The following is a 114,386-nucleotide window of genomic DNA, read 5'->3' on the forward strand; positions in this document are numbered from 1 at the left end:
GCAGGAACGGCTTATCAATCGCACGCTCTGGTTCTGGGATGTAAGAATCCAGGAAGCCAGCCAGTTCGATGATTTTCGCTTCCCACTCAGCGTCGCCTTCCAGCGCTTTCAGCGCGGAACCACGAACGATTGGGGTGTCGTCGCCTGGGAAATCGTACTGAGACAGCAGTTCACGAACTTCCATCTCTACCAGTTCCAGCAGCTCTTCGTCATCAACCATGTCACATTTGTTCAGGAACACGATGATGTAAGGAACGCCTACCTGACGACCCAGCAGGATGTGCTCACGGGTCTGAGGCATTGGGCCGTCAGTCGCAGCAACAACCAGGATCGCGCCGTCCATCTGCGCAGCACCGGTGATCATGTTTTTAACATAGTCGGCGTGGCCTGGGCAGTCTACGTGTGCGTAGTGGCGAGTCGGGGTGTCATATTCAACGTGAGAGGTGTTGATGGTGATACCACGAGCTTTTTCTTCTGGTGCGTTATCGATCTGGTCGAATGCACGAGCAGAACCACCGTAGGTTTTAGCCAGAACGGTAGTGATTGCAGCGGTCAGCGTTGTTTTACCATGGTCAACGTGGCCGATAGTACCGACGTTAACGTGCGGTTTTGTACGTTCAAACTTTTCTTTAGACATCGATTGTCCCTCTAAGACACGGATAAATCGGTGATATCACCACATCAACCAGGCGAAATGCCTGAATTGTTGAATACAGTAAAATTGAAACAGAGAGAAACGGGAAGGAGAAGTGAAGTGGTGCTGATACCCAGAGTCGAACTGGGGACCTCACCCTTACCAAGGGTGCGCTCTACCAACTGAGCCATATCAGCACGTATTGGAGCGGGCAGCGGGAATCGAACCCGCATCATCAGCTTGGAAGGCTGAGGTAATAGCCATTATACGATGCCCGCATCCTGAAACTCGGCTACCCAGTTCTTTCTGTAACAAAAAAAGAGATTTCTCTCTTTTTAGGTTCGAGCTGATTCAATTTTCAAACCAGCTCCGGCGGCTTAACGCTGCCAGAAAGTGGTGGTGGGGGAAGGATTCGAACCTTCGAAGTCTGTGACGGCAGATTTACAGTCTGCTCCCTTTGGCCGCTCGGGAACCCCACCGGACTTGATGGTGCCGACTACCGGAATCGAACTGGTGACCTACTGATTACAAGTCAGTTGCTCTACCTACTGAGCTAAGTCGGCATCAAGTAGCGCGCATTCTATGGAGACATGCGCAGTCATGCAACTAAAAAATTGCATAAAACGTTCTTTCGCTCATATTTTATTCGAAACCAGGGTTAACCGCTGTAAATTCATCCACTCAAGGTCAAAAATTCAACATCGGCGCCCGATTTACACCACATATACCGTATCGTGATGGCTCCCGCGTAAAGCATCGCTTCCCCATATTTTTTCTTATTATTCCTGTCATCTGGTGTTAACCTCCTGCCCATTGTCCAAAATTAACTATGTTGAGCCCGGACGCGCTGTGTTGTGCTGGCTCACTGAAGCATGCTTATGAGCAAAAAAGAGCAAACGTTAATGACACCTTATCTTCAGTTTAACCGTAGCCAGTGGGCTGCACTGCGTGACTCCGTCCCGATGACGCTGACGGAAGGCGAAATCGCACGGTTAAAGGGGATAAACGAAGATCTGTCGCTGGAAGAAGTGGCAGAAATCTATTTACCACTCTCGCGCTTGCTTAACTTCTATATCAGCTCCAACCTGCGCCGTCAGGCGGTGCTGGAGCAGTTCCTCGGGACGAACGGCCAACGCATTCCTTATATCATCAGCATTGCAGGCAGCGTGGCCGTCGGTAAAAGCACCACCGCACGTGTATTGCAGGCGTTACTGAGCCGCTGGCCAGAACACCGCAGCGTGGAGCTCATCACCACTGACGGTTTCCTGCACCCGAATGAGGTGTTAAAGGAACGCGGGCTAATGAAGAAGAAGGGCTTCCCGCTCTCTTATGATATGCACCGTCTGGTGAAGTTTGTCTCTGACCTGAAATCGGGCGCGCCTAACGTGACGGCTCCGGTCTATTCGCACCTGATCTACGATCGCATCCCGGGTGGAGACAAAACGGTGGTTCAGCCGGATATCCTGATCCTCGAAGGGTTAAACGTCCTGCAAAGCGGGATGGATTATCCTCACGATCCCCATCATGTGTTTGTCTCTGACTTCGTCGATTTCTCTATTTATGTCGATGCGCCGGAAGACCTGCTGCAGAACTGGTATATCAACCGCTTCCTGAAGTTCCGTGAAGGCGCGTTCACCGATCCTGACTCCTATTTCCACCACTACGCCCAGCTTTCTGAAGAAGAAGCCATTAATGTGGCGCGAGGGCTGTGGAATGAGATCAACTACGTGAACCTGAAAGAGAACATCCTGCCCACACGTGAGCGCGCCAGCCTGATCCTCACCAAGAGTGAGAAACACGCAGTTGACCAGATCCGTCTGCGCAAGTAATCACGCAGACATAAAAAAACCGGCTTAGCGCCGGTTTTTTTATTGATGGATTACGCCATCGGCTTTTCGCCATTCTCATCCTGATCGACCGCGAAGCAGGCAACCAGCTGACCGCCATAATCCTTAAGCTGTGGCTGCAACTGGGTGCACGGGCCAAAGCGGCGACTGCAGCGGGCGTTGAATGCACAGCCTGGAGGCGGATTCAGCGGGCTGGGCAATTCACCCGTCAGCTTGATGCGCTCGCGACGATCGTCAGGGTTCAGGCGCGGGGTCGCAGACAGCAGCGCCTGGGTGTACGGGTGACGAGGATGAGTAAAGATCTGCTCTTTTGTCCCCTTCTCCACGCAGCGCCCCAGATACATCACCATCACTTCGTCGGCAATGTGCTCCACAACCGACAGGTCGTGCGAAATAAACACGTACGACAGCCCCATGTCCTGCTGCAGATCCATCATCAGGTTCAACACCTGCGCACGCACAGAAACGTCGAGGGCAGATACCGGCTCATCGGCGATGACCACGTCAGGGTCGAGCATCAAACCACGCGCAATCGCGATACGCTGGCGCTGGCCGCCAGAGAACATATGCGGATAACGATCGTAATGCTCGGTCTTCAGGCCCACTTTCGCCATCATCGCCAGCGCTTTTTCACGACGCTGCTCTTTGTTCAGATTGCTGTTAATCAGCAGGGGCTCTTCCAGAATCTGTCCCACTTTTTTACGCGGGTTCAACGATCCGTACGGGTTCTGGAACACAATCTGGATTTTCTGACGGCGCAGTTTCTGCGCCTGCGGATCATGCTTGAGCAGGTCCTGTCCCTGATAATAGAGCTCACCGCCGGTGGGGACTTCAATCATTGTCAGCAAACGACCCAGCGTCGATTTGCCACAGCCTGACTCACCGACCACCGCCAGGGTTTTGCCGCGTTCAAGGGTAAAGGATACGCCATCCAGCGCTTTCACCAGGCGTTCAGGCGCAAACAGCCCCTTCTTCACCGGATAGTATTTTTTCAGGTCGATAGCCTGCAACAGCGGTTGTTGCGTGGTGGCCTGTTGCGTACTCATAGTGTTGGCCTCCCGGCATCATCGAGTGGGTAGTGGCATTTCGACTGACGACCGTCAGCAAGCAGGTTGAGCTCTGGCTCTTCTGCACGACATTTGTCTGTAGCATACGGACAACGCGGATTAAGCAGGCAGCCCTGCGGTCGGTCATATTTACCCGGTACGACGCCCGGAAGTGATGCCAGGCGCGCTTTGTCCTGGGCAAACTCCGGCAGCGCACGCAAAAGCGCCTGCGTATACGGGTGACGCGGCGCGCGGAAAATATCGTGCGAATGGCCAGTCTCGACCACCTGACCTGCATACATCACGATAATTTTGTGCGCCGCTTCGGCCACCAGCGCCAGGTCATGCGTAATCAGCACCAGCGCCATGTTCTCTTTCTGCTGCAGTTCCAGCAGCAGCTCGATGATCTGCGCCTGGATAGTCACGTCCAGTGCCGTTGTCGGTTCATCCGCAATCAGCAGTTTTGGCCGACAGGCAATCGCCATGGCGATCATCACACGCTGGCTCATCCCACCGGAGAGCTGGTGCGGGTAAACGTCCAGACGCGATGCCGGGTCAGGGATACCGACCTGATTTAGCAGATCGATCGCACGCTGACGCCGGGTCTTCTTATTCCCTCCCTGGTGCACTTTGATGGCTTCCATAATCTGGAATCCCACGGTGTAACAAGGGTTCAGGCTGGTCATCGGGTCCTGGAAGATCATCGCCACTTCCGCACCGACCAGCTGGCGGCGCTGCTTTTCGGAGATACGCTGCAGGTCCTGACCGTTAAACTCCAGACTTTCGGCCATCACACGGCCGGGATAATCAATCAGCCCCATGATGGCCAGTGAACTGACCGACTTACCGGACCCCGACTCACCCACAATGCCGACCACTTCGCCCTGATTTACGCTGTAGCTGATGCGGTCCACGGCGCGAAACGGAGTGCCTTCGTCACCGAAGTGCACCGATAATTTATCTACATTTAATAACGCCATCTCGTGCCTCTTACTGCTTCAGTTTGGGATCAAGTGCATCACGCAGGCCATCACCCATCAGGTTAAATGCCAGCACCGTCAGCAGGATTGCCAGACCCGGGAAGGTCACAACCCACCAGGCGCTTTGGGCGAACTGCAACACATCGGAGAGCATGGTGCCCCACTCCGGTGTTGGCGGCTGCGCACCCATGCCCAGGAAGCCAAGAGCGGCCATATCAAGAATGGCGTTAGAGAAACCGAGCGACGCCTGAACAATCAGCGGCGCCAGGCAGTTCGGGAAGATGTTGACGAACATTTGACGCATCGCGCCAGCACCCGCCACGCGGGAGGCCGTTACGTAGTCGCGGTTTACTTCCACCAGCACCGCCGCACGTGTGAGTCGCACATAGTGGGGAAGCGCCACGAAGGTTAATGCCAGCGCGGCGTTACTGATCGACGGACCAAAAATCGCCACCAGAACCAGCGCCAACAGCAAGCTGGGCAGCGCCAGCATGATATCGACGATACGCATGATGATGTTATCGATAATGCCGCCGAAGTAGCCGGCAACCAGACCGAGTACGATCCCCATAACCAGCGACAACACGACCACCAGGCAGCCGACCAGCAGCGACAGACGCGCACCGTACATCAGACGCGACAGCACATCGCGGCCCACATCATCGGTACCCAGCAGGTGCGACAGGCTACCGCCATCCTGCCATGCTGGCGGTGCCAGCAACGCATCACGGAACTGATCCGCCGGGTTATACGGTGCAAGTACGTTGGCAAACACCGCAATCAGGATCATGACAGAGACATAAACCAGCCCCACCACCGCGCCTTTGTTGCGCTTGAAGTAGTGCCAGAATTCCTGCAGCGGCGTCATGGGAACCGGTGCAGTAACCACTTTATTTTCAGAAACGTGTGACATGATGGCCCCTTACTTCTTATGACGAATACGCGGGTTCACCACGCCGTAGAGCAAATCGACCAGCAGGTTGACGAGAATAATCATCGTCGCGACCAGCAATACCCCGCCCTGCACTACCGGATAATCACGGCGTTGCAGTGCGTCAATCAGCCAGCGTCCGAGGCCCGGCCATGAGAAGATGGTTTCGGTCAGAATCGCACCCGCCAGCAACGTCCCCACCTGCAGACCAATAACGGTCACCACCGGCAGCATGGCGTTACGCAGGGCGTGAACGATAATGACGCGCATACGCGTCAGACCTTTGGCGCGTGCGGTGCGAATGTAATCCTCACCCAACACTTCCAGCATTGAAGAACGGGTCATACGCACGATAACCGCCAGAGGAATGGTGCCAAGCACCATCGCAGGCAGGATCATATGTGCCACCGCATCAATGAAGTTACCCTCTTCGCCCCAGATAGCCGTATCGATCAGCATGAAACCGGTCAGAGGATTCGTATCATCCAGGAAGACCATATCGCTGACGCGTCCGGAGACCGGCGTCAGGTTTAGCTGCACCGAGACCAGCATGATCAGCATCATGCCCCACCAGAAGATAGGCATGGAGTAACCCGTCAGCGCCAGGCCAACAGCCGTATGGTCGAAAATAGAGCCACGTTTCACGGCAGCCAGGACCCCAACAGGGATACCCACCGCAGTGGCGAAAATCATGGCGCAGACACCAAGCTCCAGTGTCGCTTTAAAACGCGGCACGAACTCGTCCCACACCGGAAGACGGCTTTTCAGCGAAATCCCTAAATCACCGTGCAACACGCCCCAGATATAGTTGAGGTATTGCTGCCACAGTGGTTTGTTCAGGCCAAGCTCAGCCAGCAGCTGTGCATGGCGTTCAGGTGAAATACCACGCTCGCCCGCCATAATCATTACCGGGTCGCCGGGGATCATATGGACGAAGGCAAAAGTGAGAAGGGTGATACCGATAAACGTGGGGATAACAAGTCCCAGACGTCGGAGGATGAACTGCAACATAACCCGGATTCTCTCTGATGACGTACAACCAGTTGGCGTGACGTCTGTATTGCTCACAAATGTAAATTCCCTCTCTCTTCAGGAGAGGATTAGGGTGAGGGAATGCATGCACGCCCTCACCCCTGCCCTCTCCGTGAAGGAGAGGGAGAACACCCTACTTATTATTCAACAGAGACGTTTTCGAAGTGGTGTTTGCCCAGTGGATCAACCACGTAGCCCTTCACTTCTTTACGCACTGGTTCGTACACGGTGGAGTGAGCCACAATCAGAGCCGGAGCCTGATCGTGCATCACAACCTGAGCCTGTTTGTACAGCTCGATACGTTTGTTGTGATCGTCGGTCGCACGCGCCGGCTGGATCAGGTCTTCAAACGGCTTATAGCACCAGCGAGAGTAGTTAGAACCGTCTTTCGCGGCTGCACAGCTGAACAGGGTAGCGAAGAAGTTGTCCGGATCCCCATTGTCACCGGTCCAGCCCATCATCACTGCCTGATGCTCACCCGCTTTGGCACGCTTCAGATACTCGCCCCACTCGTAGGTCACAATCTTGGCCTGAACGCCCACTTTAGCCCAGTCAGCCTGAACCATTTCAGCCATACGGCGTGCGTTCGGGTTATACGGACGCTGTACTGGCATCGCCCACAGCTCAACGGTAAAGCCTTTCTCCTGGCCTGCTTCTTTCAGCAGCGCTTTCGCTTTCTCAGGATCGTAGGTGTAGTCTTTAACGTCGTCGTTATAGCCCCACATGGTTGGTGGGATCAGGTTCTTGGCGGCAACACCCGCGCCCTGATAGACCGCTTTAATGATCGCTTCTTTATTCACCGCATAGGTCAACGCCTGACGGACTTTCACGTCATCAAACGGTTTCTTCTCGGTGTTGAAGGAGAGGTAACCCACGTTCAGACCAGCCTGCTCCAGCAGGTTGATGTTTTTATCCTGCTTCATGCGCGCGATGTCAGCCGGGTTCGGGTATGGCATGACCTGGCATTCATTTTTCTGCAGTTTTGCGTAACGCACAGAAGCATCAGGCGTGATGGAGAAGACCAGACGGTCGATCTGCGGCTTGGTGCCCCAGAAGCCCGGGAAGGCTTTATACAGAATACGGGAATCTTTCTGGTACTGCAGAAGCTGGAACGGACCGGTACCGATTGGGTTCAGGTCCACTTTCTCCGGGGTGCCGGCTTTCAGCATGTTGTCCGCGTACTCTTTAGACAGAATAGAGGCGAAGTCCATGGCCAGGTCAGCCAGGAATGGTGCTTCCGGACGCGTCAGCACGAACTGAACGGTTTTATCGTCCACTTTTTTCACTTCAGCGATCAGGTCCTGCAGGCCCATCCCTTCGAAGTATTCATAGCTGCCGCCAGACACTTTGTGATACGGGTTCTGAGCGTTTTTCTGACGGTCGAAGGAAAACACAACGTCATCGGCGCTAAAATCGCGCGTTGGTTTGAATTCTTTGTTGTCCTGCCACTTCACGCCCTGGCGCAGGTGGAAGGTATAGGTCTTACCGTCTTCGCTGACGTCCCACTTCTCCGCCAGACCTGGGATCACTTCCGTGGTACCGGTTTTGAATTCAACCAGACGGTTATAGATAGGCACAGAGCTTGCGTCGTAAGTCGTACCAGAGGTAAAGAGCTGTGGGTTAAAGCCTTCCGGCGAGCCTTCAGAACAGTAAACCAGGGTTTTTGCCTGTACGCTTGCTGCCACGGTCATAGCCACCAGGCTCAGACCAAGCTTCAGCATCCCTGACTTCTTCAAGGAAATACTCATTATTCTGCTCCAATGTGATGTTTTGCTTTGTTGTGTTACGCCGCCAGACCTTTATTTATTTTTTACCCGGTCCGGTCGGTGATGCCCGAAGGCGTTTAAGGGATGGAGAATCCTTTCAGAAGAGCGTTTGAGTTGCAGCGCAGATCGTCCCTGAAATGCCCCTCATGCCCTACAATCTGTCAACAGAATGTGAAAACGTCAATACAGGTGACGGGGATTTACGCTGAGTGTGAGAAACCGCAAACAAAGATTAAAAAAACTATGTATGCCAGTTTTCAGCAGGGAAATTTATGCTACTCGCTATGTTGCAGCACAATTATCTTCATATTTCGCAACAATCAGTGATTAACTTTTATTCAGATCGGGTAAATTTTCTTGCAGAACGGTGATTATCTGAGCACTAAATACCGCGAACGTTAAAACGCACAGCGAAAAATGCTGAGGTTATCCATAAGCAACGCGAAAAAAGATCAATCTATATATAAAAAAATACAATGGATTATGTCACAAAATCGTTAACAGACAGGAAGAAGGCGGGATAAGGTGCGTTTTGGTGAATCAGGATGAGTAAGCTGCTAATGCAAAAAGGGCTAACCTTGCGGTTAGCCCTTCTTTAAATGTGGTCGGCGAGAGAGGATTCGAACCTCCGACCCACTGGTCCCAAACCAGTTGCGCTACCAAGCTGCGCTACTCGCCGAATGCGGAGCGCATCTTACTGCTGAGGTGCGCCCCCGTCAATCCCTTAAATTAAAAAAGCCCTTCAACTGGCGATATTCTCGCCAGACGCGTTACTGCGCGGCTTTCGCCTTGCTATCAGGGAGTTTGCACCAGTTGTTATTTTCGTTGATACCGCCGTCAGGAGAGGTATAACCCAGGCAACCCAAAATGGTGTCGTACAGCTCAACGTGACGACGCGGCACCTTCATGTCTGCCTCTTTTTTCAGGTGGGCAAACATCTTCGCTTTCTCCGGGTCTTCCAGGTACTTGTCCGACATCCACATGATCATCGGTACACGGAATTGCTCAGGCGGTGCCAGCTTGCGCGGCGTACCGTGCAAATGCTCTTTCTCGTTGATTGACTCTCCGTGGTCAGCAGCATAAATAACAATCGCTTTCTTATCACGAAGCTGGTCAATCACCCGGCTCAGGAACGTATCCACATACAGAACCGAGTTATCATAGGCATTGATCAGTTCCTGCTTGCTGCAGTCTTTATTGATGCCTACACACTCCGGCTGCCACTTCGCAAAATCACGCGTGTAACGTTGGTAATAGCTGTAATGGGAGCCTTTAGTATGCAGGATAACCAGATGTTTACCCTGAGGATGGCTCTTCAGGGACTGTGACATCTCCTCAAGGAGCAACATGTCATCCACGTTCTTGCCGCGGTTACGTGGTTCGGCGCCAATCTGCTCGCGATACGAGATGTTGTCCGCCAGCGTGTTGGTGTAGAACCACATCTCACTTTGCATCGCGAATAAATCGGAGCTGAAACCGAGCTGCTTGAGTACCGCAAATACGTTCTGCTCTTTCAGGGTACGCTGTGGGTTATCACTGGCACCGCCTTCACGAACAAACATACAACGCAGCGAGAGCTTGGTTGCGGTATCGCAAGAATACCCCCGGTAAGCCACCAGGTTCTTTTCCTGCGCCAGTTTTGGCGTGGTATCCCGGTCATAACCGAGGATGCCCATATGATCCCAGCGCGTCGTTTCACCAATAACAAAGACAACATAGGTATCATCGAGTTGGTTACCCGGCGCTTCGTAACTGAATTTTTTCATTGGGTTGATGAGCGATTTCACATCACTTGATTCATCCGCCTGCGCCCAGGCATAAAGACCCAGCGCTGAAATCCAGTTGGAGGGCAGGTAGGAGTTTGCTACCACGCCGCCATAGCTTGGCATATCCACACCCGTCGCTTTTTCGATTCGTTTTTGCTGTTTTTCCATCAAGCGGATGGGTGCCCATACCAGCAAGGCCGCCAGGATAACGACGGCGATATTCCTGATTCGCTGCCCACGGGTGCGGAGCTGGCGCAGCAACGTATAGCGGCAGGTATTACTCCAGATAAAGAAGAGCGGGATCAGGCAGGTTAATACCGTCCAGACGATAAACCCTTTTCCAACCACCTCTTTCGAGAGGTCGATATCCGTTGTCATTACCGACGCGACGATGCCGTAGCCAATAACGACATTCATAAAGGTCATGTAATAACTGGCAGCGGCAGAAATAATTACCACCAGTGAGGCCAAAATTTGCCAGGTGCGTCGGCCGAAGAGTGAGAGCAGGCGTAACAGGAAGAATGTGGCGAGAACGGAACCGAACACTTCAATTGCGGCAAAAATTCCATTTCTTACGGTGAGATGTTCTAAATAACCTTCCACTCTTCTGAACAACACCGCGCCATTCAGAAATAAACCGATATAGACAGCCAGCATCAGACACAATCTTTGCTGGGTAAGAGACCTAATGTATTTCATGCAAACAACCCTGGGGAAAGGGGTATAGAGACCCGCTTAATCTCGATGAGAAAGCAGACAGAGTAAGTAAGTGCGTAAGAAACCGTTATCAGAAACGTCTACAAGCGCGTTAAGTAGACCACAGCGGGAGAGAAAAGTGGCAGCAGAGAATGTGATCGGTGCATTTTTTTACAAATTAACACGACCAGGCATACTTTGGACGACCATAAAAAAGAGGCCGTAAAGGCCTCTTAGCGATAATCAGGCATGCGCTTCGTTAAAGACTTCACGCTGCGGCTGGCGAATGGTGGTCGACAAGGCCAGCGAGATTATCAGCAAAGCAAATATCACGCAGAAGGTCACATAGAACCCGCCGAACAGCGAGGCGATTAACGAGCCGCAGATACTGCCGATGCCAAAGCCCAGATAGATAACGCCATAGTTTTTCGCCAGATTGTTCAGGCCGAAGAACTCACTGACCAGCGACGGGAAGACCGTAATCGTGCCGCCGAAATTAAAGGCCACACAGGCAATTGCGGCGAAGAACGTGGCTTCGTTCAGTGGGGCAAACAGCAGCGCCGCCATCCCCACCAGCGAGACAACCTGCCCGATGGTAATCACGCGGATACGGGCAATTTTGTCAGACAGAATCCCGAGCACCAGACGGCCAGAGAGGTTGGCAATGGAGATGACGGTGACCGCATTCGCCGCTGTTGCCGCATCCAGTTTCACCATTCCCTGAGCAATATCTTTCGCCACCCCAATCACATACAGACCGCTCATGCAGGCTGTCAGGAACATGACCGCCAACATCCAGTACTGTGGTTGACGCATAGACTGCGCGAGGGTGAAATCATTCTCCACCACACCGTTAACGGTTTTCACTTCCTGCTGCGGCGCATCTTTCATCAGCGTGGCGCCGAACAGGATCATGACCAGAACGATAGCGCCCCAGATCATGAACGTTTTTTCGAGCCCCACGGAAGCAAGCAGGTGGGAATCAATAAATTTAAAACCGAGGCTCCCCAGGCCATAGGACCCAATGGCAAATGCAGAGATTAAACCTTTACGTTCCGGGAACCACTTCACACAGTTTGACAGGGTCAGCAGATAACCTGCACCGTCGGCAAGTCCCACCAGCACCCCGGCGCTCAGCCACAGCATCATCAGATTGCTGGAATGCGCCGTCAGGAAAAAGCCCACGCCCAACAAGATACCGGATGCCATCGTCACCCGCTTCACGCCGAATCGCTCCTGCAATTTTCCCGCGACGGAAGATGAAAGCGCCAGCCCGAGGCTCAGCAAGCCGAAGGAGAACGCCACCTGGCTGACCGGTGCACCAAGCTTATCGGAAAGCGCACTGTTAAACAGGCTCCAGGTATAGACCGACCCCAGCGCAAACTGGGTCACGATGGTGCCAAAAAGCGTTAGCCAGCGCGTACGGTTGTAAGTTGATGTGTTCATGGCAGTTGTCCTGCAAGATAAAGTAAGGGAATTCGCTGAGGACAACGATAAACAAAACCTTAATATGCCTGGGGTAAAACGGCATGAAATGCAGGAGGAATGGAATGAAATGCCATAAATCGGGAATGAATGACCTTGCCGGGGAATGAAGCGACAGCGTGTTAGTGACTGCTATCGCTACAACCCCCACGGCTATTGTATTCAAGATGTTATCGACACGTTTAAAAAAGTAACAACCTTAAAAATTAGCGCTCACGCCCAGAGTGTACATAAACTCCTCACCCGTAGTGGTGTATTCCCCTTGTGCTAACGACGCATAGGCCGCCATATGCGTGTTAAACGGAATATCCGTTCCGACGGTTACATCCATCCAGTTGCCGCTTTGTGCCGGTGCCGGCGTCTGTGGCATCCCAAACTGAGATTTCCACTGGTTTTCGCCAAACTGCTGGTTATAGCTTATCTGCGCCCACGGGCGAAGCTCGCCGTACTGTGTATCCACGCGCCAGCCGAGCGTGCTGACACTGGCATGCCAGAGAGGGTCGGTAAGCCCCTGCGTCGTCGCGCTGTCACCAAATTCGTTGATCATCATCGGTGCCGTGCCGTCATAACGCCACGCCATCACCGGACCGGTCGTGATACGCCCTGACACCGGAATGTTCCAGCCCACGCTCATGGCCCCTGCCGGCGTGGAACCCGACGGTAAACTCAGCGCAAGTCCGGGGGCATTTTGTGAGGACTGAATCCGCTCGGCGAGAATATCCTCATAACGCGGTTGGTGATCCGCATCCCATGTATAGCGTTCCGCCGTATTACTTTGGGCGTCTGAAACGATATATTCCTGTTGCCAGGCAAATGCTGTATTACAAAAAAACAGACAGGCTGAAATCCCCGCCAGGCCAGAAACAGCATGGCGACCACTGATTTTTTTTATCATCATCAAAGCGACTCCAGAGAGAGCCGAATTCGGCGATATTTGTCATTGTTTAGGAAGAGTTTTGCGGGCATATGACCCTGTATTAACTATTGTCTTTATAGTAGACACGTCAAGCCTGACAGAATGAAAATTTTGCGATAACCGTTTCATTAAGGGAGATAACCGATGCAGCGTTGCGGTTGGGTAAGCCAGGATCAGCTTTATATCGACTATCACGATCGGGAATGGGGCGTACCGGAGACAGAAGGGAAAAAGCTTTTTGAGATGATCTGCCTGGAAGGTCAACAGGCGGGCTTGTCATGGATTACGGTGCTCAAGAAACGGGAAAACTATCGTAATGCTTTCCATCAGTTCGATCCGGTCGCCGTCGCTGCCATGACCGAGGATGATGTGGAACGGCTGGTCCAGGATGCAGGCATCATCCGCCATCGCGGTAAGATCCAGGCCATCATTGGTAACGCGCGCGCTTATCTGGCGATGGAGCAAAACGGAGAACCGTTCTCAGAATTTGTCTGGACGTTTGTGAACAATACGCCGCAAATTACCCAGGCCGCCACGCTCGCGGAAATCCCGGCCTCCACCCCGGCGTCGGATGCGCTCTCTAAGGCGCTGAAAAAACGCGGCTTTAAATTTGTCGGCTCCACCATCTGTTACGCCTTTATGCAGGCCTGTGGCCTGGTCAACGACCACGTTACCGGCTGCGTCTGTCATCCAGGGAGGCACCATGATCCGCAAATGGGAAAGTGATAATGCCGGGCCACTCCTGAGTCTGTGGCTTGAAAGCACCACGGAGGCGCACCCGTTTATCAGCGCAAGCTACTGGAAAGAGAACGAAGGTATGGTGCGGGATGTTTACCTGCCCGCCGCCGAAACCTGGGTATGGGAAGAAAATGGAATGCTGCGCGGCTTTATCAGCGTCATGCAGTCCCAGTTTGTGGGCGCGCTGTTTGTCTCAACTGACTTTATTGGTCGGGGGATTGGGCGTGCGCTGCTGAACCATGTTCAACAGCGCTTCCCGTATTTAAGCCTGGAGGTCTACCAGAAAAATGTCCGGGCGGTGAATTTCTATCATGCACAGGGTTTTCGCATTGAAGACAGCGCCTGGCAGGATGACACTCAGCACCCAACGTGGATCATGAGCTGGCAGGCGGATCAAACGCCGTGAGCGTAAGCTCGGGTCCCTGATATTTCTCGACCCAGGCCAGCGCCGTGTTCCCCGCGCAGCCATTCCCCAGCTTCGAGCTGGGGAGATCTTTGGTCAGAACGTTTACTGCACCGTTTTTACAAATACCGCCTTCGCTCGGCTCCAGGTCTGGCCATGCCCCCTGGTGAATGCAGATAACGCCAGGTTTAATCCCGTCGCTCACTACCGCCCCTGCCAGCACCTGGCCACGCTGATTCCAGACGCGAACCACGTCACCGTCAACGATCCCACGCGCGCGCGCATCTGCGCTGTTCAGGGTGACGGGCTCCCGTCCGGCAACCGCATACCGCTCGCGCAGTGATGAATAGTTAAGCTGGCTGTGCAGACGATGGGCAGGATGGGCCGATAACACCTGCAGCTGTTCCGGCTGGGCATTACCGTGCCACTCGTCCGGCTCAAGCCACGTTGGATGCGCCGGACAGTCGGCATACTTAAATTGGGCGATACGCTCGCTGTAGATCACAATCTTCCCGCTCTCGGTTTTCAGCGGATGGTTCTCCGGGTCGCGGCGGAAATCGGCGAAGCGAACAAACTGCGCATTCTGTTCGCTCTCCGGCATCTCAATAATCTGGTTCGCTTCCCAGAACTGTGCAAATGGCGGCAGCGTCACGCCCTGCGGGGCCCCGCGCTGGCCTGCAATCTGGTAGAACGTCTCCAGCCACTGCAAATCCGTTTTGCCCTCGGTAAAACGCTCGCGCCCCCCCGTTTCCCACAACTCGCTCAGCTCAGCAAACACCTCAAAATCATCACGCGCCTCATCACGCGGCGCTACGACGCGCTTCATCGGTACCATATGCTGATTGCTGTAGTCACCGGTCATGGTGAGGTCGTTACGCTCAAACGAGGTGGTCGCCGGCAGCACAATATCGGCATGTTTGGCTGAGGCGGTCCAAAAGCATTCAGAGATAACCACCAGTTCTGGCTTCTGCCAGGCGCGGATCAGGCGATTCGTGTCCTGGTGATGAGTAAAGTTCGCGCCGCCGGCCCACCAGACAAACCGGATATCCGGGAAGTGGCGATCCAGACCGTTATGCTGATAAAACCCGCCCGGGTTTTCCAGGGCTTCAACAATGCGCGCCACCGGGATTTTATCCACGGCATCCACACCGCCCTGAACCGAGCCCTGCAGAGAAGCCAGCACTGCCGCTTTGCGGGTCGGGTTGCCGCCATTGGCGAAGTGATAAGAGAGACCAAACCCACCGCCCGGCGTACCGATTTGCCCGAGCATGGCGGCCAGCGTCACGAGCATCCAGTGTTTCTGCTCACCGAACTGCTGGCGCTGCATCCCCCACCCAGACATTAACATCGTGGTGTTTTGGTGGAATAACGCTGCCAGTTCACGCAGTTTGGCCGCAGGAACCCCACAAATCTCTGCCGCCCACTCTGCCGTTTTGGCCATACCGTCTGTATTGCCCGTCAGATAGTCGGCGAAGTTGTCAAAACCGGTGGTACAGCGTGCGAGGAACCCGGTATCGTGCCAGCCGTTCTCCACCAGCGTATGGGCAATGCCCAGCATCATCGCCACGTCGGTGCCCATATGCGGGGCAATCCACTCGGCGCTGTCGCCGAAGAAGTCCATGGTTTCAGAGCGCATCGGGTCAATGCAGATAATGCGCTTGCCGCTTTTACGCAGCGCATCGAAATACGGGATCCCCTGCTCGTCACTGGCATTCCACGCGATTTTCAGGGTGTTGAGCGGGTTGGCGCTCCACAGCACCACCACATCGGTGTGCTCCAGCACCAGCGGCCAGCTGGTCTGCTGCTGATACACTTCGTTACCGCCCACCACGTAGGGCATGATCGCCTGCGCTGCGCCGGTGGAGTAATCCCCAAGATGCCCGGTATACCCCCCGGCCAGACTCATATAGCGCTGAAGTAACGTTGAAGCCTTATGCAGCACGCCGTTTGACCGCCAGCCGTAAGATCCGGCAAAAATGGACGACGGGCCATACGTGTCGCGAATACGTTTGTGCTGCGCATGGATCAGCGCCAGCGCGTCATCCCAGCTCACCCGGACAAACTCATCCTGACCACGAATCCCCTGCGGCTTGTCTGGCGACGCCAGAAATCCTTTACGCACCATCGGCCAGCGCACGCGCGTTTTGCTGTGCACCTGATCGCGAACGACGGTCTGTAAAGAGTTGGGATGTTGCGTTGGCAATGCCCCGCGAGACGACAGAACATTTTCGCCATCGGTTTCGACCAGCATCGGCCCCCAGTGGGCGGCGGTCAGAATCGTTTTTGTTGAGGTGCTCAAGCGTGCGCTCCTGGTTGCGTGCAGGTTTTACGGCCTTCTTAGTGAGGCAGTTTATGGTTTGTCACAAATTTCAGAGTTATACCCGGAATTTTCTCCGTATCTGGACGTCATAATCAACTGCCACGCGCGTCGTGGCAAAGAATAAAAAGGATTAAGGAAATAAGATGAAAAAACGCGTATTCGTTATTGCCGCTCTGGTGAGCGGTGCACTGGCTGTTTCTGGCTGCACAACAAACCCTTACACCGGTGAAAGCGAAGCAGGTAAATCCGGCATCGGCGCGGGTCTCGGCTCGCTGGTAGGGGCTGGTGTGGGCGCACTCTCCTCCTCCAAGAAAGACCGCGGCAAAGGCGCGTTAATTGGCGCAGCGGCAGGTGCAGCCCTGGGCGGCGGCGTGGGTTATTACATGGATGTGCAGGAAGCAAAACTGCGCGACAAAATGAAAGGCACCGGCGTGAGCGTGACGCGCAGCGGCGATAACATCATCCTGAATATGCCAAACAACGTCACCTTCGACAGCAGCAGCGCAACGCTGAAACCAGCAGGGGCGAACACCCTGACCGGCGTGGCAATGGTGCTGAAAGAGTACAACAAGACTGCGGTGAATGTGATCGGTTATACCGACAGCACCGGCAGCCAGGATCTGAATATGCGCCTGTCTCAGCAGCGTGCCGATTCTGTGGCCAGCTCGCTGATCACGCAGGGCGTTGCAGCAAACCGCATCCGCACCAGCGGCATGGGCCCTGCAAACCCTATCGCCAGCAACAGCACGGCGGAAGGCAAAGCGCAGAACCGTCGCGTTGAGATTACCTTAAGCCCAATTCAGTAATGGCTGCCCCCCTCTTCTAGGGGGAGAGGGGGATACGGGCCTCATGCCGCCACGTCGGCATGAACCGCTTGCCATCGCTAATTTTCCCGCTAAGGTGTTCTCACTCACTTCAGGGAATTCAGCGATGAGCAAACCAACACGGGCCACAATCAGCGACGTGGCGAAAGCCGCAAACACCGGTAAAACCAGCATTTCACGCTACCTCAACGGTGAGAAACACCTGCTGTCCGATGCGCTGCTCGCTCGTATTGAACAGGCTATTGCCGATCTCGACTACCGCCCGAGCCTTATGGCGCGCGGGCTCAAACGGGGTCGTACCCGTCTTATCGGGCTTATCATCGCCGATATCACCAATCCCTACTCCGTTAACGTATTGAGCGGAATTGAAGCCGCCTGTCGCGAAAAGGGCTTTACGCCGCTGGTCTGTAACACCAACAACGAAGTCGATCAGGAGCTGCATTACCTGGATCTGCTGCGCAGCTATCAGGTCGAAGGGATTGTGGTGAATGCCGTGGGCATGCGTGAAGAGGGCTTAAACCGCCTTCAGCAATCCTCCCTGCCGATGGTTCTTATCGACCGCAAAATCCCGGAATTCGCCTGCGATGTCGTCGGGCTGGATAACACTCAGGCGGCGACAACCGCCACTGAGCATCTGATTGAACAGGGCTTTGAAGCCATCCTGTTTCTGAGCGAACCTCTGGGCATGGTCAACACCCGTCGTGAGCGACTGAGCGCGTTTCGTGCCACGCTGGAGCGTTACCCCGGCGTGATTGCCGAGAATGCCGAAACGCCCCTCCACGAAGCCGATCAGCTCGACAATACCCTGCGGCAGTTCCACACCCGCCATCGTGGAATGCGTAAAGCCGTTATTTCTGCCAACGGGGCGCTGACCCTGCAGGTCGCCCGCTCGCTTAAGCGCATTGGCCTGCACTGGGGAAGCGATATCGGTCTGCTGGGGTTCGACGAACTCGAGTGGGCAGAACTGGCTGGCGTCGGGATCACGACCCTCAAACAACCCACCTGGCAGATTGGCTATGCCGCTGTTGAACAAGTGGTTCGTCGTATTGAAGGCACCAGCGATGCCGTTCGCGAGCAGGTATTTTCCGGCGAGTTGATTGTCCGCGGCTCCACCGCCCGTTAATTTTCCCTTGTGATACCGATCATAAATTCAACATCCTGACCTTTTCTTTGGAACCGGTTCCATCTAGCGTAATAGTATTGATGTATTGCGATGGAGTCCGACGATGGGCAGAAAAATCATGGTGGTCACCGCCGCGTATGGCGCGGAACAGGTGCGACAGGCAGGTGGTCAACGGGCAATGCTGCCCGTCATTGCGGGCGCGGGTGCCGACGGCGTCGAGATCCGCCGCGAGCTGTTCAACAGCGAAGAGCTGCTGGCGCTGCCCGCGCTGGGTGAATCCATTGAGCTGCTGGGCCTGCTGGCATGCTACTCCGCCCCTGCGGCCCTGTTTATGCCCGATGGCACCCTCAACCCTGACCTGCCCCGTTATCTCAGCGAAGCCAGTACCCTGAATGCGCTGTGGCTCAAGGTCTCGCTGGGTCATTTCAGCGACACCCAGCCGCTTCACGCCCTGCGTGCCCTGCTCGATGAAAGCGGTATGGCCCTGGTGGTGGAAAACGACCAGACCGACTGCGGCCAGCTTGCGCCGATGCAGCGCTTCAAAGCCGCCTGCCGGGACATGGCGCTGCCCGTCACGCTGACGTTCGACATGGGCAACTGGCTGTGGGTGGGCGACTCCCCGGAAGAAGCCGCGCGCCATCTGGCCTCCGCAGTGAGCTATATCCACGTTAAAGCCGCCGTGCCGCATAAAGAAAATTTCCGCGCCGTGGCGCCGGATCGGGCCGATGCGCGCTGGCTGGATCTGCTTTGTCAGCTGCCCGCCGATGCCCCGCGTGGTATCGAGTTCCCGCTGGAAGGGGCGGATTTAACCGCCGTCACCCGTCATTACGTAAACCTGCTGCGTGAGGAGTAAACCATGCACAAGACGCTGGATGTGATCACTATCGGCGAAGCCATGGCAATGTTTGTCGCCACCGAAACGGGCGACCTGAGTACGGTGGAGCACTTTATCAAACGCGTGGCGGGGGCTGAGCTGAACGTCGCGACCGGCCTGGCGCGCCTGGGTCTGAACGTCGGCTGGGTCAGCCGCGTGGGTGATGACAGCTTTGGCCATTTCGTTCTCGATTCGCTGAAAAAAGAGGGCATTGATGCTTCCGGCGTCACCCTCGATGGACGCTTCCCGACCGGTTTCCAGCTTAAATCGAAAGTCGAAAATGGAACCGATCCCATTGTGGAGTATTTCCGTAAAGGGTCTGCGGCGAGCCACCTCTCAGTCGAGGATTACCACGCCCACTATTTCGCCTCTGCACGCCATCTGCATCTGAGCGGCGTGGCGGCTGCGCTTTCTGCCAGCTCGTATGCATTACTGGATCATGCCGCAACCACCATGAAGGCTCAGGGGAAAACGATCTCATTCGATCCTAACCTGCGCCCGGTGCTGTGGAAAAGCGAAGCGGAAATGATCGAGAAGCTGAACCGTCTGGCGTTTCAGGCTGACTGGGTTCTGCCGGGCGTGAAAGAAGGCATGATCCTGACCGGTAAAAACACCCCTGAAGGGATTGCCGATTTTTACCTTAACAAAGGGGTAAAAGCGGTGGTGCTGAAAACCGGCGCCGATGGCGCCTGGTTTAAAACGGCTAACGGCGAGCAAGGCGCAGTCGCGGCCGTGAAGGTCGATAACGTGGTTGATACCGTCGGCGCTGGCGATGGTTTTGCCGTGGGGGTCATTAGTGCCCTGCTGGAAGGCAAACCGCTGCAGCAGGCCGTCGCCCGGGGCAATAAAATTGGCTCGCTGGCAATCCAGGTGCAGGGCGACAGTGAAGGATTACCGACCCGCGCGCAGCTGAACGAATAAATTCCGTTTCCCTCCCCCTCTCCTCAGGTAGGTCAGGGGGAAACAAAACAAACCACCGTGTACCCTACATACAACGGCGGTACAAACCTCAACAACAGAGGCAAGCCTATGAACAGTTCGACCAATGCAGTAAAACGCTGGTGGTACATCATGCCAATCGTGTTTATCACGTACAGCCTGGCGTACCTTGATCGTGCCAACTTCAGTTTCGCGTCCGCGGCAGGGATCACCGAAGACCTGGGGATCACCAAAGGTATCTCTTCGTTGCTGGGTGCCCTTTTCTTCCTGGGCTACTTCTTCTTCCAGATCCCCGGCGCTATCTATGCGGAGCGTCGCAGCGTCCGCAAATTGATTTTCGTTTGCCTGATCCTTTGGGGTGCCTGCGCCTCACTGACCGGCGTGGTGAATAATATTCCTGCTCTGGCAGCCATTCGCTTTATTCTTGGGGTCGTTGAGGCAGCGGTAATGCCCGCGATGCTGATTTATATCAGCAACTGGTTTACCAAATCCGAACGCTCACGAGCCAATACTTTCCTGATCCTCGGTAACCCGGTCACCGTGCTGTGGATGTCGGTGGTTTCTGGCTACCTGATCCAGTCCTTCGGCTGGCGTGAAATGTTCATTATCGAAGGGGTGCCGGCGGTTATCTGGGCATTCTGCTGGTGGATGCTGGTAAAAGATAAACCTGCGCAGGCGAAATGGCTCTCCGAAGATGAAAAAGCCGCTCTGCAGGCGCAGCTGGATAAAGAACAGCAAGGCCTGAAAGCGGTGCGTAACTACGGTGAAGCATTCCGCTCGCGTAACGTGATTCTGCTCTGCGCCCAGTATTTCACCTGGAGCATTGGCGTGTACGGTTTCGTACTGTGGCTGCCATCGATTCTTCGCAATGCCGGTGAAAACCTTGGCATGGTGGAAGTGGGCTGGCTGTCATCCGTGCCTTACCTCGCAGCAACAATCGCCATGATCATTGCGTCATGGGCATCGGACAAAATGCAGAACCGTAAGCTGTTTGTCTGGCCGCTGCTGCTGATCGCTGCCTTTGCCTTTATTGGTTCCTGGGCCGTCGGCGCGAACCATTTCTGGGTCTCTTACACCCTGCTGGTGATTGCGGGCGCGGCAATGTACGCCCCTTATGGACCGTTCTTTGCGATCATCCCGGAGATGCTGCCGCGTAACGTGGCAGGCGGCGCGATGGCACTGATTAACAGTATGGGGGCGCTGGGCTCGTTCTGCGGCTCCTGGTTTGTGGGTTACCTGAACGGAGCAACCGGCAGCCCATCCGCATCGTACATATTTATGGGGGTAGCGCTTTTCGCCTCCGTGTGGCTTACTCTGATTGTTAAGCCTGCTAATAATCAACAATTACCTGTCGGCGCACGCCACGCCTGAATCCTTAAAAATCAACGGAGATTAGCATGAAGCCGTCCGTCATTTTGTATAAAGCACTGCCGGAAGATCTGCAGAAACGCCTTGAGGAACACTTCACCGTTACCCAGGTGAAGAACCTCAGCCCGGAAACCGTGGCACAGCACGCCGATGCGTTCGCCAGCGCCGAAGGTTTGCTGGGTTCAAGCGAAAAAGTGGATGTCGCCCTGCTGGAGAAAATGCCGAAGCTTCGTGCTACCTCTACCGTTTCCGTGGGCTATGACAACTTCGACGTGGATGCCCTTAATGCCCGCAAGATCCTGTTGATGCATACGCCACATGCGCTGACGGAGACCGTGGCCGACACGCTGATGGCGCTGGTCCTCAGCACGGCGCGTCGTGTGGTCGAAGTGGCCGATCGCGTCAAAGCTGGCGAATGGACAAAAAGCATTGGTCCGGACTGGTTTGGGGTGGATGTTCATGGCAAAACGCTGGGCATCGTTGGCATGGGCCGTATTGGCCTGGCTCTGGCGCAGCGCGCACATTTTGGTTTTAACATGCCGATTCTTTATAACGCGCGTCGTCATCACAGTGAAGCCGAAGAACGTTTTAACGCCCGCTACTGCGAGCTGGATACGCTGCTGCAGGAAGCCGATTTTGTCTGTCTGATCCTGCCGCTGACGGACGAAACCCGTCATCTTATCGGTAAAGAGGCGTTTGAAAAAATGAAGAAAACGGCCATTTTCATCAACGCGGGTCGTGGCCCGGTGGTGGATGAGAAGGCGTTGATTGAGGCTCTGCAACAGGGTGAGATCCATGCTGCCGGTCTTGACGTGTTTGAACAGGAACCGCTGCCGGTGGACTCACCGTTGCTTTCATTGCCCAACGTGGTGGCCCTGCCCCACATCGGCTCAGCAACCCATGAAACACGCTACAACATGGCCGCGACCGCGGTAGACAACCTGATCGCTGCCCTTAGCGGAAAGGTGGAAATCAACTGCGTTAACCCGCAGGTTCAGCGATAGAAATGAAAAAACCCGCCAGAAGGCGGGTTTTTAAAATTTGTGCTACTGGGTTGGAAGCTTACAGGCTTACAACGTTACCAGCTGCTGGGCCTTTAGCGCCGCTTTCGATGGTGAAGGAAACTTTCTGACCTTCATCCAGAGATTTGTAGCCTTCGTTCTGGATAGCAGAGAAGTGTACGAACACGTCTTTAGAGCCATCGTCAGGAGTGATGAAGCCGAAACCTTTATCAGCGTTGAACCATTTTACCAGACCAGTCATTTTAGCAGACATAGAATTACCTTAATTAACAAATATATTGTGCCTTCCGGCTTGATGGATTGTGTTACAGATTTTTAAGCGATGAAGGAAGGGTCACTACGAAGGGTATCTATGGATAACAATCTGGACTGCTTTACTAAACTGCTTTAGGTCTGTGTAACAAACCGACCTGTATAGTTATACCGATGTGGTAGAAGAATAACAAGCGTTATTTTCGCCCGGAATAAAAAACCCCGCCTGAGGCGGGGTTTTCCGATTTATTCTGTGGCAGCGACCGCTGCACTCCACGCCTGACTAAAGGCCTGGTGCTGGGAGGCCAATGGCCCAATCAGCGCATTATACTGGCTTGCCTGCTGCGAGGTCGGGAACTGAATACCGTTGGCCACAAAGCTCACCTGAGTGCCCTGCTGGGAGATGAAGTCCCCCACCTGAACCAGCTGCTGCGTGAAAATTTGCGCGGCCGGGATCAGCGGTTGCATCGCTTCAGAAGGTTTCGACACCACTTTCTCATACACTTTGTCGAAGACCGGTTTGAGATCGTCGCCCTGCTTCAGCGCGGAACGTGACGCGTCCGCCTGCATTTTCGCATTCTGCAGCTGTTGGCTCAGCACGCCGAGCGCACCGTTGGACTGGCGCAGCGGTTCACGTTGCGTCATGTAATCCTGCGGGACGCGAATAGCGTTCACGCTATCCACAACCGGACGGATACCGGAATCCATCGCCTGGCTCACCTGCTGTGAATAACCATAAAGAATGGCGTAATCAGACACGAAGGGGCCAAACTGTTTTTTCTGATCCGCAGTCAGCGTCGGCAACCGTTCACCGCTGCGCATCACCGTATTCTGTAGAAAATCGATAAACGCTTTGCGCTGATCGCCTTCTTTATCAAAACACCCACTCAGGCTAACAACCATCAACAACGCCGCAATAGGCGCAAACCAGCGAGAGCAGGACTTTCCTGTCGCCATTTCATTACTCCTTTCACCCAAAAAAGCGCACACCGGCACACGCGTGCCCGACGCTGACAAGGATAGTCCAGGTCAGCCCTGCAAGATACTCTTTTCATGCAAAACGGCTATTGCCGTTTTATTTCTTACTATTTACAAAAAAATACCTGGCGAAGCCGACATAAGCGTAATCAGGTAATTAGTCTCACCCTGGCAACGGCTGAAACGCATAAAGCGATCGTTACCGCACGATTAATCACATCCGTGACGATCCGTCGTTTGTATTAGGGACTATTCTTAACAGGCTCTCTGATGTTCTTGATCCCGGTATGTGATTTAAGAGGAGTCCTCAATGGAATATAAAGATCCTGAGCTTGAGCTGCTGAGCAGCCTGGAACAGATTATTTTTAAAGATGTACCGCAGACGTTAACCCTGCAACAAAGATCCAATCCCTTTAAAGAATATGAGCAATTGCGCAAAGGGACTGGATTAAAAACTGAAGAATTCGCCAGAGCGATGGGTGTCAGCGTGGCTATGGTGCAGGAGTGGGAGTCAAAACGCGAAAAACCCACCCCAACCGAGCTAAAGCTGATGCGCCTGATTCAGGCCAACCCTGCACTCAGCAAGCATATAGCATGATGCAGTAAAGTGAGTTACCGCCCCCGCCTTTGCGGGGGCTTGTGTTTAAAGGGGGGCACACCGCCAACCCGCCTCTTCCCAGACCAGTTCATGCGTCAATGCTAACCCCCGCAAAAAAGCCTCATCGTGAGAAACCACCAGCAATGCCCCGGGGAAACCGGCCAGTGCGGCTTCAATCGCCTCGACCGAGGCCAGATCCAGATGGTTGGTCGGTTCATCCAGCAGTAAAAGCTGCGTAGCGTCTTCACGCCACAAGACACAGGCCAGAGCAGCCTTGAGACGTTCCCCGCCGCTCAGCTCAGCCAGCGGAAGCACCACTTTGTCGGCGCCCAGTTGAAGCTGCGCTAAACGGGTTCGCAGCACACCCTCTTCCAGAGGTGTATGACTCAGATTGAGATGCGCCATCACCGACTGCGAAAGATCGAGCTGCGACAGATGTTGATCGAGATAAGCGCAGTTTACCGATACCTTACACGTTCCTGAGAGCGGAGCCACTTCGCCGAGAATGGCTTTTAAAAACGTCGATTTACCGCAGCCGTTTGGCCCTTTTAGCGCCACACGCATCGGTCCGTCCATCCGCCAGTTGGTCGGCGGGAGAGTGACGTGCGGCAGCACCAGCCCCTCCATCACCAGCACCTGTTTCCCCTCTGCAATCTGGCTTCCAGGCAACGTGAACATCACCGGATTCTCCTCTTCAACTCGCTCCCGGGCCTTGTTCACCGCGGCATTCAGCGCTTCATGTTGATCGCCATGCTGTTTTTTCCAGGCGCCAATGCGCTCTTTGGCGGCCATTTTGTATTTGACCCGCTCGAACGAGGCAATATTAAGGTTATCGACCGTACGTAACGTCTTCGCCGAACGCCGCTGGCTTTCGTCATGCTCTTTTTGCATCCGTGCGCGGGTGCGTTTGCGTTCTGTTGCCGCATGTTCCAGTGCCGCACGGGCTGCCTGCTGTTCGGCGTCCCGCTGATGCGTATAGTCGTCGTAACTGCCACCGTAGTGGCGAAGACCCGAGGCGCTCAGTTCAAGAATACGCGGTACCTTCGCCAGCAGTTCACGGTCGTGGGAGGCCACCAGCACGCCCCCCTGATAACGGGAGAGTTGGTCGTAGAACCACTCACGTCCCTGCCGGTCGAGATGGTTGGTGGGTTCGTCCAGCAGCAGATAATCCGCATCAGCCGTAAACGCGCCACAGAGCAACGCGCGAATGCGCTCGCCGCCGCTGAGTTCCATGGCTGATTTATCCGGGTCAAATGGTGGAAGTTTTGCATGGAGAAACGCCTCGCTCAGGCGTTCTGCTACATCCCAGTGTCCGTCGAGTAGCGCCAAATCATCGGGCTGGTAGTCACCGCTGTCGATGCGCTTACGCGCCGCAAAAATCGCCTCATACCCCAGCAGCTCAGCAAGTGTGGTTCGCGGGGAGATATCGGGCTGTTGGGCCACATAAGCGTGCGTTGCAAAACGTTCGATATGACCGCTGGCAGGTTCATCACACCCCGCCAGCAAACGTAGCAGACGTGTTTTACCGCTGCCGTTGCGGCCAACCAGCGCGCACAGTGACGGCGCCAGAGAAAGATTCAGCGGACCAAAAAGGGTATCGCCCGTCGCAAACTGACAGGTCACCTGATGCAAAATAAAAGAAGGGGATTGCGCAAAATGAGCCATAAGCACTCCTGAATGAAATCAAAACATCCCCTGCCGACGCGGTCGCGTTTAGCAAGGATCGAAATTCATCAGTCGTGTTTGTTCATTTTCGGGATGCGCTCCTGAGGGAGAAATATAACGAGAAACAGGATAACGGTAATTTGCTGACCATTTCAAGGTGAATTTTTAGGCGATTGCACTGCGCTTACCTGGCTCACAAAAAACGAGACATAAAAAAACCCGCCGAAGCGGGTTTTTTCTCATCTGCTGGCCCGTCACCGGGCACATGCACGTTACTGCAGCAGCGAAATATCCGCCACGCGCAGGAACAGCTCACGCAGTTTTTCGAGCATAGAGAGACGGTTGATACGCAGCTCTTTATCTTCCACGTTCACCATCACTTTCTCGAAGAAGGCATCGATGACATCACGCAGTTCCGCCAGCTCCACCAGGGCTTCCTGGTAGCGGCCTTCGGCGAAATACGGCTCCAGCTTGTCACGCAGTACCACAACCTGCATCGCCAGGGCGATCTCTTCTGGCTCTTTCAGCGTCGCAGCGTTCACACGCTCGTTCAGCGTTTCGTCGGATTTCGCCAGAATGTTAGAGACACGCTTGTTAGCCGCGGCCAGTGCAGATGCCGCTTCCAGCGTACGGAAGTGGGAAACCGCCTTCATACGCGCATCGAAATCTGCCGGACGGGTTGGACGGCGTGCCAGTACCGCCTGAATGGTATCGACGGTGTAACCTTCGTCCTGATACCACGCACGGAAGCGACCAAGCATAAAGTCGATCACATCGTCGACCACGTTGGCGTTGGTCAGCTTATCACCGTACAGACGTACCGCTTCTTCAGTCAGGGTCTGCAGATCCAGGTTCAGGTTCTTTTCAACGATGATACGCAGCACGCCCAGGGCAGCACGACGCAGCGCAAACGGGTCTTTGTCGCCTTTTGGATGCTGGCCGATGCCAAAGATACCTGCAAGGGTGTCCATCTTATCGGCAATCGCGACCGCACAAGCCACCGGATTAGACGGCAGCGCGTCACCCGCAAAGCGCGGCTGATACTGCTCGTTCAGGGCCACGGCCACATCTTCCGCTTCACCATCGTGACGCGCGTAGTGCATCCCCATCACACCCTGGGTGTCGGTAAATTCGAACACCATATTGGTCATCAGGTCACACTTGGACAGCAAACCCGCGCGCGTTGCGTGGTTCACATCCGCACCGATTTCACGTGCGATCCAGCCAGACAGCTCCGCGATACGGTCAGTCTTGTCGCGCAGCGTACCCAGCTGTTGCTGGAACAGCACGGTCTGCAGACGTGGCAGGTGATCTTCCAGACGCTTTTTACGGTCGGTGTTGAAGAAGAACTCGGCATCCGCCAGACGTGGACGCACCACTTTCTCGTTACCGGAGATAATCTGGATCGGATCTTTTGATTCAATGTTCGCCACGAAGATGAAGTTTGGCAGCAGCTTGCCGTCGTTGGCGTAAACCGGGAAGTACTTCTGGTCACCCTTCATGGTGTACACCAGCGCTTCAGCCGGCACGGCCAGGAATTTCTCTTCGAACTTCGCGGTCAGTACCACTGGCCATTCAACCAGAGAGGTCACTTCTTCCAGCAGGCTGTCGCTCAGATCCGCTTTACCGCCAATCTTACGCGCCGCGTCTTCCGCATCCGCCTTGATTTTGGCTTTACGCTGTTCGTAGTCAGCAATAACTTTACCGCGCTCCAGCAGGATCTGCGGATACTGGTCAGCATTGTCGATGGTGAACTCAGGCTCGCCCATGAAGCGGTGCCCACGGATCACGCGATCGGACGCCACACCCAGGATGGTAGCCGGAATAACGGTATCGCCCAGCAGCAGCGTCACGGTGTGCACAGGACGCACGAAGTGCACGTCGCTTGCGCCCCAGCGCATCAGTTTTGGAATCGGCAGTCTGGCCAGCGACGTGGCAATCATGTCAGGCAGCAGCGCTTGCGCACTTTCACCTTTCACATGTGCACGGTACAGCAGCCACTCGCCTTTATCGGTGGTCAGACGCTCAGCCTGATCGACGGTGATACCACAACCACGCGCCCAGCCTTCAGCCGCTTTGCTTGGCTTGCCTTCAGCATCAAACGCCTGAGCAATCGCCGGGCCACGTTTTTCAACTTCACGATCCGGCTGAGACGCCGCCAGGTTCGCCACTTTCAGCGCCAGACGACGCGGAGCAGCAAACCATTCAATTTTACCGTGTGCCAGGCCAGCGTTATCCAGCTCAGCAGTCACGTTCGCAGCAAAAGATTCAGCCAGGCTGCGCAGGGCTTTTGGTGGCAGCTCTTCGGTGCCAATTTCCACCAGGAAAGTTTTCTCAGACATGGCCGCCTCTTATTTGTTTCGGTTGCACATCGGGAAGCCAAGGGCTTCACGGGACGCATAGTACGCTTCTGCAACGGCTTTGGTCAGGGTACGAATACGCAGAATGTAGCGCTGACGTTCAGTCACGGAGATGGCTTTGCGGGCGTCCAGCAGGTTGAAGCTGTGGGCGGCCTTCAGAATACGCTCGTAAGCAGGCAGCGGCAGCGGAGACTCCAGCGCCAGCAACTGCTGCGCTTCTTTCTCGTACTGCTCGAAGCAGGTGAACAGGAAGTCCACATCCGCGTATTCGAAGTTATAAGTGGATTGCTCCACTTCGTTCTGATGGAACACGTCGCCGTAGGTGGTTTTACCCAGCGGGCCGTCGCTCCAGACCAGGTCGTAAACGCTGTCTACGCCCTGAATATACATGGCCAGACGTTCCAGACCGTAGGTGATTTCGCCGGTAATCGGTTTACATTCCAGACCGCCAACCTGCTGGAAGTAAGTGAACTGCGTCACTTCCATACCGTTCAGCCACACTTCCCAACCCAGACCCCAGGCACCCAGCGTTGGGTTCTCCCAGTTATCTTCCACGAAACGGATATCGTGAATGGTTGGATCCATACCCAGCTCTTTCAGTGACCCGAGGTACAGTTCCTGAATGTTGTCTGGCGATGGCTTAATCACCACCTGGAACTGATAGTAATGCTGCAGACGGTTCGGGTTTTCGCCGTAACGGCCATCGGTCGGACGACGTGAAGGTTGCACATAAGCAGTCGCCATTGGCTCCGGCCCCAACGCGCGTAAGCTGGTCATTGGGTGTGAAGTGCCTGCGCCTACTTCCATGTCCAAAGGTTGAACAATGGTACAGCCCTGACGAGCCCAGTAATCCTGTAAGGTCAGGATCAGGCCCTGGAAGGTCTTGGTATCAAACTTTTGCATAGTATGTCGTGCTGGATACGTGTGGTTTTAAATGGAAGGGACCAGTATACCCGCTGCCTGCAAGATATACAGTACGAAACGGGTTTGTTTAGGGAAAATTGGGGAAATAAGCCACCACGCCAGGCAGTTGCTGGCGTCTGGCTGTTGATTATGCGAGCGGCTTAGCGCATGGAGAGATGTAAAAACTGACCGTCTGCGTCAAACGAACAGACAAAGCCCTCTTTACGGGACGTATGGCCTTTCAGCTCATAACTCCCCTGGAATCGCTCAAATCCGGTGACATCAATGTTCTGCGCATCCGAGTTATAGCGGCGCGCAGCCTGATCCTTACAGAACTGCTCCATATTCAGGGAGCGTTCCGGGCTGATTTTTCCCTGCTGTGCTTTTTGCACGGGTGCAGAGGGTGGCGTACTGCATCCTGCCAGGATAAACAGCAGAAAGAGTGACGCCGCACGCTTCATCATCATTTTTATTACCGCCCTGTTCAGTGGCTGTTATTTTTAGTAGCAAAGCTTTTATAGATTATGCCCTGGCATTCTGCGAACCTCGCGGCTTTCAAACAAGGCTGCTCAATAAAACTCAGAATTTTCCAGAGAGAGGCTTCAATACAATCGCAGTCACACTGAATTTACAAGGGATGATGAGGAACTGATGTCGTCAAAAATTAGCTGGATTGATAATCTGCGAGGAATAGCGTGTCTGATGGTGGTCATGATCCACACGACGACCTGGTATGTCACCAATGCGCACAGTATCAGCCCTGTTAACTGGGATATAGCCAATATTCTTAACTCCGCGTCGCGGGTCAGTGTGCCGTTGTTCTTTATGATTTCCGGCTTTCTCTTTTTTGGCGAGCGTAGCGCGCAACCGCGGCATTTTATCCGCATCGCCGCCTGCCTGGGCTTCTACAGCGCCGTGGCCTTGCTCTATATCACCCTGTTCACCTCGATTAACGCCGGGCTATCTCTCAAATACCTTCTGCAAAAACCCGTCTTCTACCATCTGTGGTTTTTCTTCGCCATTATCGTTATCTATCTGGTTTCCCCACTGATTCAGGTGAAAACCGTGAGCGGGAAAATGCTGCTGGCGCTGATGGTGGTCATTGGCATCATAGCCAACCCGAATACGGTCTCGCAGAAAATTGATGGTTTTGAATGGTTACCGGTCAATCTCTATATCAACGGCGATACCTTTTACTACGTACTCTACGGCATGCTGGGGCGAGCTATCGGGATGATGGACACCCAAAAACGCGGCATGAACGGGCTATGTGCAGCGCTGTTTATCATCGGCGTGATCGTGATTTCGCGTGGGACGCTGCATGAACTGCAATGGCGCGGCAATTTTGCCGATACCTGGTACCTGTATTGCGGCCCGATGGTCTTCATCTGTGCCGTATCCCTGCTTACGCTCGTCAAAAACACCCTGAACGCACGCCCCCTTCCGGTGCTGAGCGTTATCTCCCGGCACTCGCTCGGAATATACGGTTTTCACGCGCTGGTGATCCACGCCCTGAGAACGAGAGGGGTCGAGTTCAAAAGCTGGCCGGTGCTGGATATCCTGTGGATTTTCACCGTCACGCTGATGGCGAGCCTGCTGCTGTCAATGCTGCTGCAGAAGGTCGACACCCGCCGCTTCGTCAGTTAACGCTGCGCTGTCGGGCACGATGATACTGGCGCGGGGAGGAAAACCCCGCAGCCAGTGAGGCCTGTTCCACGCCACGCCCTTGCAACAGCCACTGTTCAGCCACCGCCAGACGCAACTGCTCCAGATAGTCGCGAACGCTTATCCCTAAATGCGTCTGAAAAAGCCGCGTTAAATGGCGCGGGCTGACATGCGCCAGAGCGGCAATCTCGGGTAAAACCCAGGCTTTGTGCGGCTCGGTGGTAAGCGCGTCCTGCGCACGATGAATGGCCGGGTGAAGATGATTGCGGTAGCGTAACCATGGCGACAGCTGGGGATCGTCCCCGGAGCGACGAAACCAGACCACCATTTCGCGCGCCACGGCCAGCGCTTTTTCTGCGCCACACAGGCGGTTAATCATATGCAGCGCCAGGTCGATGCCCGAGGTGATGCCGGCGCTGGTCCAGATATTCTCATCCTGCACGAAGATCCGGTTTTCTTTGATGATTGCCGTCGGAGCCGCCGTACGCAAACGGCTTATAACGTCATGATGCGTTGTGCACTGCCGGTGGTTCAGCAAGCCCGATTTTGCCGCCAGCAACGCCCCTGAACAGACACACATGACGGTGATATCCTGACGATGAATGTGCGGCTGCAGGCGCATTAACCAGTGCTGGATCAGCTGCGCCTGCGGCGTTGAAAACTGAAAGCGGGAGTCGCTTACCCCCGGCAGTACCAGCAAACTGCCCTCAGGCAGGCTTTCCGGCAGCGGCTGAATACCGCCCATCATCAGACCAATCGACGTCGGAACCTCTGCCTGCGGACCAATGTAATGCAGGCGAAACGCGTCCCCGGCCAGCACAAAGGTCTCTGCCGGGCCCGTCATGTCTAATGACAGCACCCCGGGCAACATCACAAACCAGACGTCGATGCTCATTACAGTGACTCCAGCGTCTCCGCAACCGTTTTAATGTCGGCAAACCGCCCGGCCAGTACCGTCTCGGTACGATGGCGCAGTTCCTCTGCGCTCAGGGTTATCCCCTTGTGCGTCATTGGAAACGTGAGCGTTGCCTCGCTAACAAAGGTCACAGCATAGCCCAGATCGGATGCCACCCGCGCAGTGGTTTCACAGCATTGTTCCGTGCGAATGCCGCACACGATGAGCTGATTAATGTCTCGCTCACGCAGCCAGCGGTCAAGCCCGGTATCCGTGAACGCATTATGGACGTGTTTCTGGAAGACCACGTCCGGCTGATGACGTAAAAAGGCCATCGGTTTGACATAGCCGCTTTGCAGTGTAAACGGACCGTCTTCATCTACATGGAAAATATCAACGACAGGAATGCCACGCGCCTGGCAGCCCTCAATCAGCCCCAGCATCGCCTGCTGAAAGGCAGGAATTTCGTCCTCCTGCCAGTAATGACGATGATGAAAAGACTGCTGAGTATCGATGTTGATTAATGCAGTACGTGACATGTTGAATCTCCTCGCCAGTGGGTATGACACCATACTGGCAAGGAAATGAAGGCCCGCACAGACCAAAAAAGGACAACCTCGTGCCTCTGACAGACAACCGTATTTACGACATCAGCGGCAGCAGCTGTTGGTAGATTTTGCGAAAGACCTCGCGTCTTTGCGCATAACGCGCATGACGTGCCGCGTCAGGCAGATGCGCCTGTTCCAGTTGAAGCTGCGGTAACAGCTGAGAAAGCGGCGTTTCCGGGTTCATGGCAATCTGTGCCAGTCGCGCTGCACCGAGCGCAGGCCCCACATCACCACCGGTACGAAAATCGAGCTGCAGTCCGCTGATATCAGACAGCATCTGGCGCCAGTAGCTGCTACGCGCACCGCCGCCAATCAGGGTGATACTCGCCGGCGTCACACCGCAGTCATGTACCACGTCCATTCCGTCCGCCAGGGCATATCCCACGCCTTCCAGAACGGCACGAGCCAGTTCCGCCGGGCCATGCTGATGGGTTAACCCAAAGAATACCCCTTTCGCTTCCGGGTTGTTATGCGGCGTGCGCTCGCCGGAAAGATAGGGTAAAAACCAGACGGTACCCGCACTTTCATCCGCCTGCTGTGCAGCAGCAATCAGTGCCGGAACATCAGCCATCCCGGTCAGTTTCGCGGCCCAGTCAAGGCAAGAGGCGGCGCTCAACATAACCGACATCAGATGCCATTTTCCCGGCAGCGCATGGCAGAAACTGTGAACGGCACTTTCAGGATTACTGCGATAACCCTCGCTGACCGCAAAATAGACGCCAGACGTTCCCAGCGAAAGCATCGACTGCCCGGCTTCCACCATCCCGACCCCCACGGCACCCGCCGCGTTGTCACCGCCACCGGCCACCACCGGGACAGCAGGCATATTCCAGCGTTCTGCGACGGCAGGCTGTAAGGTACCCGTTATCTCACTGCCCTCATAGAGCGCTGGCATATGTTCGCGAGTCAGGTGGCAGGCATCGAGCATGGCCTCGCTCCAGTCACGTTTGGCCACGTCGAGCCACATCGTGCCGGCAGCGTCGGACATGTCGCTGGCGAAATCACCCGTCATGCGAAAACGCAGATAATCTTTTGGCAGTAAAACTTTCGCCACCTGACGGAAAATTTCCGGCTCATGGCGGTGTACCCACAGTAACTTTGGTGCGGTAAAACCGGGCATCATCAGGTTGCCGGTAATACTGCGGGAGGTGGGTACTCGCTCTTCAAGGAGTGCGCACTCTTCTGCACAGCGACCATCGTTCCAGAGAATGGCCGGTCGCAGAACGTGATGCTGACTGTCCAGTAACGTCGCGCCGTGCATTTGCCCGGCAATGCCGAGGGCTTTGACGTCACGCAGACTGTGCTGTTCACCTAGCGCTTTGATTGCACGATCCGTTGCCAGCCACCACTGCTCCGGATCCTGTTCCGACCATAGCGGATGCGGACGTGAGACCTGCAGCTTTTCTGTCTGCGTTGCTAACACGTCGCCCTGCTCGCTTAACAGGATGGCTTTCACACCCGATGTGCCAAGATCAATCCCGATATACATTCGGTGACTCCTTTAACAGAAATGCCCGGTGGCGCGACGCTTACCGGGCTTACGTGATTATCTACTCGCTGTTATTTATCAAACAGGTAGTGATTAACCAGGTTTTCCAGCAGCTCCTGATGCCCGCTCTGATGCTGCGGTGCCAGTTGATGTTGTTCAGCGTACTTCGCGACGTCCGCAAGCGATAACTGGCCTTTCAAAATTTGCTGACCCAGCTCACTGTTCCAGCCGCTATAACGCTTCGCGACACGTTTATCCAGTTCACCGTCTTCAATCATACGGGCGGCGACTTTGAGCGCCAGCGCCATGGTATCCATTGCGCCAATATGGCCATAGAACAGGTCGTATTTGTCGGTGCTCTGACGGCGCACTTTGGCATCGAAGTTCAGCCCGCCGGTGGTGAAACCACCCGCTTTGATAATTTCATACATCACCAGCGCATTCTCTTCCACGCTGTTCGGGAACTGGTCGGTATCCCAACCCAGTTGCGCATCGCCGCGGTTAGCATCAACAGAACCGAAGATACCCAGCGCGATAGCAGACGCAATCTCGTGATGGAAAGAGTGGCCGGCCAGCGTGGCATGGTTGGCTTCAATGTTAACTTTGATCTCTTTTTCCAGGCCGAACTGTTTCAGGAAGCCGTACACGGTAGCAACGTCGTAGTCGTACTGGTGCTTCGTAGGTTCCTGAGGCTTCGGTTCGATCAGCAGCGTACCGCGGAAACCGATTTTGTGTTTATGGTCGACCACCATCTGCATAAAGCGGCCAATCTGCTCGCGCTCCTGACGCAGGTCGGTGTTGAGCAGGGTTTCATAGCCTTCACGACCGCCCCACAGCACATAGTTTTCGCCGCCCAGCTGATGCGTGGCGTTCATTGCGGTAACCACCTGCGTTGCCGCCCAGCTAAACACTTCCGGATCCGGATTGGTTGCCGCACCCGCGCCATAGCGTGGGTTGGTAAAGCAGTTGGCCGTGCCCCACAGCAGCTTCACGCCGCTTTGCTGCTGTTTAGCCGCCAGCACATCCACCATCTGCGCGAAATTGTTCAGGTACTCTTTCAGTGAGGCGCCTTCCGGCGACACATCCACGTCATGGAAGCAGTAGTACGGCACGTTCAGTTTGTGGAAGAATTCAAAGGCGACATCGGCTTTACGCTTCGCCAGCTCGATGGCCTCACCCGGCTGCTGCCATGGACGGTCAAAGGAACCCACGCCGAACATATCGGCTCCGTTCCAGCAGAAGGTATGCCAGTAACAGGCGGCAAAGCGCAAATGATCTTCCATGCGCTTACCCAGCACCAGCTCATCCGGGTTGTAGTGACGAAATGCTAAAGGATTGGTTGTTTTCGGGCCTTCGTAACGAACACGATCGAGTTGGTCGAAATAAGCTTGCATATTGAGCTCCATAATCAGGGTATGCGGCGAGTCGTTGATACAGGAGTAATAGTGAATAGACATTTTGGCTTGCTCAATTACGTTATTTCACACTGCTATTGAGAGAATGCACAACTGTGCGCTGGCTCGCAAAATAATGTGCAGACAAACTATTTTTCGGTCCCTCTTCCATAATCAAATGTAATTAAGACGTTACGTATTTTAAAATTCGATCGCGGTCATAAATTCAGAAATAAACCAAATATCATAATGCGAAGATAAAAATCTGTAATTGCCAGCCCGCCTTTCCCCGTTAAAAATTTGCTGCGTCCCAGCAGTGAATGTTTCTTTTATCTCAGCAACACATACCCCTACAAAAAGGCCCTATAATTATGAAGATAAAGAACCTGTCCCTTACTCTCTGCACTACGCTCCTCCTTGCAAGCTTTGCCGGACATGCCAAGGAAGTCAAAATTGGCATGGCGATTGACGATCTGCGCCTTGAACGCTGGCAGAAAGATCGCGATATTTTTGTGAAAAAAGCGGAATCACTTGGCGCGAATGTGTTTGTGCAATCCGCGAACGGCAACGAAGAAACGCAAATGTCGCAAATTGAGAATATGATCAACCGCGGCGTCGATGTGCTGGTCATTATCCCTTATAACGGCCAGGTATTAAGTAACGTCGTTAAAGAAGCCAAACAAGAAGGCATAAAAGTCTTAGCCTATGACCGCATGATTAATAATGCGGATATCGATTATTATATTTCGTTCGACAATGAAAAAGTGGGTGAATTACAGGCTAAAAGCCTGATCGATAAAGTACCCCAGGGCAATTATTTCCTGATGGGCGGCTCGCCGGTTGATAACAACGCCAAGCTGTTCCGCGAAGGGCAAATGAAAGTCCTGAAGCCGTATATCGACAGCGGTAAGATTAAAGTGGTCGGCGATCAGTGGGCGGATGGCTGGCTGCCAGAAAACGCGCTGAAAATCATGGAAAACGCCTTAACCGCCAACAACAACAAAATCGATGCTGTCGTCGCATCCAACGATGCCACCGCAGGGGGCGCAATTCAGGCGCTCAGCGCCCAGGGGCTGGCAGGAAAAGTGGCTATTTCGGGTCAGGATGCCGACCTCGCGGGCGTCAAACGCATCATGGCAGGCACACAAACCATGACCGTCTACAAACCGATTACCCAGCTTGCGAATACGGCGGCGGAAATTGCCGTGGAGCTGGGAAATGGTAAGCAACCTAAGGCAGACGCGACGCTGAATAACGGGCTTAAAGATGTTCCGGCTCGTCTGCTCACCCCCATTGAAGTCAATAAAGACAACATTGACGCCACCGTCATTAAAGACGGTTTCCACAAGAAGAGTGAACTGTAATCCAGCGCGCCCCTGCTCTGCGGGGGCGCATCGAGTTGTACTGTTCTTCCCTCGGGTCATGTGGAGCAGTTATGCCTTATTTACTTGAAATGAAAAGCATCACCAAGCGCTTTGGCGCGGTGAAAGCGGTCGACAACGTCAGTCTGCGGCTCAATCCCGGCGAAGTGGTCTCGCTGTGTGGCGAAAACGGATCGGGCAAATCGACGTTGATGAAAGTGTTGTGTGGGATCTACCCGCACGGCAGTTACGAAGGCGAAATTGTCTTTGCCGGTGAAGTGATTCAGGCGACACACATTCGCGATACCGAACGCAAAGGCATCGCCATCATCCACCAGGAGCTGGCGCTGGTGAAGCACCTCACCGTGCTGGAGAACATTTTTCTGGGGGCCGAAATTTCACGTCATGGCGTACTGGATTACGACACCATGACCCTACGCTGTGAAAAACTGCTGGCCCAGGTAAGTCTCGCGATTTCCCCGGATACGCGCGTCGGTGATCTTGGCCTCGGGCAACAACAGCTGGTTGAAATCGCCAAGGCGCTGAACAAACAGGTAAGGCTGCTGATCCTCGATGAGCCAACGGCCTCCCTCACCGAGCAGGAAACGGCCGTCCTGCTCAATATCATTCGCGATCTGCAAAACCACGGCATTGCGTGCATCTACATTTCGCACAAGCTCAATGAGGTAAAAGCCATTTCGGACACCATCTGTGTGATCCGCGACGGTCAGCACATCGGCACACGTGAAGCTGCCGGCATGAGTGAAGATGACATCATCACCATGATGGTGGGCCGCGAGCTCACGGCGCTCTATCCAAACGAACCGCACACCACGGGTGACGAAGTGTTACGCGTGGAAAACCTCACCGCGTGGCATCCCGTTAACCGCCACATCAAGCGCGTTAATGACGTCTCGTTTTCCCTTCACAGCGGCGAAATCCTCGGTATTGCGGGGTTAGTCGGGGCCGGGCGCACTGAAGCCGTCCAGTGCCTGTTTGGCGTGTGGCCGGGCCGCTGGGAAGGCCGTATTTTTATCGACGGACAGCCGGTAAAAATCGAGAACTGCCAGCAGGCGATTGCCCACGGTATCGCCATGGTACCGGAAGATCGCAAGAAAGATGGCATCGTCCCGGTCATGGCGGTGGGTAAAAACATCACGCTTGCCGCGCTCGATAGGTTCTCCGGTGCGCTGAGCAGCCTCGATGATGCTGCTGAGCAGCAGTGCATTCTCCAGTCGCTCGCCAGACTCAAGGTTAAAACATCCTCCCCGGAACTGGCCATTGGACGTCTGAGCGGGGGCAACCAGCAGAAGGCAATCCTGGCGCGCTGCCTGCTCCTCAATCCACGCATATTGATCCTGGACGAGCCGACGCGTGGGATCGATATCGGCGCCAAGTACGAAATCTACAAACTGATTAATCAGCTTGTACAGCAAGGGATTGCCGTCATTGTCATCTCGTCTGAGTTACCCGAAGTGCTCGGCATGAGCGATCGCGTGCTGGTCATGCACGAGGGAAAACTGAAAGCCAATCTGATTAACCAGAACCTGACGCAGGAGCAGGTGATGGAAGCCGCTTTAAGGAGCGAACGTCATGTCGAAAAGCAATCCGTCTGATATTAAAGTCGCTGTTCCGACGCCCGGCGCGTTTGCCGGGCTAAAAGCGCTGAACCTGCAGGTTTTCGTGATGATCGCGGCGATTATTGCCATCATGTTGTTCTTTACCTGGATGACCGATGGCTCGTATTTAAGCGCGCGTAACGTCTCTAACCTGCTGCGTCAGACCGCCATTACCGGCATCCTCGCGGTGGGCATGGTATTCGTGATTATCTCGGCGGAAATCGACCTGTCGGTGGGGTCGATGATGGGTCTGCTTGGTGGCGTGGCGGCCATTTTTGACGTCTGGCTTGGCTGGCCACTGCCGCTGACCATTGCGGTTACGCTGGTGCTGGGCCTGCTGCTGGGCGCCTGGAACGGCTGGTGGGTTGCCTACCGTAAAGTCCCGTCGTTCATTGTCACGCTGGCGGGGATGCTGGCCTTCCGCGGGATCTTAATTGGCATCACCAACGGCACCACCGTCTCCCCTACCAGCGCAGCCATGTCACAAATTGGTCAGAGCTACCTCGCCGATAGCGTCGGCTTTACGTTCGGTGTGATTGGGTTGCTGGCGTTTGTGGCCTGGCAGTGGCGTGGGCGAATGCGCCGTCAGGCGTTGGGTCTGGCATCGCCAGCGTCAACGTCCACAGTCGGTCGTCAGGCACTCACTGCGGTCATTGTGCTGGGCGCAATCTGGCTTCTGAACGACTATCGCGGTGTCCCGACGCCGGTATTGCTGCTGGCACTGTTGCTGCTGGCCGGGATGTTTATGGCCACGCGTACCGCGTTTGGTCGCCGTATTTATGCCATCGGCGGCAACCTTGAGGCTGCTCGTCTTTCAGGGATCAACGTCGAGCGCACAAAACTCGCCGTCTTCGCCATTAACGGCCTGATGGTTGCTATCGCCGGGTTGATCCTCAGCTCGCGTCTGGGGGCGGGTTCTCCCTCGGCCGGGAACATCGCCGAGCTGGATGCTATCGCCGCCTGCGTCATTGGCGGCACCAGCCTCGCAGGCGGTGTCGGCAGCGTGGCAGGCGCGGTGATGGGGGCATTTATCATGGCTTCGTTGGATAACGGGATGAGTATGATGGACGTCCCGACGTTTTGGCAGTATATCGTCAAGGGGGCCATTCTTTTGCTGGCAGTCTGGATGGACTCTGCAACCAAGCGACGAGCCTGATAACAATATTGTGACTTATTTGGGAAGTTAGCCATGTTTGAAAAGCGTCACCGCATCACGTTGTTATTCAATGCCAACAAAGCCTACGACCGTCAGGTGGTGGAGGGCGTTGGTGAATATTTGCAGGCGTCGCAATCCGAGTGGGATATTTTTATCGAAGAAGATTTCCGAACCCGTCTCGAAAACATCAAAGAGTGGCTGGGCGATGGGGTCATCGCTGACTACGACGACCCCGTCATTGAGCAATTGCTGACTGACGTCGACGTTCCGATTGTCGGCGTCGGCGGCTCTTACCATGCGCCCGAGCACTATCCGCCGGTCCACTATATCGCCACCGATAACCATGCGCTGGTTGAGACCGCCTTCCTGCATTTGAAAGAGAAAGGCGTCCATCGCTTCGCGTTTTATGGTTTACCGTCAACCAGCGGCAAGCGCTGGGCAGTTGAGCGTGAACATGCTTTCTGCCAGCTTGTCGCGCAGGAGAAGTACCGCGGCGTGGTTTATCAGGGGCTGGAGACCGCGCCGGAAAACTGGCAGCACGCGCAAAACCGACTGGCGGACTGGCTGCAAACTCTGCCGCCGCAAACCGGCATCATTGCCGTTACGGATGCTCGTGCCCGCCACGTCTTGCAGGTCTGCGAACATTTACACATTCCGGTGCCGGAAAAACTGTGCGTCATTGGCATCGATAACGAGGAACTGACGCGTTACCTCTCTCGCGTGGCGCTCTCGTCCGTGGCACAGGGTACGCGTCAGATGGGCTATCAGGCGGCGAAGTTACTGCATCGTCTGCTGGATAAAGAAGCGTTGCCGCTTCAGCGTTTACTGGTTCCCCCAGTTCGCGTAGTCGAACGCCGTTCAACGGATTACCGCTCCTTAAGCGACCCGGCAGTTATTCAGGCCATGCACTACATTCGCAACAACGCCTGCAAAGGGATTAAGGTCGATCAGGTGCTGGACTCGGTGGGCATTTCCCGTTCGAATCTGGAGAAGCGGTTTAAAGAGGAAGTGGGCGAAACCATTCATGCGGTCATCCACGCCGAGAAACTGGAGAAAGCACGCAGCCTGCTGATCTCCACCTCATTGTCGATCAACGAAATCTCACAGATGTGCGGTTACCCGTCGCTGCAATATTTTTATTCGGTGTTCCGAAAGGAGTATGAAAGTACGCCAAAAGAGTACCGGGAGCGTCACAGCGAAGTGATGATGTAGAAAAAAGAGAAAAGAAAACGCCTTCCGATGGAAGGCGTTTTTTTGAATTACATATGTGCGGCGATTAAGCGCTGGTTATCCTGGTACATCGCGAACAGATAGTTGTTATAGCTCTGTCCCTTGGTCGAATAACCTTTCAGCTTGTGGATCATCGTGCTGGCCGTCACTTCCTGATCCGCTTTACGCAGCTGAGCGCGCGATTTACGGAACGATGAGTAGGCCGGATGCGTGTTCAGATTCACCACGTAGGCATTCACAGAATCTTTCACTGATTCAAACTGAGAATAACCTTTCACCTTACCTGGTGCATTGTTACAACGACCCTTGATACATTTCATACCAAACAGGTTGTTGTTATTACGCGCCAGTTTCGAGGTACCCCAGCCACTTTCGGCTGCAGCCATGGTCGCAACCATGCTCCCCGGGATAATGTCGACACGCTCTAAGAGAGAGTTCCACGGCACACGGCGCGTGTTACCGTTCCAGCTCACCTTGTAGCGTTTGGTGATATCTTTCAGACGCGCGCGTTCTGATGGCGACCAACGGCTGTCGTACTGTTTGGCAATCAACCAGTTACGATCCGCAGTAATCGCGGCGTTTTGACTTGTGATGTAAGGCATTACCGTCCGGAGAAACGCTTTTTTCCTTGGTGTTCCGGAAGGGTATTTTCGCAAATCAGGAAGTGAACTACTCTTTGCACTATTGCGAGAATACTCTTGTTTACTGCTAACCTTACTACTTGTCGTCTTTATTACGTGGGCTTTCTTACTCGTTGTATCCGTGTGCGTCTTCGCAAGCACCTCACCCGAAAATGCCATGGTGAGTAACATGAGTATCGCGGCCCCATATCGTCGAATGGGAGTCGATATCATTAGGTCTCCTGGTCGGATATAAACATTCCAACACCTTATTTTTTTCACAAATTTGAGAGCGGAATCTCAAATCATAACAAAAATAGACTGCAAGAGCACGTATAGAAATAGTCCAATTCCGAAACTATGTCACCTGAAACCTGCTCACATAAGCATCAATTCTGAAAAATTGTGCGCGAACTCGCAGATAACTTCCTAATTTTGCGCGGGATCACTCATCCTCACGCGTCATCCTTGCAGAAAGCCCCGGGGGATGAGTTTTTACCCCACACCTGATGGCACACTGGTCAAAAATGCCGCGACAGGAAAATGGAATGAAACGCACCGCATTAGCTTTTCTGATGTTACCCGCACTGGCTCATGCTGACTGGTCATCACCGGGTTTCAACGCCTTTAGCGCCGAAGGTACCGGGATATTTACCAGCCAGGCAAAGCTTGCGAAGGGTACTCGCCCTCTTACGCTGAGTTTTGACAACACGTGCTGGCAGCCAACGGATGCAATAAAACTCAATGAGATGCTGTCGCTTAAAAAATGTGACGGCACGCCGCCGCAGTGGCGACTGTTCCGCGACGGCGAGTATCAGATACGTGTCGATACCCGCTCCGGTACGCCCACACTGATGCTGACTATTCAGAGCGCAGCGGAACCGTCGCTTGCAAACGTTACCCGCCAGTGTCCGAAGTGGGACGGTAAACCCCTGACGCTTGAAGTTGGCAACGATTTCCCGGAAGGATCGGTGGTCCGTGATTTCTACAGCAAACAGACTGCAACAGTGCAGAATGGGAAAATCACCCTGCAACCCGCCGCCAACAGCAACGGTCTGCTGCTGCTTGAACGCGCTGAGACCGACAAACCCGCGCCCTTTAGCTGGCAAAACGCCACCGTCTATTTCGTGCTGACTGACCGCTTTGTCAACGGCGATCCCTCTAACGATAACAGCTATGGACGCCACAAAGATGGCATGCAGGAGATCGGCACCTTCCACGGTGGCGATCTCAAGGGGCTTACAACCCGGCTCGATTATTTACAGCAGCTGGGCGTGAATGCGCTCTGGATAAGCTCCCCGCTGGAGCAGATCCACGGCTGGGTTGGCGGTGGCACCAAAGGTGACTTCCCCCACTACGCCTATCATGGCTACTACACCCAGGACTGGACCACGCTTGATGCCAACATGGGCACCGAAGATGATTTACGCCACCTTGTCGATGAAGCGCATAAACGCGGGATCCGCATCTTGTTTGATATCGTCATGAACCACACGGGTTACGCGACGCTCGCAGACATGCAGGCGTTCCAGTTCGGGGCCCTTTATCTGCAGGGTGAAGAACTGAAAAAAACGCTGGGCGAGCACTGGACGGACTGGAAGCCGGGAGCAGGCCAAAGCTGGCACAGCTTCAACGATTACATCAACTTCAGCGACAAAGCCGCCTGGGAAAAATGGTGGGGTAAAAAGTGGATCCGCACCGACATTGGTGATTATGACAATCCCGGCTTCGACGATTTAACCCTGTCGCTGGCATTCCTGCCGGACCTGAAAACGGAGTCGACGACCCCTTCCGGTTTACCCAACTTCTACCAACATAAACCTGATACCCACGCGAAGGCCATTTCGGGCTACACCCCGCGTGATTACCTGACCCACTGGCTCAGCCAGTGGGTACGTGACTATGGCATTGACGGTTTCCGTGTGGATACGGCAAAACACGTGGAACTCGAGGCCTGGCAGCAGTTGAAAGATCAGGCAAGCCAGGCGCTGGCAGCCTGGAAAGGCGCGAACCCCGACAAAAAACTCGACAATACCCCGTTCTGGATGACCGGCGAGTCATGGGGCCACGGCGTGATGCAAAGCGATTATTACCGCCACGGGTTTGACGCGATGATCAACTTTGATTATCAGGAGCAGGCAGCAAAAGCGGTCGGTTGTCTGGCGGACATCGACCTGACCTGGCAGCAGATGGCGGAAAAACTGCAAAGCTTCAATGTCCTGAGCTATCTCTCGTCGCATGACACACGCCTTTTCCGTGAAGGCGGCCAGCGTGCCGCAGAGCTGCTCCTGCTCGCCCCGGGCAGCGTACAAATTTACTACGGCGATGAATCCGAGCGGCCATTCGGACCGACAGGGTCTGATCCATTACAGGGCACCCGCTCGGATATGAACTGGCAGGACGTGACGGGCAAGCAGGCCTTAACCGTCGCCCACTGGCAGGTTCTGGGCCAGTTCCGCGCCCGTCATCCCGCAATAGGTGAAGGCAAACAAACCACGCTGTCGCTGAAAGAAGGCTACGGCTTCGTTCGCGAGCACAATGGCGATAAGGTCATGGTGGTGTGGGCGGGTAATCAATAACGACGCAAACCGGTTCCCTCTCCCCCTCCGGGAGAGGGATATTTCACCAGAATAATCCACTACCTAAATACCTTCCCGCCACATAAAACAACAATCCTGACCGCATCTCTCGATTTGCACCAGCACGGTGCTAGCGTTATGGTTACCCACTTTCAAAATAAGCTCGACAGATCACCTGCTATGACGTTTTCACTTTTCGGCGACAAATTCACCCGCCATTCAGGCATTACTCGCCTGATGGAGGACCTCAACGACGGGCTGCGCACACCAGGCGCCATCATGCTCGGCGGCGGAAACCCGGCTCAAATTCCGGAGATGAACACCTATTTTCAGACGCTGCTGGCTCAGATGCTGGAAAGCGGGAAAGCAACCGATGCGCTTTGCAACTACGATGGCCCGCAGGGTAAAACCGAACTGCTGACGCTGCTTGCTGAAATGCTGCGCAAAGAGCTGGGTTGGGATATCGAACCACAGAATATTGCACTGACAAACGGCAGTCAGAGCGCATTTTTCTACTTGTTTAATCTGTTCGCAGGCCGTCGCGCCGACGGCACCACCAAAAAAGTGCTGTTTCCGCTGGCGCCAGAGTACATCGGCTATGCCGATTCCGGCCTCGAAGAGGATCTGTTCGTCTCGGCGCGCCCGAATATTGAGCTGCTGCCAGAAGGCCAGTTCAAATATCACGTCGACTTTGAACATCTGCATATTGGTGAAGAGACGGGCATGATCTGCGTATCACGTCCAACCAACCCAACGGGCAACGTCATCACCGACGACGAACTGATGAAGCTGGATGCGCTGGCGAATCAGCACGACATCCCGCTGGTGATTGATAACGCTTATGGCGTGCCGTTCCCGGGGATCATCTTCAGCGAAGCACGTCCGCTGTGGAACCCTAACATCGTCCTGTGTATGAGCCTTTCCAAGCTGGGTCTGCCGGGCAGCCGTTGCGGGATCATCATCGCCAATGAAAAAATCATCACCGCCATTACCAACATGAACGGCATTATCAGCCTTTCCCCGGGGGGAATCGGCCCGGCGATGATGTGTGAAATGATCAAACGTAATGACCTGCTGCGCCTGTCGAACGAGGTTATCAAGCCGTTCTATTACCAGCGGGTACAGGAAACGATCGCCATTCTTCGCCGCTACTTACCGGAAGAACGCTGCCTGATCCACAAACCTGAAGGGGCAATTTTCCTGTGGCTGTGGTTTAAGGATCTGCCGATCACCACCGAGCTTCTCTACCAGCGCCTGAAAAAGCGCGGCGTGTTGATGGTGCCGGGTGATTACTTCTTCCCGGGTCTGGATAAGCCGTGGCCTCATACGCATCAGTGCATGCGCATGAACTACGTGCCCGATCCGGAGAAAATCGAAGCGGGCGTGAAAATTCTCGCCGAAGAGATCGAGTACGCCTGGCGCGAAGATAGCCAGTAACGCGTTACGCCAGATTATGCAGCCGTTCGGTGCGTAATCTGGCGGGGTCAACACAGCGCAGCGCGTGGGTTGGGCACGCCTCCACACAGGCGGGTCCAGCCTCGCGATCTGCGCACAAATCACATTTCACCGCCTGAACGCGGTTCCCCACCCGCTGAACCTGCATTGCCCCAAACGGGCACGCTACCACACAACTTTTACAGCCAATACAGCGCGCCGGCTCCACCCGCCAGGCACCCGCGGTGTGGCGAATCGCCTGTGTCGGACAAACAGTGGCACAAGGGGCATCTTCACACTGATGGCAGCCCACAGCCGTAGTGAATGCGCCGCCTTTGACCACCCGAATGCGGGGCGTAAACGCGCCTGCAGAAAGCATTCCCTGATGCGACACCACGCAGGCCACTTCGCAGGTACGGCAGCCAATGCATTTTTCCGTATCAGCCAGGATAAATCGGTTCATCTGTCACGCTCCGCGCACGTTAAAACCCAGCTCTTTTGAGATAGCCTCTGCCGTTTCCCGCAGCGGTTTCAGCAGGTTTTTTTCACCAATTTGCTTCATGCGGGACGTCGAGAGCGAAATGGAGATCGCGTACGGCACGCGGCCATGAATATCAAACACCGGTACGGCAAGACAGGAGACGCCCAGCTCGTTCTCTTCTTTATCCATCGCCATGCTGTGCTCGCGGATTTCCGCCAGCTCGTCATACATCGCGCTCAGCTCGGTAATCGTGTTGCGGGTGAGCGGCTGGATCTGCTCCTGATGGCTCTGCCAGTAGCTCGCCACATAGTCCTGATGACCAAACGCCATGTAGATTTTGCCCATCGCCGAACAATAGAGCGGCATATGCTGACCGATGTAAGCACGCGTGCGCAGCATACCGGTTGTGGGCTCCAGCTTATAAATCAGAATGGCGTGATCGTCCTCGCGGCTTGAGAAGTTCACCGTCTCACCGGTGGCGATATTCAGCGTCTCAAGGTGCGGAGCCGCCACGTGAATGATATTCAGCGACGACAGCGCCTTTTGCCCGACGGCGATAAATTTGGTGGTCAGGCGGTAGCTGCCCGCCGCAGGCGCCGGGGTAACGTACCCGCACGACTGTAACCCCTGCAGTAAGCGGTGCACGGTGCTTTTATTCAGCCCTGCCAGTTCCGATAAATGGGCCAACGGACACCCGTTCGGGTAGTTGCTGAGGATCTCAATCAGCATCAGGCCGCGAAACAAGCTCTGGCTACCTGCTGGCCTCTCTTTTTCTTGCGTCATTTCGCTCTCTTTCGTGCTCATCCAATGGCTCCTTTTTATCGCGCCCTGATGGTAGCGCAAAGTGTGGTTCAGTTCACGATCTCAACAGAAAAAACACAACCAGTTGATTTTAATCGATTTTGAAAATCATGAATGTCGTTGATCTGGCAAAATTTGATCGCTATATTTGAAATCAGATTTCGCATAGTGAAATTTAGCGATAAAAAAGCACTCGCACTTGCCCCGACAAAAACAGGAGAACAGGGATGAAAGTGACCTTTGAAGAGTTAAAAGCGGCGTTCAGGCGGGTCCTGGTCGATCGCGGCGTAAAAGCGGACACCGCCGACGCCTGCGCGGAGATGTTTGCCCGCACCACGGAATCGGGCGTCTATTCACACGGGGTTAACCGCTTCCCTCGTTTCATTCAGCAGCTTGATGCCGGCGACATCATTCCTGATGCCCAGCCAACACGGGTGACCTCGCTGGGTGCCATCGAACAGTGGGATGCCCGACGTTCCATTGGCAACCTGACGGCGAAAAAGATGATGGATCGCGCCACCGAACTGGCCGCCGACCACGGTATCGGCCTGGTGGCACTGCGAAACGCCAACCACTGGATGCGCGGCGGCAGCTACGGCTGGCAGGCCGCAGAGAAGGGGTACATCGGGATCTGCTGGACTAACTCCATTGCCGTCATGCCAGCCTGGGGCTCAAAAGCGTGCTGCATCGGCACTAACCCTCTGATCGTGGCGATTCCGTCTACGCCGATCACAATGGTCGATATGTCGATGTCAATGTTCTCCTACGGCATGCTGGAAGTGAATCGCCTGGCCGGACGCACGTTGCCGGTGGATGGGGGCTTTGACGATGAAGGGCACCTCACCAGAGAACCTGGTGTGATCGAGAAAAACCGCCGCATTCTGCCGATGGGCTACTGGAAAGGATCGGGCTTATCCATCGTCCTCGACATGATCGCAACCCTGCTCTCCAACGGATCCTCCGTTGCGGAAGTGACCCAGGACAACAGCGACGAATATGGCGTGTCACAAATCTTTATCGCCATCGAGGTCGATCGTTTGATCGACGGACCCACCCGCGATGCCAAACTGCAGCGCATCATGGACTTTATCATCAACGCCGAGCGGGCTGATGACAACGTCGCGGTTCGACTGCCGGGTCATGAATTCACACGTCTGCTCGAAGAGAACCGCCGCAACGGCATCACCATTGACGACAGCGTGTGGGCGAAAATCCAGTCTCTGTAAGGAGTGGGCCATGATTTTAGGACATATTTCGCAGCCAAATCCGTGTCGCCTGCCGCGGGCGATAGAGAAAGCGCTCGATTTTCTGCACACCACGGATTTCACGGCGCTGGCACCTGGCGTGGTGAACATTGACGGACGTAACATCTTTGCTCAGGTGCTCGACCTCACCACTCAAACGTGGGATGAGAACCGTCCCGAAGTGCACCGTCGCTATCTGGACATTCAGTTTCTGGCATGGGGTGAAGAGAAAATCGGTGTCGCCATTGATACCGGCAATAACGAAATAAGCGAATCACTGCTGGAACAGCGGGATATTATTTTTTATCACGGCAGCGAAAATGAATCATTTATAGAAATGACGCCCGGCACGTACGCCATATTTTTCCCGCAGGATGTTCACCGTCCTGCCTGCATTAAAAATAAGGTATCGGCAATTCGTAAAATTGTGGTGAAAGTAGCAATCAGCGAAATAGATTAATTTTCTGAACTCTATTGGGAATGCGAAATGACTAACACCGGTTTTATAATGGGTGCGTACCCCTGCGCACCCTCGTTTCACCAGCAAGGGGAACAAGAAGAGCAGGACTTCTGGCGAGAGCTTTCCGACACGCCAGACATTCGCGGGCTGGAGCAACCGTGTCTTGAGGATCTCCATCCGTTGGGTGACGAATGGCTGTTCCGCCATACGCCGGGAGACTGGCAAATGGTGGTTACCGCGGTGATGGAAACCATGCGCCGCCGCGGCACAAATGGCGCGTTTGGCCTGGCCTCTGCCGATGAAGAACAGCGCAAAGCCTGCGTTGACTATTACCGCCATCTGCTGCGAAAGATTGATGCCATCAATACTCGCTTTCCAGGCAAAATTATCGCTCTGGAGATGCAGGCCGCGCCGCAGGCGGGAAACCCGTCTGTTGAACAAGCTACCGCTGCGTTTTCCCGTTCTATACGTGAAATCACCTCATGGGACTGGTCATGCGACCTGGTGCTTGAACACTGCGATGCCATGACCGGCCCCGCGCCACGCAAGGGGTTTTTGCCCTTAGCGCAGGTGCTTGAGGTGGTGAAAGAAACGGATATCAGCGTATGCATCAACTGGGCGCGGTCGGCTATCGAAGGACGCAGTGCCTTGCTGCCGCCTGAACATGTTAAAGCCGCACTGGAGGCCGGGAAGCTGGGCGCACTGATGTTCTCCGGAACCTCCGTCCGCGGAGCGTACGGCGAATGGCAGGATCTGCACGCGCCATTTTCCCCGTTCTGCGCCGACAGTTTAATGACCACCGAACAGGTAAAAGCACTTTTTACTGCGGCGAGCGCCGCAACATTGAAATTCTCCGGTATTAAATTACTGGAAATAAATGCTAATGCTAACGTCAGCCATCGTATCGCTATTTTGCGCGACGGCATTAGTGAAATGAAAAAAGCAACGCAATAACAATAAAAATCTTATTCCGGTTACATTCACTGAGATATTAAATATGAATATTTCTACTCATGCTCTACAAGCGGATATTCCGCGTCAGCGCTGGTTAAGAATCATTCCGCCTATTCTTATCGCCTGTATTATTTCATATATGGACCGCGTGAATATTGCATTTGCGATGCCAGGCGGTATGGATGAAGAGTTAGGTATCTCTGCCACCATGGCAGGCCTGGCGGGTGGGATCTTCTTTATCGGTTATCTGTTCCTGCAGGTGCCCGGCGGCAAGATTGCCGTGCATGGCAGCGGTAAGAAGTTTATTGGCTGGTCACTGGTTGCCTGGGCGGTGATTTCGGTCCTGACCGGCGTTGTGACCAACCAGTATCAACTGCTGGCACTGCGCTTCTTACTCGGTGTGGCAGAAGGCGGGATGCTGCCCGTGGTGCTCACGATGATCAGTAACTGGTTCCCGGATGCCGAACGCGGCCGCGCCAATGCGATTGTTATCATGTTTGTTCCCATTGCGGGGATCATCACCGCGCCCCTGTCGGGCTGGATTATCACCGCACTCGACTGGCGCTGGTTGTTCATCATTGAAGGGCTGATGTCCATTGTGGTGCTGGTGCTCTGGGTGTTCACCGTCTACGACCGCCCGCAGGAAGCTCGCTGGATCTCCGAGGCCGAGAAAAATTATCTGATACAAACGCTGGCCGCAGAACAGCAGGCTATTGCCGGAAAAGCGGTGAAAAATGCCTCGCTGAGGGCGGTTCTGTCCGACAAAACCATGTGGCAGCTGATTGCCTTGAACTTCTTCTACCAGACCGGGATTTACGGTTACACCCTCTGGCTGCCGACCATTCTCAAAGAGCTGACGCATACCAGCATCGGCCAGGTGGGAATGCTCGCCATCCTGCCTTATGTCGGTGCCATTGCGGGCATGTTCCTGTTCTCTTCACTGTCTGACCGTACCGGCAAGCGCAAGCTGTTCGTCTCCCTGCCACTGATTGGCTTCGCGCTCTGCATGTTCCTCTCCGTGGCGTTGAAAGAGAACATCTGGCTGGCCTATGCCGCGCTGGTGGGCTGTGGCTTCTTCCTGCAGTCCGCTGCGGGTGTGTTCTGGACGATTCCGGCGCGCCTGTTCAGCGCAGAGATGGCCGGTGGCGCTCGCGGCGTGATTAACGCCCTGGGTAACCTCGGTGGGTTCTGCGGCCCTTACGCGGTGGGCGTGCTGATTACCCTCTACAGCAAAGATGCCGGGGTGTACTGCCTCGCGGTTTCGCTGGCGCTGGCCTCGCTGCTCGCCCTGATGCTACCGGCGAAATGCGATGCCGGAGCGGAACCCAACCCCGGCGTGAACCCGCATAAGCACGCAGCCTGATCCCCCCGCCCTCTCCTGAAGAGAGGGCGTAAGACAAGAGAGTCAACGATGAGTGAAAAAGAGCCCTTCTGGCTGGGTATCGATTGTGGCGGAACGTATCTGAAAGCCGGTCTGTACACCAGCCAGGGCCAGGAAGTCTGTATTGAGCGCCGCTCGGTTGCCACACTCAGCCCACACGCAGGCCACGCTGAGCGGGATATGCACCAACTCTGGCAGCAGTGCCACGCCACCGTCGCCCTGCTGCTTAAAAAGGCCGGCATTGGCGGCGCACAAATCAAAGGCGTCGGGATATCAGCTCAGGGTAAAGGACTGTTTTTACTGGACAAGTATGACCAGCCCCTCGGCAACGCCATGCTCTCCTCTGACCGCCGGGCGCTGGAGATTGTACAGCGCTGGCAGCAGGACGGTATTCCTGAAAAGCTTTATCCGCATACGCGCCAGACGCTATGGACGGGGCATCCCGCCTCCCTCCTGCGTTGGGTGAAAGAGAATGAACCGCACCGTTATCAGCAGATTGGCTGTGTGATGATGGCGCACGACTACCTGCGCTGGTGCCTCACCGGCGTTAAAGGGTGTGAAGAGAGCAACATCTCTGAATCCAATCTCTACAACATGAACACCGGGCAGTACGATCCGCAGCTCACACGCTGGCTCGGCATCGACGAAATTGACGGCGCGCTGCCGCCGATCGTCGGTTCAGCAGAAATGTGCGGGGAAATCACCGCTCAGGCCGCCGCCCTGACCGGTCTCGCAGCGGGTACACCCGTTGTGGGGGGGCTGTTTGATGTGGTTTCCACCGCGATCTGCGCCGGGTTACATGACGACAGCACGCTCAACGCCGTGATGGGCACCTGGGCTGTCACCAGCGGGATCGCCAACGGTATAGGCCATAACGAGCCGTATCCCTATGTGTATGGGCGCTACGTTCATCCGCAGCACTACATCGTTCACGAAGCCAGCCCCACCTCGTCCGGTAACCTCGAATGGTTGACCACACAGTGGGGCGACATGTCATTCGATGCGATCAACCAGGCCGTGGCCAGCCTGCCGAAAGCCGGAAGCGATCTGCTCTTCCTGCCGTTCCTCTATGGCAGCAACGCCGGGCTGGAGATGACCTGCGGGTTTTACGGCATGCAGGCCCTGCACACCCGCGCGCATCTGTTGCAGGCGGTCTATGAAGGTGTGGTCTTCAGCCACATGACCCATCTTAACCGCATGCTACAGCGCTTCACGCACGTGCAGGCATTGCGCGTAACCGGCGGCCCTGCCCATTCAGATGTGTGGATGCAAATGCTCGCGGACGTCAGCGGTCTGGCAATAGAACTGCCGCAGGTCGAAGAGACCGGCTGTTCCGGCGCGGCGCTGGCCGCGCTGGTGGGTACCGGCGTTTATCCCGATTTCCGCACCGCGCAGCAGGCTGTCAGACATCACATTCGCGTCATCACACCCGACAAGCATGCCCATGCGGCCTACCAGCGCAAGTATCAGCGCTACCAGCTACTGATTTCAGCACTACAGGGCTATCACGCCCATGTTAAGGAGCACGACCTATGAGCCGACCATTACTGCAGCTGGCGCTCGACCATACCTCACTTCAGGCCGCACAGCGCGACGTCGAGCGGCTTGCGGATCACGTCGATATTATCGAAGCAGGCACCATTTTGTGTCTCACCGAAGGGCTTAATGCCGTGCGCGCACTGCGCCAGCAGTGCCCGGAAAAAACGATCGTGGCTGACTGGAAAGTGGCCGATGCCGGAGAAACGCTGGCTGAACAGGCGTTTGGCGCAGGCGCGAACTGGATGACCATCATCTGCGCCGCGCCGCTGGCAACCGTCGAGAAGGGTCACGAGGTGGCTCTGCGCTGCGGCGGGGAAATTCAGATGGAGCTGTTTGGTCACTGGACGCTGGATGATGCGCGTGAATGGCACCGTATCGGGGTCACACAGGCCATTTATCACCGTGGGCGCGACGCACAGGCCAGCGGCCAGCAGTGGGGCGAAGTAGATCTCGCCAGCATGAAAGCCCTCTCGGATATCGGCCTGCAGCTTTCGATCACCGGCGGCATTACCCCCGCCGACCTGCCGCTGTTTAAGCAGATCAATGTGAAAGCGTTTATTGCCGGACGGGCACTGACAGGCGCTGCCAACCCACCGCAGGTGGCCCATGCATTCCATTCACACATCCGCGACATCTGGGGGGAGTAACCATGCGTCAGCATCCGTTAGGTATCTACGAAAAAGCGCTGCCGAAAGCGCTCACCTGGCCAGAGCGCCTGGTGCTGGCAAAAAGCTGCGGATTTGATTTTGTCGAGATGTCGATCGATGAAACCGATGAGCGCCTGTCCCGCCTTGAGTGGAACACCGCGCAGCGCGCCTCTCTGGTTGAGGCGATGCTGGAAACCGGGGTCGCGATCCCGTCGATGTGTCTGTCTGCCCACCGCCGTTTCCCGTTTGGTAGCCGGGACGAGACCGTCCGCGAGCGCGCACGCGCCATCATGACCAAAGCCATCCGTCTGGCGCGCGATCTCGGTATTCGCACCATCCAGCTTGCCGGGTATGACGTCTATTACGAAGAACATGACGAAGGTACCCGGCAACGCTTTGCCGAAGGGCTGGCATGGGCCGTGGAGCAGGCCGCCGCCGCGCAGGTCATGCTGGCAGTGGAGATCATGGATACCGCGTTTATGAACTCCATCAGCAAATGGAAAAAGTGGGACGAAATGCTCGCTTCGCCATGGTTCAGCGTTTATCCGGACGTCGGCAACCTGAGCGCGTGGGGTAACGATGTAGCCGCCGAGCTGACGCTGGGCATCGATCGCATCGCCGCCATCCACCTGAAAGATACCCAGCCCGTGACTGAACAAAGCCCCGGACAGTTTCGTGACGTACCGTTCGGTGAGGGGTGCGTCGATTTCGTGGGCATATTTAACACGCTGAATCAGCTCAATTATCGCGGCGCATTTCTGATTGAAATGTGGACTGAAAAAGCCAAAGAGCCGGTACTGGAAATCATCCAGGCACGCCGCTGGATTGAAGCCCGGATGCAGGAAGGAGGGATGACATGTTAGAACAACTCAAAGCCGAGGTCCTGGCGGCAAACCTGGCGCTGCCCGCCCACCAGCTGGTGACTTTCACCTGGGGCAACGTCAGTGCGGTGGATCGTGAACGCGGCCTGATGGTGATTAAACCCTCCGGCGTGGAGTATGACGTGATGTCCGCAGAGGATATGGTGGTGGTGGACATTGCCACGGGCCAGGTGGTCGAGGGGGTTAAAAAACCCTCTTCCGACACGCCAACCCACCTGGCGCTGTATCGCCGTTACCCTGAAATTGGCGGCATTGTGCATACCCATTCCCGCCATGCCACTGTCTGGGCGCAGGCAGGGCAGGATTTACCGGCATGGGGTACCACGCACGCTGACTATTTTTATGGTGCGATCCCCTGCACGCGGTTGATGACCCCGGCTGAAATTGCGGGTGAATACGAATACCAGACCGGTGAAGTGATCATCAAAACCTTTGAGGAGCGCGACGTAAACCCGATGCAGATCCCGGCGGTGCTGGTGCATTCTCACGGCCCGTTCACCTGGGGAAAAAATGCGGCCGATGCGGTACATAACGCTGTGGTGCTGGAAGAGTGCGCCTTTATGGGGCTGTTTTCACGCCAGCTTGCGCCACAGCTACCGACGATGCAGCAGGAACTGCTCGATAAACATTACCTGCGCAAGCATGGAGCAAATGCCTACTACGGGCAGTGATCACCCGGAATTAATATGCTCCTTACAGTACCGCCGTTTCCAGACGGCGGGCGTTAAGCCGGTATGCTTTGAAAATATCTGCCGGAAATACCCGACATCATTAAAACCGCAGCGGGTTGCCACTTCGGTCAGGGACGCGGAGTCGTTCAGCAACAGCTTTTCTGCCGCCCTGACGCGCTGGCGATGGATCGCCTCCGTCAGGGTTAAGTGAAAGGTCCGGCGAAATACGCGTCCCAGATAATCGGCATTGCAGTGCAAGGCTTTTGCCAGTTGCGATGTGGAAAGCGGCAGATGAAACTGCGTGCGAATAAGCTGTTTTGCCTTCCATGCCATGGCCGCGCCGGCTTCATCGGCTCTGTCTTCATAACCTGAGGAGATCGACACTTGCTGTAAAATCAGCAGCAAAATCATTTCCAGCGCCACGCTTCGCTGTAATTTTTCCTGCTCACTCAGGAATTGCCGGAATAGCGCAATCACATATTGAGCATCGCGCACGCAGCAATGTTGTTCAATAGCCACCGGAAAAGCATGTGGCAAAGGCGACGATTGCGCTTCGACCTCAAAATGCAGCCAGTAGAACCGCAGGTCCGCCGGGAAATCTTCTGTCCCCACGTGTCGACGCGCCGGCCAGAGCAGTAAGCTCTCTCCCGCTTTCACCTCAAAGAGCGTGTTTTCTTCCTGGATCGTTAATGTCCCTTTTTCGACGAAGATAATCTCCCACGAGGTTAATTTGCGCGCCGGATGCCGGCCCACGCCCCGGGAAATAAAGAGTCCACCATTTTGCACTTTAATCGGAAGCGCTATGGATAATTCAAGCATGGATATTCACCATTCCGCTCTGATTGCCATTAATATTCATCTTATGCTTTGATTATTAATGAATATCTTCCTGCCTTCCCGATCGAAATCACAAATTTATCATCAGGTCGGAATCGTCACCTTTTTATACTTTTCCCTTCCCTTGTTGGCCTGAGCGTTCGGTGCAGAATGAATGGGGTACCTTGCATAAATACGATAAAAATCGATTACCGAGGAGTTACCTCATGACTTCCACACCGATTACAGAATCACAGGTCGTACAAGGGGCAATGGATGACCGCCTGTCAGTCCGCGAAAAAATTGGCTACGGCCTGGGTGACGCGGGTGGCACGGTCATTACCTGCCTGATCATGAATTTTCTTACCTTCTTCTACACCGACGTTTTTGGTCTGACGCCTGCGCTCGTTGGCACGCTGTTTATTGCCCTGCGCGTGTTTGACGCCATTTCCGATCCGGTGATGGGGGTGATTGCCGACCGAACACAAAGCCGTTGGGGGCGTTTTCGCCCGTGGCAGCTGTGGGTGGCGCTTCCTGTCGGGGTTATCGGTGTACTGACCTTCACCGTGCCTGACGCCAGCATGGGGGTGAAAATCGCCTGGGCGTTTGGTACCTATCTGCTGTTGTCAGTGGGCTATACTGTTGTCAGTGGGCTATACCGCCATCAACGTGCCCTACTGCGCGCTGATCAACACCATGACCACCCGCCACAGCGAGGTCATCTCCTGCCAGTCATGGCGCTTTGTGCTGTGCGGTGTGGCGGGCTTTTTGGTCTCTGTTGGCCTGCCGTGGCTGGTCGCAGCGCTGGGCGAGGGCAACGCTGCCCGAGGCTATCAACTCGGCGTTGGGGTGTTGTGCGCCATCGCCGTGGTGATGTTCCTCTGCTGCTTCTTCTGGGTGCGTGAGCGCGTCCCGCTGGCGCTGATGGGCAAATTCACCTTACGCGAGCATCTGGCCGGCCTGCGCAACAACGATCAGCTCCTGCTGATGCTGGTGATGTCATTCCTGCTGATCAACGTCTTCAACATTCGTGGCGGCGGCTACATGTACTTCATCACCTACGTGCTCCAGGGCAGTACCGCTTATACCTCGCTATTCTTCACGATGGTGACCTTTGCCGCCATTCTCGGCGCGGTGATCGTGAATCCCCTTTCTCGCCGGATTGATACCGTCAAACTCTATTACTACACCAACCTCGTGCTGGCCGCGCTCGCGGCGGGAATGTGGTTTCTACCAGGCGGTCCGGCTCATCAGACGCTCTGGCTGATCGTTATTCTGAGTAACGGCGTCATTCTCGGTTTTACCCTGCCCCTGCACTTCTCGCTGATGGCATTTGCAGATGACTATGGTGAGTGGAAAAACGGGGTACGTTCATCTGGCATGAACTTCGCTTTCAATCTGTTTTTCATCAAGCTCGCCTGGGCGTCCAGCGCCGGGATCATCAGCCTGGTGTTTATTGCCGTCGCCTACCAGCCGGGCGCGGGCAACCAGACGCCAGCCTCGTTACAGGGAATTACTGCGATGGAGACACTGCTCCCCGCCCTTTTCCACCTGCTGCTGGCGGTCTCAATCCGCTGGTGCAGACTCAACAATCCCATGATGTCGCGCATTGCCACCGATCTGCGCCAGCGTCACGTATCGTCCTGAGGAGAATGACATGTCCATAATGGAAGCCGACCTGCACACACTGAACATCAACGACCCGTTTCTCGGGCAGTATCAGCGGCTGGTGCGTGATGTGGTGATCCCCTACCAGTGGGATGCGCTAAACGATCGCGTTACCGAAGCCGAACCGAGTCACGCCATCACCAACTTCCGCATTGCGGCTGGGCTGGAACAGGGGGAGTTCTATGGAATGGTGTTTCAGGACAGCGACGTGGCGAAATGGCTGGAAGCCGTCGCGTGGTCGTTGTGCCAGAAGCCCGACCCGGAACGTGAAAAAACCGCCGATGAGGTGATTGAGCTGATTGCAGCGGCACAGTGTGACGATGGCTATCTCAACACCTACTTCACGGTGAAAGCACCCGGTGAGCGCTGGACGAACCTTGCCGAATGCCACGAACTGTACTGCGCCGGACATATGATTGAAGCCGGCGTGGCCTATTTTCAGGGGACCGGAAAACGCCGTCTGCTGGAGGTGGTATGCAAACTGGCGGACCATATCGACCGGGTCTTTGGCCCCGGCGAGGAGCAGCTTCACGGTTATCCGGGCCATCCGGAAATTGAGCTGGCGCTTATGCGGCTTTACGACGTCACTCAGGAACCGCGTTACCTGGCCCTTGTGAAATATTTTATCGACACGCGCGGCACGCAGCCTCATTTCTACGATATCGAATATGAGAAACGGGGCCGGACATCGTACTGGAACACGTACGGCCCGGCGTGGATGGTCAAGGACAAAGCCTATAGCCAGGCGCATCAACCGCTTGCCGAACAACACACCGCCATCGGCCACGCGGTTCGATTTGTCTATCTGATGGCGGGTATGGCGCATCTTGCTCGCCTGAGTCATGACGAGGGTAAACGCCAGGACTGCCTGCGGCTGTGGAATAACATGGCCCAGCGACAGCTCTATGTTACCGGCGGGATCGGCTCGCAAAGCAGTGGCGAAGCCTTCAGCAGCGATTACGATTTGCCTAACGATACGGTATATGCCGAAAGCTGCGCCTCCATTGGCCTGATGATGTTTGCCCGCCGGATGCTGGAGATGGAAGCGGACAGCCAGTACGCCGACGTGATGGAGCGTGCCTTATACAACACGGTACTGGGCGGCATGGCGCTGGACGGTAAACATTTCTTCTATGTGAACCCGCTGGAGGTACACCCTAAAACGCTGGCATTTAATCATGTCTACGACCACGTTAAGCCGGTTCGCCAGCGCTGGTTCGGCTGCGCCTGTTGCCCGCCCAATATCGCCCGCGTGCTCACTTCGCTGGGCCACTATCTCTATACCGTTCGTCAGAACGCGCTCTTTATCAACCTCTATGTGGGGAACGACGTCGCCATACCGGTAGATGAGGGCACCTTACAGCTACGGATTAGCGGTAATTATCCATGGCAGGAAGAGGTCAACATCGAGATCACCTCACCTGTCCCGGTGACCCACACGCTGGCACTACGTTTACCGGACTGGTGCGCAAGCCCGGCCGTGTCACTGAACGGCGAAAGGGTCACGGGTGATGTCTCCCGGGGGTATCTGTACCTCACCCGCCGCTGGCAGGAGGGAGATACCCTTACGCTGACCTTACCCATGCCGGTCCGCCGCGTGTACGGTAACCCGCTGGTACGCCAGCAGGCCGGTAAAGTCGCGCTGCAGCGTGGCCCGCTGGTCTACTGCCTGGAAGAGGCCGACAATGGCGCGAACCTGCATAACCTCTCCCTGCCTGAGCAGAGCGAATTTCGGGTCTTTGAAGGAAAAGGGATCTTTGCGCACAAGATACTGATTCAGGCGGAGGGTATCGCGCGTCACGCTGATGAGGAAGGCACGCAGGCACTGTGGCAGTACGATCGCGCCCCGGTGCAGCGCCAGCCCCGGACGTTGACCTTTATTCCGTGGTTCAGCTGGGCAAACCGGGGAGAAGGCGAAATGCGGATTTGGGTGGATGAGGCCTGAAGGCATCTGTCCTGTCAGCCTCACCCCAACCCACTCCCACAGGCGCGGGAGATAAAAACCGAGGCCGGGTAGGCAATCGCCACCCGGCTTTAGATCAGAAACGCCAGGACATGCCGGTCATCAGCGCGAAACTGTCTTCGCGATCGATCATCGGACTGTTCTTCACGTCGTCAGGTAACACGGTATAGACCGCGCTGGCGTTGATAAACAGATTCTGGGTTAACTGATATTTAGCCGCGAGACCCACATACGGCGTCCAGCTATCACCTGCGGTGTATTCATTGAGGCCTGAGCGGCGAGACTCATTGCCGGATACACCGTAGTAGTAATCGTTATAGCTTTCGTCGCTGTAGAAAATACCTACCGATGGCGTCAGCGTCAGACGTTCCATCCGAACCGGACGGAAGTATGAGATTTCACCGATCACGCCGCCGCTCTCATCCATCGCATCACCCGAAACCGCCACTTTCAGCGAGCCCCAGTGTTCATGGCGGTAGTACGCCCCGCCGAGAAACGCTGATGCTTTACGCTCATCGAGGTGTTTCATCTGAGCGTCGTCGTTATCTTCAGGATCAAATCGCAGTGGCATCCACGATGCGGTCATGCTGAATTCATTTTTTTCGTCTTTCCACAGGATCCATCCGCCGGTGGTCTGGCGAATATAAAACCGGTCGCCTTCATAGCTAATTAACGGTACCGCCGTGGTATTTTCGTTATATCCTTTATAAGGCGACTCATTAAATACAGCCCCCGCCCCAAGTGAAAAGTCACCAGCCATTGCAGATGATGTTGCAAATAACGTGGCTGCGATGAGTAAATTGTATTTAATAGTCATTACATGTAATCCATTTAGACGCCAAACAAGCGAGGCGAATAATAATGGTTACAAATTTGCCAATGCAACGCTGCAGTTTATATAATATTATATATAAAAACATATAGATGGGTGCGCATGATGAATAAGTTCCAGCTAAAACCACGCGAGTTAAAAATTATTTCCGTCATCGCAGCCACCCACAGTATTGGCGATGCCGCAGCCCTGCTGGGCATGGCACAGGCTAACGTCAGTAAATACCTTTCTGATTTTGAAACGCGTGTCGGTCTTAAGGTATTTGAGCGCACGACCCGTCAACTGGCGCTAACCCAGTTTGGCGAAGCGTTACTCCCCTACATTGACGCCACGCTGGATAAAAATAGCCAGCTCATTAATTTCATTGCTGATTATAAGCATGAGAAGCGCGGAAAAGTGACCATTTACGCCCCAACGGGTATCGTGATGTATCTGGCGCGACACGTGATCCATCAGATTGAGGACATCGGTGATATCCGCATCTCGTTAAAAACGTACAACCTGGATCGTAATGAATATTCCGAAGGGGTCTCGTTCCCCGATGATTGCGATATTCTCATTACCTATGCTCAGCCGAAAGATGAAAGTCTGGTCGCCAGTGTATTAACGAAATATTCCGTCACGGCATTTGCCACTGAAGAATATTTGAAAAACCACCCCTTAACCGGACCTGAAGATTTAATTAATCACTCCTGTATTTTAATAGACTCGATGCTGGTGGATGAGGCGAACATCTGGCGTTTTCGCGTCCACGGCAGTGAGACCGTATATGATTACAGAGTGACCGGAAATTATATTTGCGACAATACGCAGACGGCGCTGGAACTGGCCCGAAATAATCTCGGTATTGTTTTTGCGCCGAAAGAAAGCCTGAAAAAAGAACTTAAGAGTGGTTCTCTGGTTCCCTGCTTCCCGCATCAGGAAGAGTGGTGGCTCGACCTGACGGCAATATTCCGCAAACGTGAATACCAGCCCTGGCGCGTGCAGTACATTCTGGACGGCGTACTGAACTGCCTGCGTCAGCAAATTGCTCAGGCTGCCCAAGGGCAGCCTGAGCTGGAGGGTTAGAACAGCCCCAGTGGTTTATCGGAATAACTCACCAGCAGGCATTTCGTCTGCTGATAATGCTCCAGCATCATCTTGTGGGTTTCACGCCCGATGCCCGACTGCTTATAGCCCCCAAAGGCCGCGTGCGCCGGATAAGCGTGGTAGCAGTTGGTCCACACGCGCCCGGCCTGAATGCCCCGCCCCATTTTATAAGCCAGATTACCGTTGCGGCTCCAGACGCCAGCCCCGAGGCCATACGGCGTATCGTTAGCAATCTCCAGCGCCTCTTCCATCGTTTTGAAGGTGGTGACGGCCAGCACCGGTCCGAAAATTTCCTCCTGGAAGACGCGCATGTTGTTTTTGCCGAACAGGATCGTCGGCTCCAGGTAATACCCGTCCTGCAGATCGCCGCCCAGCATTTTACGCCGACCGCCGGTCAGGACATCCGCCCCTTCTTTCTTGCCGATATCAATGTAGTTGAGGATAGTGTCCATCTGCCCGTGCGAGACCTGCGCGCCCATCTGAGTCACGTTATCAAGCGGGTTACCGCTGCGGATAGACTCGACGCGGCGAATGGCTCGCTCCATAAAGCGCTCATAGATAGACTCCTGCACCAGCGCGCGGCTTGGGCAGGTACAGACTTCACCCTGGTTAAAAGCAAACAGCGCAAAGCCTTCCAGGGCTTTATCGAAGAAGGCATCCTCTTCCTCCATGACGTCGGCGAAGAAAATGTTCGGCGATTTACCGCCCAGCTCCAGGGTCACTGGAATGATGTTCTGGGTCGCGTACTGCATGATCTGCTGACCCACTTCCGTCGACCCGGTAAACGCGACTTTGGCGATCCGTTTTGAGGTCGCCAGATATTCCCCTATCTCACCCCCCGCCCCGTTCACCACGTTAATCACGCCTGGCGGGAGAAGGTCGCCAATGACTTCCATCAGCAGCAGGACTGACAGCGGGGTCAGGCGGGCCGGTTTGAGCACAATGCAGTTACCCGCCGCCAGCGCGGGCGCCATTTTCCAGCTCGCCATCAGCAACGGGAAGTTCCACGGAATGATCTGCCCCACCACGCCCAGCGGTTCGTGGAAGTGGTACGCCACGGTGTCGCTGTCTACCTCGCTAATTCCGCCCTCCTGAGCGCGAATACAGGAGGCAAAATAGCGGAAGTGGTCAATGGCCAGCGGCACGTCTGCCGCCATCGTTTCACGGATTGGCTTGCCGTTATCCCAGGTTTCCGCCGTTGCCAGTAGCTCCAGATTCTGTTCCATCCGGTCAGCGATTTTGAACAATATCGCCGCTCTGTCCTGAACAGAGGTATGCCCCCATTTGTCTTTGGCTTTGTGCGCGGCGTCCAGCGCCAGGTCGATATCCCCCTTGCCGGAGCTGGCTATCTCACACAGCGGCTGGCCGGTAACGGGCGTCAGATTGGAATAGTATTCGCCGTCGACGGGTGCAACCCAGTCGCCGCCGATAAAGTTTTCATAACGGGGCTTCAGCTTGAGGGGAAAACCATACTCGCCAGGCTGGATACGCGATGAGGGAGGATTGTTTGTCATGACCGTCTCCTTGCTGTTGGTGTACAACAAGGGTAGTTCCGGCTGGCGATTTTCTCGCCAGCCGGTAACGGTGTTTACGACGGGGGTCACGGAGTTTCAGGAAATAATAACGAATCCCGCAATAAATGATCGTTGCCACGACGACGGGTAAAGCCGATGCGGTTGAAATATTCCAGGATCTGGATCGCCAGCTTGCGCCCGACGTTCAGCCGATCGCGGAAATCTGCTGCGCAGGTCGTGCCTCGCGCCTGATCCAGCTCGCGGATCAGGTTTGCAAACGCCACAATACGATCGTTACGGTAATAACGATCTTTCACGATCGCGACGATTAATCCCTGCTGCGCCGCATGGCGCAATACCTGGCGCATCACCTGTTCGTCAGTATTCGTTTCACGTGCGAGATCGCGAACCCACCACGGCTCGTCGCCAAACAGCGGGGCTACTTTCTGCCATATCGCCTCTTGCCCGGCGTTAAACCCGGCTTTGTGATCCGGCAGATGCAGCCAGCCATGGTGGCTTTTTATCAGCCCACTTTCGCGCATGTTTTCAATCAGCAGCAGCACCAGCGCATCGTTTTCCATCGGCAACGCCATGCGTCGCAGGCGTTCACGTCCCGGGCCGGGTTCATCCTGATGCTGTTCATGGTAAGTGGCGAGCGTGGTCAATACCTTGCGCTGCCAGCATGCTGCGACCGGGGCATTCAGTAAATTGTTACCCGCCTGAATAAAACCAGGCTCCTGGGTCAGCAGGCGTAATCCTTCCGCGCTGAGCTGACGAGCCCATGCGAAATCGCTCAGATTGACGGCACCGCGCTCAAGATGAACAAGCAACGCGGCTTTATCATCCGCGGCCTGCGCCAGCGCTCCCAGCCATTGCAGATACTCCGGCTTGCGCTTGCCGCGACGCGGCGGGTTGAGCGTGACTACCCGCGCCCCGGCCAGCGTCTCCCGGGCCGAAATGTCACGCAGTACCAGACGGTCATTATCCGCGAGCCACAGTGGCGAATCGAAAACCAGTTCGGCAAGGTCGTTTTCCAGCAGTGACACGCGCCCGGTGATATGGCTGGCCGCGTGGTGGATATGCAGCGGCTGCCATTGGGTCAGCGGCACATGCGTCTGCAGGGCGACGATCGCCCGCTCAGAAGGCTCTGGCGGTACACCGGCCAGCAGCCAGTCGCCACGGTTAAGCTTCTCTTTTTCCGCATCGCCCGCAATATTGAGCGCGATCCGCTGCCCGGCATGGGCATGCTCTACGGGCTGGTTCTGCGCATGCAAACCGCGCACACGCATCGGGGCGTTGGCACCCGTGAGCCATAAGGTATCGCCCACGTTCACTTCACCGCTCAGCGCGGTACCGGTGACCACCAGCCCCGCGCCTTTAACGGTAAAGGCCCGGTCGATCGCCAGACGGAAACGATGATGGCTGGCATGCTCGCGTGAAGTAAGCTGCTGCAAATGGTGGCGAAGTTCGTCAATACCGCGCCCTTCTGTCGCCACTGTGACGAACAATGGCGCATCGGCAAATCCATACTCCCGCAAGGTCGCCTGTACGGTTTCGCGCACCGCGTTGAGTCGCGCCTCATCGACGCGGTCAGCTTTGGTCAGCGCAACGGTCAGCTGCGGGTTGCCCGTCAGCTGTAAAATTGCCAGATGTTCACGCGTTTGCGCCATCACGCCGTCATCACAGGCCACCACCAGCAGAGCATGATCGATGCCACCGACGCCCGCCAGCATGTTAGAAAGAAACTTCTCGTGTCCCGGTACATCAATAAAACCCAGCACCCGGCCATCAGGCTGAGGCCAGTAGGCATAGCCCAGATCGATGGTCATGCCGCGTTTTTTCTCTTCCGGCAGACGATCGGCATTCACCCCGGTCAGGGCCTGTAATAAGGTGGTTTTTCCGTGGTCGACGTGACCGGCGGTGGCAATAATCATTTCAACAGCATCTCCAGAAATCGCGCTTCATCTTCAAGACAGCGTAGATCCAGCCACATTCGGCCATCGTAAATGCGCCCGATAACCGGTGCTGGCAAGGCACGCCAGCGCGCCGACAAAGCGTCAAGCTGGCTGCCGCGCCCGTCACGGGGTGTAAACGTGAGCGCTGCGCTGGGCAGCCTGTCCACCGGCAGTGAACCGCTGCCGATCTGCGACTGACAAGCTTCAAGGCGCACGTCAAAATCGGGGTAGTGTGGCGCAACGTGTGGCAAGAGCAGCTCACCCTGGGCGCGAATTGAGGCGGCATCACGGGCCAGCAGGCGCAGCGTGGGCAGACGTTCAGCCAGTTTTTCCGGGTGGAGATAAAGGCGCAGCGTCGCTTCCAGCGCGGCAAGCGTCATTTTATCGGCTCGCAGTGCACGCTTGAGCGGGTGCTGCTGCAGCTTCGCAATAAGCGCACGTTTACCCACGATAATCCCCGCCTGCGGGCCGCCAAGCAGTTTGTCGCCGGAGAAACTCACGAGACTGACGCCCGCCGCAATCATCTCCTGCGGCATGGGCTCTTTTGGCAGACCGTACTGGCTCAGATCGACCAGCGAACCGCTACCGAGGTCGGCCACCACCGACACACCCAGCTCACGGCCCAGCTCCGCCAGCTCCGCCTCTTCAACGGTTTTGGTGAATCCGGCTATCTGGTAATTACTGGTGTGGACCTTCATCAGCAGCCCGGTATTTTCATTCACTGCCGCGCGATAATCTTTTGCATGCGTGCGGTTGGTGGTGCCCACTTCATGCAGGGTACAGCCCGCCTGGCGCATAACATCCGGAATGCGAAACGCACCGCCAATCTCGACCAGCTCGCCACGGGAAACCACCACCTCTTTACCGCTGGCGGTCGCTGCCAGCATTAACAGTACCGCCGCCGCGTTGTTATTCACGATGCAGGCATCTTCTGCGCCGGTCAGCTCGCAGAGCAGGTCCGCCAGCGCCCGATCGCGATGTCCGCGCCCTGCGCCGTCCAGATCGTACTCAAGCGTCACGGGGGAACGCATGGCCTGCACGACCGCAGCGACGGCCTCTTCTGCCTGTTGAGCGCGACCAAGGTTGGTGTGCAGCACGGTTCCCGTCAGGTTGATGACCGGGCGTAACGCGCTTTGTGCTTTCTCCTCGAGCCTCAGCTCCACTTCCTGCCCCCACGCCGCACACCAGTCCGGCAATGCATTTTCTGTCTGAATATGGCTGCGGGCTTCGTCCTGAAGCAGACGTAATATTTCAACCGTCGCGGTATGGCCGAACCGCGCAACGGCAGCATGTACGCGCGGCTCGCGAAGAAGACGGTCGGTTGCAGGGATCTGGCTGTACAGGGAGTGATGAGTTGTCATGAAAGCGCCTGGCGAGTAAATATCATCCCCCCTCCCGACGGGAGAGGGAGTCAACATAAGAAGGGATTGTACCGCCTCCTGCTGCGAAGTGTTATAACCCGCATCAAGCCTTTGGCGGTTCGGTACGGGCAAAGCTCTCGCGCTGAAAGAGCGTTTCTGCAAGCTTCACCAGCAATGGACGGTCGACGCACCAGCCGGGGGAAACGTGGCGGAAATTGAGATAACCGATGGCGCAGGCAATGGCTATCGTTGCCAGGTTCAGGCTATCGGGTTGAATTTTTCCCTCCCGGATAAGCTGTTCGCACCAGTCCAGGCTGCGGCTGATTTTTTCACGCTGGCGTAACAGTTCCGTTTCAGACTGCTGGGCGGCGGGTCTTGCCTGCTCGCGTACGGACGTTAACGCCGCATCCATAATACCGTCGGCCAGCGCTTCAATTTGCTTCATTGCCAGCGCCGCGTTTGGATCGGCCGGTAACATCGCCGGGGCCACGCCGAGCAGCTCGATGTACTCCGCAATAATGGGGGAATCAAACCAGTACTGGCCTTCGTCTGTTACCAGCGCCGGCACTTTTCCCAGCGGGTTGTACTGCGCCACACCGTTTTCAGCGTGATAAGGCTGTTCATTGACGAACTCGAATTCAATCCCTTTCTCCAGCAGGAGAATCGAGATTTTTCGCACGAAGGGACTGGTGTAGCTGCCGATAAGTTTCATTGCCTGATCCTTGATGCCGAAAAAAGTCAGTATGGATCAAGCGATGAAAAAAGGGCAGGTATGCGTGTCGCATTCCTGCCCTGAAGGGGTTAGTGATCGAGATAGAGGTAGTGCATCCAGCTGGTCATACGCAGCAGCACCTTACGCATTACCGAGACGTGAGCAAAGTGATCCGAATAGACCGCCACCTGAGCATAAATGCCGTCGGGCAGCGCATCGACATCAGCATTCGGCTCCAGCTCGATAGTGCCTAATACGCCATCGGTGCCAGGGATCACGGTCAGCGACTGCAGCGCACCCTGCGCCTGGTATGACCCCCCCGGCACCACCGGCAGAATACTGGTGAGCTTGCCGGAGAAGACCTGGCCCGGCAGCGCGTTGAAGACCACTTCCGCTTCGTCGCCCGGCTTCAGACGCAGCAGCGAGTTCTGACGGAACTGGGCCACAATCTGGCGTTTCTGTTCAGGAATAAAGACCATGACCGGGCGCAGCGGCAGCGCGGCAGCATAGGTCCCCGGACGAATCAGCACCTGCGTGATATAGCCATTGCTCGGCGCACGCACCACGGTCTGATCCAGGTTGTATTTCGCTTCAGCAAGCTGAGCACGCAGGGAAGCAACCTGGGATTGCTCACCGTTGACCATACTGTCTAACTGACTTTGTATTTGCGTCTGTTCAGCCACCGAGCCTTTTACCAGCGCATCCTGCGCCAGATAGTTTTGCCGTGCGTTGTCGATATCGCTTTCAGAGAACGGGTTAACCTTTGCGCGGCTGCCTTTCAGGTAGCGCTGGTAATCTTTATACAGGCGATCACGTTCAGCAGACACGCGCGTGGTATTGGCGACCGCTTCCGCAAGCTGCGCTTTGAGATTGTCGATGTTGTGCGTGGCGGTGACCAGGTCGGCCTGCAGTCTGTCGACGCGCGCCTGATAGCGGCCCGGATCAAGTTTAAATAACACTTCGCCTTTTTTAATTAGCTGGTTATTTTTATCGGTAACTTCACTCACTACCCCAGTAACCTGCGGCGTAATCGGAATGGAAATAACCGCTTTTTGCGCCGTAAAGGTATAGGGATGGTTATAGTTCATCAACAGGATAAGCCCGGCGACAATAAACACCCCACCTAATGTTGCGGTCGCGAGGGTCCACTGGTTTACCGGAATACGGAATATTTTAAAAATGGCCCAGGCAAAGGCCACATAGGTCAAAATAATCAGCAGATCCATGATTAGTGCTCCAGCGTGTTCTTGTCAGCCTTGGGAGGTACCGCTGCCAGTTTTTGTTCTAATTCGGCCACACGTTTAGTCAGAGCATCCATACCCGGGACCTCATCAGGTTTTGAGATGTGGTTCTGCATCCCCCAGCCGCGATCTTCACGGTACAACGTGGCCCAAATCCACAGGAACGGCCAAATCGCATGGAGCGTAAACAGGCTAATCCATCCCGCCGTATGAATGGCATCCGCATGGGGATGATTCCGTTTTTTGGCCATATTATAAGGAATATCATGGATGGCGATGATTCCGTAAAAAAGAACCAGAAATACAAAAATCAATACGCCCAGCGCAAAATAGTTGAGAAACATATTCTCCTCACTTAAACAACGTCAACTCATTAAATTAATAAAACGGTACGCAACCTAATTAATTTTTTATAAATACGAGGTGTACTTATATTTCAGAGCCGGGGAGTATCGTTTTTTATAATATCTCCATGCAAGTTTATAAGCGTGTCAAAATATATCCTGAATAATAATAGACTTAACCTTACAATATGAGCGTAACGTACCTTATTGCTTTTCGCCATACCACACATGAAAAGTCATTTTTTAGCTTTATGTGTGACTTCATGACATCCTGGCGTTGAATCGCCAGGCAGAATTTGTCGCCGATCACATCCGGAGAATTCTGCATAAAAATTTTTTGTGAAATTAGTCACAATCCAGAAACAAACTCACGACAACCAAATGTGATTTACATCACAGAAGTGGGTGGTTTTTGCTTTATTTATCGCCATCGTATTTTTTTTATCCACCATTTTTGTGATGAAGATCACTTCATTCATGTCTGCACCCCCTACATTTACGTGATTCATATCACACAAATTTCCGTCGTCTGGACAGTTGAACGATTCAGTGCCAGATTTCACAGCATCAGAACAGGGCCCGGCTACCTCTGCCGCCTCATTAACAATAAACCTCGGGCCGCAAGCCTAAGCGTAAACAGAAGAAGGGGTGTTTTATGTCATCCGATTTCAAGATCAAAGTTCAAAGCTTTGGTCGTTTCCTCAGCAATATGGTGATGCCAAATATCGGCGCGTTTATCGCGTGGGGTATCATCACTGCGTTGTTCATTCCGACAGGGTGGTTGCCTAACGAAACGCTGGCGAAACTTGTTGGCCCAATGATTACCTACCTGCTGCCGCTGCTTATCGGGTTTACCGGTGGTCGTCTGGTGGGTGGAGACCGTGGTGGCGTTGTGGGTGCCATCACGACGATGGGGGTTATCGTCGGTGCGGATATGCCGATGTTCCTCGGTGCAATGATTGCGGGCCCTCTGGGCGGCTGGGCAATTAAGAAATTCGACGTCTGGGTTGATGGCAAGATCAAATCCGGCTTCGAAATGCTGGTGAACAACTTCTCTGCGGGCATCATCGGTATGATCCTCGCGATTCTGGCGTTCCTCGGCATTGGCCCTGCGGTTGAAGTGCTGTCCAAAGTTCTGGCGGCAGGCGTTAACTTCATGGTTGCGCACGACATGTTGCCGCTGGCGTCTATCTTTGTTGAACCGGCGAAAATCCTGTTCCTCAACAACGCCATTAACCACGGTATCTTCTCACCGCTGGGCATTCAGCAGTCTCATGACCTCGGCAAGTCCATCTTCTTCCTGATTGAAGCCAACCCGGGCCCGGGCATGGGTGTTCTGCTGGCGTACATGTTCTTTGGTCGCGGCAGTGCGAAACAGTCTGCGGGCGGTGCGGCTATCATCCACTTCCTGGGCGGTATCCACGAAATTTACTTCCCTTACGTGCTGATGAACCCACGTCTGATCCTGGCCGTTATCCTCGGCGGTATGACGGGCGTGTTCACCCTGAGCGTGCTGGGCGGTGGTCTGGTTTCTCCGGCCTCTCCAGGCTCCATCCTGGCGGTCCTGGCGATGACCCCGAAAGGTGCCTATTTCGCTAACATCGCAGCCATCTGTGCGGCAATGGCCGTCTCCTTCGTGGTCTCTTCTATCCTGCTGAAAACCAGCAAAGTGAAAGAAGATGACGATATCGAAGCGGCAACCCGTCGTATGCATGACATGAAAGCCGAATCAAAAGGCGCCACGCCGCTGGCGGCGGGCGATGTCTCTAACGACCTGAGCCACGTACGTAAAATCATCGTGGCCTGTGATGCAGGTATGGGTTCCAGCGCCATGGGTGCCGGCGTGCTGCGTAAGAAAGTGCAGGATGCGGGTCTGACCAACATCTCCGTCACCAACAGCGCCATCAACAGCCTGCCTGCAGATGTTGACCTGGTGATTACGCACCGCGATCTGACCGAACGTGCGATGCGTCAGGTTCCTCAGGCACAGCACATTTCGCTGACCAACTTCCTGGACAGCGGCCTGTACACCAACCTGACCGAACGCCTGGTGGCCGCACAGCGTCATGAAGATAACGAAGTCAAAGTCCGCGACAGCCTGAAAGACAGCTTTGACGCGAACGACAGCCACCTGTTCCGCCTGGGCGCAGAAAACATCTTCCTGGGCCGCACGGCGTCCCACAAGGAAGAGGCGATTCGCTTTGCCGGTGAACAGCTGGTGAAAGGCGGCTACGTGCAGCCTGAATACGTTGACGCGATGCTGGAGCGTGAAAAGCTGACTCCAACCTATCTGGGTGAATCCATTGCGGTTCCACACGGTACGGTTGAAGCGAAAGACCGCGTACTGAAAACCGGCGTGGTGTTCTGCCAGTATCCGGATGGTGTACGCTTCGGTGAAGAAGAAGACGACATCGCCCGCCTGGTGATTGGTATCGCCGCTCGCAACAACGAGCACATCCAGGTGATTACCAGCCTGACCAACGCGCTGGATGACGACTCTGTCATTGAACGTCTGGCCAACACCACCAGCGTGGAAGAAGTGCTGGCGCTGTTGAACAAGTAACGGAACCTCTTCCCTCTCCCCTGTGGGGAGAGGGTTAGGGTGAGGGCCAAGCCTCACCCCAGCCCTCTCGGGTAAAAACATTGATTAAGGTTAATACTATGAAAGCATTACATTTTGGCGCAGGTAATATCGGTCGTGGCTTTATCGGTAAACTGCTGGCAGACGCAGGCATTACGCTGACATTCGCCGATGTGAATCAGGTAGTCCTGGATGCCCTGAATGCCCGTCATAGCTATCAGGTACACGTGGTAGGCGAAAACGAGCAGGTTGAGACGGTGTCTGGCGTTAATGCGGTAAGCAGCATTGGCGAAGACGTTATCGACCTCATCGCCAGTGTCGATCTGGTGACCACGGCCGTTGGCCCGGTGGTGCTTGAGCGCATTGCCCCTGCGGTGGCGAAAGGCCTGGCAAAACGTAAAGCGCAGGGCATCGACACACCGCTGAACATCATCGCCTGTGAAAACATGGTGCGCGGCACCACGCAGCTGAAAGGCCATGTGCTCGCCGCCGTCGCGGACGAAGATAAAGCCTGGGTGGAAGCGCACATCGGCTTTGTGGATTCCGCCGTTGACCGTATCGTTCCGCCATCAGAATCCGCCACCCACGATCCGCTGGAAGTGACCGTGGAAACCTTCAGCGAGTGGATCGTCGATAAAACCCAGTTTAAAGGCGCGCTGCCAACCATTCCGGGGATGGAATTAACCGATAACCTGATGGCCTTTGTCGAACGTAAACTCTTCACGCTGAACACCGGGCATGCTATAACCGCGTACCTCGGAAAATTGGCCGGTCATCAGACCATTCGTGACGCGATCCTCGATGAGAGCATCCGTGCGGTGGTTAAAGGGGCAATGGAAGAGAGCGGCGCGGTGCTGATCAAACGCTACGGTTTTGATGCTGAGAAACATGCAGCATACATCCAGAAAATCCTCGGTCGTTTTGAAAACCCGTATCTGAAAGATGACGTTGAGCGCGTAGGCCGTCAGCCACTGCGTAAACTGAGCGCGGGCGATCGCCTGATTAAACCGCTGCTGGGCACGCTGGAGTATGGTCTTGCGCACGCCAACCTGGTGAAAGGGATTGCCGCCGCGATGCATTACCGCAGCGAGCAGGATCCACAGGCGCAGGAGCTGGCTCAGCTGATTAACGATAAAGGCCCGCAGGGTGCGCTGGCGCAGATCTCTGGTCTGGATGCCAACAGCGACGTGGTTGTGGAGGCGGTGAACGCTTACAACGCAATCAAATGATGCAGAGTGCGGCGCAGGATAGCCTGCGCCCAAATAACAGATTGTCAGATATGCAGGCAATAATGGAACAAACCCAGGCCTTTGAAAATCGTGTGCTTGAGCGTCTGAATGCTGGCAAAACCGTACGAAGTTTCCTGATTGCCGCCGTCGAGTTGCTAACCGAGGCGGTGAATATTCTGGTACTTCAGGTGTTTCGCAAAGACGACTACGCGGTAAAATATGCTGTAGAACCGTTACTGGACGGAGACGGACCGCTGGGCGATTTATCGGTACGTCTGAAGTTGATTTATGGTCTTGGCGTGTTGAACCGACAAGAGTATGAAGATGCCGAGCTGCTGATGGCGCTGCGCGAAGAGTTAAATCATGACGGTAATGAGTACACCTTTACCGATGATGAGATCCTTGGCCCCTTCGGCGAGCTACACTGCGTCTCCGCGCTTCCCCCTGCTCCCCATTTTGATAACAGTGACCCTGAGCTGTACGCGATGCAAAAGCTGCGTTATCAACAGGTTGTCCGTTCCACAATGGTCCTTTCCCTGACTGAGCTGATTTCCCGAATCAGCTTAAAAAAAGCGTTTCAGAAGTAAGCCTGCTCACATTGGTGTATCCTTCCCTGTAAATTCCCCGTTTTCAGAGTTATTTGTCATGAAAGAAGTCGAAAAGAACGAAATTAAACGCCTGAGCGACCGCCTGGATCTGATCCGCCACCAGATGGCTGGTCTCTCACTGGTTGAGTCCGCCGAGAAGTATGCCGAGCTGGAGAAAGAGAGTGAGAAGCTTGAAGCGGAAATCGAGCGTCTGCGCGAAGTCAAAGGCCAGAAGCTGAGCAACGAAGCCCAAAAGCTGTTGAGCATGCCGCACCGTCGCGCCATCACTAAAAAAGAGCAGGCCGACATGGGCAAGCTGAAGAAAAGCGTCCGTGGCCTGGTGGTGGTTCATCCCATGACCGAGCTTGGTCGCGAAATGGGTCTGAAAGAGATGACGGGTTTTTGTAAGACCGCGTTTTGATCGTCCCCTGCCCTCTCTCCCAGGCGAGAGGGCGAAAACCATACCGCGTCGCCCCCCTCACCGCTTAAAATTGGCCCAACCAATCTCCCGGTAATCACTTTCCTGGTTCACAATTCCACTAATTCCCCTCACAAAATCATTGCCGACTCATAACAACTGGTTAACCATTTATTGTCATTCACCCTACAACACAATATTGGCAGGACCACTTTTACACAGTTTGTGACGCAGAGATGAGCGGAGACTCACCCGCTACGCAGACTGTCTGGTCCTCAGGAGACCTGCATGAGCCTCTGGCAACAAAACTACGATCCGGCTGGCAATATCTGGCTGTCGAGCCTGATCGCATCGCTTCCGATCCTGTTCTTCTTCTTTGCGCTGATTAAGCTCAAGCTGAAGGGATACCTGGCCGCGACGTACACCGTTGCCATTGCGCTGATGGTGGCACTGTTCTTCTATAAAATGCCGGTCGATCGCGCGCTGGCCTCCGTCGTCTATGGTTTCTTCTACGGCCTGTGGCCGATTGCGTGGATTATCATCGCGGCGGTCTTTGTCTACAAAATCTCGGTGAAAACCGGGCAATTCGACATTATCCGCTCATCGATACTTTCCATTACTCCGGACCAGCGTCTGCAGATGCTGATTGTCGGTTTCTCCTTCGGGGCTTTTCTGGAAGGGGCGGCCGGGTTTGGCGCACCGGTTGCCATCACCGCGGCGCTGTTAGTCGGGCTGGGGTTCAACCCGCTTTACGCTGCAGGTCTTTGTCTGATCGTTAACACCGCGCCGGTGGCGTTTGGTGCGATGGGGATCCCGATTCTGGTCGCCGGGCAGGTCACCGGTCTGGACAGCTTTGAAATTGGCCAGATGGTTGGCCGTCAGCTGCCGTTCCTGACCATCATTGTGCTGTTCTGGATCATGGCGATTATGGATGGCTGGCGCGGCGTGAAAGAGACATGGCCTGCGGTGGTCGTCGCTGGCGGCTCGTTTGCCATTGCCCAGTATCTCAGCTCGAATTTCCTCGGCCCCGAATTGCCGGACATTATCTCTTCACTGGTGTCGCTGGTCTGCCTGACGCTGTTCCTGAAACGCTGGCAGCCGGTACGCATCTTCCGTTTCGCCGATATGGGTGCTTCACACGTCGATCAAACCCTGGCACGTACCGGTTATACCGCGGGACAAATCATTCGCGCATGGTCTCCGTTCCTGTTCCTGACCGCCACGGTTACGCTCTGGAGTATTCCACCGTTTAAGGCCCTGTTCGCACCTGGCGGCGCACTGTATGAGATGGTCATTAACATCTCCGTGCCGTTCCTCGACAAGATGGTCGCCCGCATGCCGCCCGTGGTGCACGCCGCCACGCCGTATGCCGCGGTGTATAAATTTGACTGGTTCTCAGCAACCGGCACCGCAATCCTGTTTGCCGCTATCCTGTCTGTGGTGTGGTTACGCATGAAGCCAGCGGCTGCAGTACAGACTTTTGCGGCTACCATTAAGGAGCTGATGCTGCCGATCTACTCCATCGGCATGGTGCTGGCGTTCGCGTTTATCTCGAACTATTCCGGCCTGTCATCGACACTGGCGCTTGCGCTGGCGCATACCGGCCACGCCTTCACGTTCTTCTCGCCGTTCCTCGGCTGGCTGGGGGTGTTCCTGACCGGTTCAGATACCTCATCTAACGCCCTGTTTGCGGCCCTGCAGGCGACGGCAGCCCAGCAGATTGGCGTGTCGGACATCCTTCTGGTGGCCGCCAATACTACCGGCGGCGTGACCGGCAAGATGATCTCACCGCAATCCATCGCCATTGCCTGTGCGGCGGTGGGACTGGTCGGTAAAGAGTCGGACCTGTTCCGCTTTACCGTGAAACACAGCCTGATATTCACCTGTATGGTCGGGGTGATCACGACCCTGCAGGCCTATGTCTTAACCTGGATGATCCCATGATAGTCATGCCCAGACGCCTGTCCGACGAGATTGCCTCTCGCGTACGGGCGCTGATTGAAGAACAACAGCTGGAAGCGGGCATGAAATTGCCCGCCGAGCGCCAGCTCGCCGCCCAACTGGGTGTATCTCGTAACTCACTGCGTGAGGCGCTGGCGACGCTGGTCAGCGAAGGGGTACTGGTAAGCCGTCGGGGCGGCGGCACCTTTGTCCGCTGGCAGCACGATGACTGGTCCGAGCAAAACATCGTGCAGCCGCTTAAAACACTGATGGAAAACGACCCGGACTACAGCTTCGACATCATTGAAGCGCGGCACGCCATCGAAACCAGTACCGCCTGGCATGCGGCCATGCGGGCCACTGAAGCCGACAAAGAGAAGCTCAAAGCCTGCTTTGACGCCACCCAAAGCAGCGACCCGGACATTGCCTCGCAGGCGGACGTGCGGTTTCATCTGGCGATTGCTGAAGCGTCGCACAACGTCGTTCTGCTCCAGACCATGCGCGGTTTCTTCGACCTGTTGCAATCCTCCGTGAAGCAGAGCCGCCAGCGTATGTATCTGGTCCCGCCGGTATTTGCCCAACTGACCGAACAGCACGAGGCGGTACTCAACGCCATTCTGGCCGGGGATGCAGAGGCCGCGCGCAAAGCGATGATGGCGCATCTGGGGTTCGTGCACACCACCATTAAACGATTCGATGAAGATCAGGCCCGACAGGCGCGTATTACTCGTCTGCCTGGCGACAGTGATATTTCCAGGGAGAACAAAGCATGATTATTTCAGCAGCCAGTGACTATCGCGCCGCAGCGCAGCGCATTTTGCCGCCGTTCCTGTTCCACTATATCGACGGTGGGGCATATGCCGAATACACCCTGCGCCGCAACGTGGAAGATCTGTCGGAAGTGGCGCTGCGCCAGCGCGTGCTGAAAGATATGTCTGAGCTGAGCCTTGAGACAACGCTGTTTAACGAAACGCTTTCCATGCCGGTGGCCCTTGCACCAGTCGGTTTGTGCGGCATGTACGCCCGCCGGGGTGAAGTCCAGGCGGCAGGGGCAGCGGATGCTAAAGGTATTCCGTTTACCCTCTCCACCGTCTCCGTCTGCCCGATTGAAGAAGTGGCCCCGACCCTCCAGCGTCCGATGTGGTTCCAGCTGTACGTCCTGCGCGATCGCGGCTTTATGCGCAACGCGCTGGAGCGTGCCAAAGCCGCGGGCTGTTCAACGCTGGTCTTTACCGTTGATATGCCGACGCCTGGCGCCCGTTACCGCGATGCCCACTCCGGGATGAGCGGCCCAAATGCTGCCCTGCGTCGCTACTGGCAGGCAGTAACGCACCCGCAATGGGCCTGGGATGTCGGTGTGAATGGTCGCCCGCACGATCTGGGGAATATCTCGGCCTATCTCGGTAAACCCACCGGGCTGGAAGATTACATCGGCTGGCTGGCGAATAATTTCGATCCGTCCATCTCGTGGAAAGACCTGGAGTGGATCCGCGAATTCTGGGACGGCCCGATGGTGATCAAAGGGATCCTCGACCCGGAAGATGCCCGCGATGCCGTGCGCTTTGGCGCTGACGGTATTGTGGTCTCTAACCACGGCGGACGTCAGCTTGACGGGGTACTCTCTTCCGCACGCGCACTGCCGGCGATTGCCGATGCGGTGAAAGGTGATATCGCTATCCTCGCCGACAGCGGTATCCGCAACGGGCTTGACGTGGTGCGTATGATTGCCCTTGGCGCAGACAGCGTATTGCTCGGACGCGCATATCTTTATGCACTGGCTACGGCTGGTCAGGCAGGGGTGGCGAATCTGCTCAACCTGATCGAAAAAGAGATGAAAGTGGCGATGACGTTGACCGGCGCAAAAACGATTCGCGAAATCAGCAAGGACTCCCTGGTGCAGGAGTTGGGTAAATTACCCGCCGCACTGGCACCGCTTGCCCAGGGTGACGCAGCCTGACGCCCGTCTGATACCCCTTCCCCCTCTCCTCGCGTCCGAACTCCCCTCGGGCGCTTTTTTTTTCAAAAATAACATCCAGGTAACATATTGGATAAGAAAATTTGACATACCTGTACCGCACGCAATTGTATAGACAAGCAAATACAAGAACACAAAAACACCATCACATCAGAGGGGAGCGTATGAGATATTCAGGTCAGGTGGATATTCAGCAGGTGATCGACGACAGTCCCTTTTCCGGGTTTCACTGGGTGCTCATCGTGCTGGGCTTTCTGGTGCTGGCGATCGATGGTTTCGATACCGCAGCAATGGGCTACATTGCGCCCACGCTGTCGGCGGAATGGGGCATACACAAACAGGATCTGGGACCGGTACTGAGCGCAGCACTGCTCGGGCTGTCGCTGGGAGCGCTGGTCGCAGGCCCGGTATCGGACCGGATAGGCCGCAAGCGCGTACTGGTCTTTTCTTGTCTGTTCTTCGGCCTTTCAAGCCTGGGGACGGCCTGGGCACAAAGCCTTAACACCCTGACGCTATGGCGGTTTCTGACGGGCCTGGGGCTGGGTGCCGCCATGCCGAACGCCATCACCCTCATCTCAGAGTTTGCCCCTCAGCGCTGTCGCGCCATGGCGATTAATACCATGTACTGCGGCTTCCCGCTGGGCGCGGCCGGCGGTGGGGCGATATCATCCTGGCTTATCCCGCATCATGGCTGGCGAAGCGTACTGCTGACCGGCGCGATAGCACCGCTGATATTAACGCTGCTGCTGATGCTGTTTTTACCGGAATCGGTGAAATACCTGGTGCAGCGCGGGAAAGACATGATGCAGATCCGCCGTATCGCCAGCCGTTTCGCCCGCACGACCCTCGACGGCGTCACCGGTTTCTTTCTCGCAGAGAATCGGGTCGCCGCCAAAAAAGGGAGCGTAGCACAGCTGTTTTCACAGCCCTGGCTGCCCGGCACCCTGATGCTATGGGTAACCTATTTTATGGGGCTGGTGATTTATTACGTCCTGCTTAGCTGGATGCCGACGCTGATGCTGGGGATGGGCTATCCCCTCGCGGAATCCGCATGGCTCACCTCGCTGTTCACCTTCGGCGGTACCGCAGGCATCCTTCTCGCGGGCTGGATGATGGATCGCTGGGAGGCACACAAAGTGGTCGCAGGTGGCTTTGTCCTGACCATGCTGCTCATTCTGGCGCTCGGCATTGAACATAACCATATCGCCCTGTTTGGCGGCCTGATTTTCCTGATGGGGATCGCGATGAACGGCGCGCAATCGGGAATGCAGACGCTGGCAGCCACCTTTTATCCTACCGAGTGTCGCGCAACGGGCATTGCCTGGATGCAGGGCATTGGCCGCTTTGGTGGCGTGGCGGGCACCATGACCAGCGCGCAGCTTCTCTCCATGCAGTGGCAGGCAGACAGTATTTTGATGATCCTTAGCCTGCCCGCCCTGCTGGCGGCCGCGGCAACCTTCTACAAAATGCTGCGTTGCCGCTCGCAGGATCTCGGCGTCGCATAAGCGGCCCGGTTTCTGCTATGCTGCCCCCGCAATTAAGGGGGCAGCATGCTTAACATCGTTTTATTCGAACCAGAAATTCCGCCGAATACCGGCAATATTATCCGCCTGTGCGCCAACACCGGTTTTCGTCTGCATATCATCGAGCCGATGGGTTTTACGTGGGACGACAAACGTCTGCGCCGCGCGGGGCTGGATTATCATGAATTTACGGCCGTGGTTCGCCATCATGATTACGCCGCGTTTCTGGAAAGCGAAAACCCACAGCGCATGTTCGCCCTGACCACCAAAGGTACGCCGGCACATAGCGCCGTGCGCTATCAGGACGGTGATTATCTGATGTTTGGCCCGGAAACGCGCGGCCTGCCGGCCACCATTCTTGATGCCCTGCCCGCTGAGCAGAAGATTCGTATTCCGATGATGCCGGACAGCCGCAGCATGAACCTGTCAAATGCGGTGTCGGTGGTGGTGTATGAAGCATGGCGCCAGCTGGGATACCCGGGCGCCATTCTCAGAAGTTAAATACCGTCACCATACTCAAACGTATGGTGAATACCGTTGAAGTGCTGATCCATATCCATCGACGGTTTGTCGCTGTCTGGTTTACCGACAATACGTGCCGGTACGCCAGCGGCAGTCGTGTGCGGCGGAACAGGCTGCAGAACAACCGAACCGGCGCCAATCTTCGCACCACGACCCACTTCGATGTTGCCGAGGATCTTGGCGCCCGCGCCAATCATCACCCCTTCACGGATTTTCGGATGGCGATCGCCGCTGGTTTTACCGGTACCGCCTAACGTGACCGACTGCAGAATCGAAACGTCATCTTCAATCACCGCGGTTTCACCGACGACAATGCCGGTGGCGTGGTCAAGCATGATCCCGCGGCCAATTTTCGCGGCCGGGTGAATATCCACCTGGAAGGTCACGGAAACCTGGTTTTGCAGGAAGATAGCCAGCGCGCGGCGGCCTTCATTCCACAGCCAGTGGCCGATGCGATAAGCCTGCAAGGCATGAAAGCCCTTCAGATACAGCAACGGCGTAGAGTATTTGTCCACCGCCGGGTCACGCGTGCGCACGGCCTGGATATCACAGGCAGCAGAAGCGATCATTTCAGGGTCAGCGGCATAGGCCTCTTCCACCACTTCACGAATGGCGATGGCGGGCATAATCGAGGAAGCCAGTTTATTGGCGAGCATATAGCTCAGGGCGCTGCCGAGGTTTTCGTGCTTGAGTAGCGTCGCATGATAGAAACTGGCCAGCATTGGCTCGCAGTCAGCCAAAGCCCGGGCTTCAGCTTTAATATTGTTCCAGACGATATCCAGTTCTTCACACGGCATTGCTTACTCCAGACGACATGTTAATGACCGGCCAGTTCTGTGCTGGCCGGGTCATAGTGCTAACAAGAATCCCTGCGACTAGTTACTGCTGCGCTCATCCTTGCGCGAACGACCTAATAAGGTCAATGCTGCCTCGCGCGCATTTTTTCCGCAATACAATACCTGATAAATTTCCTCGGTTATTGGCATTTCGACACCAAAACGGTGCGCCAATTCGCGAACTTCTTTGGTATTGCGATAGCCTTCAACCACCTGACCAATCTTCTCCTGCGCGCCTTTCACATCCATGCCCTCACCGAGCATCATGCCAAAGCGGCGGTTACGGGACTGGTTGTCGGTACAGGTCAGCACCAGATCGCCTAGGCCCGCCATGCCCATGAAGGTGGTCGGATCGGCACCCAGTGCTGCGCCAAGGCGGGACATCTCGGTTAAGCCGCGCGTAATCAGTGCGGTACGTGCGTTGGCACCAAAGCCAATCCCGTCGGACATTCCGGCGCCGATCGCAATCACGTTTTTTACCGCACCGCCCAGCTGTACGCCGATAAAATCGGGGTTGCTGTAAACGCGGAAGCTTTTGCCGCAGTGCAGCAGATGCTGAAGATCGTCGGAGAAGGCCTGATCGGTTGATGCCAGCGAGATCGCCGTCGGCAGGCCAGCGGCCAGCTCTTTAGCAAACGTCGGCCCCGAGATAACCGCCAGCGGGATGTCATCACCCAGCGCTTCGCGGGCGACATCCTGCAACAGGCGTCCGGTTTCGGCTTCCAGCCCTTTGGTGGCCCATACAATGCGCGCATCAGGACGCATCAGCGGCTTGATCTGACGCAGCACTTCGCCAAACACATGGCTCGGCACCACAATCAGAATGTTGCGGCTGGCCGCCAGCGCGGTCGCAAGGTCACTTTCAAGGTGCAGGGAGTCTGGGAACGGAACGTCCGGGAGGAACGCCACGTTGCAACGGTCCCGTTGCAGCGTCGCGATATGTTTTGGGTCGTGGCCCCAGAGAACCACTTCGTGACCATTTCTTGCCAGCGTGATGGCAAGAGCGGTGCCGTATGAGCCGGCACCGATCACAGTCATTGACGCATTAAGAGTGCTCATCAGGCATCCTGATGTTGTTCAGTACCTTCGCCAGCTTGCTGCTGCAGATAGTTCATGAACAGCGCATCAAAGTTAACTGGCGCAAGGTTCAGTTGCGGGAATGTACCGCGAGAAACCAGGCTGGTGATGCATTCGCGAGCATACGGGAACAGAATGTTCGGGCAGTATGCACCCAGGCAGTGCGCCATCTGGTTGCCTTCGATGCCGCCGATGGAGAAGATGCCGCCCTGCTGAACTTCACACAGGAATGCAGTCTCTTCGCCCAGAGAGGCAGTAACAGTCACACGCAGTACGACTTCATACACGTCATCCGCCAGTTGGGTAGATGCGGTATCAAGATCAAGTTTAACCTCTGGCTGCCAATCTTTCTGGAAAACGTGTGGCGCATTTGGCGCTTCGAAAGAGACATCCTTGGTGTAGATACGCTGGATCTGGAAAGTCATTTCGGTGTTGTTTTGTTCTGACATGGAAAAACCCTTTTTAATTGTCCTAAAGTCTCTTAGCTCAGCAGCGGATCGAGTCCACCACGGGCATCGAGCGCATACAAGTCATCACAGCCGCCAATGTGCTGCGCATCAATAAAAATCTGCGGAACCGTCGTACGACCACTACGTTGGATCATCTCTTCGCGTTTAATCGCGTCACCGTCAATCGGCAGTTCTTTGAACGCTACGCCTTTGCTGTTCAGAAGCGCTTTTGCACGGTGGCAGAACGGGCACGTTGCTTTGGTGTAGATCTCGATATTGGCCATTACTGAACTCCTTATTTACCGCGAACCAAAGGAAGATTTTCCCCGCTCCAGCCGGAAATACCTTCTTTCAGAACCGTTACGTTTTCGAAGCCTGCTTTATGCAGCGCGCTGGCAGATTCCTGCGCCTGCATACCGGTCGCGTCAACAACGATAATCGGCTGGGCTTTATGTTTCTCAAGCTCGCCAACGTTGTTCGCTTTGATTTCAGCAGGTAACAGGTTGATAGCACCAGCAATGTGACCTTTACGGAAATCGTCACGCTGACGCAGATCGACCACGACGGCATCTTCTTTGTTAATCAGACGCGTCGCTTCACCACGGGTGATAACCTTAATCTTAGACGTCAGGCCTTTAAATGTGGTGAACAGCACAGCAGCCAGCAGGCCAATCCACGCGATGCTCAGAACCGGATGGCGGCTAACGAATTGCATAATTTCTTGCATGGAGGGTAACTACTCCGACTTAGTGATTAAAAAAACCAGGACAGGAGTATACCTGTGCGTTGTGGCAAATACAGCCAGCGACCATAACCTAATCCATTTTCTGAGGCCTGCCACCTAAAAAATTGCCTCAAAAGCGTCCGCTAAGCACCTTGCCCCTGCGCTTTCTTTGATCTTCTGCGGCTATTTGATCGATTCAGCTGTAGTAAAATTACGCAAATTTTGACTCTTGAGCATGAGGTTGTCGCAATGTCGGTTTCTAAAAAACCTATGGTACTGGTGATTCTGGATGGCTATGGCTACCGTGAAGATCAACAGGATAACGCCATTTTCAACGCCAAAACGCCGGTGATGGACGCGCTGTGGGCAAAACGTCCCCACACCCTGATTGATGCGTCCGGGCTGGAAGTGGGTCTGCCAGATCGTCAGATGGGCAACTCCGAAGTTGGACACGTAAACCTGGGTGCAGGTCGTATCGTGTATCAGGACCTGACGCGTCTGGACGTTGAAATCAAAGAACTTACCTTCTTCAACAACCCAGTACTTTGCGGCGCGGTGGACAGAGCCGTGGCGGCCGGTAAAGCAGTTCATATCATGGGTCTGCTCTCCGCCGGTGGCGTACACAGCCACGAAGATCACATCATGGCGATGGTTGAACTGGCGGCTGAGCGCGGCGCAGAAAAAATCTATCTGCACGCTTTCCTGGACGGTCGTGATACGCCACCACGCAGCGCAAAAGGTTCACTGGCCTCCTTTGAAAACAAATTCGCCGCGCTTGGCAAAGGACGTGTGGCCTCTATCATCGGGCGCTACTACGCAATGGACCGCGACAACCGTTGGGATCGCGTTGAACAGGCCTATGACCTGATGACGCTGGCAAAAGGTGAATTCCAGTTCGCGACCGCGGTGGAAGGTCTGGAAGCCGCTTACGCGCGTGATGAAAACGATGAATTCGTGAAAGCAACCGTCATTCGTGCTGAAGGCCAGGCTGATGCCGCCATGGAAGACGGCGATGCGCTGATCTTCATGAACTTCCGTGCTGACCGCGCGCGTGAAATCACCCGTGCGTTCGTGAACAGTGATTTCGACGGTTTCACCCGTAAGAAAGTGGTGAAGATCGACTTTATTCAGCTGACCGAATACGCCGCTGACATCAATGCGCCATGCGCTTATCCACCCGCATCACTGGCCAATACCTTCGGTGAGTGGATGGCGAAGAACGACAAGACACAGCTACGTATCTCCGAAACCGAGAAATATGCCCACGTCACCTTCTTCTTTAACGGCGGTGTTGAAGAGCCGTTCAAAGGCGAAGATCGCATTCTGATTAACTCACCCAAAGTAGCGACCTACGATCTGCAGCCAGAAATGAGCTCTGCCGAGCTGACTGAAAAACTGGTTGCGGCAATCGAAAGCGGCAAATACGACACCATCATCTGTAACTACCCGAACGGCGACATGGTGGGTCATACCGGCGTGATGGAAGCCGCCGTAAAAGCGGTTGAAGCGCTGGATCACTGTGTTGAGCAGGTCGCGAAAGCGGTTGAATCCGTTGGTGGCCAGCTGCTCATCACCGCTGACCACGGTAACGCAGAACAGATGCGCGACCCGGCAACCGGCCAGGCGCACACCGCTCACACCAACCTGCCTGTTCCGCTGATTTATGTGGGTGATAAATCACTGAAAGCAGTGGAAGGCGGCAAGCTTTCCGACATCGCGCCAACCATGTTGTCGCTGATGGGCATGGAGATCCCTGAAGAGATGACTGGTAAGCCGCTGTTCATCGTGGAATAATCGCTCCCCATGAGGGGAAAGGCGATTTTTTCAATCACATGGGTCGTGAAGCCGCTTAGGTTATCAGTCAGACCTCTGCTTTGCGCCAGCGCACTCAGCGCTGGCGTATTGCTGTGCGCCGCATCCGCCCACGCGGATGACCGTGACCAGCTGAAATCCATTCAGGCCGATATCGCCGCGAAAGAGCGTGCGGTACGCCAGCAACAGCAGCAACGCTCTGCTCTGCTCGCTCAGCTTAAGCAGCAGGAAGAAGCCATCTCCGCTGCCGCACGTAAATTACGTGAAACGCAAAACACCCTCGCCCAGTTGAATAAACAGATCGACGAAATGAACGCGTCGATTGCCAAACTGGAACGCCAGCGTGATGCCCAGGAACGCAACCTTGCCGCACAGCTTGATGCTGCTTTCCGCCAGGGTGAGCACACGGGCCTTCAGTTGATCCTCAGCGGTGAGGAGAGCCAGCGCGGTCAGCGTCTGCAGGCCTACTTTGGTTATCTGAACCAGGCGCGTCAGGAGACTATCGCGCAGCTGAAACAGACGCGCGAAGAGGTCACCACGCAAAAAGCCGAGCTCGAAGAGAAGCAGAGCCAGCAACAGACGCTGCTCTACGAACAGCAGGCGCAACAAGCGAAGCTCGAGCAGGCCCGCAACGAGCGCAAGAAAACCCTTTCCGGTCTCGAGTCCTCTATTCAGCAAGGCCAAAGCCAGCTGAGCGAAATGCGCGCCAACGAATCGAAACTGCGTAACAGTATCGCCCGCGCGGAAGCGGCGGCGAAAGCGCGCGCCGAAAAAGAGGCCCGCGAAGCGCAGGCCGTACGCGACAAGCAGCAGGAAGCCTCACGCAAAGGTACGACCTACAAGCCAAGCGAAAGCGAACGCTCCCTGATGTCACGTACCGGCGGTTTAGGCTCCCCTCGTGGTCAGGCTTACTGGCCCGTTCGCGGTACAATTCTGCATCGCTATGGCGAACAGCTGCAGGGTGAACTACGTTGGAAAGGGATAGTTATCGGTGCGTCTGAAGGTAGCGAAGTAAAAGCCATCGCTGATGGCCGTGTGATTCTGGCCGACTGGCTGCAGGGTTACGGGCTTGTGGTAGTGGTGGAGCACGGTAAAGGCGATATGAGCCTTTACGGCTACAACCAGAGCGCACTGGTCAGCGTCGGTACTCAGGTGCGCGCCGGCCAACCCATCGCCCTCGTGGGCAGCAGTGGCGGTCAGGGCCGCCCGTCACTCTATTTCGAAATTCGTCGCCAGGGTCAGGCGGTCAATCCACAGCCGTGGTTGGGAAGATAAGTTTTGCTTCAATTTCGTCGAATTGTTCTCTCCTTCGCCAGTGCACTGGCGCTGGCAGCACCGGTCTACGCTGGCAAACTCGCGATAGTGATTGATGACTTCGGTTATCGTCCGCACACCGAGAATCAGGTACTGGCGATGCCGGCCGCCATCTCTGTCGCCGTCCTCCCGAATGCGCCGCACGCGCGTGAAATGGCGATCAAAGCGCATAACAGCGGCCATCAGGTTCTCATCCATCTGCCGATGGCACCGCTCAGCAAGCAGCCGCTGGAAAAAGATACTTTGCGTCCTGATATGAGCAGCGATGAGATCGATCGCATCATTCGCGATGCTTACAATAAAGTGCCGTACGCCGTCGGGCTGAACAACCACATGGGTAGCGCGATGACCTCCAGCCTGTACGGGATGCTCAAAGTGATGCAGTCGCTGGAGCGCTATAACCTCTATTTCCTCGACAGCATGACCATCGGCAACAGCCAGGCGATGCGTGCCGCGCAGGGTACAGGCGTGAAGGTAATAAAGCGCAAGGTGTTCCTCGATGACACCCAGAACGACGCGGATATCCGCGGGCAGTTCAATCGCGCCGTACAGCTAGCACGACGCAATGGCTCGGCTATTGCTATCGGCCACCCGCATCCGTCTACCGTTCGCGTTCTGCAGCAGATGCTGCCGACATTGCCGTCTGATATTACGCTGGTTCGTCCTGGCGATCTGCTGAATGAGCCACAGGTTGATACGTCGCGTCCTGGCAATGCACAGCCACCGGTAACGCAGCCGCGCAATCCATTCAGGGGTGTGACGCTGTGTAAAACGAAACGCCCGCCGGAACCCGTCTACGCGACGCGGTTCTTTGCCGTGCTTAGTGAGAGCGTGAGCCAGAGTACACTGGTGCAATATTTCCAGCACCAGTGGCAGGGCTGGAATATTACCCGGCAACAGACTGTGAGAGGCGATTAAGGTAGAACGATGCTGCAACGACACAAAATACTGCTCCTCGATACCGGCAAAGAGTGGGGTGGTGGCACCAACAGCATGCTCGAACTTCTGAAGCGGATTGACCGCGAGAAGTTCGATATCACCTGCTGTTTTTACAGTGATTACAGCCGTGCCGAAGGGCAAACAATCGGCCAGGTGCTGGACAGTATCGGCATTCCCTTAATTGTGATCCCTCAGCCACGGCAGCCCGTATGGGCGAAACTTGCGAAAGAGCTGGGCCGCAGTCTCCTTTTCTTCTCGCGCCGGGGGCGTAAGGCCTTTACGCGCCATATCGACACGCTCTGGCGTATTCGGCCCAATGTTCGCAGAATTGCAACGCTGCTCAGTGAAGGCGGATTCGATACGCTGTATATGAACAATCAGCCTGGCTCAAATGAAGAAGGGTATTTAGCCGGTGCAAAACAGCATGTGCGGTTAATTCAGCACTGCCGCATCGAACCTGTCATGACGCCGCCGCTGGTCAGGCTGGTTAATGACCATGCCACAAAAATCATCGCGGTCTCCCACGGCGTTGAGCGTGTTTTACTTCAGAATGGGGTTCGCCCTGAGCTCTGCACAACTGTAAACAATGCAATCGACATCCACCAGCCCCTGCCAGACCGACGTGCAATGCGCCAGCGGCTGAACATTGATGACGATACTTTCGTTTTCGGTAGCGTGGGGTCACTGATCCCCCGCAAAGCAAACCATCATACTCTGGAGGCGCTGGCGCAGTTCAGTCAGAAGAACCCTGACGCAAAATGGAAGATGGTGTTAGTCGGTGAAGGTGGCGAACGCGACGCATTAATTGCTCAGGCCACCGCATTGGGTATTGAGAAGCAGGTCATCTTCACGGGATTCCAGAATACCCCCTTTGATTACCTTGCGACATTTGACGCTTTTATTTTAGCCTCACAGAGCGAAGGATTACCTCGCGTCGTGCTGGAAGCCATGTTGCTTAATATCCCTGTCATTGGCTCGCAGGTGACCGGGACAGCGGAATTAATTGACCCAGGGTCGACGGGACTCTTGTTCCCCTGGGGCGACGTTTTACAGCTTGCCGCGCATCTTGAGAGCATCTGGAAAGATGCCGATCTGCGCGCACGCCTGGCTTTGGCTGCCCGTCAGAATGTCTGTGGAACCTATGCCATTGAACAGTATGTTAGCGGCGTCGAAGCGGTACTTGGCGCAAAATAATCACACGAGATGAACATGTTTAAATTCCTTAACGCTCGCTATCGTCATATTACCGGACGACATAACATTCCGTACCGTTCCCTACCGGTAACGGGCAATCTTGTTGCCGTTGACTCCATCGTCATTCCTTGCACCGGCGCTGATTTTGTTGAAGAGGCGTTACTGTCGGCAACTTTTGCTGAGCGTTATGCCACCGGCGTCAGCGAGATCGTGATTGTCAGCGATCAGCCAGAATCTGCTTTCGGGGTGCTTCCCCCTAAAACTCGCGTAGTGACACTCACGCTTCCTAAACGAGAAGAGAGTTACCGCTACAAGCAGATCTATCTTAGCCGTCTGGTGAAGCTCAATGCGCCGCTACAGGCCCGGGGTGAAGGCGTTTTGATGATCGACTCCGATCTCAATCTGCTCAAAATGCCTGAGATCAACATGGCCGATATGCACATCTACTCCAGCTTCCGTCAGGGTAAGATGATCGCCAAACTCGATGGCGCTCCCGCGGAGAAAGTACCCGCCTATTACAAAGAGACGGTGCGCCCTTATCTTGTCGATCACGTTAACGGCGCTTTCCTCGCAGCAACCCAAAAGACGTGGCGACGCATTTGCCCGCTGTGGTTGACCCTGTTCCAGGATACCTGGGAGCTAATGGAAGATAATCAGCCCCCAACCGATCAGCTTCCGCTCGCCGCACTTCTGGATATGCTGGATGTGAAAACGGTCAATCTGGGTGACTGGATGAACTGGCCGGTCTCTAAGAAAATTGGCGGACAAGAGGCTGTGGTACCGAAAGAGGTCATTGGCGCACACGGCGGTTTCCCGCTGTCCGAATGGCAGAAGTATCTTGAGTCTCCAGACAATAAGCTGCAGTTCAAAGGTCAGGATTACACGCGAAAGGTGCGTTACCTGACAGACGAAGAGAAGAAGAACCAGTAAAAAAGGGGCCTGAGGCCCCTTTTTTTATGACTAATCCCAGCTCAGGATAACCTTCCCGGACTGGCCAGAGCGCATCGCGTCAAAGCCTTCCTGGAACTCATCGATGGAGAAGCGATGGGTGATAATCGGAGACAGGTCCAGACCAGACTGGATCAGTGCCGCCATCTTGTACCAGGTTTCGAACATCTCGCGGCCGTAGATACCTTTGATGAACAGCCCCTTGAAGATAACCTTGTTCCAGTCGATAGACATATCAGACGGTGGAATGCCCAGCATCGCAATACGTCCGCCGTGATTCATGGTGTCCAGCATGGTGCGAAACGCCGGTGGTGCGCCGGACATCTCAAGACCCACATCAAAACCTTCGGTCATGCCCAGCTCTTCCATCACGTCGCTCAGGCTCTCTTTAGAGACATCCACCGCGCGGGTCACACCCATTTTGCGCGCCAGCGACAGGCGATACTCGTTCACATCGGTAATCACCACATTGCGGGCACCAACGTGCTTCGCCACCGCGGCCGCCATAATCCCGATGGGACCCGCGCCGGAAACCAGTACATCTTCACCGACCAGGTCGAAAGAGAGTGCCGTGTGTACCGCGTTGCCGAAGGGATCAAAGATAGAGGCCAGATCGTCAGAAATGTTGTCCGGGATTTTGAACGCGTTAAACGCCGGGATCACCAAGTATTCTGCGAAGCAGCCCGGACGGTTCACGCCCACGCCGATTGTGTTGCGGCACAGGTGCGTGCGTCCACCGCGGCAGTTACGGCAGTGACCACAGGTAATATGACCTTCACCCGAGACGCGGTCGCCAATGTTGAAGCCTTTTACTTCCTGACCCATGCCCACCACTTCGCCGACATATTCGTGGCCCACGACCATCGGTACCGGAATGGTTTTCTGCGACCACTGGTCCCAGTTGTAGATATGAACGTCAGTGCCGCAAATGGCGGTTTTACGAATTTTGATCAGCAGATCGTTATGACCGACTTCCGGCTCCGGCACGTCGGTCATCCAAATCCCTTCTTCCGCTTTCAGTTTGGATAACGCTTTCATCACACGTCCTCAGGCAATTACGCCCAGCTGTTTGCCGATGCGGGTAAAGGCTTCCACCGCACGTTCAATTTGTTCAGGCGAATGCGCCGCAGACATCTGGGTGCGGATACGCGCCTGGCCTTTTGGTACCACCGGGAAGAAGAACCCGGTAACGTAAATTCCTTCTTTCTGCAGCTCGCGGGCAAAATTCTGCGCCACAACCGCATCGCCCAGCATCACCGGGATAATGGCGTGATCGGCACCGGCGAGCGTAAACCCTGCGGCACCCATTTTTTCACGGAACAGGCGGGCGTTTGACCACAGACGGTCGCGCAGCTCAGCGCCAGACTCCACCATTTCCAGGACTTTAATGGATGCGGCAACGATCGCCGGCGCCAGCGAGTTGGAGAACAGGTATGGACGGGAACGCTGGCGCAGCCACTCAACCACCTCTTTACGCGCAGCAGTATAACCCCCTGACGCGCCGCCGAGCGCTTTACCCAGCGTACCGGTGATAATGTCCACGCGACCCATTACGTCACAGTATTCGTGAGATCCACGGCCGTTCTCACCAACAAAACCGACGGCGTGTGAATCATCAACCATCACCAGCGCATCGTATTTGTCTGCCAGGTCGCACACGCCCTTCAGGTTGGCAATCACGCCATCCATAGAGAACACGCCGTCGGTGGCGATCAGCACATGGCGGGCACCTGCTTCACGTGCTTCTTTCAGGCGCGCTTCCAGTTCAACCATGTCGTTGTTGGCGTAGCGGAAGCGCTTCGCTTTACACAGGCGCACACCGTCAATGATAGAAGCGTGGTTCAGGGCGTCGGAGATAATCGCATCTTCTGCGCCGAGCAGCGTCTCAAACAGACCACCGTTGGCGTCGAAGCACGAGGAGTACAGGATCGCATCTTCCATCCCCAGGAAGTCCGCCAGCTTTTTCTCAAGCTGCTTATGGCTGTCCTGCGTACCGCAGATAAAGCGTACGGAGGCCATACCGAAACCGTGGGTGTCCATGCCTTGTTTTGCCGCGGCAATCAGCTCAGGGTGATTCGCAAGACCTAAGTAGTTGTTCGCACAAAAGTTGATCACATGGCTGCCATCGGCAACGGTGATGTCCGCCTGCTGAGCAGACGTGATAATACGCTCTTCTTTGAACAACCCTTCCGCACGTGCGGTGTCGAGGTCGCTGTTTAACTGTTTGTAAAAATCACCACGCATTGCAATTCTCCAGACTCGGCAAATTTTGGCACATATTACCCAACCCTGGCCGCCATGACGAGATGACACATTATCTCTTCTCGTTTTTGCAGCATAAATCACGTGTACCCTTGCGCTATGTCGGTGAATGGCTGAAGGGCAGCCATACTAATGATATGATAAGAACATTAGCGTCCGGGATTGTCCCCGGACTCCACACTTCAAAGGTTACAGTTATGATCATCGTTACCGGCGGCGCGGGCTTTATCGGCAGCAACATTGTTAAGGCCCTCAATGACAAAGGCATCACCGACATTCTGGTGGTGGACAACCTGAAAGACGGCACCAAGTTTGTAAACCTGGTGGATCTGAACATCGCTGACTATATGGATAAAGAAGACTTCCTTATCCAGATTATGGCAGGTGAAGAGTTCGGCGAGATCGAAGCCATCTTCCACGAAGGTGCATGCTCTTCCACCACCGAGTGGGACGGCAAGTACATGATGGACAATAACTATCAGTACTCCAAAGAGATCCTGCATTACTGCCTGGAGCGTGAAATTCCGTTCCTGTACGCCTCTTCTGCAGCAACCTACGGTGGCCGTACGTCAGACTTTATCGAATCCCGCGAATATGAGCAGCCGCTGAACGTCTATGGCTACTCCAAATTCCTGTTCGACGAATACGTGCGTCAGGTTCTGCCTGAAGCCAATTCCCAGATTGTGGGTTTCCGTTACTTCAACGTGTACGGACCGCGCGAAGGCCACAAAGGGAGCATGGCGAGCGTCGCGTTCCACCTGAACACGCAGCTGAACAATGGCGAAAGCCCGAAACTGTTTGAAGGCAGTGACGGCTTCAAGCGTGACTTCGTCTACGTAGGCGACGTGGCGGCAGTGAACCTGTGGTTCTGGGAAAACGGCGTCTCCGGTATCTTTAACCTGGGGACAGGCCGTGCGGAATCCTTCCAGGCCGTGGCGGACGCCACCCTGGCGTACCACAAAAAAGGCAGCATTGAATACATTCCGTTCCCGGACAAACTGAAAGGTCGTTACCAGGCCTTTACGCAGGCGGATTTGACCAACCTGCGTGCGGCGGGTTACGACAAACCGTTCAAGACCGTTGCCGAAGGCGTAACGGAATATATGGCCTGGCTGAACCGCGACGCGTAAGTATGAAAATTCTGGTGATCGGCCCGTCATGGGTGGGCGACATGATGATGTCGCAAAGTCTCTATCGCACGCTCAAGGCGCGTTATCCCCAGGCGATAATTGATGTGATGGCACCTGCCTGGTGCCGTCCGTTGTTATCGCGTATGCCGGAAGTTAACGAGGCGATCCCAATGCCGCTCGGCCACGGCGCGCTGGAAATTGGTGAACGTCGCAAGCTCGGCCATAGCCTTCGCGAAAAGCGCTATGACCGCGCCTATGTCCTGCCTAACTCCTTTAAATCCGCCCTGGTACCCTTCTTTGCGGGCGTCCCCCATCGCACCGGCTGGCGTGGAGAAATGCGCTACGGTCTGCTGAACGACGCGCGCGTGCTCGATAAAGACGCCTGGCCACTCATGGTCGAGCGCTACGTCGCGCTGGCCTATGACAAAGGCGTGATGCGCAGCGCAAAAGATCTGCCGCAACCGCTGCTCTGGCCCCAGCTCCAGGTCAACGACGGTGAGAAATCCCACACCTGCAACGCGTTTGGAATTTCATCAGAACGCCCCATGATCGGTTTCTGCCCAGGAGCAGAGTTCGGCCCGGCAAAACGCTGGCCGCATTATCATTACGCTGAGCTGGCAAAACAGCTGATCGATGAAGGTAATCAGGTCGTGTTGTTTGGCTCGGCGAAAGACCACGAGGCGGGTAACGAAATTCTGGCTTCGCTGAATACAGAACAGCAGGCATGGTGCCGTAATCTGGCAGGGGAAACCCAGCTGGAACAGGCGGTAGTTTTACTTGCCGCCTGTAAAGCCGTCGTCACCAACGACTCTGGCCTGATGCACGTCGCCGCTGCGCTCAACCGGCCGCTGGTTGCTCTGTATGGCCCCAGCAGCCCTGACTTTACGCCACCGCTTTCTCATAAAGCGCGCGTCATACGTCTGATCAGCGGTTATCACAAGGTGCGAAAAGGCGATGCGGCTGAAGGCTATCACCAGAGCCTGATCGACATCACGCCCGAGCGTGTCCTTGAAGAGCTCAACGAGCTGCTGTTGAGTGAAGAAGGATAACGGATGCGGGTATTGATCGTTAAAACCTCTTCCATGGGCGATGTGCTGCATACTCTGCCGTCGCTCACCGACGCCATGCAGGCCATTCCCGACATTCGTTTTGACTGGGTGGTGGAGGAGGGCTTCGTACAGATCCCCACCTGGCATGAAGCAGTAGACCGCGTGATCCCGGTTGCTATCCGCCGCTGGCGTAAAGCGTGGTTCTCGGCACCGATTAAGGCTGAACGTCAAGCCTTCCGTGATGCGGTGCAAGCGCAGCGTTACGATGCCATCATTGACGCACAGGGTCTGGTCAAAAGCGCCGCGCTGGTCACGCGTCTGGCGCACGGCGTAAAGCACGGTATGGACTGGCAAACCGCCCGCGAGCCGCTGGCGAGCCTGTTCTATAATCGCCGCCACCATATCGCGAAACAGCAGCACGCCGTGGAGCGCACCCGTGAGCTGTTTGCGAAAAGCCTCGGCTATGCAAAACCGGACACGCAGGGTGATTACGCTATTGCGCAGCATTTTTTGCGCGATGCGAAGACGCACACACCGCCCTATCTGGTCTTTCTGCATGCCACAACGCGCGATGATAAGCACTGGCCGGAATCACACTGGCGAAGACTCATTGAGCTAATGCAACCGACCGGCATCCATATTAAACTCCCGTGGGGCGCAGAACACGAAAGGCAACGCGCAGAGCGTTTGGCCGCGGGTTTTTCAAATGTGGAAGTGTTACCTAAACTCACGCTGGCTCAGGTTGCCGCGCAACTGGCAGACGCCAACGCCGTCGTATCCGTGGATACCGGATTAAGCCATTTAACCGCAGCGCTGGACCGCCCCAATATCACCCTTTTCGGTCCGACCGACCCGGGGCTGATTGGGGGGTACGGTAAAAACCAGCATCAAATGGTCAGTCCGACGCAGCAGATGAGAGACATTACCGCAGATGCGATTTTTTCGTTTTTACAGGGCAGCCATCGGCTTTCTAACAGGGATATTTAACCCATGAGTTATGTATTTCTGCTGATTTTACTTTTTCCGGTGAAACTCATCCGGAAGCTGTTTCGCAAAGACACGGGCAGAAACCTTGTCATTCAGACAGCCAAAATCGGTGACTTTATCAATGCAACGCCTCTACTGGCGTATCTGCAAAAAAGCGATGTGCTGATCAGCCGCAGCGTTAACGCATTGGCTCAGCATGACGACAGTATCGAAGAGATCTTTTTTGTGGAGCAGCAAAAGCGCAACCTGTGGCGTAAGCTCTGCTTCGCCTGCCGGATCATGAATCGCTACGACAATGTCTATCTGCTGCAGCCCAACAGTGTGAATCTCTTTTTCGCTTCAGCCTGTAATGCAAAAAACAAACAATTTTTAAGCACTTATACACGCAGGTGGTATCACGGAATTTTTTATGCCACGGCTGATGGTACCGTTGAGCATGGCAAAAAGACGCTGTCCGTCACTAACTATCTCAAGCTCGCCAATCGCGCGCTCACCTGGCAGGACGCACCCAAGCACGCCACAAAGCCCCTGTTCAAGCCTGCGGTTTACCCGCAAATTCTCGATAAACCCGGGGTTATCCGAATTGGTATCAGCATTTCTGCCGGTAACAAAGCAAAGACGGTTCCCCCGGCAATCTGGAAACGTATTGTCGATCATCTTGCCGACCTGCCCTGCGAGTTTTATGTTTTTGGCGCACCGAACGAACAGCCGTGGATGGATGACATCACCCGCGCTTACGGTGAAATTCCCAATTTTATCAACCTCATTGGCAAAATATCGCTCGAAGAGCTGCCGTGGGCGATATCCAAAATGGATTGTTATATTGCGTCAGATTCAGGGAATATCTACATTGCCGATGCGGTGGACGTCCCGGTGGTGTTGCTGTTTGGCCCATGCTGCCATTATGAACAACGTCCGCTTGGCAAGGTATTGCTGATTGGGAAGGATGAAAATATAAACTCTTACGTCTTTGAAACGCGTTACTACTTCAGCCAGCCGAAAGAAGAGCTCTTTGAGGTAACAGACGAAGATTTGGCGAGAATCAGTCATTTGTTGTCTACTGTTGCGCATAAAAATAGTGAAATCGAGAAGGCTTAAGATGGGCTCTCTGACTAAGCAGTTTTACCGTTATACCCATAAACGAAACATGCGTCACAATGAAAATTTGTGGCCGTATGTGAGGATTGCGCGAAATGAAAGCGGCGAGATTTCTGATTTTGTGTACCGTGGTCAGCCCGTTCAACTTACAGCACTTACTTCTCTCAAAAATGCATTTAGCGGAGAAGTGTTAATTACCGCCACTGGCCCCTCAGTCAAAAAAATAGATTTTTCTACATTACCCGTAGATGTCATTCGTACGGGGGTAAATGGGGCATGGCACCTTCATAACCAGCTTAATTTTAGCCATTACTTTATTGTTGACATGACTTTTATTGACCGGCAAACAGCGTTGTTAAAGCGTATCGTGGCCAATAAAAATTTGCTTCTGTTTACAACGGCTATGGGGGTGGTTAAGCTTATTGACCGTTTTTCATACGAAAATATCTACTGCCAGATAGCCATAATCGAAGATATTTGCTACAAAACGTATAAACCCTCAATCAAACACGAAGCGCTTTTTAATACCCTCAAGGATCGTCCTGGGATCGTTTTTTCTGAAAATACGCCAAATAGCGCTTTTAGCCTCGATATTTGTCAGGGTGTCGTTGATGCCGGTACAGTGGTTTACTGGGCATTGCAGATCTTATATTACATGGGTTTCTCAAAAATCTATATTGCTGGACTGGATATGACACACTTTTCTAAACCGAGATTTTATGAGAAAACAGAAACCATGCTGCCTTCGTTTCTGGAAGATAAGGTACAGGATATTGTTCTTCCTGCACTCTCTCTTGCAAGTAAGATTTTTGCTTCTGCAAACAAAGAGGTGATTAATCTTTCCCCTCAAAGTGCTATACCTTCTTCTGTTTTTGTCAGAAAGGATTTTACGGATGTATTTAAATAGACTGCCGCGTATTACATTTTACCCTTTTGTAGCATTTATGTTTTTAAGCATGATATTCTGTGGGGTATCTAAGGTAAATATTCTTTTCCACGTTTCCCTGGCCCTTTTTCTTATCACCATAATGATGGTAAAAAGCGCCAGAGAGCGGTTTATACATGACAAAGAATTTCTTCCAGCACTTGGGCTGCTAACTCTATTTGTCCTTTATTTTTCCATCTCGAACCTTTGGGCCGAGACATCACACTTAAGTTCTGCTCTTACCCATTCATTTTACATCCTTATTTTCTTCTGCCTGTACCGGCAATGTGAACTTGAAAACAAGAAGACATACCTTGTTGGCGCGACCTATTTTGGCATTATCGTACTGACATTGATGACATTTATTTATGTTAACAAGCCTCACCTGTTCGTTGGGCGTTTAATGAACGCTTTTCCTTATGCACCCGACAACGTTATTGATCTGGGCGGCTATATGGCATTGGGGATTATTTTAAGTACTATTCTCGTTCGAGAAACCCGCAGCCTTTGGTATTATGCTCCGGTTCCGTTGTTGTTGAGTGGCTTATTACTGACGCAAAGCCGTGGACCATTATTGGCGTTAATGATAGCAACAGCTGTCGTATTCTGTATTAAACCAAAATGGAACAACAAAATTGTGTTCTTGTCCCTGGCCACTCTGCTTATACTGGGCATTACACTTTATTACAGCGGCTTTTACGACCTGCTTATAAAACGGTTTGAAGATTCTAACCAGGCTGGCTCCGTTCGTTTTGGCATCTGGCAGCATGCTTTTGAAGTAACAAAAGAAAGATTAGTATTTGGCTGGGGATTTAATAAAGAACTGTCATTCATTAATGGTTATAAACAGCATGTGACGACTACACACAGCCTCTACTTCGGTGCCTTTCTTAAGGGCGGAATCGTAGGGCTAACGCTGTTTTTAGCGATGATTGCCTACGCATTCAGGCAATGCCTGAGACACCTTGCTGTAGACCACAAAGCCGAGGTAGCGGTACTGATTTTCGCGCTCGTATTTTATTCCACTCAGGGGATGTTCGTTATCAGTAATCCTCGAGAATACTGGGTGTTATTCTGGATACCATTAGCCATCATATTTAGTACACCCGTGAAAAAAACCGTTCAGAGATAATCTTTAGGCGCCGGTTAACCGGCGCTTCTTTTACTCCGATAAAACTCCGCCAGCGTCATCCCCACCGTCTTGTCCGACAGCCATGTAAACAACTGGTCCAAATCCTGGTACAACCCTTCAATGGCCGCATCATCTTTGAACGTAGGGCTTCCGCCGGGCATAAATTCTGAAGAATGGAGCATAAACTCCACATAATCATTGCCCTGCGACAAGCACTGTTGTGCGACCTTAATCATCTCAGACGCGTTTCCACCGGACGGACGCAGCCAGTTAACTGACGGGGAACGGTATTTCCCACGCAGCCGATCGTAGCCCTGTTTAACGGTGTTCAGCCAGGCCGGGTGTTTATACTGAATACTCATCGGCACTTCGAGTAAAGGGCTCTTTCCCGGGCGGGAAATATCCTCTGTATCAATAAAGTAGGCATGGTCAGGGAAATGCTGATAATTCGTTCCTCCGTGACCCTGCGGTGCCCCTTTGGCATTTCGCCAGTTCACCCGTGGGGTGACGGAACAGTCAACCTGATAACCCAGCTCTATCAGCAAGTTTGCGTAGCGACGATCAAACGCCCAACGCCCGGCACGGTGGCTCAGCATTTTGGTCTGGAAGGTCTCTTCCAGTAAGTGCGTCATAAAAAGCACTTTCTCGCGCATAATTTCATCTGAAAACTCAATCAGATAAGGTTGCCAGCGCCAGTCATCACCGGTGAGGTCATGTTCAGGTGGGCTGTTCCACGCATGAAGATGCATGCCAACCTCGCCCTGGCCGCGGGCAATCACGTCTTTTGCGAACTCAATGAAAACCGGTTCGATCGCCATCTCATAGTTGGTCAGCCAGACCGGCTTAAAACCAAAACGCTCGCATAGCGCCTGAAATCGCGCCAGGTAGCGTGCGTTTTCCGTTTTGATAACACGGTGGTTTTGCCAGAGATTATCGCCTTCTGTATCAATGGTGATGATAAACGCTGGTTTTTTCATAATGAGTCCGTAAGACGTAAGAGTGAGGGCTATGTTACGCACTCTGCGAAGCAGGAGTAAACCCTTCCAGGGAAATTCCTGACATTATGGAGAAAGAGTGCAAGTCGCCATCAGGTCTATTAGAATTGCTGACAGTATACCGCTGATAAGATGATGATGATTAACCTACTCGACACGCCTGATTTACGTATTTTACTTATCAAACTTCGACATCATGGCGACATGTTACTCACAACTCCGGTCATTAATTCGTTACGTCAAAAATGGCCCACGGCGCAAATCGATGTTCTTCTTTATGAAGAGACACGCGATATGCTCGCCGCGCACCCGGCGATCGGCACCATCTACGGTATAGATCGTAAATGGAAGCAGCTCGGCACCCTGAAACATCTGCAAAAAGAATGGCAGTTACTCTGTGACTTAAGAGCGCAGCGTTATCATCTGGTGATTAACCTTGCCGATCAGTGGCGCAGCGCCATTGTCACCCGTTTCACCGGCGCGCCAGTACGCCTCGGGTTCGCGTTTAACAAGCGAAAAAACGCGTTCTGGCGTTTTTGCCATACCGATTTGGTTTCCGTCGCCAATCACCCGTCTCTCCATACCGTTGAACAAAATCTTTCTATTCTTTCACCGTTGCCCGTCCCGGCTCAGCCAGACGTCACTATGGCCTACCGCGCAGAGGACTGGGATCGTGCGCGCCAGCTACTGACGCAACAGGGTGTGGCTGATAACTACGTGGTGATCCAGCCAACGTCACGTTGGTTCTTTAAATGCTGGGACGAAGGCAAGATGGCGCAAACCATCTCGGCACTCCAGCAGGATGGCCACACTGTAGTTCTCACCGCAGGCCCGGATAAAAAAGAGCTGGCGATGATAGACCGCATTCTCGCCGCGGCGCCAAAAACGGGCGTAGTCTCACTGGCCGGTCAACTCACGTTGCGCCAGCTGGCATCACTTATCGATCATGCGCGCCTCTTTATTGGCGTCGATTCCGTTCCGATGCACATGGCCGCCGCGCTTCAGACGCCGTGCATTGCTCTCTTCGGCCCGTCAAAACGGGTGTTCTGGTCGCCATGGCAGGTCAACGGTGAAGTCATCTGGGCTGGCGATTTTGGCCCACTTCCCGACCCGGACGCCATTGATACCAAAACAACTGAACGCTATCTCGACGCCATTCCCGTTGATGTCGTGGTCTCCGCCGCCAGGAGATACCTGTAATGAAACACCATCGTTTAGCGATTGTTCGCCAAAAATACCGCCCTGATGGCGGGGCGGAACGCTTCGTTTCCCGGGCACTTACCGCACTGAGCAATCAAAACCTGGAGCTCAACGTCATCACGCGTGAGTGGCAGGGGGAGAAGCAGGACGACTGGCATATCCATATTTGCGACCCGCGTAAATGGGGCCGAATCAGTCGCGAACGTGGGTTTGCACATGCTGCGCGTGCACTGTGGGAACAGCAGCAGTTTGACATTGTGCAAAGCCACGAGCGTATTCCTGGCTGCGATATTTACCGCGCAGGGGATGGCGTGCACCGGCGTTGGCTGCTGCAGCGTGCGCGCATTCTGCCTGCCTGGCGTGCACAACTTCTGATGCACGATCGCTACCATCGCTACGTCATGCACGCCGAACGTGAAATGTATCAGGCCCCTGAATTGAAAGCCGTTATCTGCAATGCGGAGATGATCAAACGCGAAATCATCGAAGACTTTGATATTGACGCAAAAAAGATACATGTGATTTATAATTCAATTGATTCCAGCCGCTTCGTTCCGGCAACCGAAGGACAGCGCGCTGCACTGCGTCAGCAGCTCGGATTGCCTGTCGATGCCGTGGTGTTGTGTTTCGTCGGGTCAGGTTTTGAACGTAAGGGACTGGCCAGCGCTATCCGCGCTATCGCGGGCACACCCGCGTGGCTGATTGTGGTTGGACAGGATAAAGCAGAAAGTCGTTACCGTGACCTCGCACGTTCATTGGGCTGTGAGGGGCAAATTCGCTTCCTGGGGATGCAAAAAGAGACACTGCCATTTTACCAGGTATCCGATGGATTACTGCTGCCAACGCTGTATGATCCTTTTCCAAACGTCATTCTTGAAGCGATGGCCTGCGGTTTGCCCGTCATTACTTCAGTGAGTTGCGGTGGTGCAGAGTTTATTGAGCAAGGTCAGAATGGCTTTTACTGTGATGCACTTGATATCAGCAGATTGAAGGAGGCAGTCATGACCCTTCCATCTTTGGATAAGAATAACGATATGGGGCGGGCAGCGCGTGAGCGCGTAAAAGAAGCGACCCCAGAAAAATTATCAAGTCAGCTTATTTCGCTTTATCAAAAATTACTGGATTAAAAATGCGCATCCTAATGATTATTGATGGTTTGCCCGGTGGAGGAGCCGAAAAAACGGTTCTCACCCTCTCCAGCGGATTGATAGAAATGGGGCATCAGGTCTCCCTTTTCTCCCTGCGAAAGGTGTGCGACTACGCCATCCCGGCAGGCATTGATTATCAGGTCATTCAGGATACGTGTAAAAAACCCTGGAGAAAGCTCACCGAGATCCCGCGCCGGGCGCAACTGCTGGACAATGCCATTGAGCAGGCTGAGCGCAGCGGGAAGTTCGACGTCATATTCTCGCATCTGCATAAAACCGATCGTATCGTGGCGCACAGTCGTGCGCTGGATCGCGATAAGGTCTGGTTCTGCGTGCATGGCATGTTCTCATTCTCCTACCTGCGTCATCGCCACGGCCTTTCACGCTGGTTTAAGCATTACAAAATTCGTCATACCTACGAAAACCGAAACGTTGTCGCCGTCTCCGCCGCCGTGCTGAAAGATCTCTCAGAGACGCTGTCCATCGACCTTCGTCGCAAAGCGGTTATCCATAATCCCTTTGATATTCCTGAAATCCAGCGTCTGGCGGATGCACCTTTTGAGATGCAGGGGCAGGATTACATTATTCACGTGGGTCGTTTTCATGAACATAAACGCCACGACCGCCTTCTGCGTGCCTATGCACAGAGCAAAATAGACGCATCGCTGGTGATGATGGGCAACGGTTCTGACACCAAAATTCAACAGCTTAAACAGTTAGCGAAAGAACTCGGGATCGAAGACAAGGTTATTTTCCGCCCCTTCGAGTCCAACCCTTATCCGTGGATTAAAGGTGCACGGCTTTTAGTGTTAAGTTCTGACTGTGAAGGTTTTGGTAACGTACTGGTAGAATCCATCATCTGCCAGACGCCGCCTGTCAGTACGAACTGTCCTGGCGGGCCTGCTGAAATCCTCACGGGTACGCTGGCGCGCGGGCTGTCGGAGATGAATGACGAATCACTGGCGAAAACACTGGCCGATCTCTATACCTCCCCGCCTGTCGTTGATAGCGCAACGATCGCGTCGTTCGGGATAAATGCCATTTGCCAGCAATATGTTGCGTTGGTAGACAATCAATAATAATCAGGTTTCTTATGCAAAATTCAGCGCCATTATTAAGCGTAGTGGTTGCCGTTTATAACGGCGAAGCTTTCCTGGATCAGTTCTTTACCTGCCTTGCGAATCAACAGATCGACAGTATGGAAGTCATCATCGTCAATGATGGCTCCACGGACAGTTCGATGCAGATAGTCGAAACCTGGCGTGAAAAACTGCCGCAAATGCAGGTTATCGAACAGGAAAATCAGGGTGTATCCATTGCGCGCAATACCGGTCTGGCCGTCGCTACCGGCCAATATCTCTCTTTCCCGGATATTGATGATGTCTTTAAGCCGGGCATGTATCAGCGCTTGCTTGATATGGCCGTCACGCAGAATCTGGATGTCGCCACCTGCAACGGAAACTACGTCTGGGAAAACAATAAGAAGCCTTCACGGCCGATTTTCCCGGAAGACAAGTTGGCCTCGACAGGCGTCATGACCGGTGCGGCATGGTTAAAAAAAGCGCTCGACTCACGCAAGTTTCTGCATGTGACCTGGCTGAATATCTATCGCCACGACTTTATTCGTCAGAACGGTTTTCGTTTTGAGCCCGGCCTGCGCCATCAGGATATCCCGTGGACTACCGAAGTCTTGCTCGCAGCTGACCGCGTGCAGTACACCAGTGAACGTTTTTACGACTATTACATTCATTCCGCATCGGTTTCTCATATGCCGGACAATGATGACACGCTGATTCGCTCGGCGCGCCATTACATGAAAATTCTGCAGATGCTGGATGCCATCAACCAGCGTTACCCGGAAAAAGTGAAAGATATCCCCGCCTGCCACTGGCAAATCGCCAAAGAGGGGCTTGGGATCATTCATACCTTCGACAATATGAAGGATGTGCAGAAGAAGTCGATGATAATAAAAGAGTTCTTCGACACGGGTATCTGGAGGCTTATCTGGAAAAGTGCCAAAAGCCCCCGTTTGCGCTGGCGCCTGGGCCGACGCTACTTCCGTTTAAAACGGTATCTGGCATAAGAGATAGCTTTACCCGGCTTAAATGCTTAGAATTTCCCCGCCGAAACTAAAAAACGGATAATCGCTTGGAATTGTTGTATACCGCCCTGCTCTACATCATCCAGCCACTGGTGTGGCTGCGACTGTTGCTTCGTAGCCGTAAAGCGCCTGCGTATCGTAAACGCTGGGCTGAACGCTATGGTTACTGCCGCAATAAAGTCGTGCCGGACGGTATTTTGCTGCATTCCGTTTCTGTGGGCGAAACGCTGGCGGCGATCCCGCTGGTTCGCGCCCTTCGTCACCGCTATCCGTCACTGCCGATCACGGTCACGACCATGACGCCGACGGGGTCTGAACGCGCATTATCGGCGTTCGGTAAAGACGTTCAACACGTCTATTTGCCTTACGACCTGCCTTGCGCCATGAACCGCTTCCTGAATACCGTTCGCCCGAAACTGGTGATCGTCATGGAAACCGAGCTGTGGCCAAATATGATTTCCGCCCTGCATGCCCGTAAAATTCCGCTGGTGATTGCCAACGCGCGCCTTTCAGAGCGCTCGGCGAAAGGTTACGGCAAGTTAGGTAAATTTATGCGCCGCCTGCTCAGCCGAATAACGCTGATTGCCGCGCAGAACGAAGAAGACGCGGCGCGCTTTCTCGCTCTGGGCCTGAAGCGCAACCAGCTTGCGGTGACGGGTAGCCTGAAGTTCGATATCTCCGTCACGCCTGAACTCGCCGCCCGTGCAATTACGCTGCGTCGCCAGTGGGCACCGCGTCGCCAGGTGTGGATTGCAACCAGCACCCATGACGGCGAAGAAGCCATTATCCTGCAGGCCCATCGTAAGCTGCTGGAAAAATTCCCCGATTTGCTGCTGATTCTGGTCCCCCGTCACCCCGAACGTTTTAAAGATGCGCGTGAGATGGTGCAGAAAGGCGGCTTCAGCTTTACTCTGCGCAGCAGCGGTGAGATCCCCTCCGGCAGCACTCAGGTGGTGATTGGCGATACAATGGGCGAGCTGATGTTGCTTTACGGCATTGCCGATCTGGCTTTTGTCGGCGGCAGCCTTGTGGAGCGCGGCGGCCATAATCCGCTTGAGCCGGCCGCACACGCCATTCCGGTGCTGATGGGTCCACACACGTTTAACTTCAAAGATATCTGCGCTAAATTGCAGCAAGCCGACGGGTTAATTACCGTGACCGACGCGGACTCGGTGGTCAAAGAGGTCTCAACCCTTCTGACCGACGAAGACTACCGCCTCTGGTATGGTCGCCATGCTGTCGAAGTGCTGCATCAGAACCAGGGCGCACTCACTCGTCTGCTGCAACTTCTGCAACCTTATCTGCCTCAGCGGAGCCACTAATGTCAACGCGTCTGTCGGTCGTGATGATCGCCAAAAACGCCGCCGACCTGCTTCCGGACTGCCTGGCCTCCGTCGCCTGGGCTGACGAAATTGTCCTTCTCGACTCCGGCAGCGAGGACAACACGGTGGATGTCGCCCGTGCCGCGGGTGCAAAGATCTTTATCGATACCGACTGGCAAGGCTACGGCATCCAGCGCCAGCGCGCGCAGCGCTATGCTACTGGCGATTACGTGCTGATGCTGGACACTGACGAGCGCATTACACCAGAGCTCCGCCAGGCCATTCAGGCGGTGCTGGCAGCACCTCAGCCTGGCGCGGTATACAGCATTGCACGTCGCAACTATTTCCTTGGCCGTTTTATGCGCCACAGCGGCTGGTATCCAGACCGCGTAATGCGCCTCTACGAGCGTGAGCGATATCAGTACAACGATAATCTGGTCCATGAATCCCTGGCATGCGACAGTGCCCCCGTCATTCCTCTGACGGGCGATCTGCTGCATCTGACCTGCCGGGATTTCGCCAGCTTCCAGCGCAAACAGCTTAACTATGCCACCGCATGGGCGCATGAGCGTTACCTGCGCGGCAAGAAGGCCACGCTGACCGGTATTTTCACCCACACGCTGGGGGCATTTCTGAAAACACTGCTGCTGCGAGGCGGCGTGCTGGACGGTAAACAGGGGTGGTTACTGGCGGTGGTGAATGCCCAGTATACTTTCAACAAATACACCGAGCTGTGGGCGCTTTGCCGCGGCTACTCAGAGAAAACGTGAGCCATGAGCACAAAAGCGATTTATCCGGGTACCTTTGATCCCATCACCAACGGTCATCTTGACATCATCACCCGTGCGGCATGCATGTTTGATAAGGTGATTCTGGCGATCGCCGCCAGCCCCAGTAAGAAACCCATGTTCGATCTCAATGAGCGCGTTGCACTTGCCACTGACGCTATCTCGCATCTGCCAAACGTCGAGGTGGTGGGCTTCAGCGATCTGATGGCCAACTTCGCCCGTGCCCGGCAGGCTAACATTTTGATCCGTGGGTTACGCGCGGTGGCTGACTTCGAATACGAAATGCAGCTGGCGCACATGAATCGCCACCTGATGCCAGAGCTGGAGAGCGTGTTCCTGATGCCCTCAAAAGAGTGGTCGTTTATCTCTTCCTCGCTGGTCAAAGAGGTGGCGCGTCATCACGGTGACGTGACCCATTTCCTGCCGGCTAACGTCCATCAGGCGTTGATGGAAAAATTAAAGTAGCCCTATTTCTGGCACTGACGGCAATAGAACGTGGCGCGCTGAGCGTGCTTCGTTACAATAATCGGTGTCCCACAGACTCTGCACGGCTCACCCTTACGGCCATATACCTGCAGCTCCTGAGCAAAATAGCCGGGTTTACCGTCGCTCTGCAGGAAGTCCTTCAGGGTGGTCCCCCCTTGCTCAATCGAACGCAGCAGCACCGCTTTAATCACCCGGACCAGCAGTTCACACTCCTGGGATGACAGCGATGAGGCCAGCCGATCGGGATGGATCCCGGCGGCAAACAGCGATTCGCTGGCATAAATATTCCCTACTCCCACCACCAGCTTATTGTCCATCAGCCACGGTTTGATCGGGGTTTTCTTCTTTGCACACTTCGCTTTCAGGTATTCCGCGTTAAATGCCTCTGAGAGCGGCTCTGGCCCCAGATGCGCCAGAACGCTGTGTCCTTCAAGCTCATTGGTCCACAGCCATGCGCCAAAGCGTCGTGGGTCGGTGTAACGCAGCACTTTACCGTTGCTCATCACCAGATCGACATGGTCATGCTTTTCCGCGGGCAGTTCTTCGGTAAGGATGCGCAGACTACCAGACATACCGAGATGGATGATAATCCAGCCGTCGGGCAGCTCCAGCAGCAGATATTTGGCGCGACGCTGGACGCTGAGAATCGGTTTATCGCTTAACGCATGGATTTCATCGGACACCGGCCAACGCAGGCGACCGTTGCGAACGATAGCATGAAGAATAGTCGCGCCGACCAGATGCGGCTCAATACCGCGGCGGCTGGTCTCTACCTCAGGTAATTCAGGCATGATTCCTCCGGAGTAAGATGCAGAATGCAAAAAACCCCGCAGTTGCGGGGTTTTTCAATACAAGGAGGCTAAAATTATTTGATTTTAGCTTCTTTGTACAGTACGTGCTGGCGTACAACTGGATCGAATTTTTTCAGTTCCAGTTTTTCCGGCTTAGTACGTTTGTTCTTCGTGGTGGTGTAGAAGTGACCTGTACCAGCAGAAGAAACCAGCTTGATTTTCTCGCGAATACCTTTAGCCATGATTTATTTCCTCTTTAAGTACTTAGTACTTTTCGCCACGGGCACGCAGTTCGGACAGAACTGTATCAATGCCTTTCTTATCGATTACACGCATACCTTTAGCAGATACGCGCAGGGTGACAAAACGCTTCTCGCTCTCAACCCAGAAACGGTGAGAGTGCAGGTTCGGCAGGAAACGGCGTTTAGTCGCGTTCAGTGCGTGGGAACGGTTGTTACCGGTCACCGGACGCTTGCCAGTAACTTGGCAGACTCGGGACATGTCTATTCTCCAAAAATCAAATTAGCTCGAGCTTCGTATGGGGTATCGGCGCCTCGTCAGGCTTTACAGCCCGGTCATCGCATAGTTCTATTGAACTCTCGATTGCCAGGCCCAAATGCCAAACCCGAGATTCTCAAAGGTGGCGTAGTATACGCTGACTCGGCGGTGTGCTCAAGTCCCGAACAGACAAAGATCCCGATGGATCGCGAGAAATAGCCTAAATCCAGCCATGTTCTGCAAAAGAAATGTACTCGCCGCGACCAATTATCAGATGGTCGAGCACACGAATGTCCATGAATTGACAGCATTTGATAATGCGTTCGGTCATCTCTTTGTCAGCTCTGCTTGGTTCTGCACAGCCAGAGGGGTGATTATGCGCGAGTATCACGCCGGCTGCATTCACTTTTATCGCTTCCCGCACAATTTCTCGCGGATGAACCTCAACGTGGCTCAGTGTTCCGGAAAAAAGACGGCTATGTTTTAGTACCCGGTTCCTGTTATCAAGAAAGATCACCATAAAGATCTCGCGCTCCAAATCTGATAGCTGGCTCTGGAGAAATACGCGTGTCATATCCGGGGTGAGTATGGGATCTTCCTCTTCCATACGGACGTCGTAAAAACGGCGGGCCAGTTCAGCAATCCCCCTCAGTTGGGCGAACTTCGCCACGCCAATTCCTTCGACGTGCCTGAATTCCGTCAGATCCGCCGTCAATAAGCCATACAGCGAACCAAAATGGTCGATGAGCTCCTTTGCCAGCGTAAATACCGTTTTGCCGGGCGTTCCGGTGCGTAAAAAGAGTGCCAGCAACTCGTCGTCCTTTAACAACGTGACGCCATAGCGCAGCATTTTTTCACGCGGTAGCAGCAGTTCAGTCTCTTCCATGCCTGTCTCCTTCGGTTTGCCATCATGCTGCCACAGCCACCCCCGGCGCTCGACGCCCACTTTTCATTCCTGCGTAACGCCTCGCAAACTGGCCGAAGGACAAAATCACCCCCTTTTTGGGATTGTGATAAAATGCCCGCTCTCTGGTGAAACCCAACAGGAAAGAATCATGATGAGCCTGGCCGGTAAAAAAATCGTTCTTGGCGTGAGCGGCGGTATTGCTGCCTATAAAGCGCCGGAGCTGGTGCGTCGTTTGCGCGAGCGCGGGGCGGATGTGCGGGTCGCGATAACGGAAGGCGGCAAAGCCTTTATCACGCCTCTGAGCCTGCAGGCCGTTTCAGGGTACCCCGTCTCTGACAGCCTCCTTGATCCGGCCGCCGAAGCCGCGATGGGCCATATTGAACTGGGAAAATGGGCAGACCTGGTTATCCTTGCCCCCGCCACAGCAGATTTAATTGCCCGCGTAGCAGCCGGCATGGCAAACGATCTGGTCTCGACCATTTGCCTGGCCACGCCCGCACCTGTTGCCGTCGTCCCCGCGATGAACCAGCAGATGTACCGCAACGCCGCCACCCAGCATAATCTGACGACGCTGGCCTCACGCGGCCTGCTCATCTGGGGGCCGGACAGCGGTAGCCAGGCGTGTGGTGATGTGGGTCCTGGTCGTATGCTTGACCCGCTGACCATCGTTGAGCTGGCCGCCGGCCATTTTTCGCCTGTCAACGATCTGCAACATCTCAACATCATGATTACCGCGGGTCCAACGCGCGAGCCGCTGGACCCGGTGCGTTACATTACCAACCATAGCTCCGGTAAAATGGGCTTTGCCATTGCTGCCGCGGCGGCAAAACGCGGTGCAAAAGTCACGCTGGTGAGCGGCCCGGTCTCGTTACCGACACCGCCATTTGTGCAGCGTATTGATGTCACCACCGCCCTGGAGATGGACGCCGCCGTACAGGCGCATGCGCAGAACCAGCAGATTTTTATCGGCTGTGCGGCTGTTGCAGATTACCGTGCCGAAACCATTTCCGGGTCAAAAATTAAAAAGCAAGGCGATGAATTAACACTAAAAATGGTGAAAAATCCGGACATTGTTGCGGGTGTCGCCGCACTGAAAAGCCATCGTCCTTACGTTGTTGGGTTTGCCGCAGAAACAAATAATGTGGAAGAATATGCCCGGCAAAAACGTACCCGCAAAAACCTCGATTTGATTTGCGCGAACGACGTATCGCTGGCCACGCAAGGATTTAACAGCGACAGCAACGCACTGCACCTTTTCTGGCAGGATGGAGATAAAGTCTTACCGCTTGAGCGCAAGGAACTCCTGGGCCAACAATTACTGGACGAGATCGTTACCCGTTATGATGAAAAAAATCGACGTTAAGATTCTGGACCCGCGTGTTGGGAAGCAATTTGCGCTGCCAACCTATGCCACCTCCGGCTCTGCCGGTCTTGACCTGCGCGCCTGTCTCGATGACGCCGTAGAGCTGGCTCCGGGTGCAACCACCCTGATCCCAACCGGCCTGGCAATCCACATTGCTGACCCGTCGCTGGCAGCGGTGATCCTGCCGCGTTCTGGTCTGGGTCATAAGCATGGAGTGGTACTGGGTAACCTGGTCGGCCTGATCGACTCTGACTACCAGGGTCAACTGATGGTTTCCGTCTGGAACCGTGGTCAGGACAGCTTCACCATTGAACCGGGCGAGCGTATCGCACAGATGGTCTTTGTACCGGTGGTTCAGGCAGAATTTAACCTGGTGGAAGACTTTGACGCCACCGACCGTGGCGAAGGCGGCTTCGGCCATTCCGGGCGCAAATAACCGCCCGACCGACACGTATCTCACAGCGCCATAATGCAATAACAAACCGCAAACGTCAGTTTGCGGTCGCTGTGTGGATGCCAGCCTGGCAAGTGCTTATTTTCAGGGGTATTTTGTAACATGGCAGAAAAACAAACCGCGAAAAGGAACCGTCGCGAAGAAATACTTCAATCTCTGGCGCTGATGCTTGAATCCAGCGATGGTAGTCAACGCATCACCACCGCAAAACTGGCCGCCTCCGTGGGCGTGTCTGAAGCGGCGTTGTATCGTCATTTTCCGAGCAAAACCCGGATGTTTGACAGTCTGATCGAATTTATCGAAGACAGTCTGATCACTCGCATCAACCTGATTCTGAAAGACGAAAAAGACACGACTGCGCGTTTGCGTCTAATTGTGCAGCTCATTCTGGGCTTTGGTGAACGCAATCCGGGCTTAACCCGTATCCTGACTGGCCACGCGCTGATGTTCGAGCAGGACCGATTGCAGGGCCGTATTAACCAGCTCTTCGAGCGTATTGAAGCACAACTGCGCCAGGTACTGCGCGAGAAAAAAATGCGTGAGGGTGAAGGTTACAGCACCGATGAAACGCTGCTGGCAAGTCAGATCCTGTCGTTTTGCGAAGGCATGCTCTCCCGCTTTGTTCGCAGCGAGTTTAAATACCGTCCAACGGACGATTTTGACGCCCGTTGGCCGTTAGTGGCGGCACAACTGCAATAATCTTCAGGCCCGGTAAGCAGAACGCCACCGGGCTTGATATTACACGCCGAAAGCTTCGCGATACCCACGTACCGCAGCCAGATGATCCGCCATCTCAGGCTTCTCTTCCAGATACGCAATCAGGTCTTTCAGGGTGATGATCGACGTCACTTTACAGCCATAATCGCGCTCAACTTCCTGAATCGCAGAGATTTCGCCACGCCCGCGTTCCTGACGATCCAAAGAGATCAGCACGCCAGCAAGCGTAGCGCCGTTGGCCTGAATAATCTCCATCGATTCGCGAATAGCGGTACCGGCGGTGATCACATCGTCCACCAGCATAACGCGACCCTGCAGCGCACTGCCTACCAGATTACCGCCTTCACCGTGGGTTTTAGCCTCTTTACGGTTAAAGCAGTACGGTACGTCGCGGTCGTGGTGTTCCGCCAGCGCAACCGCAGTGGTAGTGGCAATCGGAATGCCTTTATAGGCTGGGCCAAACAGCAGGTCAAAATCAATGCCGGAGTCCACCAGCGCTTCGGCATAGAAACGGCCTAACAATGCCAGATCGCGCCCGGTATTAAACAGTCCGGCGTTGAAGAAATAGGGGCTCTTACGCCCGGATTTCAGCGTAAACTCGCCAAATTTCAGGACCTGCTTGTTAAGCGCAAACTCAATAAACTCACGCTGCCAGGATTTCATGGGCTTACTCCTCCGACTTTTGCTTTTGTACGAACAAAAAAAAGGCGACTCATCAGTCGCCTTTAAAATCAATTTTCTAACGCCGCCTTCTGCGTCGTTACGATAGATTCAATTCCCCCTCGGGCCAACGCCAGCAAGGTAAGAAGTTCTTCATGGGTGAACGGCTCACCTTCTGCCGTGCCCTGCACCTCAATGATGCGACCGTCTTCAGTCATCACCACGTTCATGTCAGTCTCGGCAGCGGAATCTTCAACGTATTCCAGATCGCAAAGCGCTTCACCGTTAACGATACCCACGGAAACAGCCGCGACCATCCCTTTCATCGGATTCGTTTTCAGCTTACCGGCTGCAACCAGCTTATTCAGGGCATCAGCCAACGCCACACATGCACCGGTAATCGACGCCGTACGCGTACCACCGTCTGCCTGAATGACGTCGCAGTCCAGAGTAATGGTAAATTCACCCAGTGTTTTCAGATCAACGGCGGCGCGCAGCGCACGTGCGATCAAACGCTGGATTTCCATGGTACGGCCGCCCTGCTTGCCTTTTGCCGCTTCGCGGGCGTTACGGGTATGGGTTGCACGCGGCAACATGCCATATTCCGCAGTGATCCAGCCCTGGCCCTGACCTTTCAGGAAGCGTGGAACGCCCTCTTCGATGGACGCGGTGCACAGCACTTTGGTGTCACCAAACTCAACCAGTACGGAGCCTTCTGCGTGTTTTGTATAGTTACGGGTCAGGGTGACGGGACGCACCTGATTGGCGCTACGACCTGCTGGACGCATGATGAAATCTCCGGCTTGAAACGAATGTGGCTGCGCATTATACGGATAAAGGACGCTTATTCCTATCCTGAGAAGCCCCCGAAAGCTATAATCCCCCCATCTCTCCTTTAAAAACGGGAATGTCTATGATCCGCAGTATGACCGCCTACGCCCGGCGTGAAATCAAGGGTAGCTGGGGTAGCGCTACATGGGAAATGCGCTCGGTAAACCAGCGCTACCTGGAAACGTATTTCCGTATGCCGGAGCAGTTCCGCAGCCTTGAACCTGTTGTACGCGAGCGTATCCGTGCTCGTCTGACGCGCGGTAAAGTGGAATGTAACCTGCGTTTTGAGCCTGATGCCAGCGCCCAGGGTGAGCTGATCCTCAACGAAAAACTGGCGAAACAGCTCGTCACTGCAGCGAACTGGGTCAAGATGCAAAGCGATGAAGGGGAAATCAACCCGGTCGATATTCTGCGCTGGCCTGGCGTCATGGCCGCCGGTGAGCAGGATCTGGACACGATTGCCGCTGAAATTCTCAGTGCCCTCGACAGCACGCTGGATGACTTTATCATTGCCCGCGAAACTGAAGGCCAGGCCCTCAAAGCGATGATTGAGCAGCGTCTGGAAGGTGTGACCACCGAAGTGGCTAAAGTCCGTACCCATATGCCTGCGGTCCTGCAATGGCAGCGTGAGCGCCTGGTGGCCAAACTGGAAGAAGCGGAAGTTCAGCTGGAAAATACCCGTCTGGAACAAGAGCTGGTGCTGATGGCACAGCGCATTGACGTCGCCGAAGAGCTGGATCGTCTGGAAGCGCACGTTAAAGAGACTTACAACATCCTGAAGAAGAAAGAAGCCGTAGGGCGTCGTCTCGACTTTATGATGCAGGAGTTCAACCGCGAGTCGAACACCCTGGCCTCGAAATCGATCAATGCTGAAGTGACCAACTCCGCCATTGAACTGAAAGTGCTGATTGAGCAGATGCGCGAGCAGATCCAGAATATCGAGTAACGCTTTATTCAAGCCGCTTTCTCATCATGGCCCCGTTCAGGGGCCATTTTTTTATCGGAACAGGCTATCGGCGGCAAACGCCTATAACATGAATAATTGTAATGTGAAAATTATCGTTTAACGCCATCACACCCAGCCAAACAACGTTCAGTCATTACCAAAAATAAGGCTAACGTCCTCACACAAGAAAAACTAAATCGTGACAGACCGCACAAAACGCTACCCTGTTGCCCTCACTATCGGGGGAACACATGCTGCTACATATCCTTTATCTCGTCGGGATCACTGCCGAAGCCATGACCGGTGCACTCGCTGCCGGACGCCGTCGTATGGATACGTTTGGGGTCATTATTATTGCTACCGCCACCGCACTGGGAGGCGGATCGGTACGTGATATCCTGCTGGGGCATTACCCTCTCGGCTGGGTTAAGCACCCCGAGTACATCATCATTGTGGCTGTCGCCGCAGTGCTGACCACTATCCTTGCTCCTGTAATGCCCCATCTTCGACGTCTGTTTTTAGTGCTTGATGCTCTGGGCCTGGTCGTGTTCTCCATCATCGGGGCACAAATTGCGCTGGATATGGGCGAAAGCCCGGTGATTGCCACTATTGCCGCAGTCGTGACGGGCGTATTTGGCGGCGTACTGCGCGATATGTTCTGCAAACGCATTCCCCTAGTCTTTCAAAAAGAGCTCTACGCCGGGATATCCTTTGCATCAGCCGTTCTGTATATCGCTTTACAGCATTATGTTTCCAGCCATGACGTCGTGGTCATCGCCACCTTGTTATTTGGCTTCACGGCTCGCTTGCTTGCGCTGCGCTTAAAACTGGGACTGCCCGTGTTTCATTACACTCAGGACACCCACTGACTGGCCGCTATCTATTCTCCCCGATAAGATAGCGGCATTTATCCGCGATAAGCGCCAGCAAGCTCACGTCAGAATCCTTGCACTCCCTGCTTGCCGAGCCAGGCAACCAGGCCGGCAATGCCAGGATCATGAATAAACGCAACGAGCTGCCGGGCTTTCTCCTTTCCTGTGCCGGGAAGCGCCTGCCAGTCTGCTGCGTTACGCTCACGCATTTTCTGCCACGTCAGGTCTCCCATAGCGTTTAGCGAGGCCTGCGTCAGCGGAACACCCAATGCCATGATCCAACGAATAAAGGGTCGCTCACGTACCAGATTAAAGCGATGCCAGAGCGCCAGCCCGCGTGCTGCGGAAAACCCCGGGGTAGACTCCAGCTGCACCTGCGTTAATGTCAGCCATGAGAAGATATGTTCAAAATGATGCGCCTGATACAGCGCCCGCCAGCCTGACTCACCGACTCCTTCAATATTCAGCACGTGCTTTGAACTAAGCCACGTCAGGCGGGCAAAGAACTGCTCCATACACGCCGGCGAGGCGTAAAAACAGCTCTGCGCATGATAATGCGAGGCCGGAGGTGTGGGCTTTTGTCTCTCTTCCCCCCGCCAGACCACCTTATCGAACCGCGGGATACCCTGCCCGGCCAGACTGACCTGTATCTGATCACCCGTCGCAATATCCAGCCTTTGCCAGCGCTCAACGGACCCAAGACTGACCCGCTGTACCTGCTTATCATCCAGCAGGACAGGGACCAGCGCCGCCACGACCGAGATTTTTCCCGTGCGCCCCACGGCAAAATGAATATCTCTTACTTCGGCAATCTGTGCGACCGGGGGGTATTTCCATGCGACGACCCAGCTGCCTTCTCCGGGCAACCAGTTTTCGCCGGGAGGAGCATCCGCGGATCGCACCACAATGCCGTCCGTGGCAAAGGGTAATGCCGTGTTGTGCCACGTCGAGCGCTGTTTCTCGACAGCATCAACAGTCTGTACAGGCAGGGTATAACGCGCCGTCAGGGAAAAGCCGGCTTTAGATAACTCAGACAGCGCACTCGACATCACTTTCGGCCCATCCGGCCAGGCCCAGATAAATATCCCTGTCTGGCTCAGAAGCGGACTGTCCTTTTGCCGCATCATCGCGCCCGCCACTTTTGCCCGTGCGTTCATTCCCCCCATCTGTCGCTGAAGATGGTTGTCGCGTAACCAAAAAAGCTCTCCCTGTAAGACGCTGTTGGTCAGCGCTCCGGTCACTTTTTTGGGCACTGCGGGAATTAAATACACTTGTGCAGTCCAGTCTTCACCTTTAAGTCCATCACCACGACTGATAGCCTGGGTTAACTTTCCGTCGCGATACACCAGAGTCACTGCCACCCCGTCGACTTTTGGCTGCATCCAGAGAGTGTCACGACCACGCATCCACTGGCGTAGCTCTTCTTTACTGGCCGCTTTATGCACTCCAGTATGGGCAACAGGATGTCTTACGCTCCCCGTTAGAACCGGTAAGGCCTCCTCAGAAGGTATATCGCCGAAGCAACGCTGCCACTGCTTTAAACGGCCATTGAGCTGGTCATAGACGTCGTCATTCACCTCGCTCA

General features: G+C 54.7%; 105 protein-coding genes, 5 tRNA genes and 1 pseudogene (1 of these 111 running past the window's edge). 60 read left to right on the plus strand and 51 right to left on the minus strand.

Going from position 1 to position 114,386, the window contains the following annotated elements; genetic code table 11:
* The 5 genes from ACMVME_RS16985 to ACMVME_RS17005 form a co-directional block, all read right to left on the minus strand.
* Positions 1-637 (minus strand): GTP-binding protein (locus tag ACMVME_RS16985; RefSeq protein WP_180251545.1); only part of this gene is annotated, 637 nt, incomplete at its 3' end.
* Between the two features lie 118 nt (positions 638-755).
* Positions 756-831 (minus strand) — tRNA-Thr (locus tag ACMVME_RS16990).
* 6 nt (positions 832-837) lie between these two features.
* Positions 838-912: transfer RNA gene (locus tag ACMVME_RS16995), tRNA-Gly, on the minus strand.
* A 116-nt stretch (positions 913-1,028) separates the two neighbouring features.
* Positions 1,029-1,113 (minus strand) — tRNA-Tyr (locus ACMVME_RS17000).
* An 8-nt stretch (positions 1,114-1,121) separates the two neighbouring features.
* Positions 1,122-1,197: transfer RNA gene (locus ACMVME_RS17005), tRNA-Thr, on the minus strand.
* A gap of 315 nt (positions 1,198-1,512) precedes the next feature.
* Here ACMVME_RS17005 and coaA point away from each other — a divergent pair.
* The gene (gene coaA / locus ACMVME_RS17010) at positions 1,513-2,463 is read left to right on the plus strand and encodes a type I pantothenate kinase (RefSeq protein WP_025206418.1); all 951 of its coding nucleotides are present in this window, start codon (positions 1,513-1,515) and stop codon (positions 2,461-2,463) included.
* A 50-nt stretch (positions 2,464-2,513) separates the two neighbouring features.
* On the opposite strand, the gene dppF is transcribed toward coaA, so the two are convergent.
* The 9 genes from dppF to ACMVME_RS17055 all read right to left on the minus strand — a co-directional run bounded on the left by dppF (position 2,514) and on the right by ACMVME_RS17055 (position 13,081).
* Complete coding sequence (gene dppF, locus ACMVME_RS17015) at positions 2,514-3,527, minus strand: dipeptide ABC transporter ATP-binding subunit DppF (protein WP_020882631.1); 1,014 nt, start codon at positions 3,525-3,527, stop codon at positions 2,514-2,516.
* On the minus strand, positions 3,524-4,507 hold the full coding sequence (gene dppD / locus ACMVME_RS17020; RefSeq protein WP_014168148.1) for a dipeptide ABC transporter ATP-binding protein: 984 nt from the start codon (positions 4,505-4,507) through the stop codon (positions 3,524-3,526). The genes dppF and dppD overlap by 4 nt, the downstream gene beginning before the upstream one ends.
* A 10-nt stretch (positions 4,508-4,517) precedes the next feature.
* On the minus strand, positions 4,518-5,420 hold the full coding sequence (dppC, locus tag ACMVME_RS17025) for a dipeptide ABC transporter permease DppC (protein WP_014168147.1): 903 nt from the start codon (positions 5,418-5,420) through the stop codon (positions 4,518-4,520).
* A gap of 9 nt (positions 5,421-5,429) precedes the next feature.
* The gene (gene dppB, locus ACMVME_RS17030; protein ID WP_020882632.1) at positions 5,430-6,449 is read right to left on the minus strand and encodes a dipeptide ABC transporter permease DppB; all 1,020 of its coding nucleotides are present in this window, start codon (positions 6,447-6,449) and stop codon (positions 5,430-5,432) included.
* Positions 6,450-6,610: 161 nt separating this feature from the next.
* On the minus strand, positions 6,611-8,218 hold the full coding sequence (dppA, locus tag ACMVME_RS17035; RefSeq protein WP_068795305.1) for a dipeptide ABC transporter periplasmic-binding protein DppA: 1,608 nt from the start codon (positions 8,216-8,218) through the stop codon (positions 6,611-6,613).
* 620 nt (positions 8,219-8,838) lie between these two features.
* Positions 8,839-8,915 (minus strand) — tRNA-Pro (locus ACMVME_RS17040).
* A 91-nt stretch (positions 8,916-9,006) separates the two neighbouring features.
* The gene (eptB, locus tag ACMVME_RS17045) at positions 9,007-10,701 is read right to left on the minus strand and encodes a kdo(2)-lipid A phosphoethanolamine 7''-transferase (RefSeq protein ID WP_014168144.1); all 1,695 of its coding nucleotides are present in this window, start codon (positions 10,699-10,701) and stop codon (positions 9,007-9,009) included.
* A gap of 240 nt (positions 10,702-10,941) precedes the next feature.
* Positions 10,942-12,144 carry an MFS transporter gene (locus ACMVME_RS17050; RefSeq protein WP_025206420.1) on the minus strand — a complete coding sequence of 401 codons (1,203 nt, stop codon included), beginning with the start codon at positions 12,142-12,144 and terminating at the stop codon, positions 10,942-10,944.
* Between the two features lie 238 nt (positions 12,145-12,382).
* Complete coding sequence (locus ACMVME_RS17055; protein WP_068795307.1) at positions 12,383-13,081, minus strand: autotransporter domain-containing protein; 699 nt, start codon at positions 13,079-13,081, stop codon at positions 12,383-12,385.
* Positions 13,082-13,243: 162 nt separating this feature from the next.
* Between ACMVME_RS17055 and tag the strand changes: the two genes are divergently transcribed.
* Positions 13,244-13,825, plus strand: a complete 582-nt coding sequence (gene tag / locus ACMVME_RS17060) for a DNA-3-methyladenine glycosylase I (protein ID WP_014168140.1) — start codon at positions 13,244-13,246, stop codon at positions 13,823-13,825.
* Positions 13,803-14,243: an N-acetyltransferase gene (locus ACMVME_RS17065; protein WP_014168139.1), complete on the plus strand. Its 441-nt coding sequence runs from the start codon at positions 13,803-13,805 to the stop codon at positions 14,241-14,243. Before tag ends, ACMVME_RS17065 begins: the two co-directional genes overlap by 23 nt.
* On the opposite strand, the gene ACMVME_RS17070 is transcribed toward ACMVME_RS17065, so the two are convergent.
* Positions 14,212-16,491 carry a molybdopterin guanine dinucleotide-containing S/N-oxide reductase gene (locus tag ACMVME_RS17070; protein WP_047742831.1) on the minus strand — a complete coding sequence of 760 codons (2,280 nt, stop codon included), beginning with the start codon at positions 16,489-16,491 and terminating at the stop codon, positions 14,212-14,214. The genes ACMVME_RS17065 and ACMVME_RS17070 overlap by 32 nt on opposite strands.
* A gap of 212 nt (positions 16,492-16,703) precedes the next feature.
* Here ACMVME_RS17070 and ACMVME_RS17075 point away from each other — a divergent pair, with 212 nt between their 5' ends.
* The 6 genes from ACMVME_RS17075 (at position 16,704) to ghrB (ending at position 22,692) form a co-directional block, all read left to right on the plus strand.
* A complete protein-coding gene (locus tag ACMVME_RS17075; RefSeq protein WP_014168137.1) occupies positions 16,704-17,366 on the plus strand; it encodes an OmpA family lipoprotein in 663 nt (220 codons plus the stop codon).
* A 124-nt stretch (positions 17,367-17,490) separates the two neighbouring features.
* Positions 17,491-18,507 (plus strand): LacI family DNA-binding transcriptional regulator, encoded by a 1,017-nt coding sequence (locus tag ACMVME_RS17080; RefSeq protein ID WP_014168136.1) that lies wholly within the window; start codon positions 17,491-17,493, stop codon positions 18,505-18,507.
* 103 nt (positions 18,508-18,610) lie between these two features.
* On the plus strand, positions 18,611-19,360 hold the full coding sequence (locus ACMVME_RS17085) for a sugar phosphate isomerase/epimerase family protein (RefSeq protein ID WP_032679355.1): 750 nt from the start codon (positions 18,611-18,613) through the stop codon (positions 19,358-19,360).
* Between the two features lie 3 nt (positions 19,361-19,363).
* On the plus strand, positions 19,364-20,302 hold the full coding sequence (locus tag ACMVME_RS17090) for a sugar kinase (protein WP_025206424.1): 939 nt from the start codon (positions 19,364-19,366) through the stop codon (positions 20,300-20,302).
* A 108-nt stretch (positions 20,303-20,410) separates the two neighbouring features.
* A complete protein-coding gene (locus ACMVME_RS17095) occupies positions 20,411-21,691 on the plus strand; it encodes an MFS transporter (RefSeq protein WP_020882640.1) in 1,281 nt (426 codons plus the stop codon).
* A gap of 26 nt (positions 21,692-21,717) precedes the next feature.
* Positions 21,718-22,692: a glyoxylate/hydroxypyruvate reductase GhrB gene (gene ghrB / locus ACMVME_RS17100; protein WP_014168132.1), complete on the plus strand. Its 975-nt coding sequence runs from the start codon at positions 21,718-21,720 to the stop codon at positions 22,690-22,692.
* 58 nt (positions 22,693-22,750) lie between these two features.
* On the opposite strand, the gene cspA is transcribed toward ghrB, so the two are convergent.
* The gene (gene cspA, locus ACMVME_RS17105) at positions 22,751-22,963 is read right to left on the minus strand and encodes an RNA chaperone/antiterminator CspA (protein ID WP_014168131.1); all 213 of its coding nucleotides are present in this window, start codon (positions 22,961-22,963) and stop codon (positions 22,751-22,753) included.
* A 245-nt stretch (positions 22,964-23,208) separates the two neighbouring features.
* Positions 23,209-23,919, minus strand: a complete 711-nt coding sequence (locus tag ACMVME_RS17110; RefSeq protein WP_020882641.1) for a DUF3053 domain-containing protein — start codon at positions 23,917-23,919, stop codon at positions 23,209-23,211.
* A gap of 331 nt (positions 23,920-24,250) precedes the next feature.
* On the opposite strand from ACMVME_RS17110, the gene ACMVME_RS17115 reads away from it, so the two are divergent.
* Positions 24,251-24,538 (plus strand): HTH-type transcriptional regulator, encoded by a 288-nt coding sequence (locus ACMVME_RS17115; protein ID WP_014168128.1) that lies wholly within the window; start codon positions 24,251-24,253, stop codon positions 24,536-24,538.
* A 45-nt stretch (positions 24,539-24,583) separates the two neighbouring features.
* Here the strand turns inward: ACMVME_RS17115 and ACMVME_RS17120 are convergent, their stop codons facing one another.
* The 4 genes from ACMVME_RS17120 to ACMVME_RS17135 all read right to left on the minus strand — a co-directional run bounded on the left by ACMVME_RS17120 (position 24,584) and on the right by ACMVME_RS17135 (position 29,933).
* Positions 24,584-26,203 (minus strand): ABC-F family ATP-binding cassette domain-containing protein, encoded by a 1,620-nt coding sequence (locus ACMVME_RS17120; protein WP_068795309.1) that lies wholly within the window; start codon positions 26,201-26,203, stop codon positions 24,584-24,586.
* 272 nt (positions 26,204-26,475) lie between these two features.
* Positions 26,476-28,545, minus strand: a complete 2,070-nt coding sequence (glyS, locus tag ACMVME_RS17125) for a glycine--tRNA ligase subunit beta (protein ID WP_014168126.1) — start codon at positions 28,543-28,545, stop codon at positions 26,476-26,478.
* Between the two features lie 9 nt (positions 28,546-28,554).
* Positions 28,555-29,466, minus strand: a complete 912-nt coding sequence (gene glyQ, locus ACMVME_RS17130) for a glycine--tRNA ligase subunit alpha (protein ID WP_014168125.1) — start codon at positions 29,464-29,466, stop codon at positions 28,555-28,557.
* Between the two features lie 161 nt (positions 29,467-29,627).
* Positions 29,628-29,933, minus strand: coding sequence for a YsaB family lipoprotein (locus ACMVME_RS17135; RefSeq protein ID WP_014168124.1), 306 nt, complete (start codon positions 29,931-29,933; stop codon positions 29,628-29,630).
* Positions 29,934-30,117: 184 nt separating this feature from the next.
* Between ACMVME_RS17135 and ACMVME_RS17140 the strand changes: the two genes are divergently transcribed.
* Positions 30,118-31,113 carry an acyltransferase gene (locus ACMVME_RS17140; protein WP_020882643.1) on the plus strand — a complete coding sequence of 332 codons (996 nt, stop codon included), beginning with the start codon at positions 30,118-30,120 and terminating at the stop codon, positions 31,111-31,113.
* Here the strand turns inward: ACMVME_RS17140 and ACMVME_RS17145 are convergent.
* The 4 genes from ACMVME_RS17145 to xylA form a co-directional block, all read right to left on the minus strand.
* Positions 31,106-32,026 (minus strand): GlxA family transcriptional regulator, encoded by a 921-nt coding sequence (locus ACMVME_RS17145; RefSeq protein WP_068795310.1) that lies wholly within the window; start codon positions 32,024-32,026, stop codon positions 31,106-31,108. The two genes, ACMVME_RS17140 and ACMVME_RS17145, sit on opposite strands and share 8 nt — an antisense overlap.
* A complete protein-coding gene (locus ACMVME_RS17150; RefSeq protein ID WP_020882645.1) occupies positions 32,026-32,565 on the minus strand; it encodes an isochorismatase family protein in 540 nt (179 codons plus the stop codon). Before ACMVME_RS17150 ends, ACMVME_RS17145 begins: the two co-directional genes overlap by 1 nt.
* A 103-nt stretch (positions 32,566-32,668) precedes the next feature.
* On the minus strand, positions 32,669-34,123 hold the full coding sequence (xylB, locus tag ACMVME_RS17155) for a xylulokinase (protein ID WP_193163723.1): 1,455 nt from the start codon (positions 34,121-34,123) through the stop codon (positions 32,669-32,671).
* A 71-nt stretch (positions 34,124-34,194) separates the two neighbouring features.
* Entirely contained in the window at positions 34,195-35,517 is a 1,323-nt protein-coding gene (gene xylA, locus ACMVME_RS17160) for a xylose isomerase (protein WP_086462926.1), read from the minus strand.
* Positions 35,518-35,888: 371 nt separating this feature from the next.
* Here xylA and xylF point away from each other — a divergent pair, with 371 nt between their 5' ends.
* The 4 genes from xylF to xylR all read left to right on the plus strand — a co-directional run bounded on the left by xylF (position 35,889) and on the right by xylR (position 40,865).
* Positions 35,889-36,881, plus strand: coding sequence for a D-xylose ABC transporter substrate-binding protein (xylF, locus tag ACMVME_RS17165; RefSeq protein ID WP_032679983.1), 993 nt, complete (start codon positions 35,889-35,891; stop codon positions 36,879-36,881).
* A gap of 71 nt (positions 36,882-36,952) precedes the next feature.
* On the plus strand, positions 36,953-38,494 hold the full coding sequence (locus ACMVME_RS17170; protein WP_068795312.1) for a xylose ABC transporter ATP-binding protein: 1,542 nt from the start codon (positions 36,953-36,955) through the stop codon (positions 38,492-38,494).
* Complete coding sequence (gene xylH, locus ACMVME_RS17175; protein WP_014168116.1) at positions 38,472-39,653, plus strand: xylose ABC transporter permease XylH; 1,182 nt, start codon at positions 38,472-38,474, stop codon at positions 39,651-39,653. Before ACMVME_RS17170 ends, xylH begins: the two co-directional genes overlap by 23 nt.
* 33 nt (positions 39,654-39,686) lie before the next feature.
* Complete coding sequence (gene xylR, locus ACMVME_RS17180; protein ID WP_020882649.1) at positions 39,687-40,865, plus strand: D-xylose utilization transcriptional activator XylR; 1,179 nt, start codon at positions 39,687-39,689, stop codon at positions 40,863-40,865.
* Positions 40,866-40,912: 47 nt separating this feature from the next.
* On the opposite strand, the gene ACMVME_RS17185 is transcribed toward xylR, so the two are convergent.
* Positions 40,913-41,737: a protein bax gene (locus ACMVME_RS17185; protein ID WP_020882650.1), complete on the minus strand. Its 825-nt coding sequence runs from the start codon at positions 41,735-41,737 to the stop codon at positions 40,913-40,915.
* Between the two features lie 314 nt (positions 41,738-42,051).
* On the opposite strand from ACMVME_RS17185, the gene ACMVME_RS17190 reads away from it, so the two are divergent.
* Together ACMVME_RS17190 and avtA are read left to right on the plus strand one after the other, a co-directional pair.
* Complete coding sequence (locus ACMVME_RS17190) at positions 42,052-44,082, plus strand: alpha-amylase (protein ID WP_068795313.1); 2,031 nt, start codon at positions 42,052-42,054, stop codon at positions 44,080-44,082.
* A 180-nt stretch (positions 44,083-44,262) separates the two neighbouring features.
* Entirely contained in the window at positions 44,263-45,519 is a 1,257-nt protein-coding gene (avtA, locus tag ACMVME_RS17195) for a valine--pyruvate transaminase (protein WP_020882652.1), read from the plus strand.
* Between the two features lie 4 nt (positions 45,520-45,523).
* Here avtA and ACMVME_RS17200 read toward each other — a convergent pair whose 3' ends face one another.
* Both ACMVME_RS17200 and yiaJ read right to left on the minus strand, forming a co-directional pair.
* On the minus strand, positions 45,524-45,979 hold the full coding sequence (locus tag ACMVME_RS17200) for a 4Fe-4S binding protein (protein WP_032679988.1): 456 nt from the start codon (positions 45,977-45,979) through the stop codon (positions 45,524-45,526).
* Positions 45,980-45,982: 3 nt separating this feature from the next.
* On the minus strand, positions 45,983-46,801 hold the full coding sequence (gene yiaJ / locus ACMVME_RS17205) for an IclR family transcriptional regulator YiaJ (RefSeq protein WP_020882654.1): 819 nt from the start codon (positions 46,799-46,801) through the stop codon (positions 45,983-45,985).
* A 224-nt stretch (positions 46,802-47,025) separates the two neighbouring features.
* Here yiaJ and yiaK point away from each other — a divergent pair, with 224 nt between their 5' ends.
* Genes yiaK through araD form a run of 8 tightly spaced genes read left to right on the plus strand, consistent with a single transcriptional unit; the run spans position 47,026 to position 54,575 of the window.
* Positions 47,026-48,024, plus strand: coding sequence for a 3-dehydro-L-gulonate 2-dehydrogenase (gene yiaK / locus ACMVME_RS17210; protein WP_014168108.1), 999 nt, complete (start codon positions 47,026-47,028; stop codon positions 48,022-48,024).
* A gap of 10 nt (positions 48,025-48,034) precedes the next feature.
* The gene (locus tag ACMVME_RS17215; protein WP_068795314.1) at positions 48,035-48,502 is read left to right on the plus strand and encodes a YhcH/YjgK/YiaL family protein; all 468 of its coding nucleotides are present in this window, start codon (positions 48,035-48,037) and stop codon (positions 48,500-48,502) included.
* A gap of 27 nt (positions 48,503-48,529) precedes the next feature.
* The gene (locus ACMVME_RS17220; RefSeq protein ID WP_068795315.1) at positions 48,530-49,456 is read left to right on the plus strand and encodes a DUF4862 family protein; all 927 of its coding nucleotides are present in this window, start codon (positions 48,530-48,532) and stop codon (positions 49,454-49,456) included.
* Between the two features lie 43 nt (positions 49,457-49,499).
* Positions 49,500-50,819, plus strand: a complete 1,320-nt coding sequence (locus ACMVME_RS17225; protein WP_047742797.1) for an MFS transporter — start codon at positions 49,500-49,502, stop codon at positions 50,817-50,819.
* Between the two features lie 48 nt (positions 50,820-50,867).
* A complete protein-coding gene (locus tag ACMVME_RS17230; protein ID WP_068795316.1) occupies positions 50,868-52,373 on the plus strand; it encodes an FGGY-family carbohydrate kinase in 1,506 nt (501 codons plus the stop codon).
* On the plus strand, positions 52,370-53,023 hold the full coding sequence (gene ulaD / locus ACMVME_RS17235; RefSeq protein WP_050737628.1) for a 3-keto-L-gulonate-6-phosphate decarboxylase UlaD: 654 nt from the start codon (positions 52,370-52,372) through the stop codon (positions 53,021-53,023). Before ACMVME_RS17230 ends, ulaD begins: the two co-directional genes overlap by 4 nt.
* Before the next feature lie 2 nt (positions 53,024-53,025).
* A complete protein-coding gene (locus ACMVME_RS17240) occupies positions 53,026-53,886 on the plus strand; it encodes an L-ribulose-5-phosphate 3-epimerase (RefSeq protein ID WP_014168102.1) in 861 nt (286 codons plus the stop codon).
* Positions 53,880-54,575 carry an L-ribulose-5-phosphate 4-epimerase gene (gene araD, locus ACMVME_RS17245; protein WP_014168101.1) on the plus strand — a complete coding sequence of 232 codons (696 nt, stop codon included), beginning with the start codon at positions 53,880-53,882 and terminating at the stop codon, positions 54,573-54,575. The genes ACMVME_RS17240 and araD overlap by 7 nt, the downstream gene beginning before the upstream one ends.
* Here araD and ACMVME_RS17250 read toward each other — a convergent pair whose 3' ends face one another.
* Positions 54,576-55,394, minus strand: a complete 819-nt coding sequence (locus ACMVME_RS17250) for a helix-turn-helix domain-containing protein (RefSeq protein WP_025206441.1) — start codon at positions 55,392-55,394, stop codon at positions 54,576-54,578.
* A 224-nt stretch (positions 55,395-55,618) separates the two neighbouring features.
* On the opposite strand from ACMVME_RS17250, the pseudogene ACMVME_RS17255 reads away from it, so the two are divergent.
* Positions 55,619-57,038, plus strand: a pseudogene (locus tag ACMVME_RS17255) (MFS transporter).
* A gap of 10 nt (positions 57,039-57,048) precedes the next feature.
* Positions 57,049-59,004, plus strand: a complete 1,956-nt coding sequence (locus tag ACMVME_RS17260) for a glycoside hydrolase family 127 protein (RefSeq protein ID WP_414743461.1) — start codon at positions 57,049-57,051, stop codon at positions 59,002-59,004.
* 94 nt (positions 59,005-59,098) lie between these two features.
* Here the strand turns inward: ACMVME_RS17260 and ACMVME_RS17265 are convergent, their stop codons facing one another.
* Positions 59,099-59,839 (minus strand): MipA/OmpV family protein, encoded by a 741-nt coding sequence (locus ACMVME_RS17265; RefSeq protein WP_014168097.1) that lies wholly within the window; start codon positions 59,837-59,839, stop codon positions 59,099-59,101.
* 117 nt (positions 59,840-59,956) lie between these two features.
* On the opposite strand from ACMVME_RS17265, the gene ACMVME_RS17270 reads away from it, so the two are divergent.
* Positions 59,957-60,922 carry a LysR family transcriptional regulator gene (locus tag ACMVME_RS17270; protein WP_062777982.1) on the plus strand — a complete coding sequence of 322 codons (966 nt, stop codon included), beginning with the start codon at positions 59,957-59,959 and terminating at the stop codon, positions 60,920-60,922.
* On the opposite strand, the gene ACMVME_RS17275 is transcribed toward ACMVME_RS17270, so the two are convergent.
* The 6 genes from ACMVME_RS17275 to ACMVME_RS17300 form a co-directional block, all read right to left on the minus strand.
* Positions 60,919-62,457: an aldehyde dehydrogenase family protein gene (locus ACMVME_RS17275; protein ID WP_059305610.1), complete on the minus strand. Its 1,539-nt coding sequence runs from the start codon at positions 62,455-62,457 to the stop codon at positions 60,919-60,921. The two genes, ACMVME_RS17270 and ACMVME_RS17275, sit on opposite strands and share 4 nt — an antisense overlap.
* Before the next feature lie 86 nt (positions 62,458-62,543).
* Positions 62,544-64,391, minus strand: coding sequence for a selenocysteine-specific translation elongation factor (selB, locus tag ACMVME_RS17280; RefSeq protein WP_047355983.1), 1,848 nt, complete (start codon positions 64,389-64,391; stop codon positions 62,544-62,546).
* Complete coding sequence (gene selA, locus ACMVME_RS17285; RefSeq protein ID WP_068795318.1) at positions 64,388-65,773, minus strand: L-seryl-tRNA(Sec) selenium transferase; 1,386 nt, start codon at positions 65,771-65,773, stop codon at positions 64,388-64,390. Before selA ends, selB begins: the two co-directional genes overlap by 4 nt.
* A 103-nt stretch (positions 65,774-65,876) precedes the next feature.
* A complete protein-coding gene (locus ACMVME_RS17290; protein WP_014168092.1) occupies positions 65,877-66,485 on the minus strand; it encodes a glutathione S-transferase in 609 nt (202 codons plus the stop codon).
* Positions 66,486-66,574: 89 nt separating this feature from the next.
* A complete protein-coding gene (locus ACMVME_RS17295) occupies positions 66,575-67,711 on the minus strand; it encodes an HlyD family secretion protein (protein ID WP_014168091.1) in 1,137 nt (378 codons plus the stop codon).
* A gap of 2 nt (positions 67,712-67,713) precedes the next feature.
* Positions 67,714-68,070 carry a DUF3302 domain-containing protein gene (locus ACMVME_RS17300; protein ID WP_068795319.1) on the minus strand — a complete coding sequence of 119 codons (357 nt, stop codon included), beginning with the start codon at positions 68,068-68,070 and terminating at the stop codon, positions 67,714-67,716.
* 655 nt (positions 68,071-68,725) lie between these two features.
* On the opposite strand from ACMVME_RS17300, the gene ACMVME_RS17305 reads away from it, so the two are divergent.
* From ACMVME_RS17305 to trmL, 9 genes are all read left to right on the plus strand, one after another.
* On the plus strand, positions 68,726-70,633 hold the full coding sequence (locus ACMVME_RS17305) for a PTS mannitol transporter subunit IICBA (protein WP_014168089.1): 1,908 nt from the start codon (positions 68,726-68,728) through the stop codon (positions 70,631-70,633).
* Positions 70,634-70,731: 98 nt separating this feature from the next.
* Positions 70,732-71,880, plus strand: a complete 1,149-nt coding sequence (gene mtlD, locus ACMVME_RS17310) for a mannitol-1-phosphate 5-dehydrogenase (RefSeq protein WP_025206445.1) — start codon at positions 70,732-70,734, stop codon at positions 71,878-71,880.
* Entirely contained in the window at positions 71,880-72,467 is a 588-nt protein-coding gene (mtlR, locus tag ACMVME_RS17315; protein WP_192879999.1) for a mannitol operon repressor MtlR, read from the plus strand. The genes mtlD and mtlR overlap by 1 nt, the downstream gene beginning before the upstream one ends.
* A 58-nt stretch (positions 72,468-72,525) precedes the next feature.
* Positions 72,526-72,888: a YibL family ribosome-associated protein gene (locus ACMVME_RS17320; RefSeq protein WP_014168086.1), complete on the plus strand. Its 363-nt coding sequence runs from the start codon at positions 72,526-72,528 to the stop codon at positions 72,886-72,888.
* A gap of 285 nt (positions 72,889-73,173) precedes the next feature.
* The gene (gene lldP / locus ACMVME_RS17325) at positions 73,174-74,829 is read left to right on the plus strand and encodes an L-lactate permease (protein WP_032680001.1); all 1,656 of its coding nucleotides are present in this window, start codon (positions 73,174-73,176) and stop codon (positions 74,827-74,829) included.
* On the plus strand, positions 74,826-75,599 hold the full coding sequence (gene lldR / locus ACMVME_RS17330) for a transcriptional regulator LldR (RefSeq protein ID WP_014168084.1): 774 nt from the start codon (positions 74,826-74,828) through the stop codon (positions 75,597-75,599). Before lldP ends, lldR begins: the two co-directional genes overlap by 4 nt.
* Positions 75,596-76,783 carry an FMN-dependent L-lactate dehydrogenase LldD gene (lldD, locus tag ACMVME_RS17335; protein ID WP_014168083.1) on the plus strand — a complete coding sequence of 396 codons (1,188 nt, stop codon included), beginning with the start codon at positions 75,596-75,598 and terminating at the stop codon, positions 76,781-76,783. The genes lldR and lldD overlap by 4 nt, the downstream gene beginning before the upstream one ends.
* Before the next feature lie 182 nt (positions 76,784-76,965).
* On the plus strand, positions 76,966-78,306 hold the full coding sequence (locus tag ACMVME_RS17340; RefSeq protein ID WP_068795320.1) for an MFS transporter: 1,341 nt from the start codon (positions 76,966-76,968) through the stop codon (positions 78,304-78,306).
* Between the two features lie 45 nt (positions 78,307-78,351).
* A complete protein-coding gene (trmL, locus tag ACMVME_RS17345) occupies positions 78,352-78,825 on the plus strand; it encodes a tRNA (uridine(34)/cytosine(34)/5-carboxymethylaminomethyluridine(34)-2'-O)-methyltransferase TrmL (protein WP_014168081.1) in 474 nt (157 codons plus the stop codon).
* Here the strand turns inward: trmL and cysE are convergent.
* The 5 genes from cysE to ACMVME_RS17370 all read right to left on the minus strand — a co-directional run bounded on the left by cysE (position 78,822) and on the right by ACMVME_RS17370 (position 81,935).
* Entirely contained in the window at positions 78,822-79,643 is an 822-nt protein-coding gene (gene cysE / locus ACMVME_RS17350; RefSeq protein ID WP_008502718.1) for a serine O-acetyltransferase, read from the minus strand. The genes trmL and cysE overlap by 4 nt on opposite strands.
* Positions 79,644-79,721: 78 nt before the next feature.
* The gene (gpsA, locus tag ACMVME_RS17355; RefSeq protein WP_014168080.1) at positions 79,722-80,741 is read right to left on the minus strand and encodes an NAD(P)H-dependent glycerol-3-phosphate dehydrogenase; all 1,020 of its coding nucleotides are present in this window, start codon (positions 80,739-80,741) and stop codon (positions 79,722-79,724) included.
* Positions 80,741-81,208 (minus strand): protein-export chaperone SecB, encoded by a 468-nt coding sequence (gene secB, locus ACMVME_RS17360; protein WP_014168079.1) that lies wholly within the window; start codon positions 81,206-81,208, stop codon positions 80,741-80,743. Before secB ends, gpsA begins: the two co-directional genes overlap by 1 nt.
* A gap of 32 nt (positions 81,209-81,240) precedes the next feature.
* Positions 81,241-81,492 (minus strand): glutaredoxin 3, encoded by a 252-nt coding sequence (gene grxC, locus ACMVME_RS17365; protein WP_014168078.1) that lies wholly within the window; start codon positions 81,490-81,492, stop codon positions 81,241-81,243.
* An 11-nt stretch (positions 81,493-81,503) separates the two neighbouring features.
* Positions 81,504-81,935, minus strand: a complete 432-nt coding sequence (locus ACMVME_RS17370) for a rhodanese-like domain-containing protein (protein ID WP_014168077.1) — start codon at positions 81,933-81,935, stop codon at positions 81,504-81,506.
* Positions 81,936-82,181: 246 nt separating this feature from the next.
* On the opposite strand from ACMVME_RS17370, the gene gpmM reads away from it, so the two are divergent.
* From gpmM to ACMVME_RS17395, 5 genes are read left to right on the plus strand one after another with little or no spacing between them, the layout of a single operon-like run.
* Positions 82,182-83,726 (plus strand): 2,3-bisphosphoglycerate-independent phosphoglycerate mutase, encoded by a 1,545-nt coding sequence (gene gpmM, locus ACMVME_RS17375; RefSeq protein WP_251858944.1) that lies wholly within the window; start codon positions 82,182-82,184, stop codon positions 83,724-83,726.
* A 33-nt stretch (positions 83,727-83,759) separates the two neighbouring features.
* Positions 83,760-85,019 (plus strand): murein hydrolase activator EnvC, encoded by a 1,260-nt coding sequence (envC, locus tag ACMVME_RS17380; protein ID WP_025206449.1) that lies wholly within the window; start codon positions 83,760-83,762, stop codon positions 85,017-85,019.
* A 3-nt stretch (positions 85,020-85,022) separates the two neighbouring features.
* Positions 85,023-85,976, plus strand: coding sequence for a divergent polysaccharide deacetylase family protein (locus ACMVME_RS17385; protein ID WP_014168074.1), 954 nt, complete (start codon positions 85,023-85,025; stop codon positions 85,974-85,976).
* 9 nt (positions 85,977-85,985) lie between these two features.
* Complete coding sequence (locus tag ACMVME_RS17390; protein ID WP_040018395.1) at positions 85,986-87,191, plus strand: glycosyltransferase; 1,206 nt, start codon at positions 85,986-85,988, stop codon at positions 87,189-87,191.
* A 15-nt stretch (positions 87,192-87,206) separates the two neighbouring features.
* Complete coding sequence (locus ACMVME_RS17395) at positions 87,207-88,121, plus strand: hypothetical protein (protein WP_020882674.1); 915 nt, start codon at positions 87,207-87,209, stop codon at positions 88,119-88,121.
* Between the two features lie 30 nt (positions 88,122-88,151).
* Here ACMVME_RS17395 and tdh read toward each other — a convergent pair whose 3' ends face one another.
* On the minus strand, positions 88,152-89,177 hold the full coding sequence (gene tdh, locus ACMVME_RS17400) for an L-threonine 3-dehydrogenase (protein WP_020882675.1): 1,026 nt from the start codon (positions 89,175-89,177) through the stop codon (positions 88,152-88,154).
* A 9-nt stretch (positions 89,178-89,186) separates the two neighbouring features.
* Positions 89,187-90,383, minus strand: coding sequence for a glycine C-acetyltransferase (gene kbl / locus ACMVME_RS17405; protein ID WP_020882676.1), 1,197 nt, complete (start codon positions 90,381-90,383; stop codon positions 89,187-89,189).
* 215 nt (positions 90,384-90,598) lie between these two features.
* On the opposite strand from kbl, the gene rfaD reads away from it, so the two are divergent.
* Genes rfaD through ACMVME_RS17435 form a run of 6 tightly spaced genes read left to right on the plus strand, consistent with a single transcriptional unit; the run spans position 90,599 to position 96,722 of the window.
* On the plus strand, positions 90,599-91,531 hold the full coding sequence (gene rfaD / locus ACMVME_RS17410) for an ADP-glyceromanno-heptose 6-epimerase (RefSeq protein ID WP_008502707.1): 933 nt from the start codon (positions 90,599-90,601) through the stop codon (positions 91,529-91,531).
* 2 nt (positions 91,532-91,533) lie between these two features.
* On the plus strand, positions 91,534-92,580 hold the full coding sequence (gene rfaF / locus ACMVME_RS17415) for an ADP-heptose--LPS heptosyltransferase RfaF (protein WP_020882677.1): 1,047 nt from the start codon (positions 91,534-91,536) through the stop codon (positions 92,578-92,580).
* 3 nt (positions 92,581-92,583) lie between these two features.
* Positions 92,584-93,567, plus strand: coding sequence for a lipopolysaccharide heptosyltransferase RfaC (rfaC, locus tag ACMVME_RS17420; protein ID WP_068795321.1), 984 nt, complete (start codon positions 92,584-92,586; stop codon positions 93,565-93,567).
* Between the two features lie 3 nt (positions 93,568-93,570).
* A complete protein-coding gene (locus ACMVME_RS17425) occupies positions 93,571-94,665 on the plus strand; it encodes a glycosyltransferase family 9 protein (RefSeq protein WP_068795322.1) in 1,095 nt (364 codons plus the stop codon).
* Between the two features lies 1 nt (position 94,666).
* Positions 94,667-95,572 (plus strand): sugar glycosyltransferase, encoded by a 906-nt coding sequence (locus ACMVME_RS17430; RefSeq protein ID WP_068795323.1) that lies wholly within the window; start codon positions 94,667-94,669, stop codon positions 95,570-95,572.
* On the plus strand, positions 95,559-96,722 hold the full coding sequence (locus tag ACMVME_RS17435; RefSeq protein ID WP_032680006.1) for an O-antigen ligase family protein: 1,164 nt from the start codon (positions 95,559-95,561) through the stop codon (positions 96,720-96,722). Before ACMVME_RS17430 ends, ACMVME_RS17435 begins: the two co-directional genes overlap by 14 nt.
* A 14-nt stretch (positions 96,723-96,736) precedes the next feature.
* Here the strand turns inward: ACMVME_RS17435 and ACMVME_RS17440 are convergent, their stop codons facing one another.
* Positions 96,737-97,699 (minus strand): polysaccharide deacetylase family protein, encoded by a 963-nt coding sequence (locus tag ACMVME_RS17440; protein WP_047742760.1) that lies wholly within the window; start codon positions 97,697-97,699, stop codon positions 96,737-96,739.
* A gap of 150 nt (positions 97,700-97,849) precedes the next feature.
* Here ACMVME_RS17440 and rfaQ point away from each other — a divergent pair, with 150 nt between their 5' ends.
* The 7 genes from rfaQ to coaD all read left to right on the plus strand — a co-directional run bounded on the left by rfaQ (position 97,850) and on the right by coaD (position 104,741).
* On the plus strand, positions 97,850-98,917 hold the full coding sequence (gene rfaQ, locus ACMVME_RS17445; protein WP_074439265.1) for a putative lipopolysaccharide heptosyltransferase III: 1,068 nt from the start codon (positions 97,850-97,852) through the stop codon (positions 98,915-98,917).
* Complete coding sequence (locus ACMVME_RS17450; RefSeq protein WP_020882684.1) at positions 98,917-100,044, plus strand: glycosyltransferase family 4 protein; 1,128 nt, start codon at positions 98,917-98,919, stop codon at positions 100,042-100,044. Before rfaQ ends, ACMVME_RS17450 begins: the two co-directional genes overlap by 1 nt.
* A gap of 2 nt (positions 100,045-100,046) precedes the next feature.
* Complete coding sequence (locus tag ACMVME_RS17455) at positions 100,047-101,144, plus strand: glycosyltransferase (protein ID WP_032679322.1); 1,098 nt, start codon at positions 100,047-100,049, stop codon at positions 101,142-101,144.
* Positions 101,145-101,158: 14 nt separating this feature from the next.
* Positions 101,159-102,148: a glycosyltransferase gene (locus tag ACMVME_RS17460; RefSeq protein ID WP_020882686.1), complete on the plus strand. Its 990-nt coding sequence runs from the start codon at positions 101,159-101,161 to the stop codon at positions 102,146-102,148.
* Positions 102,149-102,213: 65 nt separating this feature from the next.
* On the plus strand, positions 102,214-103,488 hold the full coding sequence (gene waaA / locus ACMVME_RS17465; RefSeq protein WP_014168058.1) for a lipid IV(A) 3-deoxy-D-manno-octulosonic acid transferase: 1,275 nt from the start codon (positions 102,214-102,216) through the stop codon (positions 103,486-103,488).
* Positions 103,488-104,258, plus strand: a complete 771-nt coding sequence (locus ACMVME_RS17470) for a glycosyltransferase family 2 protein (RefSeq protein WP_068795324.1) — start codon at positions 103,488-103,490, stop codon at positions 104,256-104,258. Before waaA ends, ACMVME_RS17470 begins: the two co-directional genes overlap by 1 nt.
* A 3-nt stretch (positions 104,259-104,261) precedes the next feature.
* Positions 104,262-104,741, plus strand: coding sequence for a pantetheine-phosphate adenylyltransferase (coaD, locus tag ACMVME_RS17475; protein ID WP_014168056.1), 480 nt, complete (start codon positions 104,262-104,264; stop codon positions 104,739-104,741).
* Positions 104,742-104,743: 2 nt separating this feature from the next.
* On the opposite strand, the gene mutM is transcribed toward coaD, so the two are convergent.
* From mutM to radC, 4 genes are all read right to left on the minus strand, one after another.
* Positions 104,744-105,553 carry a bifunctional DNA-formamidopyrimidine glycosylase/DNA-(apurinic or apyrimidinic site) lyase gene (mutM, locus tag ACMVME_RS17480; RefSeq protein WP_068795325.1) on the minus strand — a complete coding sequence of 270 codons (810 nt, stop codon included), beginning with the start codon at positions 105,551-105,553 and terminating at the stop codon, positions 104,744-104,746.
* A gap of 74 nt (positions 105,554-105,627) precedes the next feature.
* Entirely contained in the window at positions 105,628-105,795 is a 168-nt protein-coding gene (gene rpmG / locus ACMVME_RS17485) for a 50S ribosomal protein L33 (protein WP_003024094.1), read from the minus strand.
* Positions 105,796-105,817: 22 nt separating this feature from the next.
* Positions 105,818-106,054, minus strand: coding sequence for a 50S ribosomal protein L28 (rpmB, locus tag ACMVME_RS17490; RefSeq protein WP_002436699.1), 237 nt, complete (start codon positions 106,052-106,054; stop codon positions 105,818-105,820).
* A gap of 217 nt (positions 106,055-106,271) precedes the next feature.
* Positions 106,272-106,937 carry a RadC family protein gene (gene radC, locus ACMVME_RS17495; protein ID WP_020882690.1) on the minus strand — a complete coding sequence of 222 codons (666 nt, stop codon included), beginning with the start codon at positions 106,935-106,937 and terminating at the stop codon, positions 106,272-106,274.
* A 172-nt stretch (positions 106,938-107,109) separates the two neighbouring features.
* On the opposite strand from radC, the gene coaBC reads away from it, so the two are divergent.
* From coaBC to slmA, 3 genes are all read left to right on the plus strand, one after another.
* Positions 107,110-108,321, plus strand: coding sequence for a bifunctional phosphopantothenoylcysteine decarboxylase/phosphopantothenate--cysteine ligase CoaBC (gene coaBC / locus ACMVME_RS17500; protein ID WP_025206464.1), 1,212 nt, complete (start codon positions 107,110-107,112; stop codon positions 108,319-108,321).
* Positions 108,299-108,757 (plus strand): dUTP diphosphatase, encoded by a 459-nt coding sequence (gene dut, locus ACMVME_RS17505; RefSeq protein ID WP_014168052.1) that lies wholly within the window; start codon positions 108,299-108,301, stop codon positions 108,755-108,757. The genes coaBC and dut overlap by 23 nt, the downstream gene beginning before the upstream one ends.
* A gap of 120 nt (positions 108,758-108,877) precedes the next feature.
* A complete protein-coding gene (gene slmA, locus ACMVME_RS17510; RefSeq protein WP_020882692.1) occupies positions 108,878-109,474 on the plus strand; it encodes a nucleoid occlusion factor SlmA in 597 nt (198 codons plus the stop codon).
* A 39-nt stretch (positions 109,475-109,513) separates the two neighbouring features.
* Here the strand turns inward: slmA and pyrE are convergent, their stop codons facing one another.
* On the minus strand, positions 109,514-110,155 hold the full coding sequence (gene pyrE / locus ACMVME_RS17515) for an orotate phosphoribosyltransferase (RefSeq protein ID WP_014168048.1): 642 nt from the start codon (positions 110,153-110,155) through the stop codon (positions 109,514-109,516).
* 68 nt (positions 110,156-110,223) lie between these two features.
* Complete coding sequence (gene rph, locus ACMVME_RS17520; RefSeq protein WP_013094888.1) at positions 110,224-110,940, minus strand: ribonuclease PH; 717 nt, start codon at positions 110,938-110,940, stop codon at positions 110,224-110,226.
* A 125-nt stretch (positions 110,941-111,065) separates the two neighbouring features.
* Here rph and ACMVME_RS17525 point away from each other — a divergent pair, with 125 nt between their 5' ends.
* Positions 111,066-111,929, plus strand: coding sequence for a YicC/YloC family endoribonuclease (locus ACMVME_RS17525; RefSeq protein WP_020882693.1), 864 nt, complete (start codon positions 111,066-111,068; stop codon positions 111,927-111,929).
* 251 nt (positions 111,930-112,180) lie between these two features.
* Entirely contained in the window at positions 112,181-112,798 is a 618-nt protein-coding gene (locus ACMVME_RS17530) for a trimeric intracellular cation channel family protein (RefSeq protein WP_020882694.1), read from the plus strand.
* 68 nt (positions 112,799-112,866) lie between these two features.
* Here the strand turns inward: ACMVME_RS17530 and ligB are convergent, their stop codons facing one another.
* Positions 112,867-114,386, minus strand: the 3' portion of a protein-coding gene (ligB, locus tag ACMVME_RS17535) for an NAD-dependent DNA ligase LigB (protein WP_068795326.1). Its footprint extends 151 nt past the window's final position; 1,520 of the gene's 1,671 nt are visible here — the last part of the coding sequence; its start codon lies off the right edge, out of view; its stop codon occupies positions 112,867-112,869.

The sequence above is a fragment of the Enterobacter cloacae complex sp. 2024EL-00711 genome (assembly GCF_047529885.1).
Taxonomy (GTDB): Bacteria; Pseudomonadota; Gammaproteobacteria; order Enterobacterales; family Enterobacteriaceae; genus Enterobacter; species Enterobacter ludwigii.

What these genes read in the sequence shown, in the direction of transcription:
- coaA (WP_025206418.1), top strand. Translation starts at nt 1,513, where the DNA reads ATGAGCAAAAAAGAGCAAACGTTAATGACACCTTATCTTCAGTTTAAC.
- dppF (WP_020882631.1), bottom strand. Translation starts at nt 3,527, where the DNA reads ATGAGTACGCAACAGGCCACCACGCAACAACCGCTGTTGCAGGCTATC.
- dppD (WP_014168148.1), bottom strand. Translation starts at nt 4,507, where the DNA reads ATGGCGTTATTAAATGTAGATAAATTATCGGTGCACTTCGGTGACGAA.
- dppC (WP_014168147.1), bottom strand. Translation starts at nt 5,420, where the DNA reads ATGTCACACGTTTCTGAAAATAAAGTGGTTACTGCACCGGTTCCCATG.
- dppB (WP_020882632.1), bottom strand. Translation starts at nt 6,449, where the DNA reads ATGTTGCAGTTCATCCTCCGACGTCTGGGACTTGTTATCCCCACGTTT.
- dppA (WP_068795305.1), bottom strand. Translation starts at nt 8,218, where the DNA reads ATGAGTATTTCCTTGAAGAAGTCAGGGATGCTGAAGCTTGGTCTGAGC.
- eptB (WP_014168144.1), bottom strand. Translation starts at nt 10,701, where the DNA reads ATGAAATACATTAGGTCTCTTACCCAGCAAAGATTGTGTCTGATGCTG.
- ACMVME_RS17050 (WP_025206420.1), bottom strand. Translation starts at nt 12,144, where the DNA reads ATGAACACATCAACTTACAACCGTACGCGCTGGCTAACGCTTTTTGGC.
- ACMVME_RS17055 (WP_068795307.1), bottom strand. Translation starts at nt 13,081, where the DNA reads ATGATGATAAAAAAAATCAGTGGTCGCCATGCTGTTTCTGGCCTGGCG.
- tag (WP_014168140.1), top strand. Translation starts at nt 13,244, where the DNA reads ATGCAGCGTTGCGGTTGGGTAAGCCAGGATCAGCTTTATATCGACTAT.
- ACMVME_RS17065 (WP_014168139.1), top strand. Translation starts at nt 13,803, where the DNA reads ATGATCCGCAAATGGGAAAGTGATAATGCCGGGCCACTCCTGAGTCTG.
- ACMVME_RS17070 (WP_047742831.1), bottom strand. Translation starts at nt 16,491, where the DNA reads ATGCTGGTCGAAACCGATGGCGAAAATGTTCTGTCGTCTCGCGGGGCA.
- ACMVME_RS17075 (WP_014168137.1), top strand. Translation starts at nt 16,704, where the DNA reads ATGAAAAAACGCGTATTCGTTATTGCCGCTCTGGTGAGCGGTGCACTG.
- ACMVME_RS17080 (WP_014168136.1), top strand. Translation starts at nt 17,491, where the DNA reads ATGAGCAAACCAACACGGGCCACAATCAGCGACGTGGCGAAAGCCGCA.
- ACMVME_RS17085 (WP_032679355.1), top strand. Translation starts at nt 18,611, where the DNA reads ATGGGCAGAAAAATCATGGTGGTCACCGCCGCGTATGGCGCGGAACAG.
- ACMVME_RS17090 (WP_025206424.1), top strand. Translation starts at nt 19,364, where the DNA reads ATGCACAAGACGCTGGATGTGATCACTATCGGCGAAGCCATGGCAATG.
- ACMVME_RS17095 (WP_020882640.1), top strand. Translation starts at nt 20,411, where the DNA reads ATGAACAGTTCGACCAATGCAGTAAAACGCTGGTGGTACATCATGCCA.
- ghrB (WP_014168132.1), top strand. Translation starts at nt 21,718, where the DNA reads ATGAAGCCGTCCGTCATTTTGTATAAAGCACTGCCGGAAGATCTGCAG.
- cspA (WP_014168131.1), bottom strand. Translation starts at nt 22,963, where the DNA reads ATGTCTGCTAAAATGACTGGTCTGGTAAAATGGTTCAACGCTGATAAA.
- ACMVME_RS17110 (WP_020882641.1), bottom strand. Translation starts at nt 23,919, where the DNA reads ATGGCGACAGGAAAGTCCTGCTCTCGCTGGTTTGCGCCTATTGCGGCG.
- ACMVME_RS17115 (WP_014168128.1), top strand. Translation starts at nt 24,251, where the DNA reads ATGGAATATAAAGATCCTGAGCTTGAGCTGCTGAGCAGCCTGGAACAG.
- ACMVME_RS17120 (WP_068795309.1), bottom strand. Translation starts at nt 26,203, where the DNA reads ATGGCTCATTTTGCGCAATCCCCTTCTTTTATTTTGCATCAGGTGACC.
- glyS (WP_014168126.1), bottom strand. Translation starts at nt 28,545, where the DNA reads ATGTCTGAGAAAACTTTCCTGGTGGAAATTGGCACCGAAGAGCTGCCA.
- glyQ (WP_014168125.1), bottom strand. Translation starts at nt 29,466, where the DNA reads ATGCAAAAGTTTGATACCAAGACCTTCCAGGGCCTGATCCTGACCTTA.
- ACMVME_RS17135 (WP_014168124.1), bottom strand. Translation starts at nt 29,933, where the DNA reads ATGATGATGAAGCGTGCGGCGTCACTCTTTCTGCTGTTTATCCTGGCA.
- ACMVME_RS17140 (WP_020882643.1), top strand. Translation starts at nt 30,118, where the DNA reads ATGTCGTCAAAAATTAGCTGGATTGATAATCTGCGAGGAATAGCGTGT.
- ACMVME_RS17145 (WP_068795310.1), bottom strand. Translation starts at nt 32,026, where the DNA reads ATGAGCATCGACGTCTGGTTTGTGATGTTGCCCGGGGTGCTGTCATTA.
- ACMVME_RS17150 (WP_020882645.1), bottom strand. Translation starts at nt 32,565, where the DNA reads ATGTCACGTACTGCATTAATCAACATCGATACTCAGCAGTCTTTTCAT.
- xylB (WP_193163723.1), bottom strand. Translation starts at nt 34,123, where the DNA reads ATGTATATCGGGATTGATCTTGGCACATCGGGTGTGAAAGCCATCCTG.
- xylA (WP_086462926.1), bottom strand. Translation starts at nt 35,517, where the DNA reads ATGCAAGCTTATTTCGACCAACTCGATCGTGTTCGTTACGAAGGCCCG.
- xylF (WP_032679983.1), top strand. Translation starts at nt 35,889, where the DNA reads ATGAAGATAAAGAACCTGTCCCTTACTCTCTGCACTACGCTCCTCCTT.
- ACMVME_RS17170 (WP_068795312.1), top strand. Translation starts at nt 36,953, where the DNA reads ATGCCTTATTTACTTGAAATGAAAAGCATCACCAAGCGCTTTGGCGCG.
- xylH (WP_014168116.1), top strand. Translation starts at nt 38,472, where the DNA reads ATGTCGAAAAGCAATCCGTCTGATATTAAAGTCGCTGTTCCGACGCCC.
- xylR (WP_020882649.1), top strand. Translation starts at nt 39,687, where the DNA reads ATGTTTGAAAAGCGTCACCGCATCACGTTGTTATTCAATGCCAACAAA.
- ACMVME_RS17185 (WP_020882650.1), bottom strand. Translation starts at nt 41,737, where the DNA reads ATGATATCGACTCCCATTCGACGATATGGGGCCGCGATACTCATGTTA.
- ACMVME_RS17190 (WP_068795313.1), top strand. Translation starts at nt 42,052, where the DNA reads ATGAAACGCACCGCATTAGCTTTTCTGATGTTACCCGCACTGGCTCAT.
- avtA (WP_020882652.1), top strand. Translation starts at nt 44,263, where the DNA reads ATGACGTTTTCACTTTTCGGCGACAAATTCACCCGCCATTCAGGCATT.
- ACMVME_RS17200 (WP_032679988.1), bottom strand. Translation starts at nt 45,979, where the DNA reads ATGAACCGATTTATCCTGGCTGATACGGAAAAATGCATTGGCTGCCGT.
- yiaJ (WP_020882654.1), bottom strand. Translation starts at nt 46,801, where the DNA reads ATGAGCACGAAAGAGAGCGAAATGACGCAAGAAAAAGAGAGGCCAGCA.
- yiaK (WP_014168108.1), top strand. Translation starts at nt 47,026, where the DNA reads ATGAAAGTGACCTTTGAAGAGTTAAAAGCGGCGTTCAGGCGGGTCCTG.
- ACMVME_RS17215 (WP_068795314.1), top strand. Translation starts at nt 48,035, where the DNA reads ATGATTTTAGGACATATTTCGCAGCCAAATCCGTGTCGCCTGCCGCGG.
- ACMVME_RS17220 (WP_068795315.1), top strand. Translation starts at nt 48,530, where the DNA reads ATGACTAACACCGGTTTTATAATGGGTGCGTACCCCTGCGCACCCTCG.
- ACMVME_RS17225 (WP_047742797.1), top strand. Translation starts at nt 49,500, where the DNA reads ATGAATATTTCTACTCATGCTCTACAAGCGGATATTCCGCGTCAGCGC.
- ACMVME_RS17230 (WP_068795316.1), top strand. Translation starts at nt 50,868, where the DNA reads ATGAGTGAAAAAGAGCCCTTCTGGCTGGGTATCGATTGTGGCGGAACG.
- ulaD (WP_050737628.1), top strand. Translation starts at nt 52,370, where the DNA reads ATGAGCCGACCATTACTGCAGCTGGCGCTCGACCATACCTCACTTCAG.
- ACMVME_RS17240 (WP_014168102.1), top strand. Translation starts at nt 53,026, where the DNA reads ATGCGTCAGCATCCGTTAGGTATCTACGAAAAAGCGCTGCCGAAAGCG.
- araD (WP_014168101.1), top strand. Translation starts at nt 53,880, where the DNA reads ATGTTAGAACAACTCAAAGCCGAGGTCCTGGCGGCAAACCTGGCGCTG.
- ACMVME_RS17250 (WP_025206441.1), bottom strand. Translation starts at nt 55,394, where the DNA reads ATGCTTGAATTATCCATAGCGCTTCCGATTAAAGTGCAAAATGGTGGA.
- ACMVME_RS17260 (WP_414743461.1), top strand. Translation starts at nt 57,049, where the DNA reads ATGTCCATAATGGAAGCCGACCTGCACACACTGAACATCAACGACCCG.
- ACMVME_RS17265 (WP_014168097.1), bottom strand. Translation starts at nt 59,839, where the DNA reads ATGACTATTAAATACAATTTACTCATCGCAGCCACGTTATTTGCAACA.
- ACMVME_RS17270 (WP_062777982.1), top strand. Translation starts at nt 59,957, where the DNA reads ATGATGAATAAGTTCCAGCTAAAACCACGCGAGTTAAAAATTATTTCC.
- ACMVME_RS17275 (WP_059305610.1), bottom strand. Translation starts at nt 62,457, where the DNA reads ATGACAAACAATCCTCCCTCATCGCGTATCCAGCCTGGCGAGTATGGT.
- selB (WP_047355983.1), bottom strand. Translation starts at nt 64,391, where the DNA reads ATGATTATTGCCACCGCCGGTCACGTCGACCACGGAAAAACCACCTTA.
- selA (WP_068795318.1), bottom strand. Translation starts at nt 65,773, where the DNA reads ATGACAACTCATCACTCCCTGTACAGCCAGATCCCTGCAACCGACCGT.
- ACMVME_RS17290 (WP_014168092.1), bottom strand. Translation starts at nt 66,485, where the DNA reads ATGAAACTTATCGGCAGCTACACCAGTCCCTTCGTGCGAAAAATCTCG.
- ACMVME_RS17295 (WP_014168091.1), bottom strand. Translation starts at nt 67,711, where the DNA reads ATGGATCTGCTGATTATTTTGACCTATGTGGCCTTTGCCTGGGCCATT.
- ACMVME_RS17300 (WP_068795319.1), bottom strand. Translation starts at nt 68,070, where the DNA reads ATGTTTCTCAACTATTTTGCGCTGGGCGTATTGATTTTTGTATTTCTG.
- ACMVME_RS17305 (WP_014168089.1), top strand. Translation starts at nt 68,726, where the DNA reads ATGTCATCCGATTTCAAGATCAAAGTTCAAAGCTTTGGTCGTTTCCTC.
- mtlD (WP_025206445.1), top strand. Translation starts at nt 70,732, where the DNA reads ATGAAAGCATTACATTTTGGCGCAGGTAATATCGGTCGTGGCTTTATC.
- mtlR (WP_192879999.1), top strand. Translation starts at nt 71,880, where the DNA reads ATGCAGAGTGCGGCGCAGGATAGCCTGCGCCCAAATAACAGATTGTCA.
- ACMVME_RS17320 (WP_014168086.1), top strand. Translation starts at nt 72,526, where the DNA reads ATGAAAGAAGTCGAAAAGAACGAAATTAAACGCCTGAGCGACCGCCTG.
- lldP (WP_032680001.1), top strand. Translation starts at nt 73,174, where the DNA reads ATGAGCCTCTGGCAACAAAACTACGATCCGGCTGGCAATATCTGGCTG.
- lldR (WP_014168084.1), top strand. Translation starts at nt 74,826, where the DNA reads ATGATAGTCATGCCCAGACGCCTGTCCGACGAGATTGCCTCTCGCGTA.
- lldD (WP_014168083.1), top strand. Translation starts at nt 75,596, where the DNA reads ATGATTATTTCAGCAGCCAGTGACTATCGCGCCGCAGCGCAGCGCATT.
- ACMVME_RS17340 (WP_068795320.1), top strand. Translation starts at nt 76,966, where the DNA reads ATGAGATATTCAGGTCAGGTGGATATTCAGCAGGTGATCGACGACAGT.
- trmL (WP_014168081.1), top strand. Translation starts at nt 78,352, where the DNA reads ATGCTTAACATCGTTTTATTCGAACCAGAAATTCCGCCGAATACCGGC.
- cysE (WP_008502718.1), bottom strand. Translation starts at nt 79,643, where the DNA reads ATGCCGTGTGAAGAACTGGATATCGTCTGGAACAATATTAAAGCTGAA.
- gpsA (WP_014168080.1), bottom strand. Translation starts at nt 80,741, where the DNA reads ATGAGCACTCTTAATGCGTCAATGACTGTGATCGGTGCCGGCTCATAC.
- secB (WP_014168079.1), bottom strand. Translation starts at nt 81,208, where the DNA reads ATGTCAGAACAAAACAACACCGAAATGACTTTCCAGATCCAGCGTATC.
- grxC (WP_014168078.1), bottom strand. Translation starts at nt 81,492, where the DNA reads ATGGCCAATATCGAGATCTACACCAAAGCAACGTGCCCGTTCTGCCAC.
- ACMVME_RS17370 (WP_014168077.1), bottom strand. Translation starts at nt 81,935, where the DNA reads ATGCAAGAAATTATGCAATTCGTTAGCCGCCATCCGGTTCTGAGCATC.
- gpmM (WP_251858944.1), top strand. Translation starts at nt 82,182, where the DNA reads ATGTCGGTTTCTAAAAAACCTATGGTACTGGTGATTCTGGATGGCTAT.
- ACMVME_RS17390 (WP_040018395.1), top strand. Translation starts at nt 85,986, where the DNA reads ATGCTGCAACGACACAAAATACTGCTCCTCGATACCGGCAAAGAGTGG.
- ACMVME_RS17395 (WP_020882674.1), top strand. Translation starts at nt 87,207, where the DNA reads ATGTTTAAATTCCTTAACGCTCGCTATCGTCATATTACCGGACGACAT.
- tdh (WP_020882675.1), bottom strand. Translation starts at nt 89,177, where the DNA reads ATGAAAGCGTTATCCAAACTGAAAGCGGAAGAAGGGATTTGGATGACC.
- kbl (WP_020882676.1), bottom strand. Translation starts at nt 90,383, where the DNA reads ATGCGTGGTGATTTTTACAAACAGTTAAACAGCGACCTCGACACCGCA.
- rfaD (WP_008502707.1), top strand. Translation starts at nt 90,599, where the DNA reads ATGATCATCGTTACCGGCGGCGCGGGCTTTATCGGCAGCAACATTGTT.
- rfaF (WP_020882677.1), top strand. Translation starts at nt 91,534, where the DNA reads ATGAAAATTCTGGTGATCGGCCCGTCATGGGTGGGCGACATGATGATG.
- rfaC (WP_068795321.1), top strand. Translation starts at nt 92,584, where the DNA reads ATGCGGGTATTGATCGTTAAAACCTCTTCCATGGGCGATGTGCTGCAT.
- ACMVME_RS17425 (WP_068795322.1), top strand. Translation starts at nt 93,571, where the DNA reads ATGAGTTATGTATTTCTGCTGATTTTACTTTTTCCGGTGAAACTCATC.
- ACMVME_RS17430 (WP_068795323.1), top strand. Translation starts at nt 94,667, where the DNA reads ATGGGCTCTCTGACTAAGCAGTTTTACCGTTATACCCATAAACGAAAC.
- ACMVME_RS17435 (WP_032680006.1), top strand. Translation starts at nt 95,559, where the DNA reads ATGTATTTAAATAGACTGCCGCGTATTACATTTTACCCTTTTGTAGCA.
- ACMVME_RS17440 (WP_047742760.1), bottom strand. Translation starts at nt 97,699, where the DNA reads ATGAAAAAACCAGCGTTTATCATCACCATTGATACAGAAGGCGATAAT.
- rfaQ (WP_074439265.1), top strand. Translation starts at nt 97,850, where the DNA reads ATGATGATGATTAACCTACTCGACACGCCTGATTTACGTATTTTACTT.
- ACMVME_RS17450 (WP_020882684.1), top strand. Translation starts at nt 98,917, where the DNA reads ATGAAACACCATCGTTTAGCGATTGTTCGCCAAAAATACCGCCCTGAT.
- ACMVME_RS17455 (WP_032679322.1), top strand. Translation starts at nt 100,047, where the DNA reads ATGCGCATCCTAATGATTATTGATGGTTTGCCCGGTGGAGGAGCCGAA.
- ACMVME_RS17460 (WP_020882686.1), top strand. Translation starts at nt 101,159, where the DNA reads ATGCAAAATTCAGCGCCATTATTAAGCGTAGTGGTTGCCGTTTATAAC.
- ACMVME_RS17470 (WP_068795324.1), top strand. Translation starts at nt 103,488, where the DNA reads ATGTCAACGCGTCTGTCGGTCGTGATGATCGCCAAAAACGCCGCCGAC.
- coaD (WP_014168056.1), top strand. Translation starts at nt 104,262, where the DNA reads ATGAGCACAAAAGCGATTTATCCGGGTACCTTTGATCCCATCACCAAC.
- mutM (WP_068795325.1), bottom strand. Translation starts at nt 105,553, where the DNA reads ATGCCTGAATTACCTGAGGTAGAGACCAGCCGCCGCGGTATTGAGCCG.
- rpmG (WP_003024094.1), bottom strand. Translation starts at nt 105,795, where the DNA reads ATGGCTAAAGGTATTCGCGAGAAAATCAAGCTGGTTTCTTCTGCTGGT.
- rpmB (WP_002436699.1), bottom strand. Translation starts at nt 106,054, where the DNA reads ATGTCCCGAGTCTGCCAAGTTACTGGCAAGCGTCCGGTGACCGGTAAC.
- radC (WP_020882690.1), bottom strand. Translation starts at nt 106,937, where the DNA reads ATGGAAGAGACTGAACTGCTGCTACCGCGTGAAAAAATGCTGCGCTAT.
- coaBC (WP_025206464.1), top strand. Translation starts at nt 107,110, where the DNA reads ATGAGCCTGGCCGGTAAAAAAATCGTTCTTGGCGTGAGCGGCGGTATT.
- dut (WP_014168052.1), top strand. Translation starts at nt 108,299, where the DNA reads ATGATGAAAAAAATCGACGTTAAGATTCTGGACCCGCGTGTTGGGAAG.
- slmA (WP_020882692.1), top strand. Translation starts at nt 108,878, where the DNA reads ATGGCAGAAAAACAAACCGCGAAAAGGAACCGTCGCGAAGAAATACTT.
- pyrE (WP_014168048.1), bottom strand. Translation starts at nt 110,155, where the DNA reads ATGAAATCCTGGCAGCGTGAGTTTATTGAGTTTGCGCTTAACAAGCAG.
- rph (WP_013094888.1), bottom strand. Translation starts at nt 110,940, where the DNA reads ATGCGTCCAGCAGGTCGTAGCGCCAATCAGGTGCGTCCCGTCACCCTG.
- ACMVME_RS17525 (WP_020882693.1), top strand. Translation starts at nt 111,066, where the DNA reads ATGATCCGCAGTATGACCGCCTACGCCCGGCGTGAAATCAAGGGTAGC.
- ACMVME_RS17530 (WP_020882694.1), top strand. Translation starts at nt 112,181, where the DNA reads ATGCTGCTACATATCCTTTATCTCGTCGGGATCACTGCCGAAGCCATG.